Source organism: Spirosoma litoris (genome assembly GCF_054776755.1).
In genome coordinates, this window is sequence record NZ_BAAHBI010000010.1 from 57,672 (window position 1) to 173,014 (window position 115,343).

Annotated in this window: 110 protein-coding genes and 2 tRNA genes (2 of these 112 cut by a window edge); 52 read left to right on the plus strand and 60 right to left on the minus strand. The window is 46.5% G+C overall.

Annotated elements, in window-relative coordinates; translation table 11 throughout:
- Window positions 1-898: the 5' portion of an MFS transporter gene (locus tag ACYVGR_RS06530; RefSeq protein ID WP_460954772.1), read on the minus strand. 632 nt of this gene lie to the left of the window's left edge; 898 of the gene's 1,530 nt are visible here — the first part of the coding sequence; the start codon lies at window positions 896-898; its stop codon lies beyond the left edge, outside the window.
- A 123-nt stretch (window positions 899-1,021) separates the two neighbouring features.
- Here ACYVGR_RS06530 and ACYVGR_RS06535 point away from each other — a divergent pair, with 123 nt between their 5' ends.
- Entirely contained in the window at window positions 1,022-2,458 is a 1,437-nt protein-coding gene (locus ACYVGR_RS06535; RefSeq protein ID WP_460954774.1) for a BamA/TamA family outer membrane protein, read from the plus strand.
- A gap of 1 nt (window position 2,459) precedes the next feature.
- Here the strand turns inward: ACYVGR_RS06535 and ACYVGR_RS06540 are convergent, their stop codons facing one another.
- Both ACYVGR_RS06540 and ACYVGR_RS06545 read right to left on the minus strand, forming a co-directional pair.
- Window positions 2,460-2,825, minus strand: a complete 366-nt coding sequence (locus ACYVGR_RS06540; RefSeq protein ID WP_460954776.1) for a hypothetical protein — start codon at window positions 2,823-2,825, stop codon at window positions 2,460-2,462.
- The gene (locus ACYVGR_RS06545) at window positions 2,822-3,046 is read right to left on the minus strand and encodes a DUF4160 domain-containing protein (protein WP_460954778.1); all 225 of its coding nucleotides are present in this window, start codon (window positions 3,044-3,046) and stop codon (window positions 2,822-2,824) included. The genes ACYVGR_RS06540 and ACYVGR_RS06545 overlap by 4 nt, the downstream gene beginning before the upstream one ends.
- Before the next feature lie 279 nt (window positions 3,047-3,325).
- On the opposite strand from ACYVGR_RS06545, the gene ACYVGR_RS06550 reads away from it, so the two are divergent.
- From ACYVGR_RS06550 to ACYVGR_RS06560, 3 genes are all read left to right on the plus strand, one after another.
- On the plus strand, window positions 3,326-5,278 hold the full coding sequence (locus tag ACYVGR_RS06550) for an SPFH domain-containing protein (protein ID WP_460954780.1): 1,953 nt from the start codon (window positions 3,326-3,328) through the stop codon (window positions 5,276-5,278).
- A gap of 166 nt (window positions 5,279-5,444) precedes the next feature.
- Window positions 5,445-7,187 carry an ABC transporter ATP-binding protein gene (locus ACYVGR_RS06555; protein WP_460954782.1) on the plus strand — a complete coding sequence of 581 codons (1,743 nt, stop codon included), beginning with the start codon at window positions 5,445-5,447 and terminating at the stop codon, window positions 7,185-7,187.
- Complete coding sequence (locus tag ACYVGR_RS06560) at window positions 7,171-8,934, plus strand: ABC transporter ATP-binding protein (protein ID WP_460954784.1); 1,764 nt, start codon at window positions 7,171-7,173, stop codon at window positions 8,932-8,934. The genes ACYVGR_RS06555 and ACYVGR_RS06560 overlap by 17 nt, the downstream gene beginning before the upstream one ends.
- An 8-nt stretch (window positions 8,935-8,942) precedes the next feature.
- On the opposite strand, the gene ACYVGR_RS06565 is transcribed toward ACYVGR_RS06560, so the two are convergent.
- A complete protein-coding gene (locus ACYVGR_RS06565) occupies window positions 8,943-9,869 on the minus strand; it encodes a sterol desaturase family protein (RefSeq protein WP_460954786.1) in 927 nt (308 codons plus the stop codon).
- A 218-nt stretch (window positions 9,870-10,087) separates the two neighbouring features.
- On the opposite strand from ACYVGR_RS06565, the gene ACYVGR_RS06570 reads away from it, so the two are divergent.
- Window positions 10,088-10,669, plus strand: coding sequence for a hypothetical protein (locus ACYVGR_RS06570; RefSeq protein WP_460954788.1), 582 nt, complete (start codon window positions 10,088-10,090; stop codon window positions 10,667-10,669).
- A 29-nt stretch (window positions 10,670-10,698) separates the two neighbouring features.
- Here the strand turns inward: ACYVGR_RS06570 and ACYVGR_RS06575 are convergent, their stop codons facing one another.
- From ACYVGR_RS06575 to lepA, 4 genes are all read right to left on the minus strand, one after another.
- The gene (locus tag ACYVGR_RS06575) at window positions 10,699-10,908 is read right to left on the minus strand and encodes a hypothetical protein (protein WP_460954790.1); all 210 of its coding nucleotides are present in this window, start codon (window positions 10,906-10,908) and stop codon (window positions 10,699-10,701) included.
- On the minus strand, window positions 10,901-11,272 hold the full coding sequence (locus ACYVGR_RS06580; protein ID WP_460954792.1) for a hypothetical protein: 372 nt from the start codon (window positions 11,270-11,272) through the stop codon (window positions 10,901-10,903). Before ACYVGR_RS06580 ends, ACYVGR_RS06575 begins: the two co-directional genes overlap by 8 nt.
- Window positions 11,273-11,278: 6 nt before the next feature.
- Window positions 11,279-11,584 (minus strand): hypothetical protein, encoded by a 306-nt coding sequence (locus ACYVGR_RS06585; protein WP_460954794.1) that lies wholly within the window; start codon window positions 11,582-11,584, stop codon window positions 11,279-11,281.
- A 126-nt stretch (window positions 11,585-11,710) separates the two neighbouring features.
- Window positions 11,711-13,498, minus strand: coding sequence for a translation elongation factor 4 (gene lepA / locus ACYVGR_RS06590; protein WP_460954796.1), 1,788 nt, complete (start codon window positions 13,496-13,498; stop codon window positions 11,711-11,713).
- A 485-nt stretch (window positions 13,499-13,983) separates the two neighbouring features.
- On the opposite strand from lepA, the gene ACYVGR_RS06595 reads away from it, so the two are divergent.
- The 4 genes from ACYVGR_RS06595 (at window position 13,984) to ACYVGR_RS06610 (ending at window position 17,105) form a co-directional block, all read left to right on the plus strand.
- On the plus strand, window positions 13,984-14,457 hold the full coding sequence (locus tag ACYVGR_RS06595) for an Lrp/AsnC ligand binding domain-containing protein (RefSeq protein WP_157589137.1): 474 nt from the start codon (window positions 13,984-13,986) through the stop codon (window positions 14,455-14,457).
- 124 nt (window positions 14,458-14,581) lie between these two features.
- Window positions 14,582-15,121, plus strand: a complete 540-nt coding sequence (gene hslV, locus ACYVGR_RS06600; RefSeq protein WP_182463634.1) for an ATP-dependent protease subunit HslV — start codon at window positions 14,582-14,584, stop codon at window positions 15,119-15,121.
- 87 nt (window positions 15,122-15,208) lie between these two features.
- On the plus strand, window positions 15,209-16,687 hold the full coding sequence (locus tag ACYVGR_RS06605) for a sensor histidine kinase (RefSeq protein ID WP_460954799.1): 1,479 nt from the start codon (window positions 15,209-15,211) through the stop codon (window positions 16,685-16,687).
- Complete coding sequence (locus ACYVGR_RS06610; protein ID WP_460954801.1) at window positions 16,641-17,105, plus strand: response regulator; 465 nt, start codon at window positions 16,641-16,643, stop codon at window positions 17,103-17,105. Before ACYVGR_RS06605 ends, ACYVGR_RS06610 begins: the two co-directional genes overlap by 47 nt.
- 28 nt (window positions 17,106-17,133) lie before the next feature.
- Here ACYVGR_RS06610 and dacB read toward each other — a convergent pair whose 3' ends face one another.
- Window positions 17,134-18,678, minus strand: a complete 1,545-nt coding sequence (gene dacB, locus ACYVGR_RS06615) for a D-alanyl-D-alanine carboxypeptidase/D-alanyl-D-alanine endopeptidase (protein ID WP_460954803.1) — start codon at window positions 18,676-18,678, stop codon at window positions 17,134-17,136.
- Window positions 18,679-18,812: 134 nt separating this feature from the next.
- Between dacB and ACYVGR_RS06620 the strand changes: the two genes are divergently transcribed.
- The 4 genes from ACYVGR_RS06620 (at window position 18,813) to ACYVGR_RS06635 (ending at window position 23,207) form a co-directional block, all read left to right on the plus strand.
- Complete coding sequence (locus ACYVGR_RS06620) at window positions 18,813-20,243, plus strand: MBL fold metallo-hydrolase RNA specificity domain-containing protein (RefSeq protein ID WP_460954805.1); 1,431 nt, start codon at window positions 18,813-18,815, stop codon at window positions 20,241-20,243.
- A 96-nt stretch (window positions 20,244-20,339) separates the two neighbouring features.
- Window positions 20,340-21,293 carry an acetyl-CoA carboxylase carboxyltransferase subunit alpha gene (locus tag ACYVGR_RS06625; protein WP_460954807.1) on the plus strand — a complete coding sequence of 318 codons (954 nt, stop codon included), beginning with the start codon at window positions 20,340-20,342 and terminating at the stop codon, window positions 21,291-21,293.
- A gap of 75 nt (window positions 21,294-21,368) precedes the next feature.
- On the plus strand, window positions 21,369-21,980 hold the full coding sequence (locus ACYVGR_RS06630; protein ID WP_460954809.1) for an HAD family hydrolase: 612 nt from the start codon (window positions 21,369-21,371) through the stop codon (window positions 21,978-21,980).
- A 75-nt stretch (window positions 21,981-22,055) separates the two neighbouring features.
- A complete protein-coding gene (locus tag ACYVGR_RS06635) occupies window positions 22,056-23,207 on the plus strand; it encodes a site-2 protease family protein (protein ID WP_460954811.1) in 1,152 nt (383 codons plus the stop codon).
- 252 nt (window positions 23,208-23,459) lie between these two features.
- Here ACYVGR_RS06635 and ACYVGR_RS06640 read toward each other — a convergent pair whose 3' ends face one another.
- The 7 genes from ACYVGR_RS06640 to ACYVGR_RS06670 form a co-directional block, all read right to left on the minus strand.
- The gene (locus ACYVGR_RS06640; protein ID WP_460954813.1) at window positions 23,460-24,071 is read right to left on the minus strand and encodes a 3'-5' exonuclease; all 612 of its coding nucleotides are present in this window, start codon (window positions 24,069-24,071) and stop codon (window positions 23,460-23,462) included.
- A 208-nt stretch (window positions 24,072-24,279) separates the two neighbouring features.
- Window positions 24,280-26,253, minus strand: a complete 1,974-nt coding sequence (locus ACYVGR_RS06645; RefSeq protein WP_460954815.1) for a S9 family peptidase — start codon at window positions 26,251-26,253, stop codon at window positions 24,280-24,282.
- Window positions 26,254-26,319: 66 nt separating this feature from the next.
- Window positions 26,320-28,485, minus strand: a complete 2,166-nt coding sequence (locus ACYVGR_RS06650) for an FUSC family protein (RefSeq protein ID WP_460954817.1) — start codon at window positions 28,483-28,485, stop codon at window positions 26,320-26,322.
- A gap of 150 nt (window positions 28,486-28,635) precedes the next feature.
- The gene (locus tag ACYVGR_RS06655; protein WP_460954819.1) at window positions 28,636-30,384 is read right to left on the minus strand and encodes an ABC transporter ATP-binding protein; all 1,749 of its coding nucleotides are present in this window, start codon (window positions 30,382-30,384) and stop codon (window positions 28,636-28,638) included.
- A 94-nt stretch (window positions 30,385-30,478) separates the two neighbouring features.
- Window positions 30,479-30,913: a ribose-5-phosphate isomerase gene (locus ACYVGR_RS06660; protein ID WP_182463621.1), complete on the minus strand. Its 435-nt coding sequence runs from the start codon at window positions 30,911-30,913 to the stop codon at window positions 30,479-30,481.
- A gap of 71 nt (window positions 30,914-30,984) precedes the next feature.
- Complete coding sequence (locus tag ACYVGR_RS06665; RefSeq protein ID WP_460954821.1) at window positions 30,985-31,419, minus strand: response regulator; 435 nt, start codon at window positions 31,417-31,419, stop codon at window positions 30,985-30,987.
- The gene (locus tag ACYVGR_RS06670; protein WP_460954823.1) at window positions 31,385-32,548 is read right to left on the minus strand and encodes a sensor histidine kinase; all 1,164 of its coding nucleotides are present in this window, start codon (window positions 32,546-32,548) and stop codon (window positions 31,385-31,387) included. The genes ACYVGR_RS06665 and ACYVGR_RS06670 overlap by 35 nt, the downstream gene beginning before the upstream one ends.
- A 236-nt stretch (window positions 32,549-32,784) precedes the next feature.
- Between ACYVGR_RS06670 and zwf the strand changes: the two genes are divergently transcribed.
- From zwf to ACYVGR_RS06690, 4 genes are all read left to right on the plus strand, one after another.
- Window positions 32,785-34,284 carry a glucose-6-phosphate dehydrogenase gene (gene zwf / locus ACYVGR_RS06675; protein WP_460954825.1) on the plus strand — a complete coding sequence of 500 codons (1,500 nt, stop codon included), beginning with the start codon at window positions 32,785-32,787 and terminating at the stop codon, window positions 34,282-34,284.
- A 105-nt stretch (window positions 34,285-34,389) separates the two neighbouring features.
- Complete coding sequence (locus ACYVGR_RS06680) at window positions 34,390-34,734, plus strand: cupin domain-containing protein (protein WP_460956068.1); 345 nt, start codon at window positions 34,390-34,392, stop codon at window positions 34,732-34,734.
- 115 nt (window positions 34,735-34,849) lie between these two features.
- Window positions 34,850-35,578, plus strand: a complete 729-nt coding sequence (gene pgl, locus ACYVGR_RS06685) for a 6-phosphogluconolactonase (RefSeq protein ID WP_460954827.1) — start codon at window positions 34,850-34,852, stop codon at window positions 35,576-35,578.
- 395 nt (window positions 35,579-35,973) lie between these two features.
- Window positions 35,974-37,203, plus strand: a complete 1,230-nt coding sequence (locus ACYVGR_RS06690; RefSeq protein ID WP_460954829.1) for a capsule assembly Wzi family protein — start codon at window positions 35,974-35,976, stop codon at window positions 37,201-37,203.
- 90 nt (window positions 37,204-37,293) lie between these two features.
- Here ACYVGR_RS06690 and ACYVGR_RS06695 read toward each other — a convergent pair whose 3' ends face one another.
- Window positions 37,294-37,482: a hypothetical protein gene (locus ACYVGR_RS06695; RefSeq protein WP_182463614.1), complete on the minus strand. Its 189-nt coding sequence runs from the start codon at window positions 37,480-37,482 to the stop codon at window positions 37,294-37,296.
- 307 nt (window positions 37,483-37,789) lie between these two features.
- Entirely contained in the window at window positions 37,790-37,951 is a 162-nt protein-coding gene (locus tag ACYVGR_RS06700; protein ID WP_460954831.1) for a lmo0937 family membrane protein, read from the minus strand.
- A 312-nt stretch (window positions 37,952-38,263) separates the two neighbouring features.
- Between ACYVGR_RS06700 and fumC the strand changes: the two genes are divergently transcribed.
- Window positions 38,264-39,664, plus strand: coding sequence for a class II fumarate hydratase (gene fumC, locus ACYVGR_RS06705; RefSeq protein ID WP_460954833.1), 1,401 nt, complete (start codon window positions 38,264-38,266; stop codon window positions 39,662-39,664).
- 138 nt (window positions 39,665-39,802) lie between these two features.
- Here the strand turns inward: fumC and ACYVGR_RS06710 are convergent, their stop codons facing one another.
- Complete coding sequence (locus tag ACYVGR_RS06710; protein WP_460954835.1) at window positions 39,803-40,651, minus strand: DUF2306 domain-containing protein; 849 nt, start codon at window positions 40,649-40,651, stop codon at window positions 39,803-39,805.
- Between the two features lie 293 nt (window positions 40,652-40,944).
- Between ACYVGR_RS06710 and ACYVGR_RS06715 the strand changes: the two genes are divergently transcribed.
- From ACYVGR_RS06715 to ACYVGR_RS06735, 5 genes are all read left to right on the plus strand, one after another.
- Complete coding sequence (locus tag ACYVGR_RS06715) at window positions 40,945-41,385, plus strand: MarR family winged helix-turn-helix transcriptional regulator (RefSeq protein WP_182463611.1); 441 nt, start codon at window positions 40,945-40,947, stop codon at window positions 41,383-41,385.
- Window positions 41,382-42,710 (plus strand): TolC family protein, encoded by a 1,329-nt coding sequence (locus tag ACYVGR_RS06720; protein ID WP_460954837.1) that lies wholly within the window; start codon window positions 41,382-41,384, stop codon window positions 42,708-42,710. The genes ACYVGR_RS06715 and ACYVGR_RS06720 overlap by 4 nt, the downstream gene beginning before the upstream one ends.
- A gap of 107 nt (window positions 42,711-42,817) precedes the next feature.
- Window positions 42,818-43,927, plus strand: a complete 1,110-nt coding sequence (locus ACYVGR_RS06725; protein WP_460954839.1) for an HlyD family secretion protein — start codon at window positions 42,818-42,820, stop codon at window positions 43,925-43,927.
- A gap of 101 nt (window positions 43,928-44,028) precedes the next feature.
- On the plus strand, window positions 44,029-45,585 hold the full coding sequence (locus ACYVGR_RS06730) for a DHA2 family efflux MFS transporter permease subunit (protein ID WP_460954841.1): 1,557 nt from the start codon (window positions 44,029-44,031) through the stop codon (window positions 45,583-45,585).
- Window positions 45,586-46,080: 495 nt separating this feature from the next.
- On the plus strand, window positions 46,081-48,321 hold the full coding sequence (locus ACYVGR_RS06735) for a CocE/NonD family hydrolase (RefSeq protein ID WP_460954843.1): 2,241 nt from the start codon (window positions 46,081-46,083) through the stop codon (window positions 48,319-48,321).
- Window positions 48,322-48,856: 535 nt separating this feature from the next.
- Here the strand turns inward: ACYVGR_RS06735 and ACYVGR_RS06740 are convergent.
- Window positions 48,857-48,930: transfer RNA gene (locus ACYVGR_RS06740), tRNA-Pro, on the minus strand.
- 20 nt (window positions 48,931-48,950) lie between these two features.
- Window positions 48,951-49,037 (minus strand) — tRNA-Ser (locus ACYVGR_RS06745).
- A gap of 168 nt (window positions 49,038-49,205) precedes the next feature.
- Between ACYVGR_RS06745 and ACYVGR_RS06750 the strand changes: the two genes are divergently transcribed.
- From ACYVGR_RS06750 to cdaA, 8 genes are all read left to right on the plus strand, one after another.
- Window positions 49,206-50,168, plus strand: a complete 963-nt coding sequence (locus ACYVGR_RS06750) for a vWA domain-containing protein (protein ID WP_460954845.1) — start codon at window positions 49,206-49,208, stop codon at window positions 50,166-50,168.
- A 51-nt stretch (window positions 50,169-50,219) separates the two neighbouring features.
- A complete protein-coding gene (locus tag ACYVGR_RS06755) occupies window positions 50,220-50,915 on the plus strand; it encodes a tetratricopeptide repeat protein (RefSeq protein WP_460954847.1) in 696 nt (231 codons plus the stop codon).
- Window positions 50,916-51,009: 94 nt separating this feature from the next.
- The gene (locus ACYVGR_RS06760) at window positions 51,010-52,185 is read left to right on the plus strand and encodes an acetyl-CoA C-acyltransferase (protein ID WP_460954849.1); all 1,176 of its coding nucleotides are present in this window, start codon (window positions 51,010-51,012) and stop codon (window positions 52,183-52,185) included.
- 100 nt (window positions 52,186-52,285) lie between these two features.
- Window positions 52,286-53,224: a phosphoribosylaminoimidazolesuccinocarboxamide synthase gene (locus ACYVGR_RS06765; RefSeq protein ID WP_460954851.1), complete on the plus strand. Its 939-nt coding sequence runs from the start codon at window positions 52,286-52,288 to the stop codon at window positions 53,222-53,224.
- Between the two features lie 69 nt (window positions 53,225-53,293).
- Window positions 53,294-53,701 carry an STAS domain-containing protein gene (locus tag ACYVGR_RS06770; protein WP_460954853.1) on the plus strand — a complete coding sequence of 136 codons (408 nt, stop codon included), beginning with the start codon at window positions 53,294-53,296 and terminating at the stop codon, window positions 53,699-53,701.
- A 1-nt stretch (window position 53,702) separates the two neighbouring features.
- Window positions 53,703-54,662, plus strand: coding sequence for a ribonuclease Z (locus ACYVGR_RS06775; protein ID WP_460956070.1), 960 nt, complete (start codon window positions 53,703-53,705; stop codon window positions 54,660-54,662).
- Window positions 54,663-55,149: 487 nt separating this feature from the next.
- Window positions 55,150-55,380: a hypothetical protein gene (locus tag ACYVGR_RS06780; protein WP_460954855.1), complete on the plus strand. Its 231-nt coding sequence runs from the start codon at window positions 55,150-55,152 to the stop codon at window positions 55,378-55,380.
- A 49-nt stretch (window positions 55,381-55,429) separates the two neighbouring features.
- Window positions 55,430-56,239: a diadenylate cyclase CdaA gene (gene cdaA, locus ACYVGR_RS06785; RefSeq protein WP_182463589.1), complete on the plus strand. Its 810-nt coding sequence runs from the start codon at window positions 55,430-55,432 to the stop codon at window positions 56,237-56,239.
- 38 nt (window positions 56,240-56,277) lie between these two features.
- Here cdaA and ACYVGR_RS06790 read toward each other — a convergent pair whose 3' ends face one another.
- The gene (locus ACYVGR_RS06790) at window positions 56,278-56,685 is read right to left on the minus strand and encodes a DUF4332 domain-containing protein (protein ID WP_460954857.1); all 408 of its coding nucleotides are present in this window, start codon (window positions 56,683-56,685) and stop codon (window positions 56,278-56,280) included.
- Between the two features lie 418 nt (window positions 56,686-57,103).
- Here ACYVGR_RS06790 and ACYVGR_RS06795 point away from each other — a divergent pair, with 418 nt between their 5' ends.
- Together ACYVGR_RS06795 and ACYVGR_RS06800 are read left to right on the plus strand one after the other, a co-directional pair.
- Window positions 57,104-58,153 (plus strand): S1C family serine protease, encoded by a 1,050-nt coding sequence (locus ACYVGR_RS06795; RefSeq protein WP_460954859.1) that lies wholly within the window; start codon window positions 57,104-57,106, stop codon window positions 58,151-58,153.
- A gap of 110 nt (window positions 58,154-58,263) precedes the next feature.
- Window positions 58,264-58,857: a hypothetical protein gene (locus tag ACYVGR_RS06800; protein ID WP_460954861.1), complete on the plus strand. Its 594-nt coding sequence runs from the start codon at window positions 58,264-58,266 to the stop codon at window positions 58,855-58,857.
- A gap of 90 nt (window positions 58,858-58,947) precedes the next feature.
- Here the strand turns inward: ACYVGR_RS06800 and ACYVGR_RS06805 are convergent, their stop codons facing one another.
- On the minus strand, window positions 58,948-59,892 hold the full coding sequence (locus tag ACYVGR_RS06805) for a DUF2279 domain-containing protein (protein ID WP_460954863.1): 945 nt from the start codon (window positions 59,890-59,892) through the stop codon (window positions 58,948-58,950).
- 179 nt (window positions 59,893-60,071) lie between these two features.
- Here ACYVGR_RS06805 and ACYVGR_RS06810 point away from each other — a divergent pair, with 179 nt between their 5' ends.
- Together ACYVGR_RS06810 and ACYVGR_RS06815 are read left to right on the plus strand one after the other, a co-directional pair.
- Entirely contained in the window at window positions 60,072-61,778 is a 1,707-nt protein-coding gene (locus tag ACYVGR_RS06810) for a DUF6909 family protein (RefSeq protein ID WP_460954865.1), read from the plus strand.
- 225 nt (window positions 61,779-62,003) lie between these two features.
- Window positions 62,004-63,536, plus strand: a complete 1,533-nt coding sequence (locus ACYVGR_RS06815) for a malate:quinone oxidoreductase (protein WP_460954867.1) — start codon at window positions 62,004-62,006, stop codon at window positions 63,534-63,536.
- A 61-nt stretch (window positions 63,537-63,597) separates the two neighbouring features.
- On the opposite strand, the gene ACYVGR_RS06820 is transcribed toward ACYVGR_RS06815, so the two are convergent.
- Window positions 63,598-64,350, minus strand: a complete 753-nt coding sequence (locus ACYVGR_RS06820) for a LytR/AlgR family response regulator transcription factor (RefSeq protein ID WP_460954869.1) — start codon at window positions 64,348-64,350, stop codon at window positions 63,598-63,600.
- A 161-nt stretch (window positions 64,351-64,511) separates the two neighbouring features.
- Between ACYVGR_RS06820 and ACYVGR_RS06825 the strand changes: the two genes are divergently transcribed.
- Both ACYVGR_RS06825 and ggt read left to right on the plus strand, forming a co-directional pair.
- Window positions 64,512-65,165: a hypothetical protein gene (locus ACYVGR_RS06825; RefSeq protein ID WP_460954871.1), complete on the plus strand. Its 654-nt coding sequence runs from the start codon at window positions 64,512-64,514 to the stop codon at window positions 65,163-65,165.
- A 130-nt stretch (window positions 65,166-65,295) separates the two neighbouring features.
- Window positions 65,296-66,993, plus strand: coding sequence for a gamma-glutamyltransferase (ggt, locus tag ACYVGR_RS06830; RefSeq protein WP_460954873.1), 1,698 nt, complete (start codon window positions 65,296-65,298; stop codon window positions 66,991-66,993).
- Between the two features lie 224 nt (window positions 66,994-67,217).
- Here ggt and ACYVGR_RS06835 read toward each other — a convergent pair whose 3' ends face one another.
- From ACYVGR_RS06835 to ACYVGR_RS06860, 6 genes are all read right to left on the minus strand, one after another.
- On the minus strand, window positions 67,218-67,415 hold the full coding sequence (locus ACYVGR_RS06835) for a hypothetical protein (RefSeq protein ID WP_460954875.1): 198 nt from the start codon (window positions 67,413-67,415) through the stop codon (window positions 67,218-67,220).
- Window positions 67,416-67,565: 150 nt separating this feature from the next.
- Entirely contained in the window at window positions 67,566-68,441 is an 876-nt protein-coding gene (locus ACYVGR_RS06840) for an oxidoreductase (RefSeq protein WP_460954877.1), read from the minus strand.
- Window positions 68,442-68,468: 27 nt separating this feature from the next.
- Window positions 68,469-69,302, minus strand: coding sequence for an SDR family NAD(P)-dependent oxidoreductase (locus ACYVGR_RS06845; RefSeq protein ID WP_460954879.1), 834 nt, complete (start codon window positions 69,300-69,302; stop codon window positions 68,469-68,471).
- A gap of 82 nt (window positions 69,303-69,384) precedes the next feature.
- Window positions 69,385-70,287 carry a helix-turn-helix domain-containing protein gene (locus ACYVGR_RS06850; RefSeq protein ID WP_460954881.1) on the minus strand — a complete coding sequence of 301 codons (903 nt, stop codon included), beginning with the start codon at window positions 70,285-70,287 and terminating at the stop codon, window positions 69,385-69,387.
- A gap of 123 nt (window positions 70,288-70,410) precedes the next feature.
- On the minus strand, window positions 70,411-70,815 hold the full coding sequence (locus ACYVGR_RS06855; RefSeq protein WP_460954883.1) for a DoxX family protein: 405 nt from the start codon (window positions 70,813-70,815) through the stop codon (window positions 70,411-70,413).
- Between the two features lie 381 nt (window positions 70,816-71,196).
- On the minus strand, window positions 71,197-71,406 hold the full coding sequence (locus ACYVGR_RS06860) for a YtxH domain-containing protein (RefSeq protein ID WP_460954885.1): 210 nt from the start codon (window positions 71,404-71,406) through the stop codon (window positions 71,197-71,199).
- A 606-nt stretch (window positions 71,407-72,012) separates the two neighbouring features.
- On the opposite strand from ACYVGR_RS06860, the gene ACYVGR_RS06865 reads away from it, so the two are divergent.
- Window positions 72,013-72,591, plus strand: a complete 579-nt coding sequence (locus ACYVGR_RS06865; RefSeq protein ID WP_460954887.1) for an RNA polymerase sigma factor — start codon at window positions 72,013-72,015, stop codon at window positions 72,589-72,591.
- A 161-nt stretch (window positions 72,592-72,752) separates the two neighbouring features.
- Here ACYVGR_RS06865 and ACYVGR_RS06870 read toward each other — a convergent pair whose 3' ends face one another.
- The 4 genes from ACYVGR_RS06870 to ACYVGR_RS06885 are packed head-to-tail and all read right to left on the minus strand — an operon-like array spanning window position 72,753 to window position 75,480.
- The gene (locus ACYVGR_RS06870; protein WP_460954889.1) at window positions 72,753-73,331 is read right to left on the minus strand and encodes an isochorismatase family protein; all 579 of its coding nucleotides are present in this window, start codon (window positions 73,329-73,331) and stop codon (window positions 72,753-72,755) included.
- 33 nt (window positions 73,332-73,364) lie between these two features.
- Entirely contained in the window at window positions 73,365-74,630 is a 1,266-nt protein-coding gene (locus tag ACYVGR_RS06875) for an MFS transporter (protein ID WP_460954891.1), read from the minus strand.
- A gap of 40 nt (window positions 74,631-74,670) precedes the next feature.
- Window positions 74,671-74,979 carry a hypothetical protein gene (locus ACYVGR_RS06880; protein ID WP_460954893.1) on the minus strand — a complete coding sequence of 103 codons (309 nt, stop codon included), beginning with the start codon at window positions 74,977-74,979 and terminating at the stop codon, window positions 74,671-74,673.
- Window positions 74,980-75,036: 57 nt separating this feature from the next.
- Window positions 75,037-75,480 carry a MarR family winged helix-turn-helix transcriptional regulator gene (locus tag ACYVGR_RS06885; RefSeq protein ID WP_460954895.1) on the minus strand — a complete coding sequence of 148 codons (444 nt, stop codon included), beginning with the start codon at window positions 75,478-75,480 and terminating at the stop codon, window positions 75,037-75,039.
- A gap of 249 nt (window positions 75,481-75,729) precedes the next feature.
- On the opposite strand from ACYVGR_RS06885, the gene ACYVGR_RS06890 reads away from it, so the two are divergent.
- Both ACYVGR_RS06890 and ACYVGR_RS06895 read left to right on the plus strand, forming a co-directional pair.
- Entirely contained in the window at window positions 75,730-76,524 is a 795-nt protein-coding gene (locus ACYVGR_RS06890) for an NIPSNAP family protein (protein WP_460954897.1), read from the plus strand.
- Window positions 76,525-76,541: 17 nt separating this feature from the next.
- Entirely contained in the window at window positions 76,542-77,045 is a 504-nt protein-coding gene (locus ACYVGR_RS06895) for a heme-degrading domain-containing protein (protein ID WP_460954899.1), read from the plus strand.
- A 91-nt stretch (window positions 77,046-77,136) separates the two neighbouring features.
- On the opposite strand, the gene ACYVGR_RS06900 is transcribed toward ACYVGR_RS06895, so the two are convergent.
- Window positions 77,137-78,453 carry an amidohydrolase gene (locus ACYVGR_RS06900; RefSeq protein WP_460956072.1) on the minus strand — a complete coding sequence of 439 codons (1,317 nt, stop codon included), beginning with the start codon at window positions 78,451-78,453 and terminating at the stop codon, window positions 77,137-77,139.
- Window positions 78,454-78,869: 416 nt separating this feature from the next.
- Here ACYVGR_RS06900 and ACYVGR_RS06905 point away from each other — a divergent pair, with 416 nt between their 5' ends.
- Window positions 78,870-79,265 (plus strand): hypothetical protein, encoded by a 396-nt coding sequence (locus ACYVGR_RS06905; protein WP_460954901.1) that lies wholly within the window; start codon window positions 78,870-78,872, stop codon window positions 79,263-79,265.
- Window positions 79,266-79,273: 8 nt separating this feature from the next.
- Here the strand turns inward: ACYVGR_RS06905 and ACYVGR_RS06910 are convergent, their stop codons facing one another.
- The 9 genes from ACYVGR_RS06910 to ACYVGR_RS06950 all read right to left on the minus strand — a co-directional run bounded on the left by ACYVGR_RS06910 (window position 79,274) and on the right by ACYVGR_RS06950 (window position 94,471).
- Window positions 79,274-80,185, minus strand: coding sequence for a helix-turn-helix domain-containing protein (locus ACYVGR_RS06910; RefSeq protein ID WP_460954903.1), 912 nt, complete (start codon window positions 80,183-80,185; stop codon window positions 79,274-79,276).
- 195 nt (window positions 80,186-80,380) lie between these two features.
- On the minus strand, window positions 80,381-81,196 hold the full coding sequence (locus ACYVGR_RS06915; protein WP_460954905.1) for an SDR family oxidoreductase: 816 nt from the start codon (window positions 81,194-81,196) through the stop codon (window positions 80,381-80,383).
- A gap of 205 nt (window positions 81,197-81,401) precedes the next feature.
- Window positions 81,402-82,721 carry a Gfo/Idh/MocA family protein gene (locus ACYVGR_RS06920; RefSeq protein ID WP_460954907.1) on the minus strand — a complete coding sequence of 440 codons (1,320 nt, stop codon included), beginning with the start codon at window positions 82,719-82,721 and terminating at the stop codon, window positions 81,402-81,404.
- Window positions 82,722-82,843: 122 nt separating this feature from the next.
- On the minus strand, window positions 82,844-85,135 hold the full coding sequence (locus ACYVGR_RS06925; protein WP_460954909.1) for a DUF7133 domain-containing protein: 2,292 nt from the start codon (window positions 85,133-85,135) through the stop codon (window positions 82,844-82,846).
- Between the two features lie 228 nt (window positions 85,136-85,363).
- Window positions 85,364-87,070, minus strand: coding sequence for a hypothetical protein (locus ACYVGR_RS06930; protein ID WP_460954911.1), 1,707 nt, complete (start codon window positions 87,068-87,070; stop codon window positions 85,364-85,366).
- A 163-nt stretch (window positions 87,071-87,233) separates the two neighbouring features.
- Window positions 87,234-87,653, minus strand: coding sequence for a response regulator (locus ACYVGR_RS06935; RefSeq protein ID WP_460954913.1), 420 nt, complete (start codon window positions 87,651-87,653; stop codon window positions 87,234-87,236).
- 92 nt (window positions 87,654-87,745) lie between these two features.
- The gene (locus ACYVGR_RS06940) at window positions 87,746-92,749 is read right to left on the minus strand and encodes a CheR family methyltransferase (RefSeq protein ID WP_460954915.1); all 5,004 of its coding nucleotides are present in this window, start codon (window positions 92,747-92,749) and stop codon (window positions 87,746-87,748) included.
- Between the two features lie 42 nt (window positions 92,750-92,791).
- Window positions 92,792-93,877, minus strand: coding sequence for a chemotaxis protein CheB (locus ACYVGR_RS06945; protein WP_460954917.1), 1,086 nt, complete (start codon window positions 93,875-93,877; stop codon window positions 92,792-92,794).
- A 105-nt stretch (window positions 93,878-93,982) separates the two neighbouring features.
- Window positions 93,983-94,471 (minus strand): hypothetical protein, encoded by a 489-nt coding sequence (locus ACYVGR_RS06950; protein WP_460954919.1) that lies wholly within the window; start codon window positions 94,469-94,471, stop codon window positions 93,983-93,985.
- A gap of 349 nt (window positions 94,472-94,820) precedes the next feature.
- Between ACYVGR_RS06950 and ACYVGR_RS06955 the strand changes: the two genes are divergently transcribed.
- The gene (locus ACYVGR_RS06955) at window positions 94,821-95,363 is read left to right on the plus strand and encodes a response regulator (protein WP_460954921.1); all 543 of its coding nucleotides are present in this window, start codon (window positions 94,821-94,823) and stop codon (window positions 95,361-95,363) included.
- 488 nt (window positions 95,364-95,851) lie between these two features.
- On the opposite strand, the gene ACYVGR_RS06960 is transcribed toward ACYVGR_RS06955, so the two are convergent.
- Complete coding sequence (locus ACYVGR_RS06960; RefSeq protein WP_460954923.1) at window positions 95,852-96,562, minus strand: LytR/AlgR family response regulator transcription factor; 711 nt, start codon at window positions 96,560-96,562, stop codon at window positions 95,852-95,854.
- Window positions 96,563-96,586: 24 nt separating this feature from the next.
- Window positions 96,587-97,630: a sensor histidine kinase gene (locus ACYVGR_RS06965; protein WP_460954925.1), complete on the minus strand. Its 1,044-nt coding sequence runs from the start codon at window positions 97,628-97,630 to the stop codon at window positions 96,587-96,589.
- A 240-nt stretch (window positions 97,631-97,870) separates the two neighbouring features.
- Here ACYVGR_RS06965 and ACYVGR_RS06970 point away from each other — a divergent pair, with 240 nt between their 5' ends.
- The gene (locus tag ACYVGR_RS06970) at window positions 97,871-100,315 is read left to right on the plus strand and encodes an outer membrane beta-barrel protein (RefSeq protein ID WP_460954927.1); all 2,445 of its coding nucleotides are present in this window, start codon (window positions 97,871-97,873) and stop codon (window positions 100,313-100,315) included.
- Window positions 100,316-100,319: 4 nt separating this feature from the next.
- Here the strand turns inward: ACYVGR_RS06970 and ACYVGR_RS06975 are convergent, their stop codons facing one another.
- The 5 genes from ACYVGR_RS06975 to ACYVGR_RS06995 form a co-directional block, all read right to left on the minus strand.
- Complete coding sequence (locus ACYVGR_RS06975) at window positions 100,320-100,673, minus strand: TerB family tellurite resistance protein (protein WP_460954929.1); 354 nt, start codon at window positions 100,671-100,673, stop codon at window positions 100,320-100,322.
- A 113-nt stretch (window positions 100,674-100,786) separates the two neighbouring features.
- The gene (gene can / locus ACYVGR_RS06980; RefSeq protein ID WP_460954931.1) at window positions 100,787-101,431 is read right to left on the minus strand and encodes a carbonate dehydratase; all 645 of its coding nucleotides are present in this window, start codon (window positions 101,429-101,431) and stop codon (window positions 100,787-100,789) included.
- A gap of 65 nt (window positions 101,432-101,496) precedes the next feature.
- Window positions 101,497-101,898: a hypothetical protein gene (locus ACYVGR_RS06985; RefSeq protein WP_460954933.1), complete on the minus strand. Its 402-nt coding sequence runs from the start codon at window positions 101,896-101,898 to the stop codon at window positions 101,497-101,499.
- Between the two features lie 253 nt (window positions 101,899-102,151).
- Window positions 102,152-103,513 carry a sensor histidine kinase gene (locus ACYVGR_RS06990; RefSeq protein WP_460954935.1) on the minus strand — a complete coding sequence of 454 codons (1,362 nt, stop codon included), beginning with the start codon at window positions 103,511-103,513 and terminating at the stop codon, window positions 102,152-102,154.
- On the minus strand, window positions 103,510-104,205 hold the full coding sequence (locus ACYVGR_RS06995; protein WP_460954937.1) for a response regulator: 696 nt from the start codon (window positions 104,203-104,205) through the stop codon (window positions 103,510-103,512). Before ACYVGR_RS06995 ends, ACYVGR_RS06990 begins: the two co-directional genes overlap by 4 nt.
- Before the next feature lie 224 nt (window positions 104,206-104,429).
- Between ACYVGR_RS06995 and ACYVGR_RS07000 the strand changes: the two genes are divergently transcribed.
- A complete protein-coding gene (locus tag ACYVGR_RS07000; protein ID WP_460954939.1) occupies window positions 104,430-104,720 on the plus strand; it encodes a hypothetical protein in 291 nt (96 codons plus the stop codon).
- 214 nt (window positions 104,721-104,934) lie between these two features.
- Here the strand turns inward: ACYVGR_RS07000 and ACYVGR_RS07005 are convergent, their stop codons facing one another.
- The 4 genes from ACYVGR_RS07005 to ACYVGR_RS07020 are packed head-to-tail and all read right to left on the minus strand — an operon-like array spanning window position 104,935 to window position 106,442.
- On the minus strand, window positions 104,935-105,498 hold the full coding sequence (locus ACYVGR_RS07005; protein ID WP_460954941.1) for a DUF4256 domain-containing protein: 564 nt from the start codon (window positions 105,496-105,498) through the stop codon (window positions 104,935-104,937).
- A gap of 4 nt (window positions 105,499-105,502) precedes the next feature.
- On the minus strand, window positions 105,503-105,646 hold the full coding sequence (locus ACYVGR_RS07010) for a hypothetical protein (protein WP_460954943.1): 144 nt from the start codon (window positions 105,644-105,646) through the stop codon (window positions 105,503-105,505).
- Window positions 105,633-106,112 carry an SRPBCC domain-containing protein gene (locus ACYVGR_RS07015; RefSeq protein ID WP_460954945.1) on the minus strand — a complete coding sequence of 160 codons (480 nt, stop codon included), beginning with the start codon at window positions 106,110-106,112 and terminating at the stop codon, window positions 105,633-105,635. The genes ACYVGR_RS07010 and ACYVGR_RS07015 overlap by 14 nt, the downstream gene beginning before the upstream one ends.
- A gap of 6 nt (window positions 106,113-106,118) precedes the next feature.
- On the minus strand, window positions 106,119-106,442 hold the full coding sequence (locus ACYVGR_RS07020; protein WP_460954947.1) for an ArsR/SmtB family transcription factor: 324 nt from the start codon (window positions 106,440-106,442) through the stop codon (window positions 106,119-106,121).
- 185 nt (window positions 106,443-106,627) lie between these two features.
- Between ACYVGR_RS07020 and ACYVGR_RS07025 the strand changes: the two genes are divergently transcribed.
- The gene (locus tag ACYVGR_RS07025) at window positions 106,628-106,882 is read left to right on the plus strand and encodes a hypothetical protein (RefSeq protein ID WP_460954949.1); all 255 of its coding nucleotides are present in this window, start codon (window positions 106,628-106,630) and stop codon (window positions 106,880-106,882) included.
- Window positions 106,879-107,325 (plus strand): putative toxin-antitoxin system toxin component, PIN family, encoded by a 447-nt coding sequence (locus tag ACYVGR_RS07030; RefSeq protein WP_460954951.1) that lies wholly within the window; start codon window positions 106,879-106,881, stop codon window positions 107,323-107,325. Before ACYVGR_RS07025 ends, ACYVGR_RS07030 begins: the two co-directional genes overlap by 4 nt.
- Window positions 107,326-107,342: 17 nt before the next feature.
- Here the strand turns inward: ACYVGR_RS07030 and ACYVGR_RS07035 are convergent, their stop codons facing one another.
- The 3 genes from ACYVGR_RS07035 to ACYVGR_RS07045 all read right to left on the minus strand — a co-directional run bounded on the left by ACYVGR_RS07035 (window position 107,343) and on the right by ACYVGR_RS07045 (window position 108,515).
- Window positions 107,343-108,134, minus strand: coding sequence for a hypothetical protein (locus tag ACYVGR_RS07035; RefSeq protein WP_460954953.1), 792 nt, complete (start codon window positions 108,132-108,134; stop codon window positions 107,343-107,345).
- Window positions 108,135-108,249: 115 nt separating this feature from the next.
- Window positions 108,250-108,303, minus strand: a complete 54-nt coding sequence (locus ACYVGR_RS07040) for a hypothetical protein (protein WP_460956074.1) — start codon at window positions 108,301-108,303, stop codon at window positions 108,250-108,252.
- Entirely contained in the window at window positions 108,294-108,515 is a 222-nt protein-coding gene (locus ACYVGR_RS07045; protein ID WP_460954955.1) for a hypothetical protein, read from the minus strand. The genes ACYVGR_RS07040 and ACYVGR_RS07045 overlap by 10 nt, the downstream gene beginning before the upstream one ends.
- Before the next feature lie 361 nt (window positions 108,516-108,876).
- Here ACYVGR_RS07045 and ACYVGR_RS07050 point away from each other — a divergent pair, with 361 nt between their 5' ends.
- Window positions 108,877-110,463, plus strand: a complete 1,587-nt coding sequence (locus ACYVGR_RS07050; protein WP_460954957.1) for a DUF1593 domain-containing protein — start codon at window positions 108,877-108,879, stop codon at window positions 110,461-110,463.
- Window positions 110,464-110,603: 140 nt separating this feature from the next.
- On the plus strand, window positions 110,604-111,644 hold the full coding sequence (locus ACYVGR_RS07055; protein ID WP_460954959.1) for a nucleoside hydrolase: 1,041 nt from the start codon (window positions 110,604-110,606) through the stop codon (window positions 111,642-111,644).
- Between the two features lie 108 nt (window positions 111,645-111,752).
- Here ACYVGR_RS07055 and ACYVGR_RS07060 read toward each other — a convergent pair whose 3' ends face one another.
- The gene (locus ACYVGR_RS07060; protein WP_460954961.1) at window positions 111,753-112,106 is read right to left on the minus strand and encodes a hypothetical protein; all 354 of its coding nucleotides are present in this window, start codon (window positions 112,104-112,106) and stop codon (window positions 111,753-111,755) included.
- Window positions 112,107-112,167: 61 nt separating this feature from the next.
- Here ACYVGR_RS07060 and ACYVGR_RS07065 point away from each other — a divergent pair, with 61 nt between their 5' ends.
- From ACYVGR_RS07065 to ACYVGR_RS07080, 4 genes are all read left to right on the plus strand, one after another.
- On the plus strand, window positions 112,168-112,629 hold the full coding sequence (locus tag ACYVGR_RS07065; protein ID WP_460954963.1) for an OsmC family protein: 462 nt from the start codon (window positions 112,168-112,170) through the stop codon (window positions 112,627-112,629).
- 163 nt (window positions 112,630-112,792) lie between these two features.
- On the plus strand, window positions 112,793-112,948 hold the full coding sequence (locus ACYVGR_RS07070; RefSeq protein ID WP_182463527.1) for a hypothetical protein: 156 nt from the start codon (window positions 112,793-112,795) through the stop codon (window positions 112,946-112,948).
- Between the two features lie 111 nt (window positions 112,949-113,059).
- On the plus strand, window positions 113,060-113,854 hold the full coding sequence (locus tag ACYVGR_RS07075) for a thymidylate synthase (protein WP_460954965.1): 795 nt from the start codon (window positions 113,060-113,062) through the stop codon (window positions 113,852-113,854).
- 59 nt (window positions 113,855-113,913) lie between these two features.
- Window positions 113,914-114,480, plus strand: coding sequence for a pentapeptide repeat-containing protein (locus ACYVGR_RS07080; RefSeq protein ID WP_460954967.1), 567 nt, complete (start codon window positions 113,914-113,916; stop codon window positions 114,478-114,480).
- A gap of 50 nt (window positions 114,481-114,530) precedes the next feature.
- Here ACYVGR_RS07080 and ACYVGR_RS07085 read toward each other — a convergent pair whose 3' ends face one another.
- A protein-coding gene (locus tag ACYVGR_RS07085) for an FAD-dependent oxidoreductase (protein WP_460954969.1) crosses the window boundary here: on the minus strand, window positions 114,531-115,343 show its 3' portion. Its footprint extends 384 nt past the window's final position; only the last 813 of its 1,197 coding nucleotides appear in the window; its start codon lies off the right edge, out of view; it ends in the stop codon at window positions 114,531-114,533.

The following is a 115,343-nucleotide window of genomic DNA, read 5'->3' on the forward strand; positions in this document are numbered from 1 at the left end:
GCATGGCCGAAAGCGAAGCCAGTATTTCCTTGAAAATCGGCAACATCAGCACCAGATAACTACCGGCCAATACGCCAGCTCCCCACAGCAAACCTGTTACCCAACCACCTATACGCGCAGCAAAAAAGAACGCCAGAATAGCACCACCCAGTGCTAACGCCAGATGCCAGAACGCAATCGACTTTTTTTCTTCATCTGTAAAAACGTGCGGCTCTTTGTAGCTTTCGTTGACAGGGGGATATTCTTTAGTCGTGCGGATTGTCCAGAGCACGGAGAGTACAACAGCAGCAGCCCCAATATAGAACGGATAACGCACAGAGTTTGGAATCCCATTCGCCAACTGATCGTCCGACATGACCATCGATATACCCAGAAGGGGCAACAGATACGGCATTAAATTGGCTAAGGTTTGCCCGAACCCAACCATAAATGATTGGACGGCAAAACCCGTAGGCCGTTGTTTATCATTGAGCATGTCGCCCACAAATGCCCGAAAAGGCTCCATTGCCGAATTAAGCCCTGCATCTAGCATCCACATTAACCCGGCTGCCATCCAGACGTATGACGAATTGGGCATGAATATCATGGCAATACTACCCGCTAAGGCACCAGCCAGAATAAACGGTTTCCGACGACCCCAGCGTGGTGACCAACTGCGATCTGAAACGGCCCCAATAATTGGCTGGAGCAATAATCCCGTGAGTGGCCCAGCGAGCCAAAGACCCGGAATAGAGGCTTCATCGGCACCCAGGTAGCGATAAATGGGACTCATATTGGCCTGTTGTAGACCAAAGCCATATTGAATTCCTAAAAACCCAAAACTCATATTCCAGATTTGCCAGAAGCTTAAACTAGGCTTGGCTGTGGTGGAGGTTTTCTGAACACTTCCCGTTTGCATGGATTGTCGTATATTTAAACAGTCATCATAGGTTCCTACTGAGTAGTCAACAATAATACGTACTGATTTGCAGGATATGGAGATATTCTTGTCTTATTTTTTTGAAAAGACGTACTTTTGAGAATGATTCCGAAAACGTGGCCAACCGTTATTCTGGTGCTAACGGTGTTTCTGTTGAGTTCTCTAGAGGCTTTTGCAGTTTTCCCGATTGATTCGACTCAGAAAATTAGTATACGTTCTGTAACCCTTAAAGGGAATTACCGCACGCGTGATCGCATTATTCTCCGTGAAATGACCTTGCGTGTTGGCGATTCAGTTCGGCTGGCCGATTTGCCCGGCCGTATTGCCTGGGATCAACGCAATATCAACAATACCACGCTCTTTGTAACGGTTGATATTAGCACTCAACTGATACCATCCCCAGATTCCACCCGACTGGCCCAGCTCGATCTGACCGTAACCATGAAGGAACGATGGTATTTCGTTGCCTATCCGGTTTTTGATCTGGCCGACCGAAATTTTAACGAATGGTGGTATGATCGGGGCCACGACTTTAGCCGAGTTATTTACGGAGGGCATTTGAGTTATCGTAACATAACGGGCAATAATGACAAGCTTCAGATAGCCTTTGAGCGGGGTTTTTTACAGCGAACAGTATTGTCGTATTCTAAACCGTACATCGATCGGGCGCAGAAAATAGGTTTGCGTGTCGATGTGGGCTATATGACCAATAAAGAAATCCCGTATCGCACGCAATTTGATAAGTGGGTTTATGTAAAGTCAGAAGAAACGCTCCGCGAGCGTGCCTACGCAGCGCTAACCCTGACGCACCGCAGGGGGTTGTACCATTACCATACATTAGATACCCGCTATACGCGTTACTCTGTCGCCGATACTATTGTCCGACTGAATCCGGATTATTTTTTGGACAGCCGGACAAACCTGCAGTTTATGGCGTTGACCTACAGTTATCGATACGACCGTCGTGATAACGTGATTTATCCGCTTCAGGGTACGTTGATTTCGGGAGGGATAGGCGTTTCGGGTATTTTGCCAAGCGACAATTTCCATTTTCTGGATATCTCAGCAGCCGCCACCCGGTATTGGTCATTAGGTAAGCATTTCTACTATGCGGGGAGCTTGCGTGGGCGCTCGACCTGGCCTACACGACAGCCTTATTTTAGTCTACGCGGACTGGGTAGTTCGAGCGATATGGTGCGTGGCTATGAGCTATATGTGGTAGATGGACAACGAACTTTTATTTGGCGAAATAGCCTTCGTTATCAGCTGTTTAATGTTCGAAAACAACTGAACTGGTTGCATGTCCGGCAGTTCAATACAGTACCCGTTGCGGCCTATCTGACCGTCTTTGCGGATGCGGGTTATGTACATAGCACAGTTGCTGAGCAATACCAGAGCCTGTTAGCGAACAAACCCCTGGCTGGCACAGGATTGAGCCTCGATGTGGTGAGTTTTTATAATCTGGTGCTCCGCTTCAGCGGAACAATTAATGCGCAAGGTAAGACCGGATTTTTCTTCAATCTGGCGCAGGAGTTGTAGGTTAAGCCGCTTGTTTGGTATCGGTAATAGGTACTAAACGATAGAATTCCAAAGGCTGACTTCGTCTGTACAGTTCGTCGGCGTCATAGGCTAACGGGCTTTTTTGTTCGCTCGACTTCCCCGATTCATCCCAGTACTTATGGCTTATTAAAATGTTTACCCACTGCAATGTCTTTTGCTCACTTACAGAGGCATATTTGAAATTGTCATAGGTCAATAACGCATACTCAGTCCTATTTTTTGCCAAATTCCATTCCTGAAAAAGTAGCTCAAAGTCAATAACTCGTACTTCGCCAGTTGACCAGCGGCAGGTTATTTTGAACGGTTCGACCTTGATAATTTCAGTGATACGTGGTAGTTGACTCATATCCGTTGTAATCTAATAAACTCATCTAATAGTTCATTCTGAATTTGTTCAGCCCATCTACGAACTCGCTTTAACTGTTTTCCTGGTAAATCACCGGCCATGATTTCCAGTGTTCGGATGTTAATTAAGGCTTCGTATTCTGCATAGTACGCATGGAAATGAGGTGGGTTATGGTCGCGTGGGTAGATATAAATTCGAATACCATCGAACGAACTGAACATAAGCCAAAATTGATAAAATTATTAATCAGAACAAAGGCGGAGAAAACGACTATCCGCTCATCAAATCTCCTGCACAATTTTACCTTTCTGTAACCAATCATACTAATTCTGCTACGTTGAGATTAAGTTGCTTCTACATTTGACGCGTCATCTGACCAACTAATCGCTACGCCAATGTAGACGTATCATTCTGATTCCCCGCTTACTAACTGAGTCATTCGACTCCGACTTTCTTTCGCTTACTTTTTAGTTTCTTAATCGTTTAACACCAGTTCATTCATGGAATTTTTATCCCTTGTATCGACGTGGGGCTGGGTAGCCCTGCTCTTAATGGCCGTAGTGCTTTATAAATTAGTCCTGCGCTTTCTGTTCGGGATGGTCATTGTTCCCGAAGATCGGATTGGTCTCGTAACCAAAAAATATGTACTTGTCGGTACTGATCGAGGATTACCCGATGGTCGTATCATTGCAACGAAAGGGGAGGCCGGTTATCAGGCGCAAACCCTGGCTCCTGGACTTTACTGGTGGATGTGGCCCTGGCAATATGGCATCACGATGCAACCGTTTACGGTTGTGCCAGAAGGTAAAATTGGGCTTGTGCTATCTAACGATGGCGTCGAACTGCCAACGGGTAATATCTTGGCTCGTCGTGTCGACTCCGATAATTTTCAGGATACCGAGCGCTTCCTGAACAGTGGAGGGCAAAAGGGCCGACAAACAGCTATCCTCACACCGGGTACCTACCGGATCAACCCCTATGCGTTCACGGTAACGATTGCCGACATGACCGTAATCAAAGAGAACATGGTTGGTATTATTACAACGCTGGATGGAGCGCCCTTACTGCCGGGACAAATTGCGGGTCGGAATGTAGAAGGGCATAACAACTTCCAGAACGTCGATTACTTCCTGCAAAATGGCGGTAACCGCGGACTTCAGCCGCAGGTTGTGCTAGCGGGCTCGTACTACATAAACCCCTGGGCCATTCAGATCGAAGAGATACCGATGACCGAAGTGCCGATTGGGCACGTTGGGGTTGTGATTTCGTACATAGGTGAAGACGGCGAAGACCTGACGGGCGAGTCGTTCAAGCACGGGAACATTGTTCGACGGGGGTTCCGGGGTGTCTGGATGGAGCCACTGGGGCCTGGCAAATATCCAATCAATACCTTTACGATGAAGGTTGAAGGCGTACCGACCACCAACCTTGTGCTAAACTGGGCGAATGCGCGAACAGAAGCCCACGCGTTGGACCGAAACCTGTCGACCATTACCGTTCGTTCGAAAGATGGTTTCCCGTTCAACCTCGACGTAGCGCAGATTATTCACATTCCATCGGCCGAAGCTCCCAAAGTGATTGCCCGTTTTGGGAGCATGACTAACCTGGTTTCGCAGGTGCTTGAGCCAACCATTGGTAACTATTTCCGGAACTCGGCGCAAGACTCGGATGTAATTGCCTTCTTAAGTACCCGGAAAGAACGGCAGGAAGCGGCTCGTGAACACATTCGGGCCGTATTGGAAGTCTATAATGTAAACGCCGTCGATACGCTCATTGGCGACATCGTTCCTCCTGATAGTCTGATGAAAACCTTGACCGACCGGAAGATTGCGCAGGAGGAAGAAAAAACCTATGAAACCCAACGGATGGCGCAGGAAAAACGCCAGGGTATGGAACGCGAAACGGCTCTTGCTGATATTCAACGGGAGGTTGTGAAAGCGCAGCAAAGCGTTGAAATTGCCCAGCGTACAGCTGATGCGGCCGTGAAAAAATCGGAAGGGGAGGCTCGAAGCCTGAAATTACAGGTTGGTGCCGAATCGGAAGCTACGAAAATCAGAGCCGAGGCTAATGCGGAAGCCCGTCGTCGGCAGGCAGCCGCTGATGCTGAAGCCACAAAACTAACGGCCGATGCCGAAGCTGAACGGATTGCTAAAACCGGTAATGCCGAAGCTGAGAAAATTCTGGCCATTGGTCGTTCGACTGCCGAAGCCTACGAGTTGCAGGTTCGGGCTATGGGTGACGAAAATTTTACGCGTTTCAAAATCACCGAAGAGATTGGCAAGGGGCATATCCGCGTCATTCCCGACATTGTTATCAATGGAGCCAGTAATGGTACCGAGGGGTCAATGAATGGACTTATGGGACTGAAACTACTGGAGCAAATTGAAGAACGAAAAACGGGTCAAACTACTAAAATTGTGGATGTAACGAAGCCTGTTGAGGGGGCGAAATAAGTAGCGCGGCTGGAAAGCCGCGAAGCCGAAGGCTAAATTGTGTAGGAGGAAGAGTATCTACAATTTAATCTTCAGCTTCGCGGCTTTCCAGCCGCGCTACTTATAATTTCCCTACCTTTGGGCTAACCTTCACCCAAGTCCAAAGCATCATCTTTGGGACAAAGCTATGCCACAAAAAGAAGCTCCTAAAAAGCCTTCCTCTTCTTTGTTGAGCCTGCTGAAACCTTATTCCAGAATGATTCTGTTGCTGATCCTTTTTGCGTTGATCAGCAATGGAGTGAACCTCATCTTACCGATGCTTATCTCGCACGGTATCGATGCTTATTCGGCAGGAAAATTTGAGTTGCGCACGCTGGTTATCGAGTTCCTGTCGGCAACGCTGTTCATTTTTGTCTTCACGTATCTGCAAAGCATCGTTCAAACCTATGCGTCTGAGCGTGTAGCCCGAGATTTACGGACACAGTTAGCCGACAAAATATCACGCCAGAGCTTTATTTATATTCAGCAGACGAACCCGTCGAAATTATTGACAAACCTGACATCGGATATCGACTCGGTCAAGATGTTTGTCTCACAGGCTATTGTTTCCATTGTTTCTTCGCTTTGCATTATCATTGGGGCAAGTATCCTGCTTATCAATATAAATTGGAAACTGGCGCTAGCTGTATTGACCATTGTGCCGATTATTGGCATTACATTTTACCTGTTGCTGAAAAAAGTGCGGGTGTTATTTATGCGGAGTCGGGAAGTAATTGACTGGCTCAACAAGGTTATCAACGAAAGTATTCTGGGGTCGGCGTTGATTCGGGTCATTAACTCGCAGCAGCTCGAATACGACAAATTTCTGGCCGCCAATACCGATGCAAAGGATTTAGGTATTGCTATTCTGCGTCTGTTTGCTGCGCTGATTCCGGTAATTAGTTTCACGGCTAACATGGCGGGTTTAACAATTCTGGTATTGGGTGGGCATTTTGTTATCACAGGCAGTATGTCGCTGGGCGATTTCGCGGCCTTCAACAGCTATCTCGCTCTGCTGGTTTTTCCGATCATTGTGATTGGATTTATGAGCAACGTGATTGCGCAGTCGTCGGCTTCGTATGAGCGCGTCAATGCTGTCTTGCAGGCGCCCGAGACGATGCAGACAGGCACAGTAGAAGCAACCCTTAAGGGCAACATTGAGCTTAAAAATGTGTCGATGTACTATGGCGACAAACCGGCCTTGAAAGACGTTTCTTTTTCGGTAAAAGCAGGTACGCGAACCGCTATTGTAGGGCCAACGGCAGCCGGAAAAAGCCAGCTCTTGTTTTTGCTGACAGGCTTGCTGAAACCCACTTCTGGAGCCATCGAATACGACGGACTACCCATTGATTCGTATGACGAAGAGAATTTTCACCAGCAGGTTGGGTTTGTGTTTCAGGACAGCATCATGTTCAATCTGAGCCTTCGCGAAAACATAGCCTTTAGTGAAACGGTGACCGATGAATCCTTAAAAAAAGCCATTGATACGGCAGAACTACGAGACTTTGTTGAGTCGTTGCCCGATAAGCTCCAAAGTCTTGTTTCGGAACGGGGAGCTAGTTTGTCGGGCGGGCAGAAGCAACGAATTATGCTGGCTCGCGCATTGGCCTTAAATCCGAAAGTCTTGTTACTGGACGATTTCACCGCGCGAGTTGACTCTAATACCGAGCAGAAGATTTTGGCGGGCGTTCAACAAAACTACCCGGCGTTGACCTTACTATCGGTAACACAGAAGATTGCACCCGTTGAAGAGTATGAGCAGATTATTCTGCTTATGGAAGGTGAAATTATTGCCAAAGGAACTCACACTGAGTTGATGGCTACTAGCCCCGAATACGTTCAGATTTATCAGTCGCAACGCAGCACCAGCCAGTATGAACTACGATCTTAATCAGGCGACCGGGCAGAAAGAAGAGAAGAATGCCACTTACAAAGCCCTCCGAAAATTATTGACTCTTATTGAAGATGAACGCCCAACGCTGATCCTGGCGTTTGTTGCGATTCTGGTCAATTCGGGCTTAACCCTTGTTGGGCCAATGCTGATCGGTCGTACCATCGACAAATATATTCAGACCAAACAGTACGAGGGCGTTTTACGAAATGCCGGTATTCTGATTTGTCTTTATGTTGTTGCGTTCGGGACCAACTATCTGCAAACCCGCATGATGGGCGAAGTAGGGCAGCGTACACTGTTCCGACTACGAAATGCCGTGTTCAATAAATTGCAGGAACTGCCGGTTGCGTTCTTTAACCAGAACAAAGCGGGGGATTTGATTTCCCGGATCAACAATGACACCGACAAACTCAATCAGTTTTTCTCGCAGTCACTGATGCAGTTTGTGGGTAGTATTTTTATTATGTTCGGCGCGGGCATATTTCTATTGTCTATTGATCTTCCGCTTGGGGCGGCTGCTTTGTCGCCAGCTCTTTTGATGTGGGCGTTTACCGCATTGACCTCCGCCTGGGTGAAACGGAAGAATGCCAGTAACCTCAAAAGCGTAGGTAATCTGAGTGCCGAAATTCAGGAGAGCCTCAACAATTTCAAGGTCATTATTGCCTTTAACCGCCGGGATTATTTTCGGAGACGGTTTGATGAGGCTAATCAACAGAGCTATAAAGCAGCCATTGGAGCTGGTTTAGCTAATAATATTATGGCACCGGTTATTGGCATGGTTGCCAACTTTGGGCAACTGATTGTACTGACATTCGGTATTTATCTGATTGCAACGAATCGATTTACCATTGGATTGCTGATTAGCTTTCTGTCGTACGTCAATAACTTTTACAATCCACTACGGCAACTGGCTGCCTTGTGGACAAATTTTCAGGTAGCTCTGGCGGGTTGGGATCGTATTTCACATATGCTTGCCTTGCAAACTAACCTGACAACGGTTGAGCAGCCACTAACGATGCCGACTACTGCATTGCTATCGTTTCAGCATGTGTCTTTTAGTTATCCGAATGGGCAAGAGGTGTTGCACAACATCAACTTTGATCTGGAGCGTGGCAAAACCTATGCGTTGGTTGGGCCAACAGGAGGGGGTAAAACAACGACGGCTTCGTTGATTGCCCGTTTATATGATCCAACTAGTGGAACCGTGTTACTGGATGGCAAAGACATTCGTGCTTATAGTCCCCAAGAACGTACTCGTAAAATTGGGTTTATTTTGCAGGAGCCTTTTTTGTTTACGGGTACCGTTCGAGAAAATATTTTATATGGTAACGAGCAGTTTCAGGGCCATACGAACGAGCAATTGGCCGAGGTAATTCATGAGGCCAATCTGGAGGGTTTGCTGGAGCGTTTTGATGATGGTCTGGATACCAAAGTTCAGACGAGTGCCGATGGCATAAGTTTAGGCCAAAAGCAGCTTATTGCCTTTATGCGTGCTGTTTTACGCAATCCAGAGCTGCTTATTCTGGACGAAGCTACGGCCAACATCGATACGGTTACCGAGCAACTGCTGGAAGAAATCTTACAAAACCTGCCTGAATCTACCACCCGAATTATCATTGCGCACCGCCTGAATACCATTGAAAGCGCCGATGAAATATTTTTTATCAACTCAGGGCAGGTTACCCGGGCCGGTTCACTTAATGATGCGGTTGATATGCTGCTGCATGATAAGCGGACGAGTTAATTTTCGAATCAGGCAGGAACTTCGGCTGGTTCGCGAGCCTCCTGTCGCTTTTTCTCTTCCGCAATTTTTATTGGGCTTCCGAAAATATAAAACAGTTTTTTGCGGATTCCCTTTGCCTTCCTGACATCCTCAACCATATCGGTGAGTTCGTGGAAATTGATAAAAATTGGATTTGCTTTATTCGGGATATTCGTTGTGATACCGTAAATAACAGGCTCGTCTTCAGGTTCGAAGGTGCCAAAAATACGATCCCAGAAAATAAATGTCGCCCCAAAATTTTTATCGATATACTGCTCTTGCGAACCGTGATGGACCCGGTGATTGGAGGGTGTAGCAAAGATATACTCGACCCAGGCAGGCATTTTTCGGATATACTCCGTATGAACCCAAAACTGGAATAATACGGCAATCTGGTTGGTTACAAAGAAGATGATCGGGTGAAAACCCATGAAGGCCACAGGTAGAAAGAATATGATTTTGAGGTGTTGTATCCAGCTTAGGCGGTACGAGACGGTGAGGTTGTAAAATTCACCCGAGTGATGAACAACGTGAGTAGCCCACCAGAAGCGCTGTTCGTGCGAAACACGATGAGCCCAGTAGCTAAAAAAGTCATAGATGATGTAGCATGGCAATAGAGTCCACCACTGCAATTCCATGCGCCAGGGAATCAGATTATAAATCCAGATACACAGGTAAAGTAACCCCAATTTGAGCGCTGCCGTAACGACCAAATTGCCCAAACCGACCAGAATGGACCCAATTGTTTCTTTTTTCTCGTAAAATTCCCGTTCCTGATAATACGTAACGACCATTTCGATAGCCGTAAAAAACAACATCACCGGAACAGCCCACAGAATTATATTGGGGATGCTTTTTTCGATAGTGTGTACGTCGTTGAGGGGAATTTTGCTAGCACCGAACAGAGAAAAAGGCATAAGAATAGTCGATTCGCAATGCGTGTGAGGTTTCTGTTCAACGCCATTTTTTTTAGTTCAGTTTATCTTTGAATGTGATTGTTTGGATTTGTACAGGATTAAATTGGCAAAGTCCTGTTTTATGGTTAATAAGCGGGATTTTGCTCCGTAGCCTCATTCATAGCGAGCAATCGTAAATGGGGGTAATGCATTACTTTTGCAGAACCAACTTCATACCCATGAAAATTCGCTATCTGGCAACAGTCTTTTACCTGTCAATATTTATGCTTAGTGCCTGCAACACGCGAAAGCAGGCAGATACACAAGGCACGGATTCAACCGCAATCGCAGCGACTTCCGGATCGACTACGGAGGTAGAAATCACAGGGCGTTTGGCCGACTTGGGGTTGACGGCAGATACGGATTGGCGGGGCATTAACCTCGGTGATGAGTTTTCTAAAGTAAAAGGACTTGAAAAGGGAGAGCCATTTGAAAGCGACGCTGATCATATCGGCTACACGATTGAACTGAAAAATCTTGAGTCGGCGGATATGCTTTATTATCAGACCGATAGCAAAGTGTCTGCTATTGATGTAGATTTATTTTTAAATAGTCAGCAGTCTGTAACGGATTTTCAGAAAGATCTTAGCGCTTATTTTACAGCCAGATTTGGAACACCTAAGCCTGGCGATGGTGGTACTGTCTGGTCTGGGAGTCAGGGATACACAGTTAGCTTAAAGGATGTCTCGAAAGGCAAGGATTTTGGCCTGAAAATCAAGATGGGGCCACTAAGTGGGACGGCAACAGCTTCGGCGAAATAGTGGCCCAAAGGTTATTGGCAGGAAGCATCTTACTGCTTTCTTCCTGATAGACTAGCTTGAACTTCTAAAACGAAAGCTATGGGTACTTCAACTACATCTGCAATTTGCTCAGGGCTTAGAGTAGCTTTCTTTAATAAATTACTGACTATTTTACGTTCCCCAGCTTCTTTGGCCTTGCGTTGTCCTCTGATAAACAGAACGTCTTTCTCTTCGTTGAAATATTGGGCAATACTATCCATCGTCTTGTCGATTTGTGTCTGTAACCGGGGCGCCGGAGCGATTACGCAATTGGGCTAATATTCTCAATTGCTGAAAATACCGCTTTAACGCAAAATCGCCTTGTGCTGTTTCATCAATCCGGTCGATAACCTGACGAACTACCGTTTCTGGATTTTCTTGTTTAAAGTCTGCCAAAATAGCTAACACTACTTCTTCAGGCTTCTTTGACGTGAGAAATAGTTGATAATCAAGTTGAGCAAATATGATGAGCAGAAATTCAAATCGCATCCGTTCTTCATCGAATTGTATACGCATTTTCGGGCGCTCTGGTCCAATAAAAAGAACATATTGCCGAACGGGCAGCTTGTATTTTCGCCGGAGCATAATGTACTAGTCTGCCATACGATATATCATGTCAGGCTCATCTGCTACCTGAATCTCAAGTTGCAAAATGAATGTATCGTCGTTTGAATCGGTAACCTTCTTCAATACATCCGGTTTACGCTCCTTCGTGTGCTGGATATCGTCTGGTAATTCCGTGGATTCAACCACTTGTATATGGAGGAGATTAGCAATCAGACTGGGAATAACAGCCTCAATATTCTCCTTGAAAATCTTATCATACTGACTGGCCTGTTTATCAACTTTAAGCTGTTGATTATGGCTTTTACGTTTCATGCCCAAAGATATACGCATGTAACGAATTTTGTGTTGTGGTTTATTTGTTTCGTCTGTATTCGAATTTGAACCTAGTGAGCTATCCTAAGGTTGGGAATATTGACTTATAAAAAAGGCCAGCCCGTTTCCGAGCTGGCCTTCTGGTTAATTGATCTTCAATACCGCCATAAAAGCTTCCTGCGGGATTTCGACATTACCAACTTGTCGCATGCGTTTCTTCCCTTTTTTCTGCTTGTCGAGCAATTTACGCTTACGGGAAATATCGCCACCATAACACTTCGCCAAGACGTCTTTGCGCAGGGCGCTCAGGGTTTCTCGGGCAATGATTTTCTGACCGATAGCCGCCTGAATCGCAATTTCAAATTGTTGTCGAGGGATTAATTCCTTGAGCTTTTCACACAGTTTCTTGCCCCATTCGTACGACTTCGAGCGGTGAACGATGGCGGAGAGCGCATCGACCTTATCGCCGTTGAGCATCACGTCGAGCTTCACCATGTCCGATTCGCGGTTGTCCATAAACTCATAATCGAGTGAGGCATAGCCGCGCGAGATCGTCTTGAGTTTATCAAAAAAGTCGAAGACGACTTCGGCTAGTGGCATTTCGAACTGAAGCTCAACGCGCTCGGCCGTTAAGTAGACCTGATTTTTAAGGATACTCCGCTTGTCCATGCAGAGGCTCATAATCCCACCAACATACTCCGCTTTTGTGATGATCTGCGCCCGGATAAAGGGCTCCTCAATATAGTCGATCAGGTTTGGTTCGGGCATATCAGCGGGAGCAGATACCTGAAGCTCCTGCCCTTTGGTTGTCACAACTTCGAAACGTACCGATGGAACCGTGGTGATAACGGTCATATCAAATTCGCGTTCCAGGCGTTCCTGTACAATTTCCATATGGAGCATACCAAGGAAGCCGCAACGGAAACCAAAGCCCAAAGCCGCCGATGTTTCAGGTTCCCATACGAGGGCTGCATCATTGAGCTGGAGTTTCTCCATCGCGTCGCGAAGGTCTTCGAATTCGCTGGTTTCTACTGGATAGATACCAGCAAATACCATTGGTTTCACTTCCGAGAAACCCTGGATGGCCGAACTGGCGGGGTTTTCGATCGTCGTAACTGTATCGCCAACTTTTACTTCTTTGGCTACCTTAATGCCCGAAATCAGATAGCCTACGTCGCCACACTCGATTACATCTTTCGGAACCTGTACCAGACCGAGCGTTCCGACTTCATCCGCAAAATATTCTTTGCCAGTGTTCATGAACTTTACCTTATCGCCTTTGCGAATACGGCCGTTCTTGACCCGGAAGATAACCTCGATACCCCGATAGGAATTGAAGTGAGAATCGAAAATTAAGGCTTGCAATGGTCCTGCGGGTTCGCCTTGGGGAGCTGGAATCCGTTCAACAATGGCGGCCAGAATTTCAGGAACGCCTATACCTTCTTTACCCGATGCCGGAATAATATCATCCCGATCGCAACCCAATAGGTCCACCATCTCGTCCTTAATCTCTTCGGGCATAGCACCTGGCAGGTCGATCTTGTTCAGGACGGGAATAATAACCAGATCGTTGTTCAGGGCCAGATACAGATTGGAAATCGTCTGGGCTTCGGTTCCCTGCGACGCATCGACCAAAAGCAAAGCGCCTTCACAGGCTGCAATGGATCTCGAAACCTCATAGGAAAAGTCAACGTGCCCTGGGGTATCAATCAGGTTTAGGGTGTATAGCTCACCCTTGTGCATGTACTCCATCTGGATGGCGTGGCTCTTGATCGTAATGCCACGTTCACGCTCCAGGTCCATGTCGTCGAGCAATTGGGCCTGCATATCGCGGGCACCTACGGTCTTGGTAAATTCTAATAATCGGTCGGCCAGGGTGCTTTTACCGTGGTCGATGTGCGCAATAATGCAAAAATTACGGATATGTTTCACGCAGGTGAATTACGATGTACGATTTACGATGTACGAGTTGAACAGATTCGTACTATTTATAAATGGCAAATTTAAGCATAAAAAACAAACGCCGGACTCATCGGGGAGCCGGCGTGTTCAATTACACTTCATCAACAAACTAAAAACCAAATGCTGTAGGAGGGGGACTCGAACCGCCCACGGTGCAGTTAGCTACAGTACAACTCTGGTGGTCAACCCCAGTCGCCACAAGGGCGGCATTATGCTGCGTTTATCCTTTATCACCACCCCCGAGACAGGAGGGCACGTCTGCCAATTTCGACATCCTACAGTGTGAGAAAAAAAAGCCAAGAAGACCGGCGTGTGACCCCGCTCGATCAACTTGACAATACAAAGATAGCTGATGAGATTGCTCTATTGCAAATTTTACATAAAAATTTCTTAAAATTTACAATGTGTTCAAAAAAACGATACTTTTGGTATGACTCGTCGAAAATAAAACTAAAATGACCGAAAAAAATTTAGAAATTGATAATACTGATCTTAAAATATTGAGTTTACTAATGCAGGATGCCAATATGGCGTATACTGAAATCGGCAAACGAATCTTCGTATCGGGGGGGACCGTTCATGTTCGCATGAATAAACTGAAGCAAATGGGCATCGTACGAGGATCGCAACTGGTGATTGATCATGCCAAGCTAGGTTGGGATATTAGTGCGTTTCTGGGAATTTACCTGGACAAAAGCTCACTTTATGAGGAAGTTTCCAAACAACTGGAAAAAATTCCTGAAGTTGTCAATGTTCATTACACAACAGGTATTTACAGCATCTTCGCCAAAATCGTTTGTCGGGATACCCAGCACTTGCGTGAAGTGCTCCATGATAAAATTCAGAAAGTGGCTGGTATTCAGCGAACGGAAACCTTTATTTCTCTCGAAGAAAGCGTCAATCGGCCAATCCCGTTTGCGGAGAGTTAACAGCTGGGAGCACGGGGCTAGGAGCACGGAAACTAACTGCCTACCCCGCGCCGAGCCCCTGCCCCCTGCTATTTGAACCCTAAACCACCTTCAGCATGTTATAGTACCCAATAACTCAAAATTCATGCTACCCAAAATTCATGCAACAACAGTGGTTGGGATTCGACACAATGGGCAGGTAGCCCTGGGTGCCGATGGCCAGGCCACAATGGGCAATACCGTTGCCAAAAGTAATGTTCGGAAAGTACGTGTGCTGATGGGCGGCAAAGTGCTGGCCGGTTTTGCAGGTTCTACTGCCGATGCGTTTACGCTGATCGAACGTTTTGAAGAAAAACTGAATGCCTATGGGGGTAACCTTAAACGGGCTGCCATCGAACTGGCCAAGGATTGGCGCACAGATCGCTATCTACGAAAACTGGAAGCCATGCTGATTGTGGCCTCTAAAGAAGACCTATTAATGATATCGGGTACCGGCGATGTAATTGAGCCTGACAGTGATGTTGCGGCCATTGGTTCTGGTGGCATGTATGCCCAGTCGGCGGCAATAGCTCTGAAAAAACACGCTACAGCACTATCGGCTGAGGAAATGGTTCGGGAGAGTCTGCATATTGCGGCAGATGTGTGTATCTATACCAACCATAATTTAGTAGTTGAGTCGTTATAGAGTAAGTTAACAAGATTGCCATCCACCGAAACTCTTAATGGTTAGCAGTTCTTTTTTACATTTGTTGGAACTACCCGACTATACGTTATGAAAATTGTTCCCCGGTTTGCACCTAAAGTAATGAACCGTCGCATTGCGCTCGGATTCATTATGGCCATGGTGCTCATTGCATCGGGGTTTATCATATCCTTTTATAGCTATAACCAGTATAGTGAGGACACAAAGCGGGTTCGGCATACGTACGAAGTGACAGGGACTCTCGAACGCATTTTGTCTTTAATGAAAGATGCTGAAACGGGTGCCAGGGGGTATGTTATTAGTCAGGATTCGACCTACATGTCTCCCTATAAAATGGCCTTACGGCTGTTACCGGAACAGATAAGCCAATTACGAATCCTTTGCAATGACAACCGGGTCCAAATTCAGCGACGAGTTAGGCTAGAACAACTAATTGAGGATAAATTAGCTATAACAAAAGCGCGAATAGGCGTTAAGGTTACGGATAAGCAAAACTGGGCTGTTAACGTAGAAAGTAAGCGGACGATGGATGCCCTTAGATCCCAGGTGACGCTTATGGTCGATACCGAACGGATACTGATGGATATGCGGAATCGGCAGGCAGAACGATCTTTTCGGAATACGCTTGTCATTATTTTCTCGCTATCGTTACTGACGTTCATGGTTCTTGCCATTTCCTACCGTTTGCTGGAGCAGGAGCTGATTCATCGCCAAACAACTGAAGACCAGCTTCGCGAGTTTGAGGGGCAATTGAAAGGGCAGATTCGCCAACTGGAAACATCGAATGAAGAACTGGAACGATTTGCGTTTGTAGCCAGCCATGATTTGCAGGAGCCTTTGCGGAAAATACAGTCGTTTTCCAACTTGATTATGGACCGCTATGCGAATCTGTTTGACGAAGATAGCATGCTGTTTATGAGCAAAATTTCGCACTCGGCCGAGCGAATGTCCAAGCTCATTAAAGATTTATTGAATTTCTCACGAATTTCTAATCATCAGGAAGATTTCAAACCTGTACCTTTGAATGATATTGTGCAGCGTATTCTGGATGACCAGGAATTGCGGATTAAAGGGCTGGATGTGCGGGTTGAAATAGGTGAGTTGCCGGTTATTCAGGCGGTTGCCAGCCAAATGGATCATCTGTTTAATAACCTTATTTCCAATGCGCTTAAATTCACCAGGCCCGGTGTACAACCTGTGCTACGGATTAAGTCAAGGCCAGTCAATGGAGAAGACTACGCTGGTTTAACTGCCGATCGATCTTACGTAGAAATTATCATTGAGGATAATGGAATTGGATTTGAGGAGAAATATTTAGACCACATCTTTAAAGTTTTTCAACGATTACATGGCAAAACTGCTTTTGAAGGAACGGGTATCGGTCTGGCCATTTGCAAACGTGTTGTTATGTACCATCATGGATTTATTACGGCCCGGAGTCAGCCCCAGGAAGGAGCTACTTTCGTAGTCGTGTTGCCCGAAAGCCAATTGCTACAACATTATGACAGACCAACCTCAACCGAAATTCATTCATATCCTACTCGTTGATGACGACGAAGATGATCGTTATCTCACGCGGGAGGCCTTTCATCAACATTATCCGGCCAGTCGTATTTCGTTTGCTGAAGACGGAGAAGATTTAATGGATTTCCTGACCTATAAAGGACGGTATGCTGGTGCCAATCATACGTTGCCAGAACTAATTCTGCTGGATCTGAATATGCCCCGAAAAGATGGTCGGGAAGCCCTACGGGAAATCAAAGCCGATGAGCAATTTCGGCATATTCCAATTGTGGTGTTAACTACTTCTGATGCGAAAGACGATGTGGAAACATCCTATTTTAATGGAGCCAATAGTTTCATTACCAAGCCACCAACCTTTCAGCGGCTCAGTGAAGTAACCAAAGCTATTGGTCAGTACTGGTTCAATGTGGTAACCATCTGTGAACACGAAGAAGGTAAATAAAATAGCGCGGGCGGAAGCTCGCGCTATTTTATTTACCACTCAACCCAACTAATCCCACAAAAATTTTCTCCAGTTCATTGGTTATCGTACGGCTTTGACCCGGCGTGAATTTGTTAACCAATATGCAGAAGCTCATTTGTTCGCCATCTGCGGCTGTGAAATAACCCGCATAGGCTCGGACGCCTTCAATAGAGCCACTCTTCGCCCGAATGTTGCCCGCTGCAATTGTTCCCCGTGCCAGACTACGCACAGTGCCGGTTTGCCCTACTATCGGAATCGTCTCATAAAATTGCGGAAACGATTTTTCACGACCCATAACGCTTAGAATACCGGTCATATTATCGGCTGTAAGAGCGCCAACGGTTGATAGGCCACTACCATCCCGAATCCGGAATCCATCCAGATTAACCCCTTTGCTTTTCCAGAATGTGGTTACTGCTTCCAGGCTACTGCTGGTCGATTTTACGTTTTTGTTCAACGCTAATGCCGCTGTCCGCAAAAATGCTTCTGCATACAGATTGATACTCTGAAAATTCGTTTGTTGGACCAGATCGGTTAACGGGGGAGATTTATGCTGATTGAGAACGGTGCGTTTGCCGGTAGCCGAGAAGCTGGCAGGTAAGCCCCCGCCAATCGAAACCGGCGGATTACTGATGGTGATGTTGTTCTGCACTAACTGGTTTTGTAAGGCATAGGCTGCAAAGTAAGCCGGATCGGGCAACGATCCTTTTACACTGAATTCATTGGCTGGCTCTCCCATAGGCACTTTCCCGGTTAACCACTGCTGGTTCATGAAGGGTACGCCGTAAATATTTACCTGATCGCCAGTATGGGCAGCATCAGTCGTAACCGTATTTCGGAAGGTAAGGTAGGGGAGAAGTGGGTCGGTACGTAGGACAGTTGTTGGGGTGCCAACTGCTTTACCGGGTCTGAAAAAGACACGAAATAAATTTTCATTGATATTTAAGGCACTCAAACTCGCTCCATAATAATTGCCTAAATCGCCAAAAGGCCAGGTGTCTGGGGTGGTCAAGTCATCATATAAGCTGGCATCTCCCACAACCATTCCCTGAATTTTACGAATACCTGCTGCTTTAACCGCATCAGCCCAGCTTTTTAACAGTGCTGGCAGATCGTAGTAATTAGTAAATCGCCAGCTTCCCAGTGATGGATCGCCCGTGCCATGGATATATAAGTTGCCTGTTAGGACACTGTCTTTGATGGCACCGTCGTATTCTAACGTAGTGGTATAAGTGTAATTAGGACCCAGAACAGCGAGAGCGGTGGCTGTGGTAATGAGTTTCAGCGTTGAGGCCGAGGGTAAACTCATTCGGGCATTATAGCCAATTAATTCTTCACCATCTCGCACCCGCCGAACCGAGAGGGCAACCGTTCCGAATCGTGTGGCAGGGTTAGCCTGAAAAGACTCAACCAGACTCATTAGGTGCTGAGTAGCGAGTGAATCAGTCGGGCGCGGAGCCTGTGCCCGACTAGGGGCAGATGTAAAATATATAAGTAAACAAGTGAGTAAAAGGGATAACAAATTGGCCGTAAAACGGGTTATACTGCGCATTTTGGAACAGTTAGGCGATTCGATGGGTATTTCGTACTTTTGCAAACTTACGGAATTCACACCACCAAACTTGCCTTAAGCCATCCTTCACAAAGTCATCGAACATACGATATTGATTAGTTAAAGTTGTACGCATGAAATTATCATTTCTGGGGGCAGCCCGGCAAGTAACAGGTAGTATGTACCTGCTGGAACTGGAGGATGATTACCGCATCCTGATTGACTGTGGTTCGGACATGGAACGCTCCAGTTCGAACGGTCAGACGGCCCCCGCCGTTACTCATCCGGGATTTTTCCCTTTTGAGGCTTCAAGTATTAACCTGGTTCTACTGACACATGCGCATGTAGATCATTCGGGCAATCTACCCAACCTATTTCGCGAAGGTTACGAAGGTCAGATTCTGTGCACCGAGCCAACTTTCGCATTGACCAATGTGCTTCTCAACGATGCGGCCTCGCTCAATCAAAAGCGAATTAACGAGCTGAATGCCAGTAAGAAACAGCGCGTGAAAGATCGTCAGATACAGATGCAAAAAGATCTGTATCTAGGTTTGCAGGTACGCGAAACAATGGAGAATGTAGTGCCTATTGGTTTCAATCGGAAATTTAGAGTGACCGATGGTGTAGACGTTACGTTTATTCCGGCGGGTCACTTACTGGGCGCGGCTCACATTGTGATTAACGTGATCGAAAATGGTGAGCGCAAAAGTATCTGCTTCTCGGGCGATATTGGCCGAAAGAACTACCCACTCTTAGTTGATCCTGGCACGGTGCCGAATGTCGATTATTTAGTTTGTGAAAGCACCTACGGAAATCGACTTCATGAAAATACCATGTCGCCCGAAGATGCCCTGGCCGACATTATCCAGCGAACCTGCATCGATATTCCTGGCCGACTTATTATTCCATCTTTTAGCGTTGGTCGAACACAAGCTCTGCTCTATACGCTCAACCGGCTGTATACTGAACGGAATTTCCCGCCAATCAAGGTCTTCTCCGACAGCCCGATGGGGTACGAAAGTACCAAGATTTACATGCAGCATGTGAAAATGCTGAACAATGAGGCCAAAGAGTTTTACAAGGAGAACGAGACGCTTTTTGACTTCGAGAATTTCCAGTTTCTGGAATCGGCGAAAGCCAGTAAGGCGGTGTCGAATTTTGCTGAGCCTTGTATAATCATCTCATCTTCAGGGATGGTACAAGGCGGTCGGGTTGAGTACCATATCGCTGAGAACATCAGCAATCCATACGCGACTATCCTGATTATTGGGTATTGCGCCGAAGGAACGCTCGGCTGGCGACTGTTGAATGGTCAGCAAACGTTGAGCATAAAAGGAACAGATCATCAGGTACTAGCCAACATTGAGAAAATTGACGTGTTTAGTGGACATGGAGATCGCAATGACCTGATTAATTTTGTGGCGATGCAATCGCCCGAAACACTCAAGTCTATTTTCCTGGTTCATGGAGAATACGAGAGTATGGAGTCTTTCAAAGCCACGCTGGCCGAAGAAGGCTATCCGCAGGTGATCATTCCAAAAAAAGGCGAAAGCTATGAGTTATAAATGATGAAATCTAAATTATGAATGATGAATGATGAATGATGAATTGATCAGACTGTCTGCAATTTATCATTCATCATTCATCATTCATCATTATACATGAGAACATACCTCGATTTTGAAAAGCCCATTGCCGACCTCGAAGCGCGGCTGGAAGAGACGAAAAAATTGGCTCAAACCAGTAATGTCGACGTGAGCGAAGCCGTTGCCATTCTTGAACAAAGCATTGATAAGCTTCGGCTTGAGATTTTTCAAAACCTCACCCGTTGGCAGCGTGTTCAGCTATCGCGCCATCCCGATCGGCCATATACCCTCGACTATATTTCCCTGATGTGCAATCAGTTTATCGAACTGCACGGCGACCGTACGGTTCGTGACGATCCGGCGATGGTGGGTGGTTTCTGCGAACTGGGCGACCAGACGGTCATGATTATCGGGCAGCAGAAAGGGCGAAATACCAAACAGCGGCAGTATCGGAACTTTGGTATGCCTAACCCCGAAGGCTACCGGAAAGCGTTGCGCCTGATGAAGCTGGCCGAAAAGTTTAACAAGCCGATCATTACGCTGATTGACACACCGGGTGCCTATCCGGGTCTGGAGGCCGAAGAGCGGGGGCAGGGCGAAGCGATTGCCCGCAACCTGAAAGAAATGTTTATGCTGACGGTTCCCGTTATCTGTATCGTCATCGGTGAAGGCGCATCGGGTGGTGCATTGGGCATTGCCATCGGCGATAAAGTATTTATGCTCGAAAACACCTGGTATTCGGTTATCTCGCCCGAAAACTGCTCAACTATTCTCTGGCGGAGTTGGAATTTCAAGGAGCAGGCTGCCGAAGCTATGAAGCTGACAGCTCGTGATATGAAGCTGAATAAACTGGTCGATGAAATTGTGGAAGAACCGCTTGGTGGCGCGCATAACGACCATCAGAAAATGGCCAACCATCTGAAAGACGTCATTTTAAAAGCACTAGCTGAACTTAACGCGATCGACCCGCAGGAACGTATCAATCAACGGATTGAGAAATTCTGTGATATGGGTGTTGTTCTTGAATAAATAGATTGTTTCAAGTTCAAGGTTTCATGTTCCCTAACTGAAACCTTGAACTTGAAACCCCGAAACAATAAACTTGTGAAAAACCTCATTTTCGACCTCGGTGATGTGATCATTCCGATTGACCTGACCGCTCCGGTTCGAAATTTTGCCATGTTGGCGAATCTGCCCGAAGACGAAGTCACAGCGATTTGGAAGCAGTTCGAGATTATTGGACAGTATGAAACTGGCCTTATTGACGACATGGCCTTTCGCGACCACGTTCGGAAGGTATTAAAAAATGATAGTTGGGCCGATGAGGTTATTGATACCGCCTGGAACACGGTTTTACTAGAATTGCCTGTTGAACGGGTCGAGCGGATTAAAGAACTGAAACAGAACTACCGTTTGTTTCTTCTGAGCAATACCAGCCCCATTCATATTCGGCGGGTGAATCAAATGCTGACCAGTCTGAATCAGCCAACGTTGGAGGAACTGTTTGAACGGGTGTTCTATTCCTACGATGTTCGAATCGCAAAACCCTCTCCCGAAATTTATCAACACGTTTTAACCGAAGCAGGTCTAGTAGCCGAAGAAACTGCCTTCTTCGACGATAATGCCGCCAATATCGAGTCGGCTGCCAAGCTAGGTATCCAGGCTGTACGGGTGGAGCCGCCAATGACGATTCTTGATTACTTAAAAGATGTATGATGTATGATATAGGATGTATGAACGAGTCGCTAAATCATACATCCTATATCATACATCATACATCTCAATACATACATGAGCCAACGTACCAAAACTTACCTCCTGCACGGAGGTCTTTTTTTAATTACCCTTATTACTACCACACTGGCTGGAGCTGAGTGGATGTATGGGAGTCTCTTTATTCCATTCGAGGGAATAACCAAACCACTGGGGTGGTCGGAGTTTTTGGGCGGGTTTCAATTCTCGATCCCCTTTCTGGCTATCCTGACGGTCCATGAATTTGGCCATTACTTTACGGCTAAAGCAAACAAAGTTCGGGTGACGTTGCCCTATTACATTCCGCTCTGGTTGGGTATTGGCCAGAGCATTGGCACGTTGGGCGCTTTTATTCGGATCAAGGATTACATTAACAGTCGCCGGAAGTATTTTGATATTGGCATTGCTGGCCCGTTGGCTGGTTTTGTGCTGGCGCTAGTTGTTTTGTGGTATGCTTTTTCGCATCTGCCACCACCTGAATTTATCTTTACCATTCACCCCGAGTACGCCAAGTGGGGTCTTGATTACGGGAAATATGCTTATAAAAACCTGCCAGAAGGTGCGGCTATTGGTCTGGGCGATAACCTGCTATTCAGCTTCTTCAAAACATACGTAGCCGATCCGGCCCGTGTGCCGCATCCGTACGAAATGGTGCACTATCCGTATGTGATGGCAGGCTATCTGGCGTTGTTTTTTACATCACTGAACCTGATTCCCATTGGACAGCTGGACGGTGGGCATATCCTCTATGGCCTAATCGGACGCAAACGATTTCAATGGGTGGCTCCAGCTTTGTTCATCGTCTTTGCTTTTTATGCGGGATTAGGTTCCTACAAACCCTCCGACTTTGCCGTACCAACCGATGAAGCTTTTTTTGAGGAGTTGGGAGAGTTTGGGCTTTATGTAGGTTTCTTATATCTGGCATTTTCACGCATAAGCGAAAATTGGGTGACCTCACTACTCATTGCACTCAGCGTTGTAATAGCTCAATTGGCTGTATCGTGGGTGTGGCCAAATGCAGAAGGATATTCAAATTTCCTGGTTTTTGTCTTTGTCGTTGGGCGTTTTCTGGGCATTTACCATCCAGAAACGGAGCAGGACGAGCCGCTCGATCTGAAGCGGCAGATATTAGGCTGGCTCGCGCTGATCATTTTTGTTTTGTGCTTTAGTCCGCGGCCTTTCATACTGTAACGTGAATTATGGCCGATTTACGAATAGTATAATACTTGTTTTTTGTCATCCCGACGGCAGTAGGGATCTTCGGCAACTGGTTACTTACCGAAGATCCCTACTGCTGTCGGGATGACAAAAAAATACTATAAATGGCTAACAATCAGTTGATAAATCCAGATTTTATCCATAATTTACGTTACTTTAGGAACGATTAATGGATAATGATCACGCGCCTGCAATTGTCCATTCTACATTATCCATTATTTATCACTACAGCTTCATCTGATTGCTCAGGGCAAAGACTTCTTTAAGGCATTTGGCTGTGAGTACCGAATCTTCCAGTGCATTATGAAACCCATCTTCGCGGGAAAATCCGAAGTAATTGGCAATGGCTGTCAGACTTAGCCGATCTGGAACTTTACGGCCGTTGGCTTTTAGAACCCGGAACGTAAAATAAGCTAATGTGTGCAAATCAAGCAGCACGCGCGAATAGGGCCACTTGAGCTTCTCGTACCGGTAAGCTTCTTTTAGAAAGTTTATGTCGTTAATCACACTCTGACCGCAGATGATCACATCGCGCAGAAAAGGTGTTCGATCTAGCTGACCTTTTGGAATGCGCAAACTCAACTCTTTACAAATCCATTCTTCCATTTCAGGCAATACATCGTAGATCATGGGAGCATCTTCCAGATCGGTCAAAGAAAGATTATGGATTTTCTCGGATGAGGAAGAGAACGCGTCTTTATTTTCTGGATAGACATTGGTTAGATATTGACCTTTTTCAACCCAGTTGTCGTCGAAAAGCACGGCACCGATTTGAATTATTTCGTTGTAATCCGGTTCTGGCCCGGTCATCTCAAGGTCGAGTACTAAATAAGGCATATGGGACTAATGTTTCTGGAAAGGTATAAAAGGTTCGTGAATTTTTATCTTCGAATTAAAATGAAAAATAATAAAGCAATTTTTCATCGATGAAACATTTCGATGTGTGTCGCCGTTTTACTATCATACTCACAAACAAAGCCCTGACAGTCTATTCTGCCAGGGCTTTTTCGTTCAGGTCCAATACGTTTTAGTTGATTACAGAAATCTATAGGTTCTCCCCCCAAATGTATTTGCTGAACCAGCGGTAGTTTTCTTCCATAACCTGGCGCATGGGCTTAGGTTTTGTGATTCCATGCCCAAAACCTTTATAAACAACCATCTTAACGGGTACGCCTTTATCTTCTAAAGCTAGTCGTAATTCATAAGCATTGGCAATAGGAACACGTCGATCCAGCTCGCCATGTTGAATTAGGGTAGGCGTTTTAGCCCGACTAACATAGCTAATGGGTGATGTTTTCTGGTAAATATCCGCATTGTCCCAGGGTGTGCCTTGTAAGTATTGGCGAGTAAAAGGTGTAATGTCGGTATTCTGATAGTAAGTTGCCCAGTTTGAGATTCCGGCTCCCACTGAGGTTGCTTTGAACCGATCGCTGTAAGTTGTGATAAAAGCCGAAATATAGCCGCCCTGACTCCAACCCATAGCGCCCACTTTATCTTTATCGACAATGCCTTTGCCAATCAGGTAATCAACGCCTGAGATGACATCATCGTAATCACCCAAGCCTAAGTTCTTCACATTCAGGGCCCTGAATTTGCTGCCATACCCTGCCGACCCGCGATAGTTGGGGCGTAATACGAGTGCTCCTTTGGCTGTAAATTGTTCAATCGGATAGTAACGATCGGCGGTAACGGATGGCAGATCGATTCCGGTTGGACCACCGTGAATAACGACCAGAAGCGGATATTTTCGGGTAGGGTCAAAATTAGCGGGCTTAATCAAAATGCCTTCAATGACATTACCATCTACTGATTTCCAACTGACAACCTCGCGGGTCGAGATTTTGAAGGGCGCTAACTGTTTGCTCATTGTTGTCAGCGTTTTGGGGGCAAACGTGCGGACGGATGAGATCTGAATTTCTGCGTATTGATTGGGAAGCGCCCCCACGAACGCCATCTGCTGGCCATCTTTGCTGAACGAGAACTGAGTAGCGATCAGGTTATCTGGCTTCGTGAGTCGTTCCGTTTTCAGGGTAGCCGGATCGATTCGGAATAAATGTGCGGCCGTTTTTTGATACCCACTGAACAAAATGCCATCGTTTGTCCACTCCAGCAGATTGGCGTTTTCATCGAACGTGTTGGTCAGGATTTTTGGCGTGCCGCCCGAAGCGGGTATGGTGGCAATGAGTCGGTTTGTGTAGAAATAAAATTCGTTTTCGTTGGCTGTTGTAAAGGCAATTTGCTGACCATCAGGCGACCAGACCGGGTTTTGATCAGGCCCTTTGAGCGATACTATTTTGCGGGTAATGGTGTCGCCAAGTGTCAATACATACAAATCAGAAGTATGTCCATTGATGAGGTCCGGGTTTTTCGAGGCATCGAACGCAATTTTCTTCCCATCGGGCGATACAACGAAACTACCGACTGAAAAACCAATTCCTTTGGTTAAGGCTTTGGCCTGGGCAGGTTTCTCATTGGTCAGGCTGTCGAGCAGATACAGATGCACCATTTTGTAGTCGTCGCGAACAACCTCATAATCACTGTATTTCTCCTTTCGCTCCTTGTCTAGTTTGCTGTCGGGCACAGTGGCCGAAAACACAATTTGCTTTCCGGTTGGCGACCATTTAAAGGACGTTACCCCCGTTTCAAATTTGGTCAAAGGACGGGCTTCCCCGCCGAAAGGGCTGATCAGGTACAATTGAGATTTGTCATCCCGTGTAGACAAAAAAGCCAGCCATTTCCCATCTGGCGACCAGGCGGCACTGTTGTTCGATTTCTTGGAGTTTGTTAATTGAAATTGATCTCCTGTGGTTGTGTTAGCCAGCCAAATATCGGTGTCGAATGTATTCTCATCCCAATTGGTTTTGGTGACCGTATAAGCAACCCACTTGCCATCGGGCGAGAGTTGGGGATTCGACACGCTTTTCATGTCGATTGATTGAACTATGCTTGGTGCTTGGGCCAATACACAGTTTGGACTAACCAGACAGGCTAGTAGAGCGAGGAAGTAAAGAGGTTTCATTGATGAATAGCTTGGTTGTATGAAACTCCAAGATATGGAATTTAGCGCAGATCGCGTCAGCATTAGCTAGGCGGACTGATGACGCTTTTTAATGATCTGCTCCCGTGTCATCAATCGCTCCACGATTTTGCCAATATCGCTGCTGACTTGCTGAATAAAATTGAGTTGTTCCAGCAATGATGGATCAGTCAACGCAGTCGTAGTCACATGTATATCCAACGCACCAACATCCTGGCTTTGTTTGGCCGTGGTTGAAGAAATCTTATGAAGGCTTTCTGTTAGTATTCGGAGGGCGCGTTTGACAGGACGCAGGAGCGGAGTCGCGTATACTTTAGGCTCATCGGTTAATCGGGCCGAAGTAATTGTAGCAATATTGGCTGATAAAACGTGATTCAGGACCACAAACTCGTAAATGAGTTTTTCGTTTCGCTGCTTGTGTTTCGGTTCCGATAACATCCGATCAAAAGCAGCCGATAAATTGGCCGACGTAACGTAAACTTCCTTCCGGGCCAGCTTGTAGTCAACCAGGTTAATAGGGCGTCCAGACAAGCTGTCGAGTAAGAGTTGGATATACCGGACGTTGGCTTTCAGAATAGCCTGCATGGGCTTTTTTAACTGTTCTGACTCCCATTGCGGGAAGAGTAAATAGCTGGCCATAAAGGCAATAACTCCCCCCAGCAACGTGTCGAAGAAACGTTCTTCGGCGGCTCCTAAATAACTGACACCCAGAAATTTGAAAAGAATTAAAATGAATGGGGTTACACAAATAACCATCACAATGTAATTGACCCGTTGAGCACTATAGGTACCCAACATCAACAACACCATAAAAACAAACTGTATAGTCTTGTTGGGGAAAAAGGTTAGGATGAGTACTCCAATTATACCCCCCGCTAATGTGCCAAGAATACGTTCAATATTTCGTTGCTTTGTCAGGCTAAAAGCCGGTTTCAGAATGACCGAGATCGTGAGCAATACCCAGTAACTATGGTGGCCGTAGGGGAGAAGTTTGGTGATCACAAACCCAACTAGCATCGCAATAGCTACCCGTACCGAATGCCGAAATACCGAGGAATCGAGCGTTAGGTTATCCAGAAAAGACTTCAAATCGATTTCCTGATGGGAGACAAACCGTCCGTATTCCATAGCCTCATTATCAACGGGGTTAAGGGTAGGCGATACAAGATTTTTTTGCAGGGCCGTTAGCCGTTGACTAACCGTTCGGAGGCTGACCAATACTTTTTTTAGTACCAATGTGCTGCCATCCTGATCGCCGAGGGCGTCAATATGGCGTTTCAGCTCTTCCAGAATTGGATTAATATTAATAGGTTTATGGAACGGCACGGGTAGCTGAATGGCAAGCCCGATATGATCCAGCTCGACGGATAGCCGACGGATGGTGTGGGCAATCTGATCGAGTATTCGTGACTTACCAAATCGCTCGCGGATATCGGAGTAATCGAAATACATGGCAATGATCTGCTCGTACAGATCGATCACATCAACAAAGGTGAGCAATAGTAATCGTCCGGTTCGGGTTGACTCCGTCACAATCCGGCGACTTTTAAACAGGACTTCCCGTACGGCATCCTGCTTTTCACTTACATCAACCTGTTGGGCAATCAAATGGCGGTAGTTGTCATCTAACTGAGTCGATATATCGTAAAAATCTGCTTTGATAGCCATCAGCTTGGCAATCTCGTGGATACACTGGCCTAATGCCTGTTGCGCCAATCGATAGGGTTGCAAACGGGAAACCAACAAACTGATGGTGCTATACCAAACGCTTCCGGCCAACACCAGGCCGCTTTCGCGTAGCACTCCGGCGGTATCCATAGGCCGGTCGATCATCAGAATCATGATCAGCAAAGCCGCCGTTCCGACCGATGTAGCCCGGTTGCCGTAGATGGCGAACATGGAAAAGAAAAAGCTTAACAACAGGATTTCGACCCCCATTGTATAGGGACTCATGCGGGCGAATCCTGTAATCAAGGTGACCGAGAAGCTGATGAGGGCGCTGGACGCCATGCCATTCCGCCGATGCATAACTGGTCCTGGAGCGTCACTCAAACTAACATTCAAGGCACCCAACGACATGGCCATACCTGCCTGAAGCTGGTCGAACTGGGCGAGTAGCAGAGAAGGCAGTAAAATAGATAGCGTTATCCTGATCCCGTCCGAGAAATACTGACTGGATAGAAAATAACTGACTTCCCGACTCTGTTTATTCATTTTCTTATTCTGTGATGTCAGATGTAAGCATCTGACATTTTAGATTTCTTAAAACCTAATGTAATTGGTTAGGTTTTAAGAAACCTAACGTGTCGGTTATTAGTAACCGACATCACTATGGACGGACAGTTCTGTGTTCAAAAAATAGGATTAAACGGTTCGGCGTTCGCCGATTTGTTGACGCCACATAGCATAATAAAGGCCTTTTTGAGAAATGAGTTCTTCATGACTGCCCGTTTCGACAATTTTACCCTTTTCCAGCACAAAAATCGTATTGGCGTGTAAAATCGTTGACAATCGATGCGCAATCAGAATCGTAATTTGCGAGCGCATGGCTGATACACTGCGAACTGTATCGGTTATTTCTTCTTCGGTAAGCGAATCCAGAGCTGATGTGGCTTCATCGAAAATCAATAATCGCGGGTTCCGGACTAAAGCGCGGGCAATGGAGAGTCGTTGTTTTTCGCCCCCTGACATCTTCAACCCACCTTCGCCGATCTGTGTATCGAGACCTTTTTCGGAGCGAGCCAGCAAATGGTCGCAGGCGGCTTTGTCCAGGGCATCCAGCATCTCCGCTTCGGTGGCGTCGGGTTTAACGAATAAAAGGTTTTCGCGAATGGTGCCGGAAAAGAGGTGTGTGTCCTGGGTAACAAACCCAATTTGCCGACGCATCGGGTTGAACCGAATATCCTTTGTTGATATGTCGTTGTAGTAAATTTCACCGCCAACTGGCCGATAAAGCCCAACCAGCAACTTAACCATCGTTGATTTTCCCGAACCCGACGGGCCAACAAAGGCAATTGTATCGCCGAGTGAAGCCTCAAACGAGACGCCATCAATTGCATTCTGATGGGCACCAATGTGTCGAAAAACAACATCCTCGAATCGAAGTCGCTCAATCGGTCCTACTTCAATCGGTGATTCAGGGTTGCGTTCGATAGGTTTTTGCATCAGCTTCTCGAAACTAGCCAATCCAGCTTCGGCTTCGCGATAGGCCAGAATAATGTTGCCCAATTCCTGCAACGGATTGAAAATAGAAACCGAAATAAACTGCATCGAAATCAGCTCGCCTGTGCTGAGCACATTCCGAAAAATGAGCCATAGCAAGGTGAATAGAACGGATTGCTTCAGGATATTCAACGTAGTGCTTTGCCAGAACGATAGAAACCGAACCCGCCGAACTTTGAACATCTCCAGTTCGAAAATGCGGCCTGTTTGGGCTTTCAGTCGTCGGATTTCGGGAAAAGTCAACCCCAGACTTTTGATCAATTCAATATTTCGTAACGACTCGGTAATGACACCCGATAGGAGAGCCGTTTCGCGGTTGATCGAGCGTTGGGTTGTCTTGATTTGTTTGCTGAGCAGCCCCGTTAGTCCGCCCAATAAAAGTACACCAATCAAAAATACGGGAACCAGCGCCCAGTGTTTCGTAACGGCATACCAAATCAGGAAGCCCATGCCTACGATGGACGAAAAAAGAACATTGACAAACGAATTGATAAACTTCTCGGTGTCGGTACGAACTTTTTGCAGAATCGAGAGCGTGGCACCGCTACTTTGGTCGCCAAATTCCTGATAGGATAAACGCAGGGTTTGTTTTAAGCCGTCGTTGAAAATATCTGTACCAAATTTCTGAACAACCAGACGGGTTACATATTCCTGAAACGCCTTGGTTATGTTTGACAAAACGGCTACGCCAACAGCTATGGCTAATAATTGCAGAACTCCCCTAACTTTTTCGGTTTCTGTTTTGGAGCCGGGATGGGTGGCATACTGGTCAATAAGTTTCCCGAAGATAATTGGGTCGACCAGGGCGAGAATTTGAGCAATACCGGCCAGAACCAATGCCAGTACGGCCAACCAGCGATAAGGTTTGAGGTATTTCCAGAGAATCTGCATTGATCGGGGCCGCCCGTGCGGTAGGATATATGATGTAAGATGTATGATGCCATAGTGATAACTACATCTTACATCATATATCACACATACTACATCAATAGTTATCCAATTCTTGAATTCGAGCTAGGTGCCGGCCTCCTTCAAAGGGAGTATCAAGCCAGATTTGAACTAATTTCAGGGCAGTTTCTTCGCTCATCATGCGCTCGCCAAGTGAAATAACGTTGGCGTCGTTGTGCTGCCGACACAGGCGTGCCGACTCTTCATTCCAGCACAACCCACACCGAACACCGCGCACACGGTTGGCCGCAATGGCTTCGCCGTTACCCGATCCACCGAGTACCACACCACGTTCTACTTCGCCAGCCGCTACGGCTTCGGCTACCGGCCGGATAAAGAGCGGATAATCTACAGATGGCGTTGCGGCATAGGTGCCTTTATCGATAACCTCATGTCCGAGGCCAGTGAGCATTTCTTTGATGGCTTCTTTGTACTGGAAACCGGCATGGTCGGAACCAATGGCAATTTTCATTTGAAAGTCGAATTAGTCAGAAATTAGAAACAGTAGCAAAGGTAGCCGATGTAATTGATTCCCTGAACGGATTAGTCGTTTAAGGTATCGTTGGGCAATGTAATAGCGTATTGATTCACAATCTCCTGAAGGGTGGCATTGGTGAGAGGCTTTGTATAATAGCCGTTCACATGGGCAATCATGGCCGCCCGTTGGGTATCGCGTGGGGCTAATGAGGTGGTGAATACCAAAACGGCCAGCCGACTTTTGAGTTGCTCATCCAGATGGTGGTATTCTTCCAGAAATTCGAACCCATTCATTCCGGGCAAATTCACATCCGTCAGAATTAAATCGGGTCGGATATAGTCGGGATGACTGGTGTCGGTTAAATAACGAAGAGCCTCCTTTGCGTTTTCAGCAACCCGAATGTTATCACACAATCCTGAATCATTAATAACTACCTGATGAAGAAAAATATCATCTGGGTCGTCGTCAATTAACAGAATACAGTGTATCGGTTTGGGCATAGTGATGAGTCGTTTTAATGACTTTAGGAATGGTAAAGTTAAAGGTTGTACCTACATTAATTGTACTCTCGATCCAGATTTGACCACCATAAATAGCAATAACTTTTTTGCAGGTGGCCAGACCAATGCCTGTTCCGGAGAATTCGTTACGTCCGTGGAGCCGCTGAAAAATCTGAAATACCCGCTCAAAATATTGCCGCTCAATTCCTATGCCATTATCGCTGATGGAGAAACAAAATTGCTCTCCTTCGTCAATCGCCCGAATTGTTATGTAGGGAGGTACGGATGGTTTGCGATATTTTAAGGCATTGGAAATCAGGTTCTGGAAGACCTGTTTGAAATCGGTGTAATGGGCTGTCATGGTCGGGAGCGGCCCTACATCAATTGTAGCATCACTCGTTCGGATCTCATCCTGTTGTTCTTCCAGAATTTCGGTAACCAACAGATTTAGATTGACTTGGGTAAAGGCGACTTCGTTACCTACGCGCGAGAAATTGAGCAAATCATTGATAAGCACCCGCATTCGCTCGGCCGCATTGGTCGATGTTTCAACGAGTTTGTGCGCGTCGGCGGGTAGCTGATCGCCGTATTTCGTATGGAGCAGTTTCAGGTAACTCGAAATCGTTTTAAGGGGGGATTGAAGATCATGCGAAGCTACATAGGCAAACTGCTGTAGTTCTTCATTTGATCGTGTTAGTTCAGTTACTGCTTGTTGACGAAACAACAGTTCGTGTTCGAATTCTTTAGAGGTCCGCAGGCCCACGGCTTCGTCAAAATACCGGAAGAGGGCTATCACAGTTGCAATCGAAACCGTGCCTGTCAGCAAGCGAACCAGGGCACTAATTCGGTAAATAGGTATCCAGAATATTATCGCATCAATCAGGTGAGTAAGACCACACAATAAAATAAATGCACCGAAAAGCCAGAAGACGCCGGGTAGGGGTACTCCTTTTTTAACAAAAAGATAACGAACTAAAACAAGCGGAATGACCATGTAAGCCAGCCAGATCATCAAGTCAGAAGTTATATAAAGCCAGCCATGGAAATCAGACCATTGACCACAATACCAACGTGGTGGCCAGTCATTTGTGTCGGTGAGACGGCTAAAAAACTCGATTAGCTGTTCCATACGAGCTTGCAAGAAAGGAAGTTAGGTAAAAAAATAGAGGTATATATAACCGATAAAGATAATTCGTTAACTGAAATAAAATGGGGCGAACTGAACAAAAAAGTTCTCAGGAATGGTTTCTCGAAAAATAGTAAGTTGTTTTGGCTTACCGATGTCTTTTAAAAAGCCAGACTACTCTAAAATTTGTTCAGTATTGGGCGTGTAGGTAATTTGCACCCCGTCAATACAATCGACTTATGATTCCAGCTACTAATCAGCGTCCGGCTGCTACTATTGTATTCATTTTTGGTGGAAGTGGCGATCTGAACCTTCGCAAGCTTACACCAGCCCTCTACAATCTCTACCTCGACAAGTATTTGTCCGACCGTTTTGCGGTGGTTGGTTTAGGCCGAAGCTCCTATACGGATGAGTCTTTTCGCGAACGATTATTAGAGGGTGTACAGTCGTTTTCGCGACGGAAAAACGATTCTGACAACTCCTGGGGTGCATTTGCCCCTTCTGTGTCCTACCTGCAAATGGACGCTGGCGATAGCGCTTCCTATACAAAACTATCCGACTTTGTTTCTAAAAAAGAAGGGGAGTGGGGTGTACAGGCCAATGTAGTTTTCTATCTGGCTGTTGCTCCTCAATTGGTGCCTGATATTGCCACCAATCTGGGTAAGCTCGCGCTTTGTGGTGATAAATCGAGGGTCCGAATTGTCGTTGAAAAACCGTTTGGTCACGATCTGAAAACGGCAATGGAGCTAAATGCGCTCTTGGGCGGTCTGTTTGCCGAAGAGCAGATTTACCGAATCGACCATTATCTGGGCAAAGAAACTGTACAAAATATTTTGGCACTTCGGTTTGCTAATTCGCTGTTTGAACCCATCTGGAATCGACGTTACGTTGAGTATGTCCAGATTACGGCTGCCGAAACAGTAGGGCTCGAAGGACGTGGTGGTTATTATGAAGGTTCTGGTGCTCTGCGCGACATGATCCAGAATCACCTGCTCCAGATGCTATGTATGGTTGCTACCGAAGCGCCTATTTCCTTTGACGCCAACGAGGTACGCAACAAAAAAGTAGATGTACTGAATGCCATCCGTCGGATCAAACCCGAAGAAGTGAAAGATGTAGCTGTTCGGGGGCAGTATGGACCTGGTAAGAAAGATGGAAAAGATATTCCGGGTTATCGGGAAGAAGAAGGCGTAAAACCTGATTCGGCAACAGAGACCTTTGCGGCCGTCAAACTTTTTGTTGATAACTGGCGCTGGGAGGATGTGCCCTTTTACCTGCGTACTGGAAAATCATTGCCCGAAAAAGCCACGATTATTACTGTTCAGTTTAAACCGGCACCCTATTACGCCTTCCCCGAAGAGGCTACTAAGAGCTGGCAGTCGAACCGACTGACAATTGGTATTCAACCAGCTATGGATATCCGTTTACGGTTTCAGGCTAAACGTCCGGGCCAAACGCTGGCCATCGACCCGGTTGATATGGTTTTTAGCTACAAAGATGCCTACGATGGCCAGGAACCAGAAGCCTATGAAACGTTACTACTTGACGTGATGACTGGCGATGCTACGCTTTTCATGCGAGCCGATCAGGTTGAAGCAGCCTGGAAAGTGGTTACGCCAATTCTGGAGGCCTGGGAAAACGAGACCCCTGACTTCCCAAATTACGAACCAGGCTCCTGGGGACCTGAAGCAGCCATGAACCTCGTGGAGAAAGATGGATTTCATTGGATGGGGAAATAATATTTCAAGTTTCAGGTTCAATGTTCCATGTTGACTGACGCGTAAATTATTGTTGCTAAATCCTCCTATAGAACCTTGAATCGCACCGGCGACCCGGTTGAAATAATGGAAAATAGCCAACTTGCCGCTCTTTTTGTTGATGATGAAAGCCTCCCTTGGGAGCAGGTAGCCGAAGGTGTAAAGCGTAAGATCATGACTTACGATACTAACCTGATGATGGTCAAGGTAGCGTTTGAAACGGGTGGTATTGGCGCGGCACATAGTCATTATCATACCCAGATGAGCTACGTGGCCAGTGGCGCATTTTCGATTCTGATTGGCGACGAGACCCGGATGGTTCGGGCAGGCGATGCCTACTATATTCCACCAAACGTTTGGCATGGAGCCGTTTGCGAAGAAGCCGGGGTACTAGTCGATATTTTTACGCCCATGCGTGAAGATTTTGTATAAACAGGCCTATTCCATTTTTTAAAAGAGAAACTATTTTTCGACAGGATTGGCAGGATGAACAGGATTTTCTCTGGAAAACCAATCCTGTTTATCCTGTCAATCCTGTCAAAAAAATATGCAGATTATTATAAAGAAGAATCCCACTGATTTAGCTAAAGCAGCCGCTGATTTTATTGCGAATCGCATTAAAGAGGTGCTGAAAAAGCAAGACCGCTTTACCATCGCTCTTTCAGGAGGAAGCACGCCAAAGGCATTGCACGAACTGCTGGCGAAATCGCCTTACGTTAACGAAATTCCCTGGCTACAACTACACGTGTTTTGGGGCGACGAACGCTATGTACCCATCGACGATGAGCAAAGTAACGCAGGTATGGCGTACGATACACTTCTAGGGCATGTTTACACGCCTGAAGATCAAATTCATGTTTGGCGTACCGATCTTGATCCCGATGCAGCCGCAGCCGACTATGATCGGATTTTGCACGACTATTTTGGCGATACAGGACCTACGTTCGATCTTATTCTACTTGGTATGGGCGACGATGGGCACACACTGTCATTGTTTCCAGGTACAGAAGTGGTTCACGAACAAACTGCCTGGACGAAGGCTTATTTCCTGGCCCAGCAGAACATGTTTCGCCTGACGCTGACTGCTCCTATGGCGAACCGAGCCTCCTGTGTGCTATTTTTAGTAGCTGGGCCAAAAAAAGCTGAACCCTTGCATGAAGTCCTGGAAGGAGCTTACAACCCAGATAAATACCCATCTCAAGTGATTAAGCCAATTGATGGGGATTTAGTATGGCTCGTTGATGAAAAGGCTGCTGCATTAATAAAGAAAGACTGACTCTGGAAAATCAATTCTTTTCCCTTTAACTGGTATTTAGTGTTTATTTTCACCAGACTAGGTATTTTTGCTCGATAAAATCTTTCCTGATGCGTTTTGCAACCCTTTGGCTGATTGTTTTATGGGTATTCGTTTCGTTCCCCCAAGCGTTTGGCCAACAAGATTCTCTGATGAAGCCAACTCAAGCTTTTACGGAGATTGGCGCTTTAGTGGCTTCTGGCCCAAGCGTACCGTTCTGGCAACGAGCCAATCAATTCGGAACTGTTCCCCTAGCAGGCTCATTTGGGACTGTACGAATTGGCTTATCATCTGATTATCGCCCGCAACGCTCTCGGAAAGTTGATTGGGGATATGGACTGGAAGTTGTCGGTAATGTTGGGTCCCTAAACCAGCAGGTGATTCTTCCACAGGCTTATGTTAAAGCTCGCTGGCGACAGTTGGAGGTATATGCCGGGCGTCGAAAAAACATCGTTGGCTTAGTAGACACGCTACTCACTTCAGGATCGTATGCCATGTCGGGTAATGCTCTGCCACTGCCTACTATTCAATTTGGTACCCGAGGCTATGCTCCTTTACCATTTACTAAAGGGTTTGTTAGTATCAATGCTTCGTTTGGGAATGCCATTTTTGAAAATGCGAATCGAAAGGTTATTAATACGTATTTAAATCAGTCTGCTTTGTACATTCGTTTTGGTAAGCCAACAGCAGCATTTCGGCTGTATGGAGGGTTTAATCATCAGGTAGTTTGGGGAGGTTATTCATCGTATTTAGGAGCAGATGTATCAAATAATGGTCATTTACCGTCTAACTTTAAAGCATACCTTTATGCAATAACAGGGCTAGCATATCCTACTGCAGATGTTGATGGTAATGTTGCCTCAATTGATGAATTAAATCGTATTGGCAATCACCTCGGCTCACTGGATTTAGGCGCAGAATTCGATGTTGGCAATGCTACTATTTTAGTTTATCGCCAGAATCCATACGATACAGGGGCCCTTTTTTACCTGACAACCATAGCAGATGGATTAAATGGCCTGAGTATTCGCCGGAAAACAAAGGGGACAGGCTTTATTTCAGTTGATCGTGGCTTAGTCGAATTTTTGTATACAGCCGATCAGGGAGGAGACGTGTTTGTTCTCGGCGTTTCACATCTACAAGGCCGGGTAAATTACTTTAATAGTTCTCAATTTATTGATGGTTGGACAACTCATGCTCACACGATTGGAACTCCATTTTTGACGCCTGAAGGCGATATAAGGCCAAGCATTCCTTATGGCCCCATCGTTAATAACCGGGTTTCTCTCCTTCATATAGGATTAAGCGGGATGGCTGGTGAGAAAGTTAATTGGCAAGCTAAATTATCATACAGCCATAATATGGGTACCTATATTACTCCACTGCCCGGATCTCCTAATCAATTCTCTGGTTTATTGAAAGTGTATGCGCCAATGCAGCTTCCTTTATTAGGAGCTACGGACATAAACGCTACACTGGCTACAGATCTGGGATCATTATTGCCAAACTCAACAGGCATTTATATTGGTTTACGGAAAAATTGGCCTTCTGCAGCAGCTAAACCTGCTGAGCCTAGAAAAAAAATCGTTTCTCCGCTTTTCCGTTGATTGACTAGTAAGCTTTAGTTAATGTCGTTATAACCAAAAAGGCCTTCTGTTCAGAAGGCCTTTTTGGTAGCTAATTGCTGGTATGAGCAATTATTTAATCGAATCTTTCTTGGTCGTATCGGCCGACATGGTTGATGTCGAGTCCGTTTTTGTAGAATCACTCGTCATTGATGTCGAATCTGTTACCGTCGTTGCTGTTTCGGTAGTTTCGGTTTTCGTGCTTGAGCAAGCTGTTGCTAAAGCCATCATGGAGAGAAGGAAGAAAGCAGATTTTGCCATGGTTGCGATGAATTTGAATTAGTCAGATTGTTTTGTCATTAATTCGCTAAAACAAAAAAAGTAACCCACGTTCTTTCATAAATTTTTGATTTGGCCGAAGATTTATTGTGCAGCCTTCATTTTAACAGCCCATGTGCGAAAATTAAGTTATTCATTGGCTTGATTTAAGCAGGACTTGCAGGCTTGATACGGACAAATCTCATAAACGCCAGCTTTGTGTTTAAGTAACTGTTCGATTCGGGGCTGTACAAGCAACAACGCCAACTCATGAATGAGCTGGCGTTGTTGATAAACGAACGAATTCTGTTTATACACTTCGGCCCTGAATCAGGCGTAGTATAATCATGATGACGGCAATGACCAGCAGAACGTGGATAAGCCCACCCATGCCAAAACTGCCAAATCCTAAAAAGCCCAGAAGCCAGATAATAATCAGTATTACTGCAATGGTGTACAGGAGATTTCCCATGATCGTATTTTCTTAACGTTGAAATTAGGTGAATTATCTACTGAACTCAGCCTGTACTAAAATGTTACAAAATTGGATTCATCGGCCGATTTAGAAGCAGCAAGTAAACTAGAAATATCAATGGCAAGTGGTTTAAAGATGCGCAAAACAGAGTGGAAACCTCGTTAAGAGTATGGTAAAAACACACGCGCCGACCTACCTTTGCCGGAAAAATAGCGAAAGAGCGAAAGAATGAATGAGCGAATTTTCACGCCATGCATTCCCTTCCTACAAGGCCCGTTCTTTCGCTTTTCACTCTTTCACTTTTTATTCATGGAATACCGTATCGAAAAAGACACGATGGGCCAGGTACAAGTACCGGCTAACGTTTATTGGGGCGCCCAAACCCAGCGCTCGATCGAAAATTTCAAAATAGCTCAGGACATCAACAAAATGCCTCGCGAAATTATCCAGGCATTTGCATACCTTAAAAAAGCGGCTGCGTTGACCAACCTCGATGCGGGCGTGTTATCACAAGAAAAAAGTGACCTGATTGGCCAGGCTTGCGATGAAATCCTAGCTGGTAAACTGGATGATCAATTCCCGCTGGTTGTTTGGCAAACAGGTTCGGGTACGCAGTCAAACATGAACGTCAACGAAGTGGTGGCCTATCGCGGGCATGTGTTGCATGGCGGTCAGTTGACAGACGAGAAGAAGTTCCTGCACCCTAACGATGATGTGAACAAGTCGCAGTCGAGTAACGATACGTTTCCGACAGCTATGCACATTGCCGCCTACAAAATCCTGCTCGACGTAACGATTCCCGGCATCACCAAGCTGCGTGATACGCTGGCTGCCAAGTCAAAACAATTCATGCACATCGTTAAAATTGGTCGGACGCACTTTATGGATGCTACGCCGTTGACGGTAGGTCAGGAATTCTCAGGTTATGTGTCACAACTCGATCATGGTCTGCGGGCTATCAATAATTCACTGGCTCACCTAAGCGAACTGGCTTTGGGCGGAACGGCCGTTGGTACAGGAATCAACACCCCGCCAAATTACTCGGAGAATGTGGCCAAACACATTGCTACGGTAACGGGTCTACCATTCATCACGGCCGAAAACAAATTTGAGGCCCTGGCAGCACATGATGCTATTGTTGAAGCACACGGCGCGCTAAAAACGGTTGCCGCCAGCCTGATGAAAATTGGGAACGATATTCGGATGCTGTCGAGTGGTCCGCGTGCGGGGATTGGCGAATTACATATTCCGGATAACGAACCTGGTTCGTCGATCATGCCGGGTAAAGTAAACCCAACGCAGTGCGAAGCCATGACCATGGTGGCTGCGCAGGTGATGGGCAACGACGTAGCCATCAACTTTGGTGGTGCTATGGGGCATTTTGAACTGAACGTGTTCAAGCCGGTCATGATTTACAACTTCCTGCACTCGGCTCGACTAATTGGTGACGTCTGCGTATCGTTCAACGATAAGTGTGCGGAAGGCATCGAACCGATTGAAGCCAACATCAAAAAACACGTCGATTCATCGCTGATGCTGGTAACGGCTCTGAACACCAAAATTGGCTATTACAAAGCTGCCGAAATTGCTCAGACCGCCCACAAAACCGGCTCTACGCTGAAGGAAACCGCGCTGAAACTTGGCTACCTGACCGAAGAGGAGTTCAACGAGTGGGTGAAGCCAGAAGATATGGTTGGCGAGATTAAGTAGAGTTTAGCCCACTGCTTTAGCTGTGGGCTATTAAAAGTTCTCCTGTCAAAAGCCTCAGCAATGAGGCTTTTTTGTATACAGTTCTGTATATATACAAAATTGTATAAACACGGCCTCTTACTTCTATCCCAAATCTTATCAACTCCCCGATACCCACTTCACAATAGCTGGCCCCCAGTAATATAGAGTGAAAAAATAGGTGCCGAGCAGCAAAAAGCCAGTTGCGAAGAGCAGAATGAACGAAGCTGACAGCCTGAGTACTGGAGAGGCTTTATAAGATCTTGCCCGAACAAAAACCTCGACGATCAATAAGTTGGGAATGTAGAAGAAGAAATCCATTACCCGGTCGAACGGCCCACTGAACGTTTTGGTGTGACCTAGCCCATCGGTTAGCAATAGCCAGAATCCATAGTCCATTCGGTACAACCACGAGCCGATAGCCAGCGCATACAGTCGTAGTGCCCATGTCTGGTGCCTGTCTAGATTTTTGGCTACAACATGTCGATAGGTTTCTATCGCTGCGATCAGCATTAACACGCCGTATAGTCCGAATCCAATACTCATCACGGGGCCTCCAATAGTACCTTTTGCCAGAATAAAGGCCGATCCGCCAACGGCCGCTAATAGGCATGCAGTAATATACACACGCCCAATCCAGCGGTGTATAGCCGGATAACGAACCCTGACAGAGTCGATCAATTGAATACTTCCGAGGATAAGAATAATCCCGCCCGCGGCAAAGTGCAGCCCAATTCCGGTAGTTGCCGCAGTCGTATGGGACTCATATAGCCTGGGTAGCATCTGATTCCATCGCTCTGCCTGGCCTTCATAAAGTGCTGATGCATAGAAAGCCAGAATATATAAACCGAATAGGGCAGCACTAGTCCAGACGGTGGTTATGAGCAACAAACTTGACCAATGCATGGCTTTGTCACTCACGCTAACTAGCCGCGAGGGTTTGGGCGATAGTAGTAAATCGTCAATCATATAGTCTGGTTTTAAAGAGGAGTAGGAGGGGCTCGGACTCAGTTACAATTTATAGAAACTAAGGTTAAAAAATGATTAAAAATTGAGTTTTACTCAATAACATTCTAGTCAATATAAATGCTAGCCGATCCGAAAATGCAATTGTATTATTCTAATGCAGTGATTTTATTGGATTAATAAAAGCTAATTCCTTTTTCAGACGCTAGAAACGGGCTTTCATGGTATATTTCTGTCGTTTAAACGAAATTTGTTTAAACAAATATTGGTTATACCTTTGACACGGCCAATGAGATATGAAAGAGCACTTAGTTAACGAATACCACCGGCTAATCAAGAATCTGCATCAGACGGATAGCTATATCTTCAACTACTTTGGACAAAAGCTAGCTCCGTTCGATCTATCGGTTCAGCAATACGTCACTTTACGCCGTCTCTCGGAGGTTTATCCGAATAGCTTGACAGCCGGGGAACTGAAGGAAAAAATGACCGATATCAACTCGGATATGACTCGCCTGACCGACCGGTTAGTAGCAAAAAATCTGATCGTTCGCGAGATAGACCCTCAAAATCGGCGGAAAGTCAATTTACGACTTACGGAAGAGTCTTATCGATTTGTAGAAACCGTAGCCGTAGAGTTCAGCAATTTTGAGTCGATCGTCAGTCATCTGACCGATGAAGAAGTAAGCACGATGAACACACTCCTGGAAAAAATTAGAAATCAATCAGTAAAATGAAAAAGTACATAATAGGAGCAGGGCTATGGGTACTGAGTCTGGGATGGGCGAAGGCCCAGTCAGGGCCAGCAGTCATGCCACTGGACAAAGCCATTCAGACGGCTTTGCAAAACAACAAGGGAATTAAACTGGCTGATTTACGAACCGAATCGGCTGAATCGCGTTTGCAGGAAGCTAAGGATCGTAGCCTGCCAACGGCAAATGCATCATTAGCGTATTCGCGTTATAGTCTGACGGGACCGTTTTCGTTTGGAAAGGATGCGGATGGGAAATCGTTATTGACTATCCCGGCCGGCGCATTCAACGCAACAATGGGCGGTGCCACCATCAGCAAGGAAATTTTTGGCGGATTTGCCGAGAAATCAGCGGAGAAATCGGCTGAGCTGTTAGCGAAAGCCAGCCATCTGGATGCCAAACGGAACCGCTCTGAACTGGTTTACACCGTGACGGATGCGTATTATAACATTGTCAAACTGGTTCGTTCGATTGGGGTAATTGAGCAGAGTATCAAGCAGTTTGATGAGAAAGAACGGGAAGCTCAAAACCTTCAGAAAGAAGGCGTGGTAACGGCCAATGAAGTATTGAAGATTCAGTTACAGAAAAACAACCTGCAACTGAGCCGTTTACAGGTCGAGAAAGCCCGCCAGACTGCCCTGTATAATTTCAATCTGTTGGTAGGTTTGCCTGAATCGCAGGTGATTGCTGTTGATACCGTTCTTGCTAACCCAGCATCGGTAGCCGAACCACTTAGTTCGTTTATTGATAAAGCAGTGCAGACCCGCCCCGAGGTAGAAGCCAATGCGTTACGCGTGCAGTCGGCGCAGGAGTTGTTGCGAAATACCAAAAGTGTTATGTATCCGCACCTGGGGGCATCATTAGGCTACAATTACATTAACCCAACCGCCCGCGTTATTCCAGAAGCAAGTTCATTTATCAGTGCCTGGAATGTGGGTCTGGGTCTTTCGTACAACATCGGCTCTTTGTATAACATGAAGGGCAAAGTACACAGCGCGCAAACGGCAATTGATCAGGCTAGCTTACAAGGTCAGCAACAAAATGATCAGATTCGGTCGGAAGTCGTAACGGCTTACAACAACTACCAACTGGCGCTGGAACAGCAGAATGTGATCCGCACTGCGGTAGGTCAGGCACAGGAAAATTACCGTCTGACAGAGTCTCGTTTCCGGAATGGATTGGTTGGTTCAACCGATTTGCTGGAGGCCGATAGCTTCCTGCTTCAGGCACAACTTAACGTAATCAATGCAACTGTAGATGCGCAACTGGCTTATCAACGTCTGTTAAAGGCTACGGGTAACAATCTTTAATTTAAAATGCACAATGTACAATGAGTAATGAATAGGGTTTGATGGATGGATACTCACTATCAGCATTTTACATTATTCATTATCCATTTTACATTCCTTCTAAAATCATGGACAAGAAAACTTTATTCCGCATAGGGGGCGTCATCGTTCTGGCTGTAGCGCTCTTTTTTGGGTACAGCGAATTTAAGTACCTGCAACGTCATGAAACAACCGACGACGCCCAGATCGACGGTGATGTAAACCCGGTTATTCCGAAAGCAAGTGGGTATGTAAAAGCCATTCGGTTCAAAGACAATCAGTTTGTAAAAGAAGGTGATACGCTGATCGTGTTGGATGATGCTGATTATCGGATTCGGGTGGCACAGGCCGAAGCGGCCATTCAAAGTGCGATGGCTGCCGACCGGGTTTCACGTACGCAGGTAAGCGTTGCATCGGCGAGTGTACAAAGCTCGCAGGCAGGTGTACAAACGGCTCGCAACCAGGTAGCTATGGCACAGGCTAATTTAGTCGCAGCTCAGGTTCGTGCTCGTAAAGCGAGTCTGGATTTTGAACGCTACAGTCGATTGCTGGCTGAAAAAACCGTTCCACAACAGCAGTTCGATGCTATTCAGGCCGAACGCGATGCGGCTCAGGCACAAGTACAAGCGGCTCAGGCTCAGTTACAAACAGCGCAATCGCAGGTGAACGCGGCAGGTACACAAACGGGCGTAACGAGTTCGCAACGCAAAGCAACCGAAGGCCAGATTACGGTGGCGCAGGCGGCTATCAAACAACGTCAGACGGATTTGGATATGGCTAAACTGCAACTCTCGTACACAGTTGTACTGGCCCCAGCTTCGGGTGTCGTTTCGAAACGCTCGGTGCAAGTTGGTCAACTGGTTCAGGCCGGTCAGGCGGTATGCTCAATTGTTGGTAATTCATCATTATGGGTGACGGCCAACTTCAAAGAAACGCAGCTGAAACAAATGCAGCCCGGCCAAACGGTGGATATTGATGTAGATGCGTTCGAAGGCGAAAAACTAGTTGGTCATGTCGGGTCGTTTGCTGGTGCAACAGGTGCTAAATTCTCCCTGCTGCCTCCTGACAATGCAACGGGTAACTACGTGAAAGTAGTACAACGGATTCCGGTTCGTATCGAACTGGACAAAAACAGCCCATTGTATGCGAAGCTTCGTCCAGGCATGAGCGCGACGGTTGCGGTGGATTTGCAGAAATAGAATTGGTTTACGGTTTTCAGTTTATGGTAGGCTGACGCGAAATTGATGGATGCGTCAGCCTACCATAAACTGAAAACCGTAAACCGTAAACCTTCAAGAATATGAAGCTAGGTTTTGAAAAATGGATCGTCGTTATAACCGTAACGACGGCCGCCCTGCTGCAAACCATCGACTCATCGATCGTTAACGTAACGTTGAACCAGATGATGGGTAACCTTGGTGCATCGCTGGGGGATATTAGCTGGGTTGTTACGGGCTATGCAGCCGCCAGTGCGGTTATGATTACCATGTCGGGCTGGTTAACGGCTAAGCTTGGGCGTCGGAATTACTTTGCTGCGTCGATCGTCATGTTTACCATTGCGTCGATCTTCTGTGGAACGTCGACGAACGTGTGGGAACTGGTGTTCTTTCGGGTTGTACAGGGCATTGGTGGAGGTGGTTTGTTGACCACAGCCCAATCCATCCTGATTCAGACCTTCCCGAAAGAACAATTAGGTATTGCCAACGCCATTTTCGGAGTGGGAGTAATTATTGGCCCATCCATTGGTCCAACTTTGGGTGGTTACATCACTGATAACCTGTCGTGGAACTGGGTATTTTACATCAACATTCCCTTCGGAATTCTGGCTACGTTCCTGACATACACGTACATTAAGGAACCTGCCGAGAAGATTGCTGCGGGTAAGATGGACTGGCTGGCATTGATCCTGCTGGCGATGGGTATCGGCGGTTTGCAGATCATTCTGGAAAAAGGCGAAGAAAAAGACTGGTTCGATTCCTCGTTCATTGTGGGTATGTCTATTGCCGCAGGTGTTGGGCTGATCGGCTTTATCTGGCGTCAGTTATCCGTCAAAATACCGATTCTGAACCTCCGATTGTTACGTGAACGTCGCTTTGCGGTTGGGACTCTGTTCAATTTTATCCTGGGTTTTGGTCTGTTTGCGTCCGTCTTTATTATTCCAGTTTTCTGCCAGACAATCTTAGGCTTTACCGCCAGCCAAACTGGGTTGTTGTTGATGCCAGGTTCGATTATGACGGGCGTAATGATGCCGATTGTGGGTGGACTAATGGGTAAGAATTTTATCTCACCCATTTGGTATGCGGCCATTGGCTTCCTGATGTTCTTCGGCTTCTGTTTCGATTTATCAACGATTAGTCTGGTGGCTGGTCCCGATGACTTCTTCTGGCCATTGATTATTCGGGGCATTGGTATGGGCTTGATTTTCATACCATTGACCACAGTTACGCTGGCTGATTTGAAAAATGTCGATATCCCTCAGGGATCAGCCTTAACGGGTATGATTCGTCAATTGGGTGGTACATTCGGTACGGCTATCATGACGACCTATATCTCGACACGCACGGTGTTCCATGCATCACGCCTGTCAGACAATATCTCGATATATAACCCACTATCAGTCGACCGAATCAAGCAATTTACAGGGCTGTTTCTCTCAAAAGGGGATGCGCTAATTACAGCTACCGGCAAAGCCTATGCTATGATGCAGGGGTCCGTTATGAGGCAGGCATTAGTAATGACCTATGCCGATACCTTCCTGGTAATTGGTGCCTTCTTCCTGGTCTGCGTGCCATTGCTATTGCTGTTTGTTGGTAAGAAAATCGAAGCACCAGCTCACACCGAAATGGTGATGGAATAAGGTTGATTATTGAGTTTTTATTTGGTTCGATTGCTAGAAAGGCCGGGAGATATTCTTCCGGTCTTTTTGTGGAGAAATAGCGCATTGTTTTCTTAAGGGATGGGTATTACTAGTACTCGTCCAATTTAGTTTCTATAGATTCTTTGGGTTCTATCGTCTTTGATTATCAGCACAATAGGACCAACCGCGCGGGCGGCCCCGAGAATCTATAGAATCCCCTAGAATCTATTTTGCCAAAGCACTAGCTTTATCTTTGACTAACAGATAGTTGTATTTCATCATCCTCAAATGTTAGTTATCAATGCGGTTCATCCATCGGGTCTGTGCCATTGTGTGTCGTGTGTTTAGGCTGTAACCTTTCGGCAAAGTGGGAGTTCCCACTCGAAATCTCTCCACCCTTTAGGCGAGTAACCGACTGTTGTTAGTTAGCGAGCGTAAGGAGATGGATCGACGTGAAAAATAGTCGCTAATCAGGAATAGCCAAACCAACTACCAATGAGTCAATTTTTTGTCAAGCTTCTTGTCATCAGCCTCCTCCTGGGTCCATATCATCTAAACGCGCAAATGGCGTATAAAGTCCAGGATCACTATACGAAAACCGAGACGTACATTACCATGCGCGATGGGGTCAAACTGTTTACGGCTATCTATACCCCTAAACAAGCCACGGCGACCCGCCCCTATCCAATCCTGTTGCAACGAACCTGTTATGGCATTGACCCTTACGGTAACAATAGTTATCCCAACAGCTTAGGCCCATCGATGACGATGATGCAGGAGGGCTATATCATGGTTTATCAGGACGTGCGGGGCCGCTACAAAAGTGAAGGGCAGTTTACTAACATGACGCCCCTAACGGTTCACAAAAGTAATACAGACGTGGACGAAAGCACCGATACCTTTGACACCATTGACTGGTTGGTCAAGCATGTACCGAACAATAATGGCAATGTGGGTCAGTGGGGGATGTCTTACCCGGGGTTTTACGCAGCAGCCGGTCTGCTGAGTAACCATCCCGCCCTGAAAGCATCCAGTCCGCAGGCACCCGTTTCAGACTTCTTTTTTGATGACTTTCATCATAATGGGGCCTTTTTGGAGAGTTATTTTTTATTATTTCCCTGGTTTGGCGTTCCAAAGAAAGACACGACTACCTTTGCCTGGTACGATAGCTCGCCAGTTAATACGGCTAAAGTTGTTCGAGATGGCTACCAAATTTACTTGGATCAAGGCCCGCTGACGTTTGCTGACACCTACTATAAAGAGAACGTCTTTTGGCAGGAAACGGTGAATCATCCCAATTATGACGACTACTGGCGAAAACGAGCTTTACTCCAGCACTATCAGCCCAATCTAAAAACAGCCGTTATGACCGTTGGAGGCTGGTTTGATGCCGAAGACCTATCGGGGCCCCTGAATCTTTACAAGACCATTGAGAAGAAGAGCCCCGGCACTTACAACATGATTGTCATGGGGCCGTTTGGTCACGGTGGATGGGCCTATGAGACAGGCCATACCCTGCACTCTAACCTCTATTTCGGTGATAGCCTGGCGAGCTTCTATATGAATGAGATTGAAGCCAAATTCTTTCGTCATTTTTTGAAGGGCGTAGGCAACAGCACGGGTTTACCGGAAGCGTATATGTTTGATACGGGCCTGAAAAAATGGAATCAGTTTGATCAATGGCCCGCTGCTCGTATTCATAAGCAAAAGCTTTATTTAAATGCAGCGGGCACATTAGATCGGCAACCACCTAAAAAGATAGAGTCAGTATCTTACCCCAGCGATCCCATGAAGCCAGTGCCCTACACTGAGGATTTGACATCGACGATGAACTTTACGCCTTACAATTACATGAGCGAAGACCAGCGCTTTGCAGGCCGTCGGCCCGACGTACTGATGTTCCAAACCGGTACTTTGTCTCAGGATGTGACCCTGGGCGGGGAAATAAAAGCGTATCTGAACGTAGCTAGTACAGGTACAGATGCTGATTTCTTTGTCAAACTGATTGATGTCTATCCCATGGACGAACCCAATCATGCCTACATGCCCAATAAAAACGTCACCTTGAGTAATTACTGGCAGATGGTTCGTTCGGAAATGATGCCCGCCCGGTTTCGCAACAGCTTTGAAAAGCCTCAGCCACTCCGCGCTGGTCAGAAAACAGCCATTCATTTTCCGTTGCAGGATGTGCTCCATACCTTTAAAAAAGGGCATCGGATTATGATCCAGGTCCAAAGTACGGCCTTCCCCTTGTTCGCGCGTAACCTCCAGACATTCGTGCGTAACCCGTATAAAGCGAAGGCCTCCGATTATGCGAAGGCCACACAAACTGTTTTCAACGATAGTTTTATTGAGGTGGATTTGCTTGAAGGGGCCATTACTGAAAATGCCCAGCCATCTGTCTGGAATTTTGAGGACTACCGACCAAGCGTGATTGGCATGGCTCCCTTCGAAAACGGGGCTCAATCGGTTAGCACGAGCACATCGGTGGTTACCCTTCACTTCTCCCAAAAGATGGATACCCGATATTATAGTTTTGGCAAAGGCCCTTTGGGCCTAGAAAGCATGGCGAGGGTGAAACGGTTACTAGGCTTTTCGGCGGATGCAAAATCGTTCTCCTTTGAACTTGACGTGAAGCCGAATCAGCGTTGTCAGTTAGTGATCGGTTCAAGTTTTCGCAATGAGCATGGCGATCGACTCAAGCCTTACCTGATTGATTTTAAGACCAAAGACTAGAGGTTATTAGGCTGTACAGCCGTTCTGAACAGCCCTGTTGCGCTTTATACGTTCCAGGTGGTGTATATTCCTAAAATGACTTAAAAATTTAGGGCGTACAGGCGAGAGAAAAGATAAAATCTCTGTTGAGTATTATCTCACAAGAGCCATTCTAACGAATAGCCAACAAGGGGGGGCTTTAACTGCAACTGTTGACTCCCCTATACTAATGATGAGCTTGTCGCCAAAAGAAAGAACTCAGATGCCAGCTGCACCAAGTAGCTAGAGTGTATAGGTAGATCGAGTAATAAGATAGGGGGCTTTGCCTTTGCCACCAACAAGAGAACGGATTCAATAGATAATTTGCTTCTAAACTCTGATTGAAATCCCAGTAAACTGGCCCCGGAAAAATCATCATTTTTAGAAGTCATAGCAACACAAAAAGCTCAAGTCCTAAATCGAGCAAGTGCCCTACATGTTTCAACCAAAAAGCAAAAGGCATAAAAAAACCAGTCAGCTGATTAGCTAACTGGTTGATTATTTGGGACTTTAAATGTCGGGGTGGCAGGATTCGAACCTACGACCTCCTGCTCCCAAAGCAGGCGCGATACCGGGCTACGCTACACCCCGAAGGATTACTCTGTACTCAGCGGAGAGAGAGGGATTCGAACCCTCGGTACCGTTACCAGTACGACAGTTTAGCAAACTGTTCCTTTCGGCCACTCAGGCATCTCTCCGAAGCCAACCAATTCCTTCTCGATTGATTGGGACACAAAGGTAGGGTGATTTTCGTCTTTTGTCAAGTAAAATTTTAAAAAATCTTTCTCTAATCGCTAATTTTGTAGGCCCTGCTGCACAGATCAAAGACCTAAACTCGGTCAGCATCAGCCTGATACTTGCGTTAAATGAACTGGCTATATCCTCTTTCTCGAACCGATTTTTTTTTCATTGTCCTGTTTATAGGGCTCTACGGACTATACATTTGGCGTACATTTCGGCTGGCTCGTCAATTAAATACATCGGCTTGGGGAGTCATTCCAAAGTTTTTTCTGCGCGGTAGCTACCTCACCTTATTGATTGTTGCTTTATTGGGTCCATCGTTCGGCGAAGCCGAAGGCGATCTTAGCACAACCGACCATGACACATTCCTGGTTGTCGACATTTCTCGGTCAATGGATGCTAATGATGTGGTGCCTACTCGACTGGAGCGGGTTAAATACGATATTCAACAGCTTTGCGATACCCTGCCCAATAGCCGGTTCGGACTGGTATTAGCCTCTTCTGAATCGTTCGTCCTGTCACCCCTGACTGCCGACCAGGACGCGCTGAAGCAACTTATTCATGAAGTACATACCAGCATTACTCCAACTGGTGGTACAGATTTATGTAATGCCATTGAGTTAGCTTATCAAAAATTAGTGACTGACTCATCGACCCACCAGAGCGTCCGATCGATTGTTTTGTTTAGTGACGGAGAAAACTTTGGTTCCTGTGAGCGGACCTCCTTAGCTCGTTTGCGTGCGCAGGGAATGCCCCTTATAACTATTGGCGTTGGAACAGAAGCGGGTTCGTCAATTCGGGAAGGGCGTGATTTTGTCCGCGATGATGATCACCAGATTGTTCGAAGTAGGCTAAATCGCCAGTTTCTGCAGGAGTTAGCCCGCGATGGACGTGGCAGCTATATCGAAGCAGATGCTAATGGTCGGTACGTAAACGAGTTAGCCAGGGTATTGCGATCATTAAAAGGAGGAACTATTCATCAACACCACGTAGCTGTATCAACCAATAAATACTATTATTTTCTATTGGTTGCGCTGGGATTTCTAGCCATCGATATAATTCTGACTATCCGGACGTTCCGGCTGTGAGTTGATCTCAAGGTTTCATCTTATTTTTGGGCGTTCGTTCGTTACGTGATTATGATTTACTTAGTCTTTGCGGCCTGGATCTGGTTGAATGAGCTGCTTCCGTTAAACCAGATTACCCAAAATAATCAGGCGCGACAAGAAGCCCAGGTAGCCTATCAGGCTGGTCAATATAAGCATGCGCTCAAACTGTATATCTACCTGAGTAACACCACCACAACGCTCGATCCAGGTGTTCGCCTTAACCTTGGTCATACCTATTTTAAACTGAAGCAATACAGAAAAGCGAAGCCACAATATGAAACGTTGCTTCAATCCGATCGATCGGATTTACGTACTGCGGCTGCTACGCAATTGGGTGTGATGGCTTGTCTGGAAGGGGATAGTGCAACTGCTTTAACGTTATTTCAGCAGGCTCTGCTCGAAAATCCCGATAATGAATCGGCACGCTATAACTTTGAATTAATTAAAACTTATTATTCAGGAAAAGCTCCAGCCCCAAAAACGCATCAGCAGGCCTCAACTCAAAAGCCTAAGCTGATGAATAAACCCCGGCCGATGGGTGGACAACAAGTTGAACGATCGGATCGTCAGGACGAAGTACTGCGCCGTTTCCAACGCTTAAATCTGAGTGAAGAACAGGCACTTCAACTGCTGGATGCCATGCGGGGGGATGACCTCCCCTATGCGTTAACACGATCTGCCCGACATGCCGAAACAAAGCCGAAAGAGGGGGAGAATCGTTGGTAAAAAAACATTTCAGGTTCCAAGTTTCATGTTCGTTGTTTGGAACGTTGAACTTGAAACCTGAAACATTGAACCTAAGTACAACAACTACATGGCTATGAACGAAGTCGTTATCATTTCTGCGGTTCGAACACCTATTGGTGGTTTTGGGGGTGTTTTGTCAACCCTAACGGCTATTGATTTGGGTGCAGCTGCCATTCGAGGTGCTCTGAGTCGAGCGGGCATACAACCCGATCAGGTTCAGGAAGTATATATGGGCAATGTGGTGTCGGCAAACGTTGGGCAGGCCCCGGCCAAACAAGCGTCTCTTAAAGCCGGTTTGCCCGCTAATATTCCCTGCACAACCATCAACAAAGTTTGTGCATCGGGTACAAAATCAATTATGCTGGCAGCCCAGGCCATACAGCTCGGTCAGGCCGATGTTATTGTGGCTGGTGGCATGGAAAGCATGTCAAATGCCCCGTATTACATTCCTAAGGCGCGCTTTGGCTATAAGTACGGCAACGCTGAACTAGTCGATGGTCTTGCCCGTGATGGCCTTGTAGATGCCTACGATCAATGTGCCATGGGTGTTTTTGCCGACCAGACGGCCCAACAGTATTCTATTAGTCGGGAAGAGCAGGATGCGTATACAGTGCAGTCCTATCGTCGGGCGGAAGCCAGTACGCAAAGCGGACGATTCGCAGCCGAAATTGTTCCTATTGACGTAGTGAGCCGAAAAGGCACCGTTACGATCAGTGAAGACGAAGAATATAAGAACGTTATTTACGACAAAATTCCAACGCTGAAAGCGGCTTTTACACCCGGAGGTACAGTCACGCCTGCAAGCTCGTCGCCCATCAGTGACGGAGCCTCTGCGCTCGTAATCATGAGTCGACGAAAAGCAGATGAGTTGGGGCTCAAACCACTTGCCCGCATTTTAGCCTATGCTGATGCCGAGCAGGAGCCTCAGTGGTTTACCACATCGCCAACCAAAGCCGTACCACTTGCCATTGAACGAGCCGGACTGAAGGCCGAAGACATCGATTTCTTTGAAGTAAACGAAGCTTTTTCGGTTGTTCCGTTGGTATTTAGTAAAGTACTGAATGTCCCACAGGAAAAATTAAATGCGTTTGGAGGAGCCGTGTCGATCGGCCACCCGCTGGGTGCATCAGGGGCTCGCATTGTAACAACGCTCACAAATGTATTGCAACAAAACGGTGGCCGCTATGGCGCTGTTGGCATTTGCAATGGGGGCGGTGGTGCATCGGCCATTGTTATTGAAAAACTATAATTTGGTTTTTGGTTTACGGTAGAGTTGAGTCTATTTATTATTAATGCGCTAGCCTACCGTAAACCAAAAACTGTAAACCAAAAACTACAACCTAAGTTAAATGAACGCCATTCAAGAGACCAATTTTCAGTTTCCCGGCCAAACGGGCTTTTATCGCGGTAAAGTTCGGGACGTGTACTCGTTTCCCGATAAACTTGTTATGATTGCATCAGACCGGATTTCGGCCTTCGATGTAGTCTTGCCCCGCCCCATTCCGTTCAAAGGACAGGTACTAAATCAAACGGCGGAACATTTCTTACGCGCCACCTCCGACATTGTTCCCAACTGGCTCCTCGACGTACCCGACCCAAATGCAAGCGTTGGTCTAAAATGCGAGCCTTATGCCGTTGAAATGGTTGTTCGAGGCTATCTGGCTGGTCATGCCTGGCGAGAATACCGCGCTGGCCGCCGGATACTCTGCGGAGTTGCTTTGCCCGAGGGCTTGCGTGAGAACGACCGCCTGCCAACTCCCATTATTACACCATCGACCAAAGCCCATGAGGGTCATGATGAGGATATTAGTCGCGAAGAAATTCTGGAACGGGGGATCGTTCAGGAAAGCGATTATGTACAACTGGAGAAATACGCCCTGGCTCTTTTTGCCCGTGGTACCGAAATGGCCGCTAAGCAGGGTTTAATTTTGGTCGATACGAAATATGAATTCGGCAACCTGGATGGCAAAGTGTATCTGATTGATGAGGTGCATACCCCCGACTCATCCCGGTATTTTTACGCTGATAGCTATGCGCAAAAGCAACAAGCCGGAGAATCACAAAAACAATTGTCGAAAGAGTTCGTTAGAGAATGGCTCATTGCGAATGGTTTTCAGGGAAAAACCGGCCAGACGGTCCCAGTTATGTCGGACGAATGGGTAAATCAGATTTCTAAACGCTATATTGAATTGTTTGAGACGGTTACGGGTCAATCTTTTGAACCAGATGTGACTACAGATCCACTCGTACGCATTGAAAAAAATATTTTAGGGATACTAAACAAGTAATGTAAAATGGGTAATGACTAATTAGTTCACTCAGACATTGTACATTATTCCTTATCCATTAATAAGTCTATGAATTACACAATAGAGAAAAACGAACAGTACGCTCTCATTCGATTAGCCGAAAGTACATTTGGCGAAGAGGTCCCAGCCACGTTCGAAACTCTTAGCCGAGGTTTATTCCGCGAGGGTTACAGTAACATTATTGTGGATATGGCTCCTGTTCAATCGGTTGATCAGGCTGGTATTATGGTATTTCGGAAAATCAGTCGGCAATGCACGAATGAAGAAGGCTTGTTGGTTACCGTTACTAAAAACGATGATCTGATCGAGCTTTTAGATAAAGCAAATCTTACCGATTTAACGATTATGCCAACGGTGGAAGAAGCAGTCGATGCTGTTTTTATGAATGAACTGGAAAATGATTTTCGAAGCGAAGAAGACGATGAGTACGACGTCGGCGGGAGCGTCGAAGCCTAATATGGCCACAATGACTCATCACGAATCGGAACCTCATCGTTCAGCTCATTTACCGTTTGCCCTCACCATATTGGGGGCAGGCTCGGCCACGCCTACACTTCGGCTTCATCAAACCGCCCAATTATTAAGCATTGGTAGCGATTACGTACTGATCGATTGCGGAGAAGGCACCCAATTCCGGTTAATTGAGCAGAAAATCCGCCCAGGGCGCTTACGTTATATTTTTATTAGCCACCTGCACGGCGACCATTACTTTGGACTGGCTCCGCTTCTGTCATCGCTGAATATGGCTGGTCGGACGGAAGACCTGTACCTCTTTGGCCCACGCGGACTGGATGAAGTATTGACCACAATTTTTCGAGTGTCTGACTCGCGACTCGGTTTTAGACTTCATTTTCAGATTGTTGAACCAAATCAAGCGACCTTTATTCTCGATCATCCACTCATGACCGTACAGTCGATTCCGCTTCAACACCGCATTGACTGTACTGGTTATCTCTTCCGGGAAAAACCAACCAAGCCCCATTTACTACGGGAGAAACTCCCGGTTGATGTACCCATTGCCTATTTGAAACAGCTAAAGGATGGGCAGGATATTCTGGATGCCGACGGGCAATTACTCTATGCCGCAGCCGAGTATACGGAGCCTGGTCCAGCTCCCCGGTCTTATGCATTTTGCTCTGATACCCGCTACGTAGAGGAACTCGTTCCGCAACTACAAGGGGTTAACTTGCTTTATCATGAAGCAACGTTTTTGCAGGACAATGCAGTAAGAGCCGCCGAAGTTTATCATTCTACTGCCGAGCAGGCAGCTACTATTGCAGCCAAAGCTGGTGTAGGGCGCTTGCTGATTGGCCACTTTTCGTCGCGGTATAAACAATTCGAGCCATTTCTGGATGAAGCACGGACGGTTTTCCCCGAAACATACCTGGCCCTGGAAGGTCAAACAGTTACTATTTAAATCGTGAGGCTACTTTAGATTCTGTGGATTCTATAGGTACTATTGACGCTAAACGTTCGTGGCAAATTCAATTGAATCTATAGAACCATTAGAATCTCTCTTGCTCAATGCGACCTCTGGTTGATATTGCCAATCAAGTACATACGCTTGAAAAAAAAGGCCGAGAAAGACCAACAGTCTGGCAGCGCCTACAATCGTCCGCTCCAACGAATTCGGTAGGCGCTACTGGAGCTTGGTGTAAGCTATCATAGTCCCGACGGCGAGCGCTATTCCGAAACGCGTACGGATATAGAGGCAAGCGTGACGGGCGATTCAACGGATAATCTAACCATTACCCAGGTTATCAAACGAGAAATACCAGCTCGATGAAGCCAAGCGTAAACTGGCGCGTCAACTTTATGCCAACGGCCCGGTTAGCAATCGGGTTTTACGAACGAAAGAACGTTATTACAATCTGGTAGAATCGCTACAGTACTGGGCCTATACGTTGCCGGAACTCCCACCTAAATTACGGGATGAGATCCAACAGTTGAAGGCCGATAAACCGGAAGCGATGCGGGGAAATAATTTCTTTCGGGTAGAAGGTCATTATGCCAAATGCCGCCGAATTTATAACAACGCTGTTCTATATACGCCGACTTTACTCGTTCACTTCTTTCATCTGTACGCCAATCAGACGCCCGATGAGTTCACCGATTATAACGCACACAATCCATAAACTAGTAAGTTCTGTTTATCTTTAGCCCCGAAACTTTCTTCACTTGTTCATGCTGGCATTTCGCCTGGGATTTTTAGACATTGGCTGGCTCGACCTGCTCGATATTGGGTTGGTAGCGCTGCTGATTTATCAAATTTACAACCTCGTTCGGGGAAGCGTTGCCAGCCGGGTATTCGTGGGGTATCTGCTCGTTTATTTAGCCTATTTGCTCGTTAAAGCGCTTGGGCTTAATCTGATGACGACCATTCTGGAGTATTTTATCAGCGTGGGGGCACTGGCGCTGATCATCATCTTCCAGCACGAGATCCGCCGTTTTCTGCTGCTGATTGGCAAATCGACCAACTTAACCAACAGTCGTTTATTTAGGCGCTGGCTGCTACGGGACAATGATACGGTTGAAACACAGACGCCGTTAAAGCCCATTCTGGATACTTGTAAAGCGTTGAGTGGTGAGTTTTCGGGCGGACTGCTTGTGTTACAGAAAAACGATGATCTGGAGAAATTTGCTCAATCAGGCGAAGTGATCGACGCCGATATATCGAAGCCGCTTCTCTTAGCCATTTTCAGTCAATACAGCCCGTTGCACGATGGCGCGGTAATCATCAGCGAAGGGCGCATCCGAGCTGCCCGCTGTATTTTGCCAGTGTCGGAAGATGATGAGTTGCCCCCGTCGCTGGGCTTTCGTCACCGGGCTGCGCTGGGTATGAGCGAAGCCACGGATGCCGCCGTGATTGCGGTTTCGGAAGAAAGTGGCCGCCTATCGCTGGCCTTAAATGGCGAATTATATACAAATTTGAGTCTACCTGAGTTAGAGACCCGGCTGGAGAATTATTTGCAGGAGCCTGGTATACCGACCTAGTCGAACATGAAAAAGGGGGCGTTAATACACCCCCTTTTTTAATATTCGAGCATTCTGGGCAGATTTTTAGCCTGTTCAACAAAATCACCAATTTGCTCAACCGAAGGTGGTCGCTGTGTAAATTGCCGAACACTATTAATCTGAATCAATTTAGCGTGCAGATTTTCGGCTGATCGTTGAGCTAGTTCTTTCACGGTATCAACGCCAGCTTCTTCCATAAGGTCGCTGTAAACCCGTCCAATGCCTTTGATACGGGCTAAGTCGGCACGATTAGCCAATTCCAGAATGATGGTTCCATCAACACCACTAGCAGCAGATAGCTCTTTGCGATCTTTGGGTGTCTTAGCTGCTTCGAGTAATGAATCACCATCACTAATGCCTTGTGCCTTCAGGGCATTCAGAACGGCATCTGTAATGCCACGTAGTTCTCCTAATGTAAGGCTCATGCAAGAAAGAAAAGTAGAGGATTAGAATACAATAGCAGCCTGACCTTCAGACTACTTAATACATTTTTAACGAACAAGGTACTTCCTTCGGGTATCATTCAAAAGAAATTTCTTTTGAGCGGTAAAGCTTTCCGGATGCATCTGTTCAAACGTATGCTTCCAGTCGTTAAACCGCGCTAATTCATTCTTTTGAAACAATTCTACGTCAATTTTTTTTTGACTCAAATATTCTTCGAAGGTCATACTATCTCTGCCATTTTAACAGAACTCAATACAAATTAAGTTACCAATTTACTTAAAACAAACAATCATTTGTCCTAAAATGACAAAATGGCTGATAGGTAACTTGTTTACTAACTCTACATTGCTCTGGAACAGATCGTGATAGCTAACTCAGCCATACTTAATAACTTATCGTATGGACACTCAATTTGTGACATTTTCCGATGTAACCTCGCAGCAAGCGGGTTCATTTGAACAGGATGGTCCGTTGCTGGATGCCTATTCGGCTACCGTTGTAAACGTTGCTAAAAAAGTTAGCCAATCGGTTGTTCAGATAAAGGTTAGTGGTCGGGCAACCTCGAATCAGGGAGGTCGTACTCCAGTGCCTCCGCAACGTCGGGCACCTGGTCGGGATGATGCCGATGGTGGTTCAGGCTCTGGTTTTGTTATCTCTACCGATGGCTATATCATTACCAATAACCATGTGGTGGCCGGAGCAACCAAAATCATGGTTTCTCTGCCCGATTCCCGCGATTATGAAGCAACGCTCATCGGCCGAGATCCTGCTACCGATATCGCTGTGATTAAAATCTACGCCGATGGTCTCAAAGCCATTCGCTTTGCCGATTCGAAACAGGTTCAGGTAGGGCAGATTGCCATTGCGGTTGGCAATCCATATGGGTTTCAGTACTCACTAACGGCAGGCGTAGTCAGCGCACTCGGCCGGACACTCCGTTCAGAATCGGGTCGGTTAATTGACGATGTTATTCAGACTGATGCTGCGTTAAATCCGGGTAACTCAGGTGGTCCGCTAGTCAATTCGAATGGCGATGTCATTGGCGTAAATACCGCCGTAATCTTGCCTGCTCAAGGTATCTGTTTTGCCGTTTCGTCGAATTTGACAGCTTTAGTGGCGGGTAAACTCATTATGCATGGTCGTGTACGACGTGGGTATCTTGGTATTGGCGGTCAGCTGATTAACCTTACTGAGCGAATTAAACAGTACAACCAACTCACCGCTAAAACAGGCGTAATGGTGGCAAGTGTAGAACCCGACGGAATAGCTGGGAATGGCGAGTTGATGCAGGGCGATATTATTGTAGGGTTCAACGGTCAGCCTGTCACCAGTGTTGATGATCTACATTTACTACTCACCGACGATACCATTGGTAAGCCGATTGCCGTTACGATACTTCGTCAGAATCGCCAGAGGGGCATTACTGTAACACCGGGAGAAATGAAATAAGCCATAGTATGCAATTAATAAAATTGGGTGACTAAAGTTTTTTTGAGCGTCTAACGCTCCTGCGATCCAACTGGATTCGCTTAGACTTATTCATCTATTTTTTATTATTCATGAAAGCTTATTTTCTTTCTTTATTCATGCTGTTTGCTCTTTCTGCAACTGCCCAGGAGTACAAACCATTTAAAGTAAACGTATCACTTGGCATAGCCAAACCAATGGGTTCGGGGGCATCGGGTGGTGTTCTATTTGCAGTTGAACCGAAGTATGGGCTGAGCGACCATATTGACTTGGGCCTTCGGTTAGAATTAGCCGCTGTTGCTCGGGGTGTTGTCAGCAATGGGAATACAAGTTCTGGTGAAGTTGGCAGTTTTACATCAGCGGTGGTTACGGGTAATTATTTATTTGGCCAGGGAGGTGTCCGGCCGTTTTTGGGCTTAGGTCTTGGACTCTATAATGTAGCATCGGGTGGTACAATTACGGTCGTTAATGGCCAGGGGCCTCAATCGATAACCTTGGTTGGTGAAACCAAATTTGGCGCTATGTTCCGGGCGGGTCTTAAAGCTGGTCATTTCGTGATAGGTGCTGAATTTAACGCTGTTCCTACAACAACGAGCACGGTGTCAATAGGCTCTACCTCCGTTGAGAGCAAAAACACCTATCTGGGTATTAAACTGGGCTTCGATATTGGTGGCGGACGGAGATAAAGAGTGCAAGAGCGAATGAGTGCAAGAGTAAAAAATGGACGATAAACTTTTCGCTCATTCACTCTTCCACTCATTCGCTCTTTATTTTTTTCATTCTTTTGGCAAAATAAGCGGGTGAAACCGTAGTCCTTTCACGCGGTTAAACTCCAGCGATGGGGCCGGAATTTTGAAAAACTGTGCCGTACCAATGAATCGTTGAAGGGATGGCGAAAACGTACCGATGCGTGATAAATCAGCATCGGGCGAGATAAAGAATTGACGGTAACGGGTGAATTTTACTTCGTTCCCGTCTTTATCAAACATCACCGGATTTTCGTGCCCGCCCGTCATACCGCTTCCGCTATACCCCAAATCCAGATTAAGCCAACGGGGGAAGCTGGGCCCAACCGGCAACACCGAAGCCAGATTGACCGACAGCCAGTATTGTTGTCCATTGTAATCTTTGAGCATTTGTTGCCCTGTTGTTTTTCCCAACAAATTCGGTCGATAGGGCGGATAAATCGTTTTTCGAAAGCCATACTTTAAACTAACTACCTGTTGACCAGCCCCGTATTGCTGCCCAACAAACAGCGCCGTTCCGGCCACATTGGCAAACATATCGCCCTTCGAAAATCCCCAGCCTTCGGCATGGCCGTCGTAGACTTCGAGGGTTGTTTGAAATAACAGTGCCAGCAAACCGCCCGTCAGGATACTCGCTCGTTCATTAACACCACTCCAGCGCATCAGCTCGTAACCGCCCCGACTCATGCAATAGGCCGTTGCGGCATGGCCAACTTTATCCATCTGGAGCCATTCGCCGTTATCATTAAAGGTATGGAAGGGCACTTTTTTCTTGTACCATTGCTTCCGAAGCATTAGAAGCGTAATCGTATAAAAAGCTGCGGTTCCGACCAATACGCCAATAAATCGGCCCTGGTTAATGCCTGGTTGATCGGGAATGGCAGATGGTGTAGGAATCGGTTGCGCCTGAATAGTCTGGCAGAGCATGAGCCAGCATAAAGCAATCCATCCTACGCGCCGAATCTGTTCTTTCATCTGCCAAAAGTACCTAGAAAATAGTTCTAGGTTTAATGTTTCAGGTTTCAAGTTTCAAGTTGGCTAACACACCACTATTGTTTGCATTAGTCAACTTGAAACCTGAAACATCAAACCTGGAACGTCAAACATCAAACGTCTTCCCCGTAACTTGCACCCAAATTACTTCACCACTAGTTATGAACCTTGTTCCTTCTCCGCCACTCACCCGCGCACAGGAATCGCGCGTAGCCATTGAGCGACTGTACATCACCATGCGGCACCTGTTCAACCGGGGATTTTATAAACCATCGGGGGTATCGGGCGAAGAAATTCGTCGGGCGTTGCTTACGCTCCAGCCCGAAATTTATGGGCTCGTTGGTGATCCACAACGGGTTGAGTTAGATGGGTTGGTCTATGTTATGGATCGACTCCCCAAAGGAATTGAGGCCTGTCGGGTTATTTCGCTGGCCTCGCGCGAAGGCTTTGAGCACTCCCATTTCCCGGTATTGGTTCCGGCCAAACGTCGCCGGAACTGCTATCGGATTGATAATGAGCAGATGGTAATCGAAGTAACCAACGGCCGCAGCGAAATCTACGACATCCTGACTCACCTGACGTTTATGTTCATGGAAGCCGATAAAATTCGGCGGAATGCTTTTCAGGAGAAAGGGGGCCGAATTCGGGAATGGGAGAAACTGGAAGCAATCATTCAGTCGGGTGGAACCGTGAACGACGATGAACGAGAATTAGCGCTGACCTACCTGAGTTCGATTCTGGGTCGAACGTTTGAAGAAACCCAACAAGCTTATAGCCGATTTGAAGAAACAGCGGGAACCAACAATGGCCTGTTCCAGATCGTATATGGTTTAGGCAGCGTATCCATGCGGGAGGTTGGCGAACCGAAACTGGGACGTGAAATCAACTTTACGCCTATGCTTCGTGAGCGTGTAGGCCAACACCTTTACGGCGAACGCTGGGCTACCCGCCTGAAGCAATACATTTGGGAACATAATCTTCAGCATCGTCCGATCCACATTATCAGCGCCAATCCACACAGTGTTATGAATTGCCTGTATGCGCCTGGTGCCTTAGCCGGAACAACAACCTGGGATAACCTGTATGATCTGGCCTTGAAATTAAGCCAACCCGCCCAACGGGAACTTCGGAAGCGGGTTACCGAATATGCTACTGAACACGGTATGCATATGCTGGAAGATTTGGCCGGAACCAGTCTGATGGTGCAGCTAATTGATACCGCTCATCTGGATGCGAGCCAGTTAACATCGGAAATTGCGCATGATCCCGAACATATAAAAACGGTTCAGCCGCTTCTGTTGGTTATGGATTATGCATTTGGGGAACAAGCGTTCGAAACGATGGATGAATTACTAAAACCTTTTGAGCACAATGAGGTAACGGCCCCGCTCAACGTAGCGTCCATTTCTATTGTTGGCAAAGCAGGTATTCTGACCGGTGAGAAAGGTGATCTCATGATTCCTACTTCGCATATTTTCGAAGGCACCGCCGATAATTACCCACTAGACAACGACTTCAGAAAAGAAGATTTTGAAGGACATGGCATAGATGTCTACGAAGGAGCCATGATTACAGTACTCGGCACGTCTTTACAAAACAAAGATGTACTGAGTTATTTCAGAAACTCTTCCTGGAAAGCCATCGGTCTGGAGATGGAAGGTGCTCATTATCAGAAGGCTATTCAGGCTCAATCAAGAATTCGAGGCAGCGTTCCAACCAATATTAAAGTGCGTTATGCATACTATGCTTCAGATAACCCGCTGCTTACGGGAGCTACGCTGGCATCGGGTAGTTTAGGTACGCTGGGCGTAAAACCGACGTATCTGATTACAATGAAATGCCTGGAGAAGATATTCCAGGCCGGCTAAATCAGCTTTCGAATAGGGTTTTCAGGCAGGCGGTCCCTGAAAAGAAATTTTAACAACTTCACGATAAAACAGGATTTATTAAATATCATATCAAAAAAAAGTTCAACACATCGCCATCTTTAAGGTTAAATAACTGGTAAATATCCTATTTTGTCGAAATTTGCGGAACAAGCTGCCTGCCAATTTTGTAAGTAATAGACGAATACATACCTGCCAAATTATATCATGGCGAAACGCAAAAAATCTACCGAAAAAGGCCCCGATGTTGTGTTAATCGGAGCTGGTATTATGAGTGCTACCCTGGGCGTGTTGCTGAAGGAACTGCAACCCGACCTGACCATTGACATTTACGAGCGTTTAGATAGCGCAGCCGCCGAGAGTTCCGACGCCTGGAACAATGCAGGCACTGGCCACTCGGCCTTCTGCGAACTGAACTATACACCTGAAAAAGAAGACGGCTCCATTGATCCCGCTAAAGCAATTAAAATTGCCGAGTCGTTCGAGCAGTCGAAGCAGTTTTGGTCGTATCTGATTCAACAGGGTTTTCTGCATGACGCGCCTAATTTCATCCGGTCTATCCCGCATATGAGCTTTGTGTGGGGTAACGACAATGTAGCGTATCTCCGCAAACGGTTCGATGCGCTTCAGCAGAATTATCTCTTTCACGGAATGCAGTATTCCGAAGATCCGGCCCAACTAGCCGACTGGATGCCGATCGTTATGGAAGATCGCGACCCGGCACAGCCCGTGGCAGCAACTCGTATGGATATCGGTACCGACGTAAATTTTGGTGCATTGACCCGCGCTATGTTCCGTCGACTGTATGATATGCCAGGGGTTCATCTGTACTTTGCCCACGATGTTCGCGATCTATGGCGTTCCAAATCGCTCGGTGGATGGAAACTGAAGGTCGAGAATGTGACAACGAATCAGGAGCGTGAAATCCAGACCGACTTCCTGTTCATTGGTGCCGGTGGTGGTTCGTTACGACTACTCGAAAAGTCAGATATTCCCGAAAGTCGGGGTTTTGGTGGTTTCCCGGTGAGTGGCCAGTGGCTTAAGTGTGTCAATCGGGAAGTGGTTGAACGGCATCAGGCAAAAGTATACGGCAAAGCGTCGGTGGGTGCTCCCCCAATGTCGGTGCCGCACCTGGACACCCGTATGATTGATGGCAAGCGTGAACTGCTATTCGGACCATACGCTGGTTTTTCGACTAAATTCCTGAAAAGCGGCTCGTATTTAGACTTGCCAAAATCCATTCAGTTGAGCAATATGGCTCCGATGCTGATGGCTGGTCTGCACAATGTTCCCCTGACGCGTTACCTCATTCAGCAGGTTATGCAATCGCCGGAAGATCGACTGAACGCGTTGAAGGAATATTACCCAGATGCTAAACTAGAGGACTGGGAGTTGGAAATTGCCGGTCAGCGCGTACAGGTTATCAAGAAAGACGAACATGAAGGGGGCGTACTGGAATTTGGTACCGAAGTTGTGAGTGCTGCCGATGGCAGTATTGCGGCTCTGTTGGGTGCCTCGCCTGGTGCATCAACGGCAGTTTCGATTATGCTCGATTTACTGAAACGTTGTTTCCCCGAAAAGCTGGCAACCGAAGCGTGGCAAGCTAAATTGAAAGAAATGATCCCCAGTTACGGTCAGATTTTGGCCAATAACCCGGAACTCGGCAAGGAACTTCGTAAACAAACAAGTGAAGTGCTGGGCTTGGGCACGTACGAGTATACCAGCGAAGTATCGCAGTAAATTCATGTAAGAAACTTTGAGTTACTCCTGTTGCTTCTAGTTTGATAGCAACAGGAGTTTTTTATTCGCCAGCCAATTGCTCCATAACGTAGCGTTTATAAACCCGGCCAATACACAATTCTTTCGAACCAATCCAGAAGGCATCCGGCTCTCGTTTATCAACCTGAATCAGGTGAACAATGTACGATCGGCTAATGCGGATAAATTGTCGTTTTGGGAGTCGTTCTTCAGCTTCTTTTAACGTTAGACGGGTGATGTAGACTTTCTGTTTCGTGAAAATTTTCAGGTAGTTCTCCAAACTCTCAAGATACTGAATGTCTGCATAGGCAATATTCTGGCGATTTCCATCGATCATACAGGAAAAATAACCCGTATCTTCTATGCGTGGCATTGTTGACAGCGGTGGCTGAATAATCGTTTCCGCACGAGTAGTCAGGTAGCGATAGGTGACGAAAACCCCTAAACCCGTTACGGTATACACCCAATAATTGACCAGAAACGGCAATGATCTCGGCATGTTGAACTCGGTGTGCAGAATGAAATTCATATTGAACGACCCCAACACCATCAACAGAAATAACCAGCCAACGTACATTCCTTTTTTATCGTGCAGGAACAGTCGCTCAAACAGAATGCGGTTATGAAAAACGATCCAGCCATAGAGCAACAGCAGGTATAAATAAGGCGACACTTTTGAAAATCCCGGTCGCTTTTCAATCGCATAAAAGTCGGTGAGGTAATGGACAGCCAATAAGGCTCCTAACCCAAGCAGGTTGCGAATGAGGAAATGATCCAGAAGTCGTGGCCGTTGCATAAGGCAATTTACGACCTGGAATCAGCAACACCACTAATTCCGTGACAAACGGCTTTCGTCACAGGCAACTGCACCTGGTCACGTTTGTCTTTTGTGTGGCGTTTTCTGAGGTCAACTTTGAAAACACTCCGCCAATTCACTAATCCCGGAGTCCTGTTTTCATGCAAACGCTTCACGCGCTCAATGTTGGTGTTCACGTACTTTTCGGCACCATTGGCCTGCTCATCGGCTTAGTCGCCCTTGCTTATCAAAACCAATCCCGGCAGCACATTCGATACGGTCGTTACTTTCTCTATGTCTTCACCATCGTTGTTGGAACGGCTTTAACCGGGGTTCTCTTTTTTCGATCAAGTTCTTTTTTAGTCATTCTAACCCTGTTAGGCGGCTACGTAGGTTATTCAGGTTATCGCGCTGTCCGACTTCGCGAACGCCCATCTTCTCTTCTCGATATCGTCATTGTGTTCGGTGTTTTAGTAGCCGGTGGATTGTATTTGATTTCGATGCAATTGGCCGGTGGTAACTGGTCTCCGGCAGTTGTTTACCCAACCTTATCGGCCTTAGTACTCGTTGCAGGATACGATTTGCTAAAGTACTTCTGGCTCTACCAGCGACTCAAAACCTGGTGGTTGTACGAACATATTTACAAAATGCTATCAGCCTATAGCGCGCTTCTTTCTGCCTTTTCAGGTACGGTGTTGTCTCAGTATAAACCGTATAGCCAGATTTTACCCAGCGTTATTTGCGTGGGTGCTATTGTGTATTTCATCTGGCGGCAAGCCCGAAAACGATATGTATCGACAGGGTTTACAGGCTGAAACTGAAGTCAATAGCGAAAAGAAATCTTGTTTTATCCTGTAAATCCTGTCAGAAAATAAGCATTTCATTATCTTGTACCACTGCCTCTCAACTGTGGCACAATCGCTTAGAACTTCATACAACCTCTTCATGAAAAAAAACGTACTCCTCTTCTGTTTTCTACTTAGTCTAGGCTCGTCCACAGTCGCCCAGGACCGACTTGTGGGTAAAGCGTTCGCTACTCGTTCGGTTGTGATGGCGCAGCACGGTATGGTCTGTACCTCGCACCCATTATCGACTCAGGCAGGTCTTGATGTTCTCCGATCGGGAGGTAACGCGATTGATGCCGCGATTGCGGCCAATGCTATGGAAGGGCTGGTTGAACCACACGTGAATGGCATTGGCGGTGATCTGTTCGCCATTGTCTGGGATGCCAAAACAAAAAAACTCTACGGGCTGAATGCATCGGGTCGATCGCCCTATAGCCTGACATTGGCCGAATTTCAGAAACGGGGGCTAACCCATATTCCATCGGATGGCCCTTTACCTGTCTCAACACCCGGTTGTGTAGATGGTTGGTTTGAGTTACACAAGCGGTTTGGGAAAACGCCCATGCCTAAAATCCTCTCCCATGCTATTCGCTACGCTCGTGAAGGTTATCCTGTTCACGATGAAGCGTCTGTTTACTGGGCGTCCATGATTGCTCGTTTCGGTAAATATCCAAACGTGAAGGAAACTTATGCCCCCAATGGAGCAGCTCCTAAACGGGGAGAAATTTTTAAAAATCCGTCCCTTGCCAATACACTGGAAAAAATTGCGAAAGGTGGTCGGGATGCGTTCTACAAGGGTGAAATTGCTCAGACAATTGATGCCTTCATGAAAAAAGTTGGTGGCTTCCTGAGCGCGAAAGACTTAGCCGATCATACCTCCGAATGGGTTGAGCCGGTTTCGACCAATTACCGGGGCTATGATGTGTGGGAATTACCACCAAACAGTCAGGGTATTGCAACGTTACAGATGCTGAACCTGCTGGAACCTTATGATTTCTCGAAAGTAGGCTGGGGCAGTTCAGAACATATTCATCAGTTTGTAGAAGCTAAAAAGTTAGCCTTTGAGGACCGCGCCAAATACTACGCCGACCCTGCATTCGCCAAAATCCCGGTTAATGAGCTGATCAGCAAATCGTACGCAGCCGAACGTCGTAAACTCATCGACCCGAACCGAGCGGCCAGTCGTGTCGATGCTGGTAATCCAGCGCTGCGGCAGGGTGATACCATCTACCTAACCGTGGCAGATGAAGAAGGCAATATGGTTTCGCTCATTCAAAGTAATTACCGGGGCTTCGGATCGGGCATGGTGGCCGATGGCTTAGGTTTCATGTTCCAGGATCGGGGAGAATTGTATAGCTTGATTGAGGGGCAGAATAATACGTTTGCCCCGCATAAACGTCCGTTTCAAACCATTATTCCGGCGTTTATTACTAAAGATGGCCAGCCATTTATGAGCTTTGGTGTAATGGGTGGAAGTTTCCAACCCTTAGGGCATGTTGAGGTCATTATGAACATGATCGATTTCGGCATGAACCCACAGGAAGCGGGCGATGCTCCCCGTATCGATCACCAGGGGTCATCGGAACCAACGGGCGAAAAAATGGTCGATTCAGGCCAGATTACGCTGGAATCAGGCTACCCCTACGAAACCATCCGCGACCTGATGCGCAAGGGGCATAAAATAGGCTATGGGTTTGGTGGTTATGGCGGCTATCAGGCCATTATGTACGATGCCAAAAATAAAGTTTATCACGGCGCTACTGAGTCGAGAAAAGACGGGCAGGCGGCTGGGTTTTAATTTTCGTGTTGTTTACCCTGATCCTTCCCCTTGAAATAAGGAGAGGGGTCAGGGAAAGTGGAGAACTAGCCTCAGATTTCCTTCTGGGTCATGCCTCAATATAACTCATAAAAAGGGCTATAACAACGGAATCGACGTCTGTTCTGGTTTAATACCGGTTAGTTTTAATGATGTTTCCCAAAGGTCTTTCTGTAAGTCCTGCCGGTAAGAGTCTTCGGAGGATGCTATCTCTTTCTTTCCTTCAAAATACTTTCCCGTATACGTTTTGTAGGCAGCTCCATAAGCAAGGTTCGCCAGGTTTTTTCCCGACTATAGAAGTGATCGCGGGCTAACTTTTTCGTGCTTGCCTTGCTTTTGATCAGGTCAATTTGGCGTGGGTTGAGTTGTCCAAACTGAAGCAGATAATTGATAAGGTTTTCCATGAAGCCAAATTACGTTGTGCTCAGGTAAGCAGACTTGTCATTTGGCAAGTTAGAAAACTAATTTTTAGCAGGAGATGTTTTGTACCCAGGATCTTCGGGCCGTGTTTATTGACAGACTAGCACAGAAGACCCTGGGTATAATCAACTCAATTAAATAGCAGCATTCTCGGCTTCAAAACCTGTCGAAACCGTAACCGATTTCCAGGTTTCTAAATCAGTTTGAATGCTGTTGATCTTGGCGTAGGCCATGTCGTAAGCGTCCTGACCCAGGAATAAATGCAAAGGTGGATTTTCTGCCGATGCTACCTGAATCAAAGCCGCAACTGCTTTTTCAGGATCGCCGGGTTGGTTACCGTTGATCTCGGCCTGGTGCGCCTGCTGACTGGCCCGAACGGCTTCGTACGCATCAATTTGACGAGAAGGAACGCTTAACGAAGAAGCTGTCAGAAAATCAGTTCTAAAATAACCGGGTGAAACAATTGTCACGTTGATGCCAAATGCTTTGGTTTCGGCAGCCAGCGATTCCGAAAAACCTTCGACAGCAAACTTGGTGGCGCAGTAAATCCCAAATCCAGGGAAGTTACCCGTGAAGCCGCCAATCGACGAGATGTTAAAAATATGTCCCGACCGTTGTTCTCGAAGATGAGGCATTACGGCCCGAATCACGTTCAGCGAACCAAATACATTGACGTCGAAATTTTCGCGGGCTTCCCGGTCGGTTAGTTCTTCAAGGCTGCCCAATAATCCATAACCCGCATTGTTGACCACCACATCGATATGGCCAAAATGATTGATCGTCGATTGGATAGCCTGATCAACGCTGACTTCGGTTTTCAGATCGACGGCCAAGGGGAGAAAGTGATCGTCTTCTGTACCAACAGCCTGGCGTAAATCTTCGACGTTGCGAGAGGTGGCCGCTACGTTGACGCCCTGTTCCAATAATTGTTTTACTAATGAAAGTCCCAGGCCTTTCGATGCGCCTGTTACAAACCAAACTTTTTTGCTCTGTTGTGATTGAGTGCTCATGATTATACTTGGTTTTAGTGTAATGGATTAGAAATCAGTTGATTTTGTTAGTTCCTCCTGGCTTGCAAAGGCTTTGCCAAGCAGGTCGATTTTGGTTAGTGCCCGCTGATAGGCGTCGCTACCTAAGAGTAAGTACAGCGGAGGATTTGCTTGGTTTGCGATCTGGATCATAGCGGCTGCGGCTTTGGTCGGATCGCCTGCCTGTACACCATCCATGCTCAGGTATTTGGCATGAGAAGCCCTAACCTGCTCATAAGCTTCGATGGGGTGTTTGGTCAAAAGCAGCGATTCTGTTGATAGAAAACTCGTCCGGAAAGCACCCGGAGCTACCACCGTTACGTGGATACCGAACGATTTAACATCATCGGCCAGCACTTCGGAAAGGCCCATGACGGCATACTTTGTAGCCGCGTAAATGGCCCAGCCAGTATTGGCTGTTATTCCGGCAATGGACGAAATATTGATGATATGTCCTGACTGCTGAGCACGTAGAAAAGGCAGTACATGGCGAATCACATTCAACGTACCAAATACGTTAATATCGAAACTGTCGCGCGTTTCCTGATCGGTCAGTTCTTCAATGCTACCGCCAATGCCGTAACCTGCATTGTTTACGACGACATCGATATGCTTAAACGTGTCGTGGGTTTTCTGAAGTGCCTGAGCTACACTTTGTTCATTGGCAAGGTCGACTTGCAGCGGTAGGAATTGAGCGCTTGTTGAACCAACTGCCTGAATCAGTTGATCAATGTTGCGGGAAGTGCCAGCTACGGAATGGCCTTCGGCTAGTAGTTGGTTAACCAGACTGAGTCCTAGTCCCTTAGAAGCGCCTGTAATAAACCATACTTTTTGAGTGTCCATAATTTTGCTCGTTTAACGAGGGCAAAATTAGGACTCCGGATAGGGGAGGGACTAGCGACATCCAAACCATTACTTACCAAATTCAAACATTTCGGAAGGCGGATGGCGTTAGCTGGGTTTGTTTCTTGAAAAAGTAGTTGAAATGGGCCGGTTCGTCGAACCCCAGGCTGTAGCTGATTTCGGAAATATTCCAGTCCGTGTGTTTTAATAAGGCTTTGGCTTCGCTGGCTACTCGTTCGGCAATGAAGTCGGTGGTTGTTTTGCCCGTTGTTTCCCGGATCGACCGGTTCAGATGATTGACGTGAACGGATAGCTGCTGGGCAAAGTCGCTGGCCGAACGAAGTTTAAAACGCTGAGCAGGTGATTCAATCGGGAACTGTCGCTCAAGCAACTCGGCAAAAACGGCCGTAATTCGGGATTTTGCATCCTGATGTTGATAGAGTGTTTCGGAGGGCTGGCTTTTTAACGCATAATGAATCACCTCCATCACGTAATTGCGCAGCAAATCATACCTGTATTGATAATCAGAGCCTATTTCATCAATCATTTTCAGAAACAAGGCGCTAATGTGCTCATCCTGAGTTGGGTTGAGAACATAGGCTGGTTTACTGCCAGCCATAAACATCGGTAGCTCGCTTAGGCTTCCCCGAATCTTTTCAGTGAAAAAGGCTTCTTTGAATATGCAGAAGAAACCCGTTTTATCGTCCGACAACGATTCCCAGGTATAGGGTACGTGCGGGTTAAAAAACATGAGCGTCGTGCCGTTGATCTGGATACTTTTATCGGCGTAGTGATACACGTTTTTACCCCGGATCAGACTGACTTTATAAAAGTCCCGACGGCTGTATTGCACGCCAGGGGCACCTAATCCCAGGCAGTCCTCCAGCCGAAATACATTGAAATGACCAATATCCTGTTGAAGATTTTCAGGTAGCCAATTGAACTTCTTTTTATAAAACTCTTCGAGGGTTTCGGTCTTTTCCATGCGGTAAAGTTACAGAATTCAAATCGTTTTTGGATACCGGTATAAATGCGAATGCCTCTATGAGTATAGCAACTCATAGAGGCATTCGCTTAATTGTGTACTCAGCGGATAAGCCTCTTGGGACTAAACAGCCTTCATTTGCAAATCTTCGGTGAGCTCGGCTGTTTCTTTCAACTTCTTGTGATAGAAATAATACGAGCCAAAACCCAGCGCCACAAAAATGAAAATAGGCGCCCACTGGCCGATAGCTTTACCACTATTCGCGACGGAATACGTAGCACCCAGCAAATCAAAGATGAGTCCAGCATAAGCCCACTCTTTAAGGCGCGGAAATCCCGGAACCAGAATGGCAATTGCACCCAATAGCTTGGCCCAGCCCAGAAACGGAATGATATAGGTTGGATACCCCATCTCATGAAAACCCTGTACCGACATTGGGTTGACCATAATGTTGGGAATCCCCGAACCTGCCATAACAAATGCAAACAAACCCGTTACTATCCAATAAATGATTTTTGTCTTTTTCATAGCTTTAAAAAGTAAGTTGGTCGAATTGATTTGTGTCTTGTGTAGTTGTTATGAGATTGGCTTATGATACAAATTTAATATCCTGAAACCACTTCGATAGGGGGGATAAACGGCATTTTTAGGGTGAATCGCGACATTGTATTTTACCTGCCAAATTTCGCCCCAATGGCACATGATTTTCCCGAAAAAGTAGTGTTCGAAGCAGATGAAATCGCTGGCTAAATAGGATTTATTAGTGAGGGATGCCGGAGCGGGGAGGGCCGGGGCGGGGTAAAACATCCGTACTAGTAGCTTCAAACAAAAGAAGCCCTGATCGATGTGATCAAGGCCTCGTTTAGTGCGGTTTGTGAGCAGTTGGTAGGTTACCTTATCAAGTTGCGTTTACCCTCTCACTCGGTCAACAACATCTTCGGCCATAGCAATGGTCCGATCCCATTGCTCGCTAATGCCGTCCGTTAAATCGCGGGCTTGTCTGTCTAGAACCTTAACAATCTTTTTGCGCGTTTTTTTACCCGAATTAGGAGCTGTCAGATAGCCAATTAATAATCCAGCTGCGACACCGGTCAGGAGGCCTTGCAAGTAATTTTTCATAGCTAATGAAACTAATGGTGAATGGTTATGAACTGGTTTCTACAAACCTATACCAGCCCTGAACAACGAACTAACGATACCCTGGGTGACCTAAACCGCTATTTCGACTGATGGTCTAGGTGGTAGGTAACTTTATGAACGTTATTTAGTATCAAAAATGGGAATTTCTTAGGAAGACTAAAAGCGGATACGAGCGGTTAAACTGAAATTAACGGTTTTTAATCGACTCCTCCTGGCCTTATTCTATATCCTCGGTCTATGGCCGCCCATACCCAGGATACATTTGTTGGGCGTAGTCTCAGGACTACATTCAACGGTCAAAGAGCCCTGTCACTCGCTTCGTTTTTTAGTTATTTTTTCTGACTGGATGGTAGGCGGGATTCCACGTAACTGAGGATTTTATGGGGAATTATGACCCCATCTTTTATAGCTCACCTAGCTTATCGGACCATTGAATAGGGCATAGATAATAATTCTGTCACTTTTTAGCTTCTACCAGGTTGCTGGCACGGTTTTATTATCGCTTTGCCTGTGGGCTACTTTATAGACAAAAGTTATATAGGGTTGACCATCACAAAAATAGCCATTCTCTCCCTGTTTGCCTACATGAACACGACTACCTATCCCAACGAAGAAGTTCTGGTAAGTGCGTTGCAAAGTCATAAAGCCGCTGATTTCTCCCTGATTTATGATGCGTATTCACCAGCCTTATATGGTGTACTACTTCGATTGGTTAAAGATACCGCTCGTGCTGAAGATTTATTGCAGGATGCTTTTGTCAAAATCTGGACAAACAGCCAGCAGTATAGCCCCAAACAAGGCCGACTATTTACCTGGTTATTGGCCATTACCCGTAATCTGGCTATGGATGAACTAAGGGCTAGGAAAGTTCGAGCTACAGCTGCAGCTTATATTGGCGAACACGAAGTAACGGCAACCAACCTAAGGCTTGCTGAAGGCATGTTGAATCGGTCGCTATTGAGTCAGTTAGCGCCCAAATACCAGGCTGTTGTTGAGCTCATGTATTATCGAAATTATACCAGCCAGGAGGTCGCCGAAGACCTGAAACTACCTATTGGTACCGTTAAAACACGAGCGCGGAAGGCATTACAAGAACTAAAGCACTATTTTAATCAGGACATTCAGTACTACCACACCGAATATAGTGGCTTAAAGTCAGCCTAGTACTCGTCCAATTTAGTTTCTATAGATTCTTTGGGTTCTATCGTCTTTGATTATCAGCACAATAGGACCAACCGCGCGGGCGGCCCCGAGAATCTATAGAATCCCCTAGAATCTAGTTTGCCAAAGCATTAGCCTATCGTTTCTTATAAGCCGTTAAAAACTCAATGGCTCCCCAACTGTTCTAACATACCGATGATGGCGTCGGTATCATCCACTTCGCCAAGGCGTGGGAAAATTACTTTCAGGCTGTTTTCGTGGGCACTATCAACTATATCGGCCATGGCATCCTGCGCAAAGGCGATGTTATAGCCTCGTTCACTGGCCGCTCGGGCAGTGCTTTCAACCCCTCTGCTGGTGGCTACGCCCGCCAACACAATACCCGTAACACCTCGTTTCTTCAATTCGTCGTCAAGATTAGTTTCATGAAATGCACCCCAGGTGTGTTTGGTGATAAAAATATCATCAGATTCCGTTTTTAGTTCAGGTACTATGGCCAGAGCTTCGTCGGGTAAAGCGGAAAATGAAGGTGACTTGGCATCCCGACGTATTACAGACTCACCTGCTCGCCTGGGGTCGACCGTCACGATCACAATAGGTAAAACGGCCTTTCGAAAAGCAGTTACCAGTTTGGCGGCCTTAGCCAGAATAACGTCCATCGGTGTTGAGGATGGAATCTTTACAATTGCATTTTGCAAATCAATTAAAACAAGCGCCGTGTTCGGATCGAGTGCAGTTACCATGTGTGTTGAGAGTTAATTTGTTAGCTTGTTTTTTTAGGCTGTTGGCGCAACTTCGGTAATCATCGCTTCAGTTGACGGAGATACCAGTTTCGTTGGCTTATTTTTTTGCAAATGGCGGAGGTGTAGTACACCAATACCAAGTGCCAGAATACCCTGTCCAAGCACAGTAGCCTGTACACCAACATGTTCGGATATAGCCCCAACAATCAGACTACCGATGGGCAACGTGCTGGCATACACCATGACAAACATGCTGATGACTCGCCCGCGCATGGCCGGCGCTGCCTGCGTTTGCAGGAGCGTATTGTTGATCGTAATCTGCGACATCATGCCGAACGCACCTATCGAGACAAAGAACAGGGCCAATGGATACCAGGCTGTGTACGAAAATAAGATAAGTCCTGATCCAAAGACAAAGGTGTTGATTGTGAGTATTTTATTCAGGTTGGCGCTAGGTTTGAGTGAAGCCAGGAAAATGGCGCCAGCAAAGGCCCCAAGTCCGATGGCACTGTCGAGCAAACCGAATGTGGAGGCTGTTCCGTGGAATACATCCTTTGCGTAAACGGGCATCAGACTGGTAAACGGCAGTACCAGTAAGCTAATCAGCGCCAGCATGAGGATAATGAACCGAATCGTCGGCGTTTCTTTCACGTAAACAAATCCTTCGACCAGCTCGCCCAGAATATTCTTCGTATGCAGTTTGGCGACGTATTTTGGCAGTTTCATAAGCAGGAGCGAGCTAATAACAGCTACAAAACTGAGGGCATTCAGTCCGAAGCAAACTACTTCGCCTAAGCGCTCAATGGCAATACCGGCAATGGCGGGGCCCAGTAGTTTAGACAAATTGACCATCGATGAATTTAGGGCCAGCGCATTGGGCAAGTCTTTTTTATCATCGACCAGTTCATACACTAGCGATTGTCGGGCGGGTACATCAAACGCATTGATCAGGCCCAATAAAACGCTCAATAAGATGATTTCCCAAACGGCATAATCCTTAAAGAAGACCACCGCTGTGAGTAGAATGGCCTGTAGCATAGATAAAACCTGTGTGAGCAACAACACCCGATACCGATTGTAGCGGTCGGAGATAACTCCGCCAACGGGTGTCAATAAGGCAGATGGGAACAAGGTTGCAAATACACTGACGCCCAGCATAAACTTGGAGTGAGTTTGTGCGTAGATCACCCAGCTTACGGCTGTCTTCTGCATCCAGGTGCCCAGCAGCGAAATAGATTGTCCGGCAAAGAAAAGCCTGTAATTAGAACTCTTAAAGGCATTGAATGTGGTTACGTTCATAACGTGAGTTTTGTTGGTACTGATCGGTAGCGTCTGAAAATCAAGGCTTCATCTTGTCTATGAATGAAATGCTGGCCATAAGTGATAGACTCATAAACCCTAAAAACAGCAGGAACATCAACACCTTGTTCTGGGGGGAAGCCTTACTTACCCGCAGCAAAACATAACCGATAAGTAGATTAAAACCGGCCCACAACACATTGATCATGGGCGAAGACAACCCTTTTCCAGGTGGATTGGCAAACGGGCTCGGAAACGGGTCGCCGGAGACACCGTTGATGTAATGGGGGACAACGTTTGCCAGGAAAGCACCGGCAAAAAATGCAGCTACATACTGATACCATTTCATAACTTGATGATTATTAATTTTTTAGGTAAAATTCTTAAAATGAGTTGATTGTGTGCTCTAATCGACTTCCAGTAATTTGTTCAGAGGGCCTAATGCCTGACACAGTATCGCCTTATCTTCGGCCGAGCAGCTTTCCTGTATTGCCTTACCCAACCACTCGTCCACTTCATTTCGGACAGTGAGTAAAATGGCCTGCCCTGCCTCCGATAGCGAGATCACGACTTTACGTTTATCGGTTTCGGAAGGCTTTCGGGTAATGTAGCCAAGCGCCAACAGATGGTTCAGAATCTGCGACATCGACTGCGTCGTCACCTTTTCCATCTTGGCGATTTCGTTAGGCAACATTTCTTTCTGCTTATCAAGCAGTTTAATGACCGACCGTTCGGTGAGCGATAGCTTCTGATGAGTTGGCGATTCGCTCCGAAGTTTCTTAATGAGCCGGGTTATAACCGTTCGTAGTTCTATGGATAGTTCCTGGTCGGTTTGGGGTGGCGAAATCATAATAGTAAAGCAAACTTGTTAAGTTACTTTACAAAACTAGATTTATTATTCTGCTCTGTCAAGCTCGAAAACCAGTATATGAGTAGAATTAATAACTATTTAATAGCCATCAGGTGGCTAATAACGAGTAGCCTTAGGTGTAATTCTGTGGTTTAACGACAAGTGAGTAAGATAGAACAGTTGCCTTTTCTGCTTTGATAGTTAATTCAAGAAACTCCGCTTGAAAACAACGATCAAAAAATACTCCTGATGAAAAGACGTAAGTTCGTAAAGGCATCCCTGCTAACAGGTGCCATAAGTAGTATTGTGTTACCATTAAGTGAAGCTGCTGATAACCAGCAAAATGCAAGCCAAGAGTTTTATGAACTTAGGATTTATAGTCTGAAAAATGCCCGGCAACGGAAAGCGGTTGAGACCTATCTTCAAAACGCGCTTATCCCGGCCCTTAATCGTTTGGGGAGTAAAAACATCGGGGTATTTACCGAATATCTTCCCCAGGGATTTACCAAACTGGTGGCCGTTATACCATTTAATTCACTGGAGGATTACTTCACTACACCCGACAAGTTGGCCAACGATACGGCTTACCAGCAGGCCGGGATTGATTATTTAACCGCCGAAGCGACAGCGCCTGCCTATGAACGCATTGACAGTTCGTTATTGAAAGCCTTCGCGCTCATGCCTAAACTGGAAACGCCCGAAAAGAAGCCGCGTATTTTTGAATTGCGTCGCTACGAAAGCCATAACGAAACGGCAGGGAAGAAGAAGATCGAGATGTTTAATCAAGGTGGTGAAATCGCCATTTTCAAGCGAGTAGGGCTAACGCCGGTATTTTTCGGCGAAACGCTGATTGGGCCCATGCGTCCGAATCTAACGTATATGCTCACCTTCGATAACATGGAGGAGCACGATCAGAACTGGAAGGCCTTTGGTAGTGATCCAGAGTGGAAAAAGATAAGCTCGGTACCCGAATTTACAGATGCCCGGATCGTGTCGAACATTACCCGTATGTTTCTGATTCCTACCAATTTCTCCCAGATTTAGCCAATACATAGCATTTCATGGAATCACAAACAAACCTAGCGGCTGACCTGGCCCGAATCGCGATTCAGGAGGAGCGCCTACAGTTTGATCACTTTACGGCGGAAACTGCCTGGGAGTTGGGAGGTCGGTTGCGGGAAGCGGTTAAAGCCCGGAGTGGAGCTGCGGCTATTGATATTCAGCTCGCTGGCCAGCCCTTGTTTTTTCTGGCCATGCCCGGTACAACGCCCGATAATGGTGAGTGGATTCGGCGCAAACGCAATACAACCTTGCATTTTCACCGGAGTTCCTATGCAGTCGGACTTCGCTTGCAACAGACCCAGACTACGCTTTCGGATCGTTATGGTCTGAGTAACCAAAACTATGCCTCGCACGGTGGGAGTTTTCCGATCTGGCTCAAAGGCGCAGGTTGTGTGGGTGCTATTACCGTTTCGGGCTTACCGCAGCGCGAGGATCATGGATTGATTGTAGCCGTTCTGGCCGACTGGCTTAAGGTGCCTCTTGAGGGCTTGGCACTGAATTGATGTAGGGGAAGAGATTTTCATATTCAGCGGGTTTTAACCCGCTGAATATGAAAAAATACCGTGTTCTCTGTGGGTCAATCTAACTAAAATCTTATTTACCACTTGTGCTGCTTGCGGTGAGTTCTTTAACGGCAACGCCTTTGCTGGCAAACTCCATATAATCGGTGGTAAGGCGGCAGAGCGATTTCATGCCCAATACAAAACCACCTTCGTCGACCTGGAAATCAGGCGTATGATGCGGAGCTGCATTTTCCACTTTGGTTCCTTTTTTCATGCCGCCCAAAAAGAAAAAGAAGCCAGGGACTTTTTCCTGATAAAACGAAAAATCTTCGGCACCGGTCGAAGCGGGCGTAATCTTGAGATTGCCTTTACCTGCAACCGCTTCGAGGGTTGGCACCATCTGATCCGTTAATTTAGGATCGTTGTACGTAACCGGGCAGCCAACATTAATGGTCACATCGGCTTTGGCTCCCGCACTTTCGGCAATGTTCGTGGCAATTTCGCTGATACGTCGGTGAACCAGTTGTTGAGCTTCCGGGCTGAACGTGCGAATCGTTCCAATCATGCTCGCTTCTTCCGGAATGATATTTTGCCGAATCCCGCCATGTAAAGCGCCCACAGTAACCACGGCGGCATTATCAGTGAGGGTAACGTTACGGCTAACGATTGTCTGTAAACCCATCACCACCTGTGCCGATGTCACGATCGGGTCTACCCCCGACCAGGGGGCGGCTCCGTGCGTTTGTTTTCCTTTGATTTTGATGGCGTAGGTATCGACAGCGGCCATGGTAGCGCCAGGCCGATACTTGAGTGTACCGACTTCCGTTTGCGAGTTAATGTGCAATCCGAAAATGGCATCTACCTTCGGATTTTCGAGAACGCCTTCCTTGATCATCAATTTGGCTCCCCCTTCTTCACCTGCTGGGGCTCCTTCTTCAGCGGGTTGGAAAATAAACTTAACCGTGCCACGCAGGTCGTTTTTAACGGATGCCATCACTTCGGCTACACCCATCAGAATGGCTACGTGCGTGTCGTGCCCGCAAGCATGCATCGTACCTGTCTGCTGACCATTGTATTCGGTTCGCACTTCCGATTTAAAAGGCAAATCCACGCGCTCGGTAACAGGTAGTCCATCCATATCGGCGCGGAGAGCAACCACAGGGCCTGGTTTACCGCCTTTGAGCAAAGCAACGACGCCTGTTTTACCAACGCCTGTTTTTACCTCCATGCCAAGTGCCTGTAAATGAGCGGCCACCTTCGCTGCTGTTTGAAACTCCCGGTTACCGAGTTCTGGATGCTGGTGGAAATCCCGACGCCAGGCAACCACCTTTTTTTCTAGACTTTCGGCCGTTTTGTCCATACGAGCGTTCAGAGTTCCTATCTGTGCCGAGGCAGAATAAACGCTCATCGTACTAAACGCCAACGCAGCGATAAAGAATGGAGATTTTTTCATCGACTTGATCAATTTGGTTGTAAATGCAGGTTTAATGCAATTTACAATTAAGTCGATAGATAATTTTGATTTTTATTTATGAATCCTATTTATTAATTAATAATCATAGATTATACGGAATAATTTATCTTTTGTGAGGAGCTTTTCAGACTCTATGTTCTGTGATGTCGGTTAAAAGTAACCGACAGAGGTCTTCAGAGGGTAGCATACAAGCGTGGTGATCGTGTGTGGAGCGGATCCTATGAAGGAGGAAAACATAAGGATTTAATTAGCCGTCATGCCTATAGTAAAAGTGGGGAAATCGGATTGTAATGGCGTATTAAGTCGCGATCGTGTACGGTAAATTCATTCGAAAGTACTATTTTTGATAGGTGAACCGACGTATACGCCCTGACGATCTCGATGTCTCGCCCTATAAAGAGTTGATCCAAACTCTGGCTTTTCAATGGGTTAGTGCCGACTTGCCTGCCGGTACGATAACTTATGATGATTATATCGTGGACATTCGTACGTTGCTCTTAACGACGCAAAATCCGGAACGAACGGCGACTGTTGTTAGGGCTATTCTAAAGCAGGCTGTTGAACTCAATAAAACATCGTTTTGGGTAGAGGAGGAACTCAAGTTTGAAGGCATGATCGATGGTGCTGATCGGAACGATTTTTTATTACTGGAACTTAGTCAGGCTGATGAGGTCGATGACCGAATGCTCGATACCTACAACGAGCGTGTGAACCGATTTACATCCGATATAGCTGGTGATTCGTAGCCTTTCATCTAATTCATACTTCTAAACTCTACAGGTGTTTTGCCCGTTTTTTGCTTGAAAAGTTTATTGAAGTATTGCGGGTAGTCAAATCCTAATGAGTAAGCAATTTCACCCACTGATTTATTGGAGTTTAATAGACTATTTTTTGCTTCCTCAATTAAATAAAAATGGATATGATCCTGGGCGTTTTTGCCCGTTTCCTTTTTCAATAAATCACTTAAATAACCTGGGGATAAGTTTACCTGTTCTGCCACAGACTTTACAGTAGGTAAGCCATTTTCGTTTATAGTATTTTGTTTAAAATAGTTGCTCAATATTTTTTCAACCTGAGCAACTATCAGATTATTCGAATTCTTTCTGGTAATAAATTGCCTTCCATAAAATCGAGAACAATAGTTTAATAATAGTTCGATGTTGGATACAAGGATGTCCTGGCTATGAAGATCTATATTTTCCTGCAATTCGGCTCGTAATTTCAAGATACAATCATATAAAATCTGTTTCTCTTTTTCGGATAAATGAAGCGACTCTGAGATTTCGTAAGAGAAAAAACTATACCCTTTCATTTTGTCGTTCAGTGAAGTAGCTCTGATTAAGTCGGGGTGAAAAAACAACCCCCAACCCATCATATTTTCGGATTCTTCGATGTCGTTATCCATTTCGAGCACCTGATTGGGAGCCATGCAAATTAGATTACCATCCTGAAAATCAATGATTTTTCGACCGTATTTTATGTTATTCCTATTGTAAGTTTTGAATATTAATGCGTAGAAATCGGAAGAGATCTTTGTCTCTGCATTTATCGATTCATTCACCTGACTAAAATCGACAACGGCAATTAATGGATGTTGTATGAGGATATCCAATTGAAAAAATTGGAATATATCTGAGACGGTTTGGAGATGGATGAATACGTTCATAGTGTGTCGATTACTTTTTGTAAGTATTTATTGATCCGCGATTTTGTCATTCCGACGATAGGAGGAATCTCAAGTTTTACTATTGCGAAACTTGAGATTCCTCCTATCGTCGGAATGACAAAAAATAAAGAAAAATATTCGAAAAGAAACTAAAATGTATACTTTGACTCCTTGTTAAATTATTTGCCTATGTGTTTAAAGCCCAAACTGCATTTTCATGTTTTCGATGAAAATCTTATCACTCGATTCTTGACGGTTGCCTATGATTGTTTTGGCATCTTCTCCTGCTGTGTACCGTAGCTGGTTAGTACCATCGGTAGCGGCCTGGTAAATTACATTGGCAACTACACTTGCTGGAGACGCGTTTATAAATAGAGCGGGCAACGCCGACATTACTTTGCCAACCATAGGCTGGTATTCGGTAAGCGTTTCATCGTTACTAAAATCAAATGAACTACCCGAAAAATTAGTAGCAATCGCCCCAGGTTCAATGATTTTTACCTTTCCGCCAAACTGCTCAACTTCGTAGCTCAACGATTCGGAAATGCCTTCGACGGCAAATTTGGTTCCATGATACAAGGCACCTAAGGGAAAGGTCATTTTACCGCCAATGGAAGATATATTAATGATCATCCCGCTTTTATTTTGGCGGAAGTGTGGGAGCAGGGCCTGGGTAACATCCAGGAGGCCAATGACATTGGTGTCAAACTGGCGAACGATTCGCTCTCTGCCAAAAGATTCTAAAGGGCCATAAGCGCCATAGCCTGCATTGTTCAACAATACATCAATTTTCCCCATTTTCTGGATGCCTTCTGTTACGGCTCGCCGAATAGAATCCAAATCCAGAACATCGAGTTGGGTAACCCAAACGTTGTCCAAAGCGGTTAATTCCGTTTCCTGTTCAGGCTTCCGCATAGTAGCGATCACATTCCAGCCTTTTGCCTGAAATAACTTCGCGGTTTCTTTACCAATACCGGTACTTGCACCCGTAATAAAAATTGTCTGATTCATTTTTTGACAGTTTTAATTCGGATGCAAAGTTTTCGGTAAACGCTGGCTTGCGAATAATACGAATTCAGGGAGATTGTATTCTTTTTACGGATTCGGGCTGGAATTTAAATCTGATGTTATTGCAAGTTCATTTAAACCCGAAGGGTTGATAGGATTATAGTTTTCTATAATCCTATCAACCCTTCGGGTTTTGACCTGACTTCGGTTAGATCTTAATTCCCCATTCGTTTGTCATTGGGCGACCAAGGAGGGCATTGGCTTCGTCGTCATTTTTGAATTGCTCCTTCTTCGGATTCCATTGAAGCGGCCGTTTCAGTCGGTACGCGATGTTGCCAATGTTACAAACGGATGCTGTTCGATGACCAATTTCGACGTCGCAAATGGGTTTGCTGCGTTTCCTCATGGCGTCAAAAAAGTCTTTGTAATGATTGTCACTGTGGTACACATGCTTCTCATTTTCGCCAATCACTTTTGTCGCTAACGAAGCGGGCGTGGTTTCCAGCTTCTTCCGCTGAACCCGTAGTTCACCTTCTGTTCCAGTAAATAGGATGGCATTGCTCCAGTCCCATTTCTCGTGGGTCATTGTAATGCCGTTGTCGTAGCGGTAGGTTAAGAATGGGTGATCCTTGCCATCGGGTGCAATGACTTCAACGGGGCCGCTGTTGTCCATATCCAACGACCACTGCACAATGTCGAACATGTGCGCACCCCAGTCGGTGACCATGCCGCCCCCAAACTCCCGGTAATTGCGCCAGTTCGGGAATACGTCTTTTGAGATTGGAGGGGCTAATTCCGAATTGAACGCTACGGGAGCATTGGGGCCGAGCCACTTGCTCCAATCCAATCCATCGGGAATTGGCTCGGCGGGGAGATCGTAGGGGGTTGGCGGAGGACCAACGTTTACTTTTATGCTTTTAACAGTACCGATATAACCATTTCGAATCAATTCGGCTGTCTGGCGAAACTCCGGCCATGACCGTTGCATACTCCCGGTTTGGAACACTCGGTTGTGTTTGCGAGCCGCATTTACCATCGCCCGCCCTTCTTTAACGGTTAGGGCAAGGGGTTTTTCGCAGTAAATATCTTTTCCAGCTTCGGCTGCCCGAACGGCCATCGCTGCATGCCAGTGATCGGGTGTGGCAATGACAACGGCGTCGACGTCTTTGCGGGACAATAAATCCCGAAAATCAGTATAAACCGGTACATCGGAGTAAGCGCCTGCTTGCGGGTTTTTCTCGTAATGCGCCTTGATTCGATCGAGGGCCAGTTGCGATTTGGCTTTGTACACTTCACTGATGGCCACAATTCGGGCTTCGTTGGTGCCCAAAAATGAGTTGATCAGACCTTTCCCCTGTTTCCCTGTGCCAATAAAACCCAGCGAAATGACATCGCTGGGAGCCAGATATTTCGAGCCATCGGGCCGTTTACCACCCAATACATATCGGGGGACAATCATAAATCCTGCTACGGCAGCGGCTGTTTTTCCAATGAAATCCCGGCGATTAATTGACTGTTCCTCGTTCATTATAAACCTGAATTAAGCGTTGCTGACAGATTAGTTAATTCAACACGACCGTTCGTTTTTCCGACCGGATTGTTCGTAGTTGGAAAAAGCCATTTCTGGGTTCATTCCTAATGTACGATTGCTTAATTTCGATTAGCAGGTGGAAAAAGATTGTCAAACGCATCGATCGTCCAGGCCGTATTGACGGTTGAATACTGCTCGCGAAGGGCTTTCACGTCGGCTGGTTGAACAACTGCCGATTGGCGTCCATTAGCAACTCGCAACGAAGTGCCCACAAATTCGTAGCGGATATAGCTAATAACGGAAGCGATCCATTCGTCGGAATTCTCTTTCATCGACGCCATTTCACTCGGATACGATTTGCCTTCGATGGTGCCTTTTAACCCATGCAGGAGAATTCGAATCGCGATTTCTTTGTCGGCGTTCACATGTTTGGCTCCCCGTAAAGCAGGCGCAGCGTTGGTTGGCAGTCCTTTTCCATCGCCACCATGACAAGGCGAACACATGGACTTGTAGATTTCACTACCGCTTACAATCAGTTTTCGATCTGCAGGTGAAAAACTAGCCAGTTTGGCTCCGTATATCTTGGCATCTTCGTTTTTATCAATGCTCTTTCTGACGCTCGCCAGCATCTGATTCGCTGGATTCTGGGTTAAGATGTCCTGCGCAATCCGTTTGGCCAGCTCATTCTTACTAGCGCCCAGCGATAAAAGCACCTGAACTTTTACATCGTAATTGGCGTCGGCCGCTAATTTTCCTACTTCCTCAATCCATTGATTGTCATTCTTTTTGATGAAAGGCTCGCTCATCCAGACGGCGGCCCGTCTGATTTGCGGATCGGAATCTTTTAACGAAACTGCGAGGATTTCTTTCGTAATGCCATTCAGCCCTTCGAGCGTCCATAAGGCATGCAGGCGTCCCAATGCCGAGACATTCTTCTTGCCGGTAGCCATCAAGGTTAACTCCGGTACAACCGATTTGTCGCCTAAAACGATGATCTGCTTTTGGGCATTATCGCGCCACCAACCATTGGGATGATCCAGATAAGCGAGCAGATTGCTGGCTGGAACATCGAGAAGAGCCGGTTTAGGCCCTCGTTTGTATCCGTCATGAACCAATCGCCAGATTCTACCGCGTTGATTCACCTTGGCCAGTCCATAATAATCAATTTTGCCTCGCAGATAACTTCCTTTCTGAGTCCAGTTGGATTCCTGAATAATGCCCCGATTCATATCAATAATGTACAGGCAACCATCGGGCCCGGAGTACGTATTGACTGGTCTGAAAAAGGCATCGGTGCTGGCTATGAATTCTTTGTGGTTATACACATTCTCCAGATACGTTTTGCCGTCGCGATTGACGACTTTCGCGCGTCGGATAATGCGGGCAACTGGTTCGTTGATGATGTAATCGCCCACTAAATCGGCGGGCAGGCGGTCACCTCTAAAAATAGATTGACCATTGGCTGAGGTAAAGTGGTTCAGTGTGCTGTCTGGACGTACTCGGGGTAATCCACCCTGTACATCAGGGTTCTGTATCCGCGACCAGACCGGGCTGAACGTTTCTTCGCTATAGGCATCGGCAAACTCGAGCTGACCATATTTGGGATTGATTTGAAAGCCCGATCCTGCATTTTCGCCACCACCCCGGCTAAAGAATAAACGCCCATAATTATCGGAGGTTAAACCCCATTGCCCGTTCGAACCACTGTGTAGCGAATCGGGTTGGAGCATTCCGTTCACGTAGCGAAACCGAATTGGGTCAACGGTTTGGTAGATGTAGTTATCGATGTTCCAGATCAGGCCACTACGTTGGTGTTCCAGATTGCCGGGGGCAACTTTGCCTACTGTATAAACGGCCTTTTTTACGTCCGAAACGCCATCACCGTTGGTGTCTTTGTAGCTGAAAATATCGTAGGTGTCGGTTTCATTGACCAATAGTTCGTGGTTGACACACAGGAGCATACGGGGCAAAATCATGTCTTTGATAAACACCGAGCTTTTGTCCATTTTGCCATCATTGTTGGTGTCTTCCAGCAACATTACCCGACTTTTTGCGTCCTTCGTCCCGGTACCATCCGCATCCTGGGTGTATGTTTCCATTTGCGCCACGTACATTTTGGCATTGCCATCCCAGGCAATAGCAACCGGCTCTGTGATCATGGGCTCACTCGCCACCAATTCCATGTGATAGCCTTCCGGAATGATAAATCTCGCCTGACTCTGTTCAGGGGTGAGCGGAGTCAGGATGAAGGGCGAAACGGTAGGTAACGTGTCTTTAGCCGGAGCCGCCTGATTGGGCGATGTTGTTGCTACTGCTGTTGTGGCGGGGCTTTTAGTCGCTACTTTAACCGAACAGGCATAAATGACTACTGCGAAAGCGAATAAGCTGTATTTAAGGTTACCGTGTTTCATCTTATTTTTAATGACCTGTTTTTAGACTGTCTATTATCCAAGTTCTATTCACAGTCTAATGGACGGGGAGTTAAGATTCTACTCTAAAATTTCTTCGGATAGTCTTTTGGGCAATCATGCAAAATTATGCTTCATCATTTATTGCCTTGTGTGACCCCGCTGGGGTCAACTATTTATAGCAAATAGGTTCTTCTATAAACATCTGACCCCAGCGGGGTCACACAAAAATTAACTCAATAAAAGGCTGTGTTTGAATGGCGTAAATCCCGTCAGATAAACGGTGGGCGAATCCATAGCGGGTAAGGCACCTCGCAATTGAATGCCTTTGTGGGCGACTCTGCCCGGCCCGAAGTGGATGGTGTCACTCCCGACTGTATACGAACCCGATTCACCTGCTAACAGGTAAGCTTTGTCTTTATTTGGATAGTTTGTAACGCCAGCCAATACACCCCCCGCTCGAAAGATTAACTCCAGTGCCACTGGAACGCCCTCTGTGCCCACCATGTCAATATCGATTTGTAGGCCATTGGGAGTTTCTTTCACGGCAACCGTTGTCTCCAGCTTTTGGATCTCACTTTGCTGGCGGTTGCTTCTTGGCATTTTATCCCAATCGCCGTCAGGGGCAATCTTGTCGGAGGAAAAAGGTTGGTAATAAGGGCCTTCCAGCGAGTTATGCATCACCCAGCTATTGCCCTTCTGCTCAATTTTACTGGACTGAAATTGCCCTTTTCCGAAAAATGAAGCGGCTACCCGAACGCCCTGCAACACAGCATTTCCTTTATGAAAAGTGAGCCAGGTTGCATTGTTCGATAAAAGGGTGGCATCCCAATTCCCTCGCCGAATACGGACGAGACCTGAGTACGGAAACGCTTTGGCGTAGTTGGTCGGTAACGGTTTACTGGCTGGAAGTTCGTTCCAGAGGGTAGGATCTTCTAAAAAATAATCGAGATAGCCTGCCAATTGCTCCTTCGGGCAAGTGGTTTCGATAAGCCGACACATGGCCGCCATTTCGCCATTTTTATCCAGCAAGGCCATGTATCGGTAGCAATAATAGTATTTGGCCATGCTCCCAATGGTCCCTTTGTCCTGTCGGTTCGATGCTTCGGTGACCACCTCGCCATTGGGGTGAACATAGTAAAGCGTCATCATCAGATTCCTGCGAACGGGCTCGAAAAGCTCGGGTTTGGGCAATCCTCTGGCGATGATGATTAACGATCGATCGACGATCGGTGAATAGCTATTGGTGCTTTTCTCATTGAATTGGCCGTCGGGGTCAATATCGATGTGTTCAGCCAGCCACTGGTTGATTCGGTTGACGTAACGACTGTCTGGAAACACGCCATTCAGCTTTGTAAGAGCCGCAGAGACTACCCAACGATGGTTTGGCGTATGAATTCCGCCCACCGAGAGCGCATCCCCCGCTTTTTTCAAAAACGTTTTTAGTAAGTCGATTGTCGTTTTCGCTCCGCTAGCATTGGATTGTACTAAAAACTTATACGCAGGAATGATATTTTCTGTGAGGAAAGCAGTATCGGGCGTCGAATGAAAGTTAGTATCAATATAATCGATTGTGCCGTCGGCATTCTGCATCTTGAGCAAAGCTCTGGCTGCCAATTCGATATCGGTCAACAATTCTTTCGCTTGATAATGAGTCGATTCCGAGCAGGAGAAAAGCATGCTTGCTCGCATGATAAAGCCGCTGGTTGAATGCGGATTAGGTATGTCCACATCGTTCATGTAGCCGCCCACATACTTGCTGGTTGAGTCGGTAACCTTATAAGGCTTATAATTGGCCAGCTGTTGGTCGTTTATCCGAATCCACTCCAGTAACCAGGCTGGTTTGGTCGCCCGTTGCTTTTTGAGCATCGTAAAACCGGACGCAGACATCAGGCAAAGCGATGTTGCGCCAATCGTTACAAAATTCCGTCTATCCATTAAGAAATAAGATTAAGGGGGTATTTCCTTGATCAACTTGCGTTGGCTCTGGACGTCAATAAGACACGTCTCAGAATTCTCTAATGGTAAGACAACGTTTTTGCATTTTACCCGACCCAGTGGCAACAATTAATTGGAATACCCAACTTAGCGCATAGACGATTTAGGTATCAAGCCATTGGTGGCACAATTGGGTCATTACCTGTTGAAACTCTGCCAGACTCATTGGTTTGGGAATACAAGAAACGGCACCTCCCGCAATTGCTGCTTCTGAAAATTCACTTTCCAGCCGACTACTCATCATTACAACAGGGGTTGATTGCCACAGAGGATTTTGTTTAAGTTGGTCCAGTATTTGGAAGCCATTTAGTTTGGGCATATCTATATCCAGCACAATTAGCCTGGGTATTATGGGATTAGATTTTTCCTGATTCGTTGGTGGCGATTCGTTAGCTATTTCAATTGACTGAATAAGCTCAAATCCATCGGCAAACAGTCGAAGCGGATACTGCGGTAAAAATCGCTTGAATACCTCCTGGACTAAAAATCGGTAATCAGCAGCATCGTCGACAACATACATCATACTATGGGTATTCGTCAGTATTTAGAATAGATATATGGGTAATGGATACTATAAAATGAATGATGAAAGGTGTGGATAATCAGGTTTTTGGTCTACTTTCCAGTATAACGAAGCGGTAAGCTGATGACAAAGCGAGTACCTACGCCGGATTCACTACTTACTTGCAACTGGGCTTCCAACAACTGAGCCAATTCACGTACAATGCGCAGGCCTATACCTTCTCCTTGTTGTTGGTTTGGGACAACAGGAGTCTGCCAGGATTCGGTTACGGATTTGCCGGACTTCGTTGATTGGCTTGGTCCGCTCACATTCAGGTGAGCAACCAGTTCGGGAGCTAAACCCGGACCAGTATCAGCAACCTCAAACCACCACCGATCGTCAGCTTCTCCCCATTGAACCCGAACACTACCCTGATGGGTATACTTGAGCGAGTTTATAATGAGGTTCTGGGCCATTCGGTAAATGAGTTTTCGGTCATTTTCAACCACTAGTTCGTCTGATCCCGACAGAACGAGTGTAAGTGTATGGGCATCGGCCATTTTTTGTAGGCTCTGGCCTAGCTCGGTAAGCAACAGACTGACATTGAAAGGGGCTACCACATGTTGCTGCTGACCCGTTTCCAGGCGAGCCAGGTCTAACAGATTGGTTAACAGGCTTGTCGCCTGATTGACGTTGCGGAGTACCATGGCCATCATCTGCGCCCGCTCGCCTTCTGTATTAGCCATTTCCAGTAACGACAAGGCTCCATTGATGATCCCGAAATTACCCCGTAGATCGTGAGAAACCGCGCGCAGGAGTTCGGTGCGTTGAGCCAGCGACGCTCGTAAGGCAGTTAGCGCGTCTACACTATGGCGCGAATTCTCCAGCTCATCCAGCCACTGTTGCTGTTGGGCCTGAATCTGTTTTAATTCGGTGATATCGAGGCCTGTTATCACTACTCCATCATCCTGGCGCATGACTGCTAATGCCAGCCAACGATCCTGATTTGGGGTAGGCATGGGTTTTTCCTCATACCGGGTTTCTTGTGAATGATATACCTGACGTAATAGATCCAGCGTAGCGTCATCCCATAACAAGTCGCCGAAGTATTCTGCTGACTGCCCCACAAGTTCATGCAACGGCTGCTCCAGAAACTGCGCTAGTTTATTGTTACCAACCGCCAATCGAAAATCAAGAATGTGCTCGGGCTGCTGCTTGTCGTGAATAGCCTTTAGTAGGGCAATGGAGGCCGGCGAAGCGTCTAAAACAGCTTGTAGGTTGTCGGCTGTTTCCCGAATCTGCTGCTGGGACTGAAGCTGCTCGGTAATGTCCAGATCGACGCCCATCACTCGTTTCTCGTCACCTTCGCCAATTACGTCGGCTTTAATGCGCAGGGTTTTGTAGTCGCCACCAACCCGAATGCGAAACGAATGCTCGAAGTGGCCTTCTCCTTCATACATGTATTGCACCAGTTTTTGCGCCCCGTTTTTGTCTGTATCCGCAACAAAGTCTAGATAAATTTCGGGGTGAATGGGCTGATCGGGCGGTAGCTCAAAGAGCCGGTACATACCCGCCGACCAGGTGAACTTACCTGTCGATGGGTGGTATTCCCAACTGCCAATTTCGGCTAACTCTTCGGTTTGACCCAATAGTGTCAGCGGCCGGATATTAGCCAGCCGTTGCTCACTTTCGCGCAGCGCTTCGTCGGCATGGACGCGATCGACTGCTGCCCAGGTGCGCTCGGCAACTTCCTGCGCTAATTCGATGTCTATAGGGGTCCATTTTCTGGGGGCACACTGGGTAATGCAGAAAAGGCCCACTGGTTGACCATTCTTGATCAACGGCACATCAACGAATGAAATAACCTCTAATTGAATACAGAGCTGCCTTAATTCTTCATCCACTATGGTTGACGTGTGTACGTCAGGAACAACCAAGGGATGTCCTGCATCAATTACGGCCTGGAAGATGGGCATCCTACTGAGTGAGTAGACTCCAGTAACGGAAGGTAAATCGGGTCGGGAAGCATCCTGACGGACAATGGCATTGTTGGTATCTATTTCGCAGTAATAGCATCGGTCGGCCCCAAAATAGGCCATTGCCATTTGAGTCACAGCCTCCTGAATGGCAGCTGGGTTTTGAAGTGGGCGTAGCGTATCACTTAACTGGAGCAGGAATGCCTGCCGTTCTTCAGCTCGTTTGCGCTCGGTGATGTTGTTATACACATAGACGACCTTGCGGCTTCCCTCATCTCCGATACGTGACGTATAAACCTCGAACCACCGGTTGAGGGAGGCAACCTCATGGATAAATCGTTGCGATTTGCCAGTTTTGGCAACACGTTCAAAGAGTTCAAACCAGAATGGCTCCAGATTTGGGATAAGTTCGCGGATTCGCTTGCCCGTAACATCGTCAGGTAAGCCAGTCAGCTTCGGAAACGCTGGATTCTGTTCCAGGTATACATAGTCAACCACCTTGTTGCTCTCGTCGAAAATCAGTTCAATGGTACCAACGCCTTCGTCAATTGATTCGAATAGGGTGCGGTATTTCTCTTCCGATTCACGTAGGGCTTCTTCGGTCATTTTTCGGTGGGTGATGTCAACGAAGGTCAATACAACCCCATTGATGCGGTCCTCGGCTGTACGGTAAGGGAGTATCCGCATGATAAACACCCGCCCGTCGGTCGTATTCACCTCCCGTTCTATAGGTTGTAATTTACTCAGAACAGCTTCTGCATCAGTCTGTAAATGGTCGTACGATAGCCGATTGGTAATGTCGGTCAGGGGGCGGCCAAAATCGGACGGAATCAAATTGAATATCTGGCGCGTAGCGGGTGTAAACAGATTGACCCGAAAACTGCGGTCCAGAAACAGGGTGGCAATGTCGGTGGAGTTGATCAGATTCTGCAAATTATTGCTGATCAGCGACATTTCTTCCACCTTCACTTTTAGCTCCTGATTCACCGTCGTCAGTTCCTCATTGATCGACTGGAGTTCCTCTTTGCTTGTTTCCAGTTCTTCGGCTGCCGAGCGCAGTTCCTCGTTCATGGCCTGCAACTCTTCGTTGGAGGCTTTCAACTCCTCGGCCTGCAACTCATGTTGCTCATTGGCCGAACGCAACTGTGCCTTAACCCGGATCAGTTCGTTTTCCAACTGGCGCGCCATCGGCTCAATGGGAGTGAGTACAGGGGTTGATTCGGCGATATCTTCGCTGGCTGACTCAAACAGCACCAGAAAAAATCCGTGAGCGGGATTGCCTTCGCCTAACACGGGCCGGATATGCAGGTTTAGGGTTTCGGTCGAGTCCTCCAGGCGAATTTTCAGGTTTCTGACTTCTACATTGATCTGTTGCTGCGTAGCTTGATAGAGTGCCGTGCGTAGTTCCAGACGCAGCTCGGGCCGGATGAGCTTTAAGAGATTCTTAGAGAGTTCTCCTCCGGCAAAGTGCAGATACCGCCCGGCGCGGGGTGTAAAATGCAGAATGTCGTAGTCGCCGTTGACAATTACCGACGGGGGGGCATATTGTTCCAGAATCTGCTGATGGAGTTCCCCGAAACTTAGCCGGGGTATAGGACGGCTCTCCAGCTCCGAAACCGGCTCTGGCAATTGCTTTCGGAGTTGGGGCAATTGGGGTATACTTTCCGGAACGGGATAGGGGCGGCTGGCTACCTGTCGACTCTGGTAAAGATGATGTTCGCGGCTGATTGTCGCATATAGATCCCCCGAACCATCAACGGTTTCCGACAAACCCAGCATCAGGTAAGCTCCTGGGTTTAGGGCGAAATGAAACGTTTCCATGACCCGCTCCTGGGCAACAGGGTTGAGGTAAATCAGCAGGTTGCGACAGGTAATCAGATCCAGCTTTGAAAAAGGCGGATCTTTCAGGACATTCTGGTTCGCAAATAGAATCATTTCCCGGATTTCCCGGCGGATGCGATAATTTTCGCCCTCTTTGGTGAAAAAGCGGCTAAGTCGTTCCGCCGACACATCGGCCGCGTCGTTGAGGGTATACAACCCTTCGCGCGCGGTGGCAATGGCTTCTTCATCGATATCGGTAGCAAAAATCTGCACCTTGGGCGCATCGATAACCCCCATCGTTTGTTCGGCACACAACATAGCCAGTGAGTAAGCCTCTTCGCCCGTAGCACAACCCGCTACCCAAATACGCATCGTTTCTTTACCCCGGCGGGTAAGCAAAGGCAATACCTGTTGTTCCAGGTAATGAAAGGCTCGTTCGTCACGAAAAAAGTTGGTTACCGAAATCAACATATCTTTCAGCAGCGCCTGGGTTTCATCGGGGTGATCCCGTAAAAAAACGGCATAGGCAGGCAGGCTGGTCAGATTCTGAATGCTGATCCGACGTTCCAGCCGACGTAATAACGTCGATCGTTTGTAGTTGGAGAAGTCATGACCGGTACGCATGCGTAGTTGCGTAAACACCTCACGCAGGGCTTGCTGTTGATCTTCAGGGCGTTGAGGAGCTTCTTCGGCAATAGAAACCGTACCTAGACCCTCCCGATAGGTCAATAGCCGAGCTGGAATCTGGGCCACCGGCAGAATATCATCGACCAGATCGGTAGCAATGGCATGGCGGGGCATTTCATTGAAAGCGGCCTCGCGCGGGTTTTGCACAAATACAGCTCCACCCCTTTCTTTCACCCGTTTGAGGCCCATCGAACCATTGGCCCCCGTGCCCGACAGTATGATAGCAATGCCTAGCGAACCATGCGATTCAGCCAGGGTTCTTAGGAACATATCGATTGGTGCCCGGCGCTCTTCGATCCGGGCATTCGACCGGACGGCAATGGTCCCGTCATCCATTAGTAGCTGTTTATCGGGTGGTACAACATAGACCCGATTTGCTTCGACCCGCACCGTTCTCGTTACTTGCTTAACGGGAATGGAAGCAACGCTCTGTAGGATATGAGCGAGTTGACTGTCATAATCTGGTGAAAGGTGTAGAATTACGACATAGGCCATGCCCGAATCGGCAGGTACCTGCTCAAAAAATTGGGTTAAGGCTTCAATACCACCGGCCGATGCCCCAATGCCAACAATAAAGGTTGGATCTGATGCAGGCTGACTGACTGTTTTTTGGGGTAGTTTTTGTTTACTCATGGGAGAGGGAGGTTATGGGCAAAAGGCAGGAGTTCCTTAAAACTACGGGGAGCGTTTATCAGTAGACAGCCCCTGGGCCTGTACCCAGAGCAGGTCTTGACTTAGTACCTGATGATCGGCGACTACCTGACGGATCAGATCGGCCCGTTTCTGGGCTTCCTGGGCTTTTTGAAAATATAAAGCTGCCAGTTTGGACTGATTGGCTTCGGCAGAATGATCGCCCAGATGGTTGAGCAGAATAATGGCTTCGTCCATACTGCGCAAGGTACTATAGAGGTTGTCTTCAACGGTTTCGGTCACGGCTGCCAGTAGCGTATCGATCGAATAGGCATGGCCGGTATGACAGCGGAAACGGGCCAACGAGCCTTCATTCAGCATTGTTAGCACGCCATGACATTCTGGGCAGGTGTAGGGACTGAGTGTCCCAAAAGAAAAAATATCCATCGCACTGTTGTTTTCCTGAGCAGCAATCTGAACTTCCAACTCTGTTTTTTGACGGCCGGATGGCCGCGCCCCCGTCGATGCGGTTTCCTGAGCGTCGACCTCACGGGGTGGTGGGGCAGGTTTCTTCACCAGTTTAATCAGTTCGCGGCCCAATTGGTCGGCGGGCAGTACATAATCAATGGCTACCTGACGCATGGCGCTTTCGGGCATGGAAGAGACTTCGGCCTCGGCCGGGTCCTGCACCAGCGCCAGACCACCCCATTGTTTGATTGTCCACAAGCCAGCCGTACCGTCGTCCAGTCCCCCTGACAGAATTACGCCCAACACCCGGTTGCCATAGCTAAGCGCAGCCGACCGAAACAAGGGGTCGATAGCCGGGCGAAAGCGGTTTTCTTTGGGCCCGCGCGTCAGGCGAATTACGCCAGCTTCCAGCAGCAGATGCTGGTCTGGTGGGGCTACATAGATGTGACTGGATTGAATTGGTTCACCGTCCAGTGCCTGGCTGATGGGCATCGTGGTGACGGGTCTGAGAATCTGAGGTAAGACACCCCGAATAGAAGGGGCCATGTGCCATACAATAAACAGGGACGCGTCCAGCTCGGCGGGTAAGGGCGCCAGTAGTTTTTTGAGCGCATCAACCCCCCCGGCCGATGCCCCAATAACTACGATATTCCGCTTTTCCATACCCTGCGCTTTACTCCACAACAACTTTACTGCATTCGTTATGTTTAAGCAAGCAGGGCTTCAAGATATTTTAGCTATCGTTTGATTGAGGGGATTTAGCCTGTGTTAAAGGTGGGCCAGGATTTCTTTCCGAAACAAATAAGCCTGAATGAGTTGAGATTCGTAACACTTCAGAACTGATTGATAGGGATTCCGACTTATTTTGAGGGAATCTTCGGCCCGTTGATAAAGCCGATTCATATCCGTAACCATAAGTTCTAGTTGAATGATTCGTTGTTCATAAAAGGCTAATTGTTCCCGGCACCAACGAATATCCTTTGGTTCTGAGGCTATGACTGGTTGGAGGGGGGCTGCTAAAATAGCACTCCATTCTTGCTCCAACTGCTCGAAAGCAGGCGAGACTGAAACACCATCAAAGGCATCTACCGGTAAACTTCGGGTTTTCCCTTTTTCAATAATAACCACCTCTTTTAAGGTGTGGCCCTCAACTATGATATGATTAAGGAATTCAAAAACAACTTCCAACTCATACAGAAAGCATGAAAACCGACGCTCCTGTTGATGCTCATCGAGTGCTGTTAAACAGAGCAACATAGATCAAGTAAGTTTTGCTAATAATACAATTTATATAAGTTAATGGCCATTACCTCACTATTTTAGGTGAGTTCCGAAAACGTTATAAGTTGAGCATAAACCATGCCTGATACGTGCGATTTCTCCAACGTTCTCGATTCTCTGGCAAAACCGATCAATGGCTATGCGCTTAACAACACAAATACAAATTTATTTAAGTAAACTATTCGATTAGGATTGGTTTTTTTCTGTACCTAAGTGAAACATGCTTTACGGTTATGAATAGTTATTTGTAAGTGATTAATTTTCAGTAAGTAAAGTGTAAATTAGATGAGTAGAAAATGGTATTTATAACTACTGAAATATTCATATGACGTATCCTGATTTCTCGAATCAGCGTAGCCATCCATCCACAGAATCTTTCAATCGCCTGTTGGCTGAGTATCGCTCTCGTGTTTACGAACATTATTTTTCGGAAACAAATAGCCTGAAAAAAGTTGCCGGAGAGTTGGTGAAGCCCATTATTCTGGTTATTGAAGATAATAGGGATCAATGGTTTTTAACCCGCTGGGCCTTGTTGCAACGATTTCCTAAAGCGCAAGTTCAGTGGCTTATTAAGGATCATGAAGTAATCCCTTACCTGGATACCTGCCGACGACGGGAAGAAGGCTTACCGCACATGATTCTGGTGGATCTGTACTTGCCTGGTGTACAGCAGGGGTTAAATGTGTTGAAAGCCCTGAAATCGCATCCGATGTATAACCCATTACCCGCTGTTACACTAAGTTGGTCGAACAGTGTGGAGGATATTGCCCAGGCGTTTGACTATCTGGCGGATGGTTATCTGGTCAAACCAACAAAATATCAGGATTGGAAAGATGGACTCGATTTCTTAGACAGGTATTGGAGTTGACCTTTTAAGCAACATTATCTGTGGTGAGATAGTAGACAACCCCCCTTGACAATCATGAAGAGCTACCATAACCCCATCAGCACCAATTTTAAAAACGCGAAAGTGCTTATCGTTGACGATAGTGACGATCAATGGCTTATTGTTTAACAAGCTTTGGTGAGTTGCGCGCCTATTGGTGGGAAACCGTTACACTGCCATCAATTCAATACCGATTTTAATCTTAGTGACAGGTTCACTGAAATCGGTTCGGTTAGGATTACCAGACTTTTGTTTTTATCGAATGCTTTCGTTTGAGAGGGATAGCGAAGAAGATTGTTCTTACCCTTACTTTTGGCCGATTCAGAAAAGAAAGAATAAGCTTATGTTGCCGAATCTTTTACATCATCACGGATGTGGGTATTGAAGAAAAACACAAGCAAGTCTTTCACGATAACGAAATCGAATTGATCATCGCGAATTGAAGTCGCAGGTTTCCACCCCGCGCTACTTTACAATCCCAACTTCTTCAGAAACTCTTCCTTATAATTACTGCCAATCGGTATTTCGGTGTTGCCGATGAAAATTCGGTTGCCTTCGATGTGGGTAATTTTCGATTTGTTAATAATAAATGAGCGGTGTACACGCAGAAACAGTTTTGGGGGCAGTAGATTGACAAAGCTCGAAAACGTCATCGTCGGCAGGAGGGTGTTATGGGTCGTTGTAATTTTTGTGTAGTTCCCATTGGCTTCTGCGAATAACAAATCCTCGTGGAGTATTTTGTAGATTTTACCGTCAGTTTTTACAAATGTGTAAGCTTCGGATTTTTCTGGAGTAGTTGCCTGAGTTGGTGATAAACTGGGTTGTAATCGCTCCAATGCTTTATCAACGGCAACGATAAATCGCTCCAGTGAAAAGGGTTTTAATAAGTAATCGCAGGCCGATAAATCAAACGCGTCTAATGCATATTCTTTATAGGCCGTTGTGAAAATTATCTGCGGCTGATTTTTGAGCGTTTTCAAAAAAGAAATACCATTCAGAACGGGCATATTGATGTCTAAAAACAAAATATCGACTGATTGCTTTTGTAATTCAGCTTTGGCAGCTATGGCATTATCGCAGGAGGCAACCACGGTCAGAATGGGCAAATGATTGCAGTAGGTTTGTATGATCTCCCGCGCAATTGGCTCATCATCAACAATTAAACAATTGATAGTCTTCATTTAGTAAAGTTGCATGGCAATGATTTATTTCGCTCGAAGTTGTAACAAAACTGTATAAAATCCATCGTTGTCCTGAATCGTCAGGTCATGCCTATTGGGATATAATAGATCAAGTCGCTTCCTGACGTTAACAAGGCCAAGTCCACTACTTTTTTCCAGCGCATCCTGTTTGTTGTCGGTAGGGCCGAAGGAGTTTTTTACGGAAAATAGAATTGAATTAGCCCATACTTTTACCTGAATATCAACAACAATTTTCTGATCCAGCGTATTCTTCGAATGCTTAAACGCATTTTCAATAAAAACAATCAGGAGCATTGGGGCAATCTTGATCGCCGGGTCGATTCCATTTTCTATTGACGTTGTTAAGTCAAGTCGATTGCCAATGCGTATTTTCTCGAACTCAATGTAATTGTTAATGTACGCCAACTCGTCGGTCAAGGGTACAAACAATTCTTTCGCATCGTATACAGAATACCGTAACAAGTCGGCGAGTTTCAGTAAAAGTGTTGGTGTTTTGTCGGGTTGCGAAATTGAAAGGCCGTACAGGTTATTCAGTGTATTGAACAGAAAATGAGGGCTTAGCTGCGATTGTAGCAAATGGAGTTCACTCTGACTTTGTTGCGCCTGGGCTTTAGCTTCCTGCAACTGACCGTTTATCCGGGTTCGGATTAGCTTAATGAAAAGGCCGCTCAATACACAAAAGAGAAAGAATGGCAATATCAGAAAGATGACAAACATTAATTGGTCCGAATGATTACGTAAACTGTTGGCAAACTGCGCAATCACAAACGAGAAGCCAGTTAGTAGCAGGGGTAAAAATCCTAGTAGCCAACTGGGAACCTTTTTGTTGGCGGGTATCCACAAGTGCGCCAGGTATCGACCAAAATAAAGTCCAACCAGACAAAGAAATGTGCCAACCAGAGCGGCTTCTTCATCGTCTTTCTCCACCACCGTTTCGGTATACAAGTTGATGATCAGATAGATTGGCATTGCAGAAAACACGCAGATGAGTGCATGCTTCTGTAATTCGGTTAGCTCGTTTATACCCGTGTTTTGTTCTTTTTTCACGATCACTTGATGAATTGGAAGCTACAAAGCTGAGCACGCAAATCGACACTGCTAAACGTACAGGACAGACACGTAAAAATAGCTGACGAAATCCCGGTAAACGCGTACGAATCGTTTCGACACCCCAAAAACGGATTCTGTCAGGCTGATCCTGTTGTCCGACATAATTAGTTTCTGAGCCGCCCCAGGTCGCCAATATTTGCTCATCATCTTATTGAGCCGGGCTCTTAAACATACACCATGCGACCTGTTTTGCTAATTATCTTCTTTTTTGTGGTAGCCATTTCCTTATCTGCCCAGGGGCAGACCAAACTCATCAATGGTCTCGTGAAGGATCTCCAGAATGAACCCATACCGGGTGCCACCATTCGACTGATCGATGTGGCTGATTCAACGCAGATACTCGGTGAATTGACCAACGTGAGCGGAAAATTTTCCTTTAAAAACCTCTCGAATGGCAGCTATCGTCTACAAGTGACAAGCGTCGGAAATAACGACTATCGAACTGGAGTAATAGCCATTGATGACCAACACCCGATTATCGACTTGCCCGTGTTTATTGTAAGTCCTTCAAAAACAACGCTGAAAGAAGTGACCGTAGTGGCTAAGCGACCAGTGATTGAGCAAGAGCTTGACAAAACCATCGTGAATGTAGATGCTATGATTGGCAGTGCGGGCAGCAATACGTTGGAAGTACTGGAAAAAACACCCGGCGTTACAGTGGGCACCGACGGCGAAATCAGCCTGAACGGAAAAACGGGCGTGCTTGTCATGATTGATGGTCGGCCAACGTATATGTCGGGGCAGGATTTGGCGGCTTATTTGAAATCCTTGCCAGGCGGCTCTCTGGATAAACTCGAACTGATGACTAACCCACCCGCCAAATACGATGCGGCTGGCAGTTCGATCATCAATATCCGATTAAAACGTACTAGAGTACAGGGTTTTACCGGCAGTGTCTCGGCGAGTTATAGTCAGGGTGTTACGAGTCGAAGTAATGATGTGGTCAACCTGAATTACAATCACAGGAAGGTGAATCTGTTCGGAAGTGTCGGTTATAACAAAGATGGCAACTACTCAACGGATGTGTATGACCGGGTATTTTATGATGCTACTGGTGCACTAAACTCGTCGGTGCAATTGCAGAATCAATATAAATACAGCAGCCACGGTGGTATGGCCAGATTGGGTATGGACTATGCAGCTTCTGCGAATACGACCTATGGATTCCTGGTGGCCATTCAGAATCGATCCAGGCAGGATAGGCTCGATTATATCAGCAAAACCTATGATGCCCGTTCGAAACTAAGCTCGCTGGGGACGGGCTCTACTGACGGTGATTACCCGTGGCTGAATACCAGCGCCAATGCCAATGTTCTGCATAAATTCAAGGATACGGGCCGGGAACTGAGTGCTGATCTGAATTATATCACTTATAATTCGACGGGTGATCAGGTACTGAAAACCGCTGTTAATCAGCCCGATGGGACGCTCATTGACAACAATCAGTTTGTGTATAGTTTGCCGTCGGATATTACGATTTACTCGGCCAAAGCCGATTATGTGCACCCGCTACCCGACAAGGCAAAACTGGAAGCGGGGATTAAATCGAGCGTGGTCGACAATGACAACAACTCGCAGTATTACGCCGTAACAGGAGCTATCCAGACGCCCGATTATACCAAGTCTAATCACTTTACCTACCACGAAATTATTCATGCGGGGTACATCAACTTTCGAAAAGAGTGGAAGCGATTCGCAGCACAAAGTGGCTTCCGGCTCGAAAATACGCAGATAACCGGGCGTCAATTAGGGAATCCTGAGGTTGCCGAAACATCGTTTAACAGGACGTATACAAGTTTATTTCCAACCGCTTTTCTTAGTTATAAAGTAGATAGTACCGGAAATAATACGTTAACTGCCAGCGTTACCCGGCGCATAAATCGGCCTAATTACCAGTCGCTTAACCCATTTTTGTTTTATCGGGATCAGTATTCGTTCACAACGGGTAATCCCTATCTTAAGCCGCAGTACAATTATCAGTACGAACTCAAGTATCAGCACAAGCAGTACATTGGTATTGCGATACAATACGGTCGATTTACGGATGTGATTTTTCAGTTAACGCAGGCCGTAGGCGATGTTTTTTACATCCGTCCCGGCAATGTGGCCAGTGGCTATATTCTGGCGCTTGCCACCAATGTATCGCTATCGCCTGCAAAATGGTGGACTATAAATGGTAATGTACTGGTGGCACGGATGGCTCTGAATGGGACTGCTTACTCTGAAAGTCTTACGCCGGGTTTGTTCAGCACACGAATGAATTTGCTTAATCAGTTCAAATTCGATAAAGGGTGGGCCGGGGAGTTAAGCAGTTTTTATACCAGTAAAGACATTGCGGGGCAGACCATAACCAATCCGCGATTTCGGCTTGCTGCCGCTGTACAAAAGAAAATAGTACAGAACAAAGGCAGTCTTCGGCTGACACTAGAGGATATTTTCCATTCCTGGACACCAACTGATCAAACGGTTAGCCTACAACAAGCCGCGGCCTATCATACCAATGAAACCGATACTCGCAGAATTGGTCTGGCCTTTACCTACCAGTTTGGCAAAGAGACCTTTGCGCGTAAACGTAGACATACCGACAATGCCGCCGATGCCGAGAAGGGGAGAGTGGATTGAGGTATCAGAGGGCCCGAATGTCCTGCCAAAATCGTCGAATAAACAACCGTTCTTCTTGCGAGATACCGTTGTGTGCTCCGGCAACCCGCAAGAGAATACGAACGAACCGTTTCTTGATGTGTTCTGTAAGTTCAAGTCGCTTCGCCATTAACCGACGCATGCCAAATGCATAAGCATCGTGTGCAGGTTCGCCCGTGTTTTCCCGCAGAAAGAAAGCTGAAAGAGCTAAATCGCCATAAGGGCCCTGCGCCAGAAGTGCTTTAACAGCCCACTGTTCCTGTTTATGAAGGCGACCATCTAGTTTGGATAAGGCATATACAATACTGCCCAGACTCATCGATAAATCGGGAGAATACATAGCTGTTGAGTAATTAAAGGATTAGGTTTAAGTAATGGAAGCAGGGCTGGCCAATACATTGGCAGCCCTGCCGGGTAATCGCACGCTATTGAAGAACTAAGTGGCAGGCGCTTTTAGGCGTACACGGGTTCTAGCCGATATACGTCATCGATCTTGTTGGGCGAATCATGGGAAAGGCCCAAGTCCTTGAGCAGACCCGTTTTGAGATCGTAAACCAAGCCGTGAATCTGAAGCGGTTTTCCATTGGTCCAGGCGTTCTGAACAATCGTGGTAGTCGAAAGGCCATAAACCTGTTCCTGAATATTGAGTTCGACCAGCCGATTGAGTCGGCGGGCTGTATTATCAATGGCATTCAATTCGTCCTGGTGCAGCCGATATACATCTTTGATATAACGCAACCAGTTGTCGATCAGGCCAACCTGTTTGCTGCCCATAGCGGCTGCTACTCCGCCACACCCATAGTGACCGCACACGATTACGTGTTGAACTTCGAGCACGTTAACAGCATAGTCGAGTACGCTCAACATGCTCATGTCGTTGTGAATGACCATGTTGGCAATGTTTCGGTGGACAAAGAAATCGCCGGGCTGTACCTGAGTAATCTCTTCGGCAGGTACGCGGCTATCCGAGCAGCCTATCCACAGAAACTTAGGTCGTTGGCCGTCGGCCAGTTTATCGAAAAAATCGGGTGTTTGCTGAGTTTTTGCGTCAACCCATTTTTGATTGTTCGCAAATAATTGTTGAAAAGAGCGGATCATCTTGACGTGAGTTAGATTGAAAAGAAAAGCTTCATAACGAATGTTTAATCGCAATGGACAGCTTCTTAATTACCTTCGGTAGTGGCTTTAGACTGTGGTTTGTTCGCTACTTCCGAAGCAGACTTATCGACTGGATTGGACAAACTAACCCGCTGAATTTTATAATTGTGTTTGTAGTTATGTTTGGCCACGTCCATGTCTGGCGTATGAGTAGTTACCACACCACCAGTCGGGATAGCGTTCGGTACAGGCTGCTTATAGCTAGTCATTGGCCCGCGGGAAAGACCAGGCGCGTTAACCTCAATTCCTTGTTTCGATTCCCACTTCCGAGCGGCAGCCGCTTTGTTAGGATGCTTATAATTATTGGCCGAATAGGTAACGTCGTTCCGTAATTTGGAATCATCCTGGGCCGAAGCCGTTAGGATCGAAAGACCACTTAAGGCGAGTATAAACAGGTAAGTTTTCATGACTTCTTTTGTTGTTTAAGTAGTTGTCAATCCTGAAAAGAACTTGAAAATGGGTTCCCGCTGATTGACAGTACAAAGGTCATACCCCAGCGTTAGGCTCGTGTTAGAGCCGCATTAGAACGGGATTAGAAATGCAGGGAAGCCCAAATTCCCCTCACCCCAACCCCTCTCCCAAAACGGGAGAGGGGCTAAAAAAAAGCCAATTCTACATCCCTCTCCTGTTTTGGGAGAGGGGCCGGGGGTGAGGGAGAAATTAATGAGGCAGCGTGACTATAAACGTAGTCCCTGCATCGACTGAGGATTCGACCTGAATAGTGCCCTGGTGTAGTTGAATAATTCGTTCGGCGAGGGGTAGTCCGATGCCGTAACCCGGTCGCCCACTGGCATTTCGGCCTCGTTGGAAAGGAACAAAGATGACGGCTAACTGATCACTTGGAATCGTTGAGCCAGTGTTATGAACGCGTAGCTGGATCGACGTATTTTTTGTCGATAAGGTTACAGATACGGTATGGTCGGGCGAAAACTTACCCCCGTTATCGATCAGGTTAAAAAAAGCGGTTTGTAGCAGGGTCTCACTGCCAAGCACTTGCCAGAGGCTGTTGGGTGCATCCGGTGGCATTAAGTGTATATGAATCGTGTAGTTGGGTTGAAGTCGTTGGAAATCAAGTTGAATCTTGTCCAGCAGAACATCCAGTTGAACAAGGCCCATTGGCACCGATGATTCGTCCATGTTCGCTTTGGCTAGTGCGAGCAATCCATTGACCATTCGATTTAAACCTCGCACGTCGTCCAACACCGAATGTAAGGTTTCCCGCAGTTCATCCGGTTCATCATTGGCCAGCAATGAAACTTCTAGTTGGCCCGTAATGGCTGTTAGTGGGGTGCGTAATTCGTGAGAGGCATGCGATACAAACGATCGTTGTAGACTAAAGGCTTCTTCGAGCCGAGTAAGCATCCGGTTGAATCGCCGGGCGAGTTGAGCGAGTTCGTCACCGCTGGCACCTTCGGGTAGGCGTAGGGATAAATTTGATGCCGTAATTTCGTCTATTCGTCTGTTAATCTGAGAGATAGGTTGTAGGGTACGGCCAGCATAAAATCGTCCGACGATCACCATCAGAGCTGTCATCAGAAACCAGCCAATGGCCAGAATATAGGCCAGATTCTTAATGGTACGCCCCCCAAAGATGTCGACAGCCGAGGCAAAAATGACCGACGGTGTTTGATTCTCGGTAAAGAAAATGCCCACCACATCGCGGTCTTTATCTCGCCAGTGGAGCGTTCGTACTTGCCGAATTCGTTTCAGTATTCCGGGCGTAACAGTCAGGTAATCGGTGCCGCTTTCGTAGATTAATTGATTTTGATGATTGTAAATAATGATCTCCTCCTGAGGCAAAACCGTCAGTTGATTCTTGTCGATCAGTTTGAATAACGTAGGGCCAACCGGCTCCCGACCCACTAATAAATGCCCCGCCGTTAACGCTTCGGACCGTAAGCGAGTCTGAAATTCATTCGATACGTATTGCCGTGCCACCAGGAAGAGTAGTAGGCAGAAAAAGGCCAGCAAGACCGAGACAATGGCGGTGAACAGAAGAGTCAATCGGTTGCGGAGGCTCATTTTTCTTTCAGCACGTACCCCATGCCAATCAGGGTGTGAATCAGTTTAACGGGCGAATCTTTGTCGATTTTGGCACGCAGATAACTCACATAAACGTCAATCACATTTGTGCCCGTATCGAAACCGATATCCCAAACCTGCTCGGCTATATCTACCCGCGACACCACTCGTCCGGCATTGCGCATCAGGTATTCCAGCAGTGCAAATTCGCGGGCGGTCAGCTCAATCGTTTGCCCTCTTCGGCGGGCCACCCGTTCGTGTAAATCAAGCTCCAGATCAGATACGCGCAGAATTCGACCAACTTCTTCGGTTGGAGTGGACCGGCGAAGGAGGGCTTTGAGTCGCGCTAGTAGTTCCAGAAAATCAAATGGTTTGGCCAGGTAGTCATCGGCACCCGCATCGAAGCCCAGCAGCTTATCGGCCGTAGTGTCCAGCGCCGTTAGCATAAGTATGGGCAACTGCGCTTTCTTACTGCGGATATATTCGGCCAGTTCGAGGCCACTGATATCGGGCAGATTAACATCCAGAATGACCAGATCGAAGGCCGTTGAATCGAAGAGTTTTTTGCCTTCTTCGCCCGTTAAGGCCACCTCTACCGTGTAAGCCTGCGTTTGAAGCCCTTTTTTTATGAACGTTGCTACCTTGGGTTCATCTTCAACCAGTAGCAAATGCGCGTTTTGGCCAGTCGTCATACGTTGAATTTACCCTATTACCTTACTTGGTAAATAAGGCGCAAGGTAGAGGACAAGTTTGTTTTTTGACAGGATTAACCGGATAAAACAGGATTTTTCAGGTAATTAGTATTCAGGGCTTACATTAATGACTACCATGGATGGTGCAAGATTTTTTTATACCTTAACTTTGTTTTTCAAAGTACTTTTATAAATTTGCTGTTGTATTTAAAACAGGACTAGCTATGATCACTCAGAACACAAGACTTACCGGTATTCTGCTAACAGCCACCACGTTACTACTGATTCCGTTTATTGCGATGCAGTTCACAAACGAAGTAAACTGGTCACTATTCGATTTTATCGTTGCTGGGGTTCTATTGTTCGGGACGGGACTAGTGTGTGAGTTTGTTCTGCGAACAGTGACTAAAAAGGAGCACCGAATCGCACTTTGTGCTGTTATTCTGGTAGCGCTGGCCCTTATCTGGATAGAGCTTGCGGTTGGTATTTTTGGGTCTCCAATTGCAGGAAGCTAGTGCTTTGGCAAACTAGATTCTAGGGGATTCTATGGATTCTCGGGGCCGCCCGCGCGGTTGGTCCTATTGTGCTGATAATCAAAGACGATAGAATCCAAAGAGTCTATAGAAGCTAAATTGGACGAGTACTAGTTTTAAATAACTATTCAGTTTGAACAACTTCGGTATTAACCACAGAGGCCTGCCTCTGTGGTTAACCTAACTTTTTTAAGCGCTACACTCTCAGCGAACCTCGGAATCCCCTAGCGGCATAGTAAGATTCGGCGCCGTTGTGATAGGTAAAAACAGTGTCGTAACGACGATCGCAAAAGAGGGCACCGCCGAGTTTTCGGATAGGAGCAGGTGTTACGATCCAACTTGATGTTTTTAAATCGAACTTCCCAAGCTGCTGCAACTCCCGATATTGTTCTTCCGTTAGCACCTCAATTCCCATCTCGGCAGCCATATCCATAACGGTATTTTCGGGTTTGTTCTCTTTCCGGGATTCCCAGGCGGCCCGGTCGTAACAAATGCTTCGTCGACCTTTGGGGCTTTCGGCCGAGCAATCGTAAAAAATATATTCGCCCGTTGTTTCATCGTATCCTACAACATCGGGTTCTCCACCCGTTACCTCCATCTCGTCGAGAGACCATAATTTTTCAGGGCTTACTTCCAGCTTTGCCTGTACAGAAGTCCAGTCAAGTCCTTGATGACGGTCCTTGTTTTTTTCAAAACGGATTTTCAATACGCTGAGAAGGTCTTGGCACTGTTCTGGAGATAATTCTTTTTGGTTAATCATGTTGCTATTGTTTACTGTGATGCGTAATCATATCGGCGCCACCCTGCCCTTCTTTTGCTTGCATCAGTTGCACTACGCCAGTCGACAGCATGTCTAGAGAAAGCCAGAGGGTAGCAATCCAATAAATGATTTTATCACGCTTTGTCATGATTTGTTAAGTTGCTTACTACGTGTTGAAGTCGATTGTGAGCCATATTTATACCCTGAGCAAAAGGCAGTTGTAATACCTGGTTTCTGATCGAGACGGATTTATAGATAACATGCATGGTGAGTTTGCTGGTATTGGGAGTTAGTTCTTCAAACTCCAGAAACTCAAGCTGGACACCAAGTGGGGCATTCTCCATCTCGAACGTCCGAATGATGGTCTGGTTCGGAACAAACTCATGGATTACCCCATTGAAACCGTGCTTATTGCCTCTGGGATCGGTGGTTTCGAACTGCCAGCTACCATGCTTTTTGTTTTCGAGTTTCAGTACTTTGGTTCCCATCCATTGCTCAACAATATCGGGCTCAACGTAGGCTTTAAACAGCAATTCCAGCGGCAAATCGAATTCCCGGGTTATCAGTAATTCCTGCTTCCCATCTTCGGCATGGACTTTGGTTTTACGTTCCATGAGCCTCTATTTGTTGGATTGATAAGTTTTCATGATGGCTTCCAGCTTGTTGAACCGGTCATCCCACATCTGGCGAAATGGTTCAATAAAATCGGCGACTTCTTTCATTTTCTGCGCATTGATGTGATAGTAAATCTCTCTACCAGACTGTTCCTGTTTCAATAATTCGCACTCCGTGAGGATGTGTAAATGCTTGGAAACAGTGGGTCGGGCAGTGTCGAAGTTGGCCGCTATAGCACCCGCCGTCATGGCTTGCGAAGCGACCAGCAGCAGGATAGCGCGCCGGGTCGGGTCGGCTATGGCCTGGAAAACGTCTCGTCGTAAATTCATCGTGTAGTTATTTGACTACAAATGTAAGTGTAGTTATGTGGCTACGCAAATTTTTCTGAGTAATTAGTGAGACTTTATACCTGCTAGCTGTTTAAATAATATTATAGGATTGAAACTTGCTTCAGCTTTTTGTAAGTTGTGAGCATGGTGGATTTTTGGGTAAGATATCTTAACTGTTGAGTAGTATGCAAATAAGTAAACAGCCGGCCAAACTGAATGAAGCACAAATGGTGTTGCTGGATCTTTTTCAGCATCGCACGATGAGTGCCGATGAGTTGTCATCACTAAAAAGGACATTAGTTCGGCATCTGAATGCTGAACTAGATGTGGAGATGGATAAAGTGATGCAGGAAAAAAGAATAACGGCGAAAGATGTAGCGGCAGATGCTCATTTCGACAACCGGACAGAGCATCTGAAACAGATTCGTAGCAATTTATGATTCAGGCGGTCATTGATACCAATGTGTTGCTATCCTCTATTGCAAAACTTGGTGAAATCCGCTGGTTGTATAACAGCTTCGCTAATGAAGAGTTTTGTTGGGTATTCAGTAACGAAATACTGACTGAATACACGGAGATGCTTTGCTGGAAGTATACTGAACGAACGGCTGAAATTGTTACGTCGGTCCTACTTATTGCCGAAAATACGCGACGTTTTGAACCAACCTACAAGTATCAGCTAATCGAAATTGATCCCGATGACAACAAGTTTGTTGACTGTGCTATAGGAGCAAACGTTGACTGTCTCGTAACGGCCGATAAGCATATTCTTGAGCTTATTCTTGAGCTTAGAAAAATTCAGGGCTTATTTCCTCCTGTTCCAATACTTAACCCCATTGAATTTCGCAGGTTGTTAGACTCTATGCGCTATAAAGGTCATTGAGCATGTTTAGTTAAAAACTACTTCCGCTTGCCAGTTTCAATGCCAATAAACTCAAAATAACTTCCCTTGAGTTGGTACAGAATATTTCGTTTCGACACCTTCCCCTGCTCATCGACAACGGGTATGTAGACGATTTTTCGTTTATCGTCGTACGTGATTAATTCCAAAGGTCTTTCGGGTCGATCAACGACACTGAAAAAATCGAACTCAACATCAATTCTGTTCAATGTACTTGTTTTGGTTTTGAATAGCTCAACTGCATCGTTGAGTTTTCCGTTATCGATCGTAAAAACAGAAACCGACTGGGAAGCATCTTTTGTTGAATAGATTCCGTTTGAAATAGCCAGATAGTAGTTCTTGTTTTTAACCGTTACTGTATAAATTCTTGAACAGAAGTTTCCGGATTCTCCTTCTTCTTCATGGTATTTTAGAACCCTGGTGAACACCCTTGAGTTATCACTCCATTGGTAAATTTGATTGAAAAAATGCATTGTGCCGCCCGTCTCTGTGTCCCAGCTATATACCCTGAACTTGCCATCAGCGGAGGTTTTCGTAAAGCAGAAAATCTTATCCGTTAGTTTTTTGAATGGGTAAGTCAGCGTAGCGGGATTCGCTTTTAGAACCCTGGCCAACTCGCTCGCGAACCTAGTGGTGTTCTTATCGATTTGGTCAGGATTTTCCTTCAATTTAGCATAGAGCGCTACAAGTTCATTTTCTTTTGCCGCCAAGGTTTTGGTCTGAGCGAAAGACCCGCCAGACGTAAAAATAGCTAGCGTAATGAAACCGTAAAGGCTGAGAAGTTTAGGCATGTAGGTTTAGTTTGGCTGTTGCACGGCAAAAGTGGTAGAAGCTTCTTTAATTTTCTACAATTTGTGTTTGTTCGTGAGGTCTTAGTTTTGTCATTCCTCGCGCTTCTTCGGGTGGTTAGCCGTAGTAAGTGTTCATGTTACCTTTGCCCGAAAGCCCTTTCAGCTTGATAAAACCGAAGGTTTCTTGTCCAAAATCGAGTAGGAGGGGCCTGCTTTTTTGTCAACGTTGACGGCTTCGACATACTTTCCTTCCACAAATAGCTCAACGTCTTCTGCCTGCGCCAGATCGAAATCCTTATGAAAGTCGATTAGGTTATAGTGGCTGTCTAATTTCCAGAAAGGAGACAGGAATGTGGTTCGTTCGGTGCGTCGATTCTGCATGATATTGTCTAATCATATCTCAAAGCCACCCAGATACCAGCTACCAGTGGCCTGCTTCTGGGCCAGACGGGGCGATATAAACGATAGCAGTAGATAGACGAACGAAAGGGTTTTTTTATGTGAATGGAGAGAATGAGCAGTATAAACGCAAGAATAATGGCCATTTAGAAGATATTCGAGAGTATTCGGGTTAATTTAAATTATAGCTAGAATTAGTACTAAAAAGGCGATCTGCCAGAATTAGAAAGACTAAACCATGAGCGTAAAAAGCAGTACCCCTATCGATCATTGGATTGAGCGGTTTGCCGATTGGTTGGCCCAGCAGGAATTCATGAAAGCTAAGCAATAAATCAGGTAAACCATGAAGCCTACCCGAACCCTTAGTGGCCTAATTTTCCTGATTTACTTCGTGCTAATTCCGTTTTCGTGGGCGCAGCAACGCTCGCGGCCACGCATCGTTATTACCGCCGACCCAGAACTGGACGACAATAACTCCCTGATCCGGTTTCTGCTCTATACTAGCGATCTGGACGTTGAAGGACTCATTTATGCCAGTAGTCAATTTCACTGGAAAGGCGATGGAAAGGGCACAAAGTGGTCTGTTCCCGGAAGAGAGTACAGTCGATTCGGTCTGAATCTATGCCCCTGTGAATCATGGCGTTGGGGTAAAGACGAGCACTTCATTCACGATGCTGTTGGCGCGTATGCGAAAGTGTACCCGAATCTGAAAGTGCATAATGCCAATTATCCGACGCCAGCTGAGCTTCAGGCAAAAATTCGCTACGGCAACATTGAATTCGACGGAGATATTTCTAAGAATTCGGCGGGTTCGGACCTAATTAAATCGCTGATGCTGGACGATAAACCCGGCCCCCTCTTTATTACCGCCTGGGGCGGAGCGAGCACAATTGCCCGAGCGCTCAAAGCCATTCAGGAGCAGTATGAATACACGACCGAGTGGGATACTATCAAAAAGAAAGTGTCGCGAAAAGTAGTCTTGTTACCCTCTGGCGATCAGGATGATACCTATGCCAGCTACATCAAGCCGAATTGGCCGGATATGGAGTATCGACAATTTAAGGAAGGGCCAAATTATGGATACGGAGCGCAATTGGGTGCTAAGCCTGAGAATTCTTCTTATTTGACGCCAGCCTGGATGAAGGAAAATATACTGGATCGTGGTCCAATGGGGGCCTTATACCGGGTTTGGGGCGATGGGAAACAGATGGTAAAAGGCGATGTCATGGATTATTTTGGTCTAGCCGGTCACACGAATGAAGAGTTGAAGAAAATGGGCTATGTAGTCTGGATGCCTGTCCAACCCAAAAACTCCTGGCTGGGCGAAGGGGACGACCACACCTTTATGAATATGCTGGGCAACGGATTACGGGCCTATGAATCCGGCTCGTATGGTGGCTGGGGAGGCCGTGGAGTCGGCAACCGGGAATCGGTAGGTTTTTCGTTCGCAACACCTCAGGATACCAGCGCTAATGCTATGGCAACCGCACTCAGCACCACAAATAATCGGGCTGTTAAAAGTGGGGATGACGTTGCTTTTCCTAATTTTTTCCCGGCAGCCCAACGGGATTTTGCGGCTCGCCTTAAGTGGTCTGTAACCGCTAAATATGCCGATGCCAACCATGAACCGGTCGTAAGAATCGAAGGGCCATTGGCGGTAATGGCTAATGCCGGAGAGAAAATACGACTCACTGGAGCTGTTTCTGATCCGGACGGGAATGCGGTTTCGATTAACTGGTTGCAGTTGCCCATTGGTAGCCATACGCCTAAAGTGACGATCTCAAACCCAACTTCGGCACAAGTCGAAGTGCTGATTCCTAAAGAGGCCGTAGGTGGGCAATCGATTCACCTCATTCTGGAAGCAACCGACAACGGAACGCCAGCCCTCACCAACTATCAACGGGTCATTATTAAGGTAAGAGAGAACTGATTTTTAATCAGTTATGACAATCAACGAATTAGCTAAAGTTACATGAAAATCAACTGAAGTGGCACCACGGCGTACCCAACAAGGAATAGTACGAACCGGCATTAGCGGAATTGAAAGAGTGAAAGGTGAATAAAAGGCCAATGAAAAAAATAGAGATAATGGGTATTCGTCGGTACAGCTTTGGGCTAAGTCTATTACTCAGCCTGCTTACCTCGTTTGTGTCCTTAGGGCAACCGAAAGGGTTGGCGGCTGTGGAACCTCGTATGCGGGTAATCGTGGATAACGATTTCAGTGGCGATCCTGATGGATTATTCCAGTTGGTTCACTTACTGATGTCGCCTTCGGTGGAGATTCGGGCAATTATTGGATCACACTTAAACGCACAGGATGGTTTCGATCCGTCGAAAACACAGGCCGACAATGCCGCCAAAAAAGCACGAGAAGTGTTGCAAGCGATGAAGGTCACTAAAAGCATTCCCGTCTTTGCCGGTTCAAACATTGCGATGATCAACGACAGTACACCCGTTACAAACGAAGCTGTCAACTTCATCATTCAGGAAGCGTTACGTACCGACACAAAAACACCTTTGTATGTGGTTTGCGGAGCCGGACTTACGGAGATTGCCTCGGCTGCGTTGACTAACCCTCAAATTGCCAACAAGCTGACACTCATCTGGATTGGTGGTCCCGAATACAGCGATTTAGCCCTGCCGCCACCAGGTTATTCGGAAGTGGAGTATAACCTGAACATTGACCAGGCGGCTGCTCGGGTGGTCTTCAATCGGTCGGCTTTACGCTTGTGGCAGGTGCCCCGAAACGTGTATCGGCAATGCCTGCTGTCATATGCTCAACTGCTAACCAAAGTGAAGCCACACGGCCAGATCGGAGCTTACCTGAGTGGAACACTGGAGACGTTGATGGCTCGTATTCAACGGTTTATCAATATTGGCGAAACCTACATTCTGGGCGATAGTCCGTTGGTGTTACTTACTGCTCTTCAATCGTCGTTTGAACCGGATCCTTCGTCGAGCCAATATGTCGTTCGGCAGGCTCCGCGCATTAATCAGGCCGGAACCTATGCGCACAACCATACAGGCCGACCCATTCGGGTGTATACCCAACTGGATACAAACCTAATGTTCGCTGATTTTTTCGCCAAGCTGGAATTGATGAATCCGTAACGATTTCATCAAGCTACTACGATAGTGGAAAAGGAAATACCGTAACTCCGATACAAAAGCGCTGATCAATACCGAAAGCCGGATAGTAGTTACTCAGTATCCAGTTAGTTAAAACAGCCCTTTTCCAAAAAGATGCTCGAATGTGATCGGCTCGTTATGCAGAATAAAGAAATAGATCAATCCCGCTAATATCAAATAGCTGAACGCCAGCCATTTCTTTTTCTGGGCGAACTCCGCAGGATGGTGATAATAGTCGTAAATCATGGACGCTGATAAACCCATCACCATCAGAAAGAACGAGAACACCCCGAAATCTGTTCGATAGATGCGCACCGATTGCATAAACTGCGCACCCGATACGATGTAGAGCAACCAGGCTCCAAAGCCAGCCCGGTATAGATACACGCTTAACCGCCGGTCGTTCTTGAGGTCGAAGAGGTCGTCGGTGAATTTTTCGGACATGATTTTATTTACTTTGAGATGGTGAAAATAAACACTTTACCTGATAAACGCAAAAAAGACAATGATTGATTCACAACCAGTTGATACCATTCAGGAATACACTACTATGCAAGTTGAGCTCGTCCGCGTCGACGATGCTTTCCATTTTGAAGCTTTAGGTAAATCGGGGGTAGCGCAACACATCGATGCTGCTACTGATATTGGTGGCCATAATGCCGGAGCACGACCAATGGAAATGATGTTGATGGGTCTGGCTGGTTGTTCCGCCATCGATGTTATCCTGATTTTGAAAAAACAGAAACAGGTAATCGAAGATTTCCGTCTGAAAGTGGATGGATTACGCGAAAAAGATGCCATTCCAGCTCCGTTCAAGAAAATTCATATTACCTACCTGCTAAAAGGCCAGTTAGATCCTGAGAAAGTAAGACGGGCAATTGACCTGTCGATGGATAAATACTGTTCGGCAACGGCACAATTGCGCCCGTCGACGGAGATAACGTATTCATTTGAAATTGAGGCTTAAGAGATGGAACGCCGATAACACTGATCTAATGGATTTACGCTGATTATATCAGTTTTAATCATGATGGATCAGTGTTATCGGCGCTCCATTTAATGGCGTGGTTTTTGCATAAATTCCGTCGAAGCGCGTTAATGCGTTAAGAACCTTAACAACAGCATTTACCATGAAAAAAGCCTTACTTGGTCTGGCCCTGCTGACCACCCTGACTACGGTTTCATTTGCTGGCGAAGTCAGTAAAGAGAAGAAAGTAAAAAAAGCCAAGTCGGCATCCTGCGAAAAAGGTAGCCATGCCTGCTGCATGAAAAAAGCCAAAGCATAAGTTGCTGACTGAAAATTAATTCCATTGTTATCCCCGCTCTTTTCATAGAAGGCGGGGTTATTTATTTTCCCTAAAGTTTGCCTGACGACGCTCGACTTCCGATTTTTGTTCATGCAACAATATCACGACCTGCTTCGCCATATTCTTCAGAACGGCACTCGCAAAACAGACCGCACCGGTACCGGCACCATCAGCGTTTTTGGCTATCAGATGCGCTTCAATCTGCAAGACGGATTCCCGTTATTGACCACTAAAAAGGTTCATACAAAGTCTATTATCCATGAGTTGTTGTGGTTCATAAAAGGTGATACGAACATCAAATACCTGAAAGACAATGGCGTATCGATCTGGGATGAATGGGCAGATGAAAATGGTGATTTAGGGCCTGTTTATGGTAAACAATGGCGTAGCTGGGCCGCTCCCGATGGGCGTGTTATCGACCAGTTGCAGGACTTGTTGAAGCAATTAAAAAACTCGCCCGATTCGCGCCGGATGATTATTTCTGCCTGGAACCCCGCCGATGTGCCGAACATGGCGTTGCCGCCTTGCCATCTATTGATGCAGTTTTACGTGGCCGACGGCAAGCTTTCCTGCCAGCTTTACCAGCGCAGTGCCGATGTATTTCTGGGTGTGCCTTTCAATATTGCTAGTTATGCATTGTTCACCATGATGATTGCGCAGGAGTGCGGCTACACGGCTCATGAGTTTATCTGGACTGGCGGTGATACGCACCTGTACCTGAATCACCTGGAGCAGGTCGAAACACAACTCGCCCGCGAACCACGTCCTTTGCCAACCATGCGCCTGAATCCGGATGTGAAATCGGTGTTTGACTTCACTTATGCAGATTTCACGCTCGAAAACTATGATCCTTATCCGGCTATCAAAGCGCCAGTTGCGGTTTAGTATGGTTCATAGTTGAGAGGCTTTTATAGCTCATTGCGAGCAGGTTTTGATAAATAAGAATGGAGTATTATAAACAGGTGTTTACTCAACTTGAGGACTTGCCCGAGCAATGGACGAATCAGGAATTTGAACACTGTACATTCAAAAAACTGGATTTGTCCCGGACTGAGTTTGCCAATTCAAACTTTATAAATTGCCGTTTCGAGGAATGCAATCTAACGCGAGTTGGATTGGGAAATGTAAAGCTCTACGACGTCAATTTTTTCAATTGCAAGTTGGCTTATGTCGATTTCGGTCAGTGCAATGCCTTCGGATTTCACGTTAACTTTCAGGAATGCCAGCTTGATAATACGGCTTTCCTGAATCGAAAACTGAAGAAAGCTAAGTTTATCGACTGCTCCATTCGGGAAGCTCACTTTATACGTTGTGAACTGACTGGAACCATCTTTAAAAGCTGCGACCTGGAATTTGCCAAATTTGACGGCAATGACTTAGCCCAGGTCGATTTTTCGAGTTCTTATAATTTAGAACTGAATCCAGAAGAAAATAAGTTGAAAAAGGCCAAGTTCTCGTTGCAAAATTTGCCCGGTTTGTTAACCAAATATGATCTGGTTATTAAGGGCTAGAGGCTGATGCTTTTTTTGCCATTCCGACGCTAGGAGGAATGACAAAAATTTTAACTAATTCTCTCCTCCCAATCAACGTTGTACGAATAGACCCAATCCATTTTTTTTGCTTCCATCTTAACGAAGAAGGGTAGGAGTAAATCCCGGAAAAATTGCTGGAATTTATTGGGAACGGTTTTATTGTCGCCAACTTTTCGGGCTTCTTTGACTATCTTCTGTACTCGACTTTGTCGTAGTGTCTGGAATGTAACAAACGCTTCTTCCAGAGAGGGCAAATCCCGGATGCATTTGGCTAAAACGATCGTGTCTTCCAGCGCTAATGAGGCTCCCTGACCGATATGTGGTGCTGTGGCGTGGGCCGAATCGCCAATCAGGCAAACACGGCCCTTGTGCCATTTTTCTAAAAACGGAATGTCATAAATCGGATAAATTTCTACTTTCTGAGCCGATTTAATAATGTCAGCAATGGGAGCAGGATCGTTTTTATGCAGATCCAGCAAGGTGTTTTTGAGTTGATCAAGCTCTAGCTTGCTTAACTCATTTTTAGCTGGTTCCTTTTCCTGCGAAATATTGTTGAACCACCAGACATCGCCTAAATTAGAAACGGCATAGGCGAAAAAAGATTTCTCGCCAAACGTCATTCGAATTGAGCCGTACAAATGCTGCACATTTGCCAGCTTCGTAAAACCACCCGTCGAGAGTAAACCGGTATACGATAATTTAGGCCCGTTCGGGAATATTGATTTTCGAGTTGCTGAATGAATACCATCACAACCGAGTATAAAATCAGCAGTGGCGCTTGTTCCATCTTCGAAAAAAGCCGTCGCTGATTTTTCATTCTGTTGAATTGATATCAGTTTCCT

Bases quoted from the DNA above. Each gene is read 5' to 3' on its own strand.
- ACYVGR_RS06535 (WP_460954774.1), top strand. From the start codon at position 1,022: ATGATTCCGAAAACGTGGCCAACCGTTATTCTGGTGCTAACGGTGTTT.
- ACYVGR_RS06540 (WP_460954776.1), bottom strand. From the start codon at position 2,825: ATGAGTCAACTACCACGTATCACTGAAATTATCAAGGTCGAACCGTTC.
- ACYVGR_RS06545 (WP_460954778.1), bottom strand. From the start codon at position 3,046: ATGTTCAGTTCGTTCGATGGTATTCGAATTTATATCTACCCACGCGAC.
- ACYVGR_RS06550 (WP_460954780.1), top strand. From the start codon at position 3,326: ATGGAATTTTTATCCCTTGTATCGACGTGGGGCTGGGTAGCCCTGCTC.
- ACYVGR_RS06555 (WP_460954782.1), top strand. From the start codon at position 5,445: ATGCCACAAAAAGAAGCTCCTAAAAAGCCTTCCTCTTCTTTGTTGAGC.
- ACYVGR_RS06560 (WP_460954784.1), top strand. From the start codon at position 7,171: ATGAACTACGATCTTAATCAGGCGACCGGGCAGAAAGAAGAGAAGAAT.
- ACYVGR_RS06565 (WP_460954786.1), bottom strand. From the start codon at position 9,869: ATGCCTTTTTCTCTGTTCGGTGCTAGCAAAATTCCCCTCAACGACGTA.
- ACYVGR_RS06570 (WP_460954788.1), top strand. From the start codon at position 10,088: ATGAAAATTCGCTATCTGGCAACAGTCTTTTACCTGTCAATATTTATG.
- ACYVGR_RS06575 (WP_460954790.1), bottom strand. From the start codon at position 10,908: ATGGATAGTATTGCCCAATATTTCAACGAAGAGAAAGACGTTCTGTTT.
- ACYVGR_RS06580 (WP_460954792.1), bottom strand. From the start codon at position 11,272: ATGCTCCGGCGAAAATACAAGCTGCCCGTTCGGCAATATGTTCTTTTT.
- ACYVGR_RS06585 (WP_460954794.1), bottom strand. From the start codon at position 11,584: ATGCGTATATCTTTGGGCATGAAACGTAAAAGCCATAATCAACAGCTT.
- ACYVGR_RS06595 (WP_157589137.1), top strand. From the start codon at position 13,984: ATGACCGAAAAAAATTTAGAAATTGATAATACTGATCTTAAAATATTG.
- hslV (WP_182463634.1), top strand. From the start codon at position 14,582: ATGCTACCCAAAATTCATGCAACAACAGTGGTTGGGATTCGACACAAT.
- ACYVGR_RS06605 (WP_460954799.1), top strand. From the start codon at position 15,209: ATGAAAATTGTTCCCCGGTTTGCACCTAAAGTAATGAACCGTCGCATT.
- ACYVGR_RS06610 (WP_460954801.1), top strand. From the start codon at position 16,641: ATGACAGACCAACCTCAACCGAAATTCATTCATATCCTACTCGTTGAT.
- dacB (WP_460954803.1), bottom strand. From the start codon at position 18,678: ATGCGCAGTATAACCCGTTTTACGGCCAATTTGTTATCCCTTTTACTC.
- ACYVGR_RS06620 (WP_460954805.1), top strand. From the start codon at position 18,813: ATGAAATTATCATTTCTGGGGGCAGCCCGGCAAGTAACAGGTAGTATG.
- ACYVGR_RS06625 (WP_460954807.1), top strand. From the start codon at position 20,340: ATGAGAACATACCTCGATTTTGAAAAGCCCATTGCCGACCTCGAAGCG.
- ACYVGR_RS06635 (WP_460954811.1), top strand. From the start codon at position 22,056: ATGAGCCAACGTACCAAAACTTACCTCCTGCACGGAGGTCTTTTTTTA.
- ACYVGR_RS06640 (WP_460954813.1), bottom strand. From the start codon at position 24,071: ATGCCTTATTTAGTACTCGACCTTGAGATGACCGGGCCAGAACCGGAT.
- ACYVGR_RS06645 (WP_460954815.1), bottom strand. From the start codon at position 26,253: ATGAAACCTCTTTACTTCCTCGCTCTACTAGCCTGTCTGGTTAGTCCA.
- ACYVGR_RS06650 (WP_460954817.1), bottom strand. From the start codon at position 28,485: ATGAATAAACAGAGTCGGGAAGTCAGTTATTTTCTATCCAGTCAGTAT.
- ACYVGR_RS06655 (WP_460954819.1), bottom strand. From the start codon at position 30,384: ATGCAGATTCTCTGGAAATACCTCAAACCTTATCGCTGGTTGGCCGTA.
- ACYVGR_RS06660 (WP_182463621.1), bottom strand. From the start codon at position 30,913: ATGAAAATTGCCATTGGTTCCGACCATGCCGGTTTCCAGTACAAAGAA.
- ACYVGR_RS06665 (WP_460954821.1), bottom strand. From the start codon at position 31,419: ATGCCCAAACCGATACACTGTATTCTGTTAATTGACGACGACCCAGAT.
- ACYVGR_RS06670 (WP_460954823.1), bottom strand. From the start codon at position 32,548: ATGGAACAGCTAATCGAGTTTTTTAGCCGTCTCACCGACACAAATGAC.
- zwf (WP_460954825.1), top strand. From the start codon at position 32,785: ATGATTCCAGCTACTAATCAGCGTCCGGCTGCTACTATTGTATTCATT.
- ACYVGR_RS06680 (WP_460956068.1), top strand. From the start codon at position 34,390: ATGGAAAATAGCCAACTTGCCGCTCTTTTTGTTGATGATGAAAGCCTC.
- pgl (WP_460954827.1), top strand. From the start codon at position 34,850: ATGCAGATTATTATAAAGAAGAATCCCACTGATTTAGCTAAAGCAGCC.
- ACYVGR_RS06695 (WP_182463614.1), bottom strand. From the start codon at position 37,482: ATGGCAAAATCTGCTTTCTTCCTTCTCTCCATGATGGCTTTAGCAACA.
- ACYVGR_RS06700 (WP_460954831.1), bottom strand. From the start codon at position 37,951: ATGGGAAATCTCCTGTACACCATTGCAGTAATACTGATTATTATCTGG.
- fumC (WP_460954833.1), top strand. From the start codon at position 38,264: ATGGAATACCGTATCGAAAAAGACACGATGGGCCAGGTACAAGTACCG.
- ACYVGR_RS06710 (WP_460954835.1), bottom strand. From the start codon at position 40,651: ATGATTGACGATTTACTACTATCGCCCAAACCCTCGCGGCTAGTTAGC.
- ACYVGR_RS06715 (WP_182463611.1), top strand. From the start codon at position 40,945: ATGAAAGAGCACTTAGTTAACGAATACCACCGGCTAATCAAGAATCTG.
- ACYVGR_RS06720 (WP_460954837.1), top strand. From the start codon at position 41,382: ATGAAAAAGTACATAATAGGAGCAGGGCTATGGGTACTGAGTCTGGGA.
- ACYVGR_RS06725 (WP_460954839.1), top strand. From the start codon at position 42,818: ATGGACAAGAAAACTTTATTCCGCATAGGGGGCGTCATCGTTCTGGCT.
- ACYVGR_RS06730 (WP_460954841.1), top strand. From the start codon at position 44,029: ATGAAGCTAGGTTTTGAAAAATGGATCGTCGTTATAACCGTAACGACG.
- ACYVGR_RS06735 (WP_460954843.1), top strand. From the start codon at position 46,081: ATGAGTCAATTTTTTGTCAAGCTTCTTGTCATCAGCCTCCTCCTGGGT.
- ACYVGR_RS06750 (WP_460954845.1), top strand. From the start codon at position 49,206: ATGAACTGGCTATATCCTCTTTCTCGAACCGATTTTTTTTTCATTGTC.
- ACYVGR_RS06755 (WP_460954847.1), top strand. From the start codon at position 50,220: ATGATTTACTTAGTCTTTGCGGCCTGGATCTGGTTGAATGAGCTGCTT.
- ACYVGR_RS06760 (WP_460954849.1), top strand. From the start codon at position 51,010: ATGAACGAAGTCGTTATCATTTCTGCGGTTCGAACACCTATTGGTGGT.
- ACYVGR_RS06765 (WP_460954851.1), top strand. From the start codon at position 52,286: ATGAACGCCATTCAAGAGACCAATTTTCAGTTTCCCGGCCAAACGGGC.
- ACYVGR_RS06770 (WP_460954853.1), top strand. From the start codon at position 53,294: ATGAATTACACAATAGAGAAAAACGAACAGTACGCTCTCATTCGATTA.
- ACYVGR_RS06775 (WP_460956070.1), top strand. From the start codon at position 53,703: ATGGCCACAATGACTCATCACGAATCGGAACCTCATCGTTCAGCTCAT.
- cdaA (WP_182463589.1), top strand. From the start codon at position 55,430: ATGCTGGCATTTCGCCTGGGATTTTTAGACATTGGCTGGCTCGACCTG.
- ACYVGR_RS06790 (WP_460954857.1), bottom strand. From the start codon at position 56,685: ATGAGCCTTACATTAGGAGAACTACGTGGCATTACAGATGCCGTTCTG.
- ACYVGR_RS06795 (WP_460954859.1), top strand. From the start codon at position 57,104: ATGGACACTCAATTTGTGACATTTTCCGATGTAACCTCGCAGCAAGCG.
- ACYVGR_RS06800 (WP_460954861.1), top strand. From the start codon at position 58,264: ATGAAAGCTTATTTTCTTTCTTTATTCATGCTGTTTGCTCTTTCTGCA.
- ACYVGR_RS06805 (WP_460954863.1), bottom strand. From the start codon at position 59,892: ATGAAAGAACAGATTCGGCGCGTAGGATGGATTGCTTTATGCTGGCTC.
- ACYVGR_RS06810 (WP_460954865.1), top strand. From the start codon at position 60,072: ATGAACCTTGTTCCTTCTCCGCCACTCACCCGCGCACAGGAATCGCGC.
- ACYVGR_RS06815 (WP_460954867.1), top strand. From the start codon at position 62,004: ATGGCGAAACGCAAAAAATCTACCGAAAAAGGCCCCGATGTTGTGTTA.
- ACYVGR_RS06820 (WP_460954869.1), bottom strand. From the start codon at position 64,350: ATGCAACGGCCACGACTTCTGGATCATTTCCTCATTCGCAACCTGCTT.
- ACYVGR_RS06825 (WP_460954871.1), top strand. From the start codon at position 64,512: ATGCAAACGCTTCACGCGCTCAATGTTGGTGTTCACGTACTTTTCGGC.
- ggt (WP_460954873.1), top strand. From the start codon at position 65,296: ATGAAAAAAAACGTACTCCTCTTCTGTTTTCTACTTAGTCTAGGCTCG.
- ACYVGR_RS06835 (WP_460954875.1), bottom strand. From the start codon at position 67,415: ATGGAAAACCTTATCAATTATCTGCTTCAGTTTGGACAACTCAACCCA.
- ACYVGR_RS06840 (WP_460954877.1), bottom strand. From the start codon at position 68,441: ATGAGCACTCAATCACAACAGAGCAAAAAAGTTTGGTTTGTAACAGGC.
- ACYVGR_RS06845 (WP_460954879.1), bottom strand. From the start codon at position 69,302: ATGGACACTCAAAAAGTATGGTTTATTACAGGCGCTTCTAAGGGACTA.
- ACYVGR_RS06850 (WP_460954881.1), bottom strand. From the start codon at position 70,287: ATGGAAAAGACCGAAACCCTCGAAGAGTTTTATAAAAAGAAGTTCAAT.
- ACYVGR_RS06855 (WP_460954883.1), bottom strand. From the start codon at position 70,815: ATGAAAAAGACAAAAATCATTTATTGGATAGTAACGGGTTTGTTTGCA.
- ACYVGR_RS06860 (WP_460954885.1), bottom strand. From the start codon at position 71,406: ATGAAAAATTACTTGCAAGGCCTCCTGACCGGTGTCGCAGCTGGATTA.
- ACYVGR_RS06865 (WP_460954887.1), top strand. From the start codon at position 72,013: ATGAACACGACTACCTATCCCAACGAAGAAGTTCTGGTAAGTGCGTTG.
- ACYVGR_RS06870 (WP_460954889.1), bottom strand. From the start codon at position 73,331: ATGGTAACTGCACTCGATCCGAACACGGCGCTTGTTTTAATTGATTTG.
- ACYVGR_RS06875 (WP_460954891.1), bottom strand. From the start codon at position 74,630: ATGAACGTAACCACATTCAATGCCTTTAAGAGTTCTAATTACAGGCTT.
- ACYVGR_RS06880 (WP_460954893.1), bottom strand. From the start codon at position 74,979: ATGAAATGGTATCAGTATGTAGCTGCATTTTTTGCCGGTGCTTTCCTG.
- ACYVGR_RS06885 (WP_460954895.1), bottom strand. From the start codon at position 75,480: ATGATTTCGCCACCCCAAACCGACCAGGAACTATCCATAGAACTACGA.
- ACYVGR_RS06890 (WP_460954897.1), top strand. From the start codon at position 75,730: ATGAAAAGACGTAAGTTCGTAAAGGCATCCCTGCTAACAGGTGCCATA.
- ACYVGR_RS06895 (WP_460954899.1), top strand. From the start codon at position 76,542: ATGGAATCACAAACAAACCTAGCGGCTGACCTGGCCCGAATCGCGATT.
- ACYVGR_RS06900 (WP_460956072.1), bottom strand. From the start codon at position 78,453: ATGAGCGTTTATTCTGCCTCGGCACAGATAGGAACTCTGAACGCTCGT.
- ACYVGR_RS06910 (WP_460954903.1), bottom strand. From the start codon at position 80,185: ATGAACGTATTCATCCATCTCCAAACCGTCTCAGATATATTCCAATTT.
- ACYVGR_RS06915 (WP_460954905.1), bottom strand. From the start codon at position 81,196: ATGAATCAGACAATTTTTATTACGGGTGCAAGTACCGGTATTGGTAAA.
- ACYVGR_RS06920 (WP_460954907.1), bottom strand. From the start codon at position 82,721: ATGAACGAGGAACAGTCAATTAATCGCCGGGATTTCATTGGAAAAACA.
- ACYVGR_RS06925 (WP_460954909.1), bottom strand. From the start codon at position 85,135: ATGAAACACGGTAACCTTAAATACAGCTTATTCGCTTTCGCAGTAGTC.
- ACYVGR_RS06930 (WP_460954911.1), bottom strand. From the start codon at position 87,070: ATGGATAGACGGAATTTTGTAACGATTGGCGCAACATCGCTTTGCCTG.
- ACYVGR_RS06935 (WP_460954913.1), bottom strand. From the start codon at position 87,653: ATGATGTATGTTGTCGACGATGCTGCTGATTACCGATTTTTAGTCCAG.
- ACYVGR_RS06940 (WP_460954915.1), bottom strand. From the start codon at position 92,749: ATGAGTAAACAAAAACTACCCCAAAAAACAGTCAGTCAGCCTGCATCA.
- ACYVGR_RS06945 (WP_460954917.1), bottom strand. From the start codon at position 93,877: ATGGAAAAGCGGAATATCGTAGTTATTGGGGCATCGGCCGGGGGGGTT.
- ACYVGR_RS06950 (WP_460954919.1), bottom strand. From the start codon at position 94,471: ATGTTGCTCTGTTTAACAGCACTCGATGAGCATCAACAGGAGCGTCGG.
- ACYVGR_RS06955 (WP_460954921.1), top strand. From the start codon at position 94,821: ATGACGTATCCTGATTTCTCGAATCAGCGTAGCCATCCATCCACAGAA.
- ACYVGR_RS06960 (WP_460954923.1), bottom strand. From the start codon at position 96,562: ATGAAGACTATCAATTGTTTAATTGTTGATGATGAGCCAATTGCGCGG.
- ACYVGR_RS06970 (WP_460954927.1), top strand. From the start codon at position 97,871: ATGCGACCTGTTTTGCTAATTATCTTCTTTTTTGTGGTAGCCATTTCC.
- ACYVGR_RS06975 (WP_460954929.1), bottom strand. From the start codon at position 100,673: ATGTATTCTCCCGATTTATCGATGAGTCTGGGCAGTATTGTATATGCC.
- can (WP_460954931.1), bottom strand. From the start codon at position 101,431: ATGATCCGCTCTTTTCAACAATTATTTGCGAACAATCAAAAATGGGTT.
- ACYVGR_RS06985 (WP_460954933.1), bottom strand. From the start codon at position 101,898: ATGAAAACTTACCTGTTTATACTCGCCTTAAGTGGTCTTTCGATCCTA.
- ACYVGR_RS06990 (WP_460954935.1), bottom strand. From the start codon at position 103,513: ATGAGCCTCCGCAACCGATTGACTCTTCTGTTCACCGCCATTGTCTCG.
- ACYVGR_RS06995 (WP_460954937.1), bottom strand. From the start codon at position 104,205: ATGACGACTGGCCAAAACGCGCATTTGCTACTGGTTGAAGATGAACCC.
- ACYVGR_RS07000 (WP_460954939.1), top strand. From the start codon at position 104,430: ATGATCACTCAGAACACAAGACTTACCGGTATTCTGCTAACAGCCACC.
- ACYVGR_RS07005 (WP_460954941.1), bottom strand. From the start codon at position 105,498: ATGATTAACCAAAAAGAATTATCTCCAGAACAGTGCCAAGACCTTCTC.
- ACYVGR_RS07010 (WP_460954943.1), bottom strand. From the start codon at position 105,646: ATGACAAAGCGTGATAAAATCATTTATTGGATTGCTACCCTCTGGCTT.
- ACYVGR_RS07015 (WP_460954945.1), bottom strand. From the start codon at position 106,112: ATGGAACGTAAAACCAAAGTCCATGCCGAAGATGGGAAGCAGGAATTA.
- ACYVGR_RS07020 (WP_460954947.1), bottom strand. From the start codon at position 106,442: ATGAATTTACGACGAGACGTTTTCCAGGCCATAGCCGACCCGACCCGG.
- ACYVGR_RS07025 (WP_460954949.1), top strand. From the start codon at position 106,628: ATGCAAATAAGTAAACAGCCGGCCAAACTGAATGAAGCACAAATGGTG.
- ACYVGR_RS07030 (WP_460954951.1), top strand. From the start codon at position 106,879: ATGATTCAGGCGGTCATTGATACCAATGTGTTGCTATCCTCTATTGCA.
- ACYVGR_RS07035 (WP_460954953.1), bottom strand. From the start codon at position 108,134: ATGCCTAAACTTCTCAGCCTTTACGGTTTCATTACGCTAGCTATTTTT.
- ACYVGR_RS07045 (WP_460954955.1), bottom strand. From the start codon at position 108,515: ATGCAGAATCGACGCACCGAACGAACCACATTCCTGTCTCCTTTCTGG.
- ACYVGR_RS07050 (WP_460954957.1), top strand. From the start codon at position 108,877: ATGAAGCCTACCCGAACCCTTAGTGGCCTAATTTTCCTGATTTACTTC.
- ACYVGR_RS07055 (WP_460954959.1), top strand. From the start codon at position 110,604: ATGAAAAAAATAGAGATAATGGGTATTCGTCGGTACAGCTTTGGGCTA.
- ACYVGR_RS07060 (WP_460954961.1), bottom strand. From the start codon at position 112,106: ATGTCCGAAAAATTCACCGACGACCTCTTCGACCTCAAGAACGACCGG.
- ACYVGR_RS07065 (WP_460954963.1), top strand. From the start codon at position 112,168: ATGATTGATTCACAACCAGTTGATACCATTCAGGAATACACTACTATG.
- ACYVGR_RS07070 (WP_182463527.1), top strand. From the start codon at position 112,793: ATGAAAAAAGCCTTACTTGGTCTGGCCCTGCTGACCACCCTGACTACG.
- ACYVGR_RS07075 (WP_460954965.1), top strand. From the start codon at position 113,060: ATGCAACAATATCACGACCTGCTTCGCCATATTCTTCAGAACGGCACT.
- ACYVGR_RS07080 (WP_460954967.1), top strand. From the start codon at position 113,914: ATGGAGTATTATAAACAGGTGTTTACTCAACTTGAGGACTTGCCCGAG.